Annotated in this window: 109 protein-coding genes and 8 tRNA genes (1 of these 117 cut by a window edge); 65 read left to right on the plus strand and 52 right to left on the minus strand. The window is 37.2% G+C overall.

What is annotated here, in order from left to right; translation table 11 throughout:
• Both gyrA and rcsC read left to right on the plus strand, forming a co-directional pair.
• On the plus strand, positions 1-1,083 hold the 3' end of the coding sequence (gyrA, locus tag ABN217_RS00450) for a DNA topoisomerase (ATP-hydrolyzing) subunit A (RefSeq protein WP_349458955.1). It extends 1,545 nt beyond the left edge of the window; the window shows 1,083 of its 2,628 coding nt (coding positions 1,546-2,628); the start codon falls outside the window, past its left edge; it ends in the stop codon at positions 1,081-1,083.
• A gap of 193 nt (positions 1,084-1,276) precedes the next feature.
• Entirely contained in the window at positions 1,277-4,111 is a 2,835-nt protein-coding gene (rcsC, locus tag ABN217_RS00455) for a two-component system sensor histidine kinase RcsC (RefSeq protein ID WP_196553748.1), read from the plus strand.
• Between the two features lie 285 nt (positions 4,112-4,396).
• On the opposite strand, the gene rcsB is transcribed toward rcsC, so the two are convergent.
• Together rcsB and rcsD are read right to left on the minus strand one after the other, a co-directional pair.
• Entirely contained in the window at positions 4,397-5,053 is a 657-nt protein-coding gene (gene rcsB / locus ABN217_RS00460) for a response regulator transcription factor RcsB (RefSeq protein WP_036935620.1), read from the minus strand.
• A 2-nt stretch (positions 5,054-5,055) separates the two neighbouring features.
• On the minus strand, positions 5,056-7,764 hold the full coding sequence (rcsD, locus tag ABN217_RS00465; protein ID WP_349458956.1) for a phosphotransferase RcsD: 2,709 nt from the start codon (positions 7,762-7,764) through the stop codon (positions 5,056-5,058).
• Positions 7,765-7,966: 202 nt separating this feature from the next.
• On the opposite strand from rcsD, the gene ABN217_RS00470 reads away from it, so the two are divergent.
• From ABN217_RS00470 to ABN217_RS00485, 4 genes are all read left to right on the plus strand, one after another.
• A tRNA-Ser gene (locus tag ABN217_RS00470) sits at positions 7,967-8,054 on the plus strand.
• 6 nt (positions 8,055-8,060) lie between these two features.
• Positions 8,061-8,136 (plus strand) — tRNA-Thr (locus tag ABN217_RS00475).
• A 293-nt stretch (positions 8,137-8,429) separates the two neighbouring features.
• Positions 8,430-8,517, plus strand: a tRNA-Ser gene (locus tag ABN217_RS00480).
• 6 nt (positions 8,518-8,523) lie between these two features.
• Positions 8,524-8,599, plus strand: a tRNA-Thr gene (locus tag ABN217_RS00485).
• A 130-nt stretch (positions 8,600-8,729) separates the two neighbouring features.
• Here ABN217_RS00485 and ABN217_RS00490 read toward each other — a convergent pair.
• Positions 8,730-9,467, minus strand: coding sequence for a S24 family peptidase (locus ABN217_RS00490; RefSeq protein ID WP_196553746.1), 738 nt, complete (start codon positions 9,465-9,467; stop codon positions 8,730-8,732).
• 239 nt (positions 9,468-9,706) lie between these two features.
• On the opposite strand from ABN217_RS00490, the gene ABN217_RS00495 reads away from it, so the two are divergent.
• The 5 genes from ABN217_RS00495 to ABN217_RS00515 all read left to right on the plus strand — a co-directional run bounded on the left by ABN217_RS00495 (position 9,707) and on the right by ABN217_RS00515 (position 12,620).
• Positions 9,707-10,522 (plus strand): antitermination protein Q, encoded by an 816-nt coding sequence (locus ABN217_RS00495; RefSeq protein WP_072068580.1) that lies wholly within the window; start codon positions 9,707-9,709, stop codon positions 10,520-10,522.
• 386 nt (positions 10,523-10,908) lie between these two features.
• Complete coding sequence (locus ABN217_RS00500; RefSeq protein ID WP_349458958.1) at positions 10,909-11,217, plus strand: phage holin, lambda family; 309 nt, start codon at positions 10,909-10,911, stop codon at positions 11,215-11,217.
• Positions 11,210-11,614 (plus strand): structural protein, encoded by a 405-nt coding sequence (locus tag ABN217_RS00505; RefSeq protein ID WP_196553744.1) that lies wholly within the window; start codon positions 11,210-11,212, stop codon positions 11,612-11,614. Before ABN217_RS00500 ends, ABN217_RS00505 begins: the two co-directional genes overlap by 8 nt.
• The gene (locus ABN217_RS00510; RefSeq protein ID WP_197269031.1) at positions 11,611-12,066 is read left to right on the plus strand and encodes a lysis protein; all 456 of its coding nucleotides are present in this window, start codon (positions 11,611-11,613) and stop codon (positions 12,064-12,066) included. Before ABN217_RS00505 ends, ABN217_RS00510 begins: the two co-directional genes overlap by 4 nt.
• A gap of 137 nt (positions 12,067-12,203) precedes the next feature.
• A complete protein-coding gene (locus ABN217_RS00515) occupies positions 12,204-12,620 on the plus strand; it encodes a GNAT family N-acetyltransferase (RefSeq protein ID WP_196553742.1) in 417 nt (138 codons plus the stop codon).
• A gap of 41 nt (positions 12,621-12,661) precedes the next feature.
• Here ABN217_RS00515 and ABN217_RS00520 read toward each other — a convergent pair whose 3' ends face one another.
• Both ABN217_RS00520 and ABN217_RS00525 read right to left on the minus strand, forming a co-directional pair.
• The gene (locus ABN217_RS00520; RefSeq protein WP_197269032.1) at positions 12,662-13,579 is read right to left on the minus strand and encodes a helix-turn-helix domain-containing protein; all 918 of its coding nucleotides are present in this window, start codon (positions 13,577-13,579) and stop codon (positions 12,662-12,664) included.
• Between the two features lie 375 nt (positions 13,580-13,954).
• Positions 13,955-14,134, minus strand: a complete 180-nt coding sequence (locus ABN217_RS00525; protein WP_072068574.1) for a GhoT/OrtT family toxin — start codon at positions 14,132-14,134, stop codon at positions 13,955-13,957.
• A gap of 700 nt (positions 14,135-14,834) precedes the next feature.
• Here ABN217_RS00525 and ABN217_RS00530 point away from each other — a divergent pair.
• Complete coding sequence (locus tag ABN217_RS00530; RefSeq protein ID WP_197269033.1) at positions 14,835-15,377, plus strand: DUF924 family protein; 543 nt, start codon at positions 14,835-14,837, stop codon at positions 15,375-15,377.
• 75 nt (positions 15,378-15,452) lie between these two features.
• Here ABN217_RS00530 and ABN217_RS00535 read toward each other — a convergent pair whose 3' ends face one another.
• From ABN217_RS00535 to ABN217_RS00550, 4 genes are all read right to left on the minus strand, one after another.
• On the minus strand, positions 15,453-16,229 hold the full coding sequence (locus tag ABN217_RS00535) for a dimethyl sulfoxide reductase anchor subunit family protein (RefSeq protein ID WP_349439157.1): 777 nt from the start codon (positions 16,227-16,229) through the stop codon (positions 15,453-15,455).
• Positions 16,230-16,232: 3 nt separating this feature from the next.
• Entirely contained in the window at positions 16,233-16,850 is a 618-nt protein-coding gene (locus tag ABN217_RS00540; RefSeq protein WP_023581764.1) for a DMSO/selenate family reductase complex B subunit, read from the minus strand.
• Positions 16,851-16,861: 11 nt separating this feature from the next.
• Positions 16,862-19,294 carry a DMSO/selenate family reductase complex A subunit gene (locus ABN217_RS00545; RefSeq protein ID WP_196553738.1) on the minus strand — a complete coding sequence of 811 codons (2,433 nt, stop codon included), beginning with the start codon at positions 19,292-19,294 and terminating at the stop codon, positions 16,862-16,864.
• A 359-nt stretch (positions 19,295-19,653) separates the two neighbouring features.
• Positions 19,654-20,910 carry a mechanosensitive ion channel family protein gene (locus ABN217_RS00550; protein ID WP_196553737.1) on the minus strand — a complete coding sequence of 419 codons (1,257 nt, stop codon included), beginning with the start codon at positions 20,908-20,910 and terminating at the stop codon, positions 19,654-19,656.
• Positions 20,911-21,505: 595 nt separating this feature from the next.
• Here ABN217_RS00550 and ABN217_RS00555 point away from each other — a divergent pair.
• The gene (locus ABN217_RS00555; protein ID WP_197269034.1) at positions 21,506-23,128 is read left to right on the plus strand and encodes a hypothetical protein; all 1,623 of its coding nucleotides are present in this window, start codon (positions 21,506-21,508) and stop codon (positions 23,126-23,128) included.
• A 91-nt stretch (positions 23,129-23,219) separates the two neighbouring features.
• Here ABN217_RS00555 and ABN217_RS00560 read toward each other — a convergent pair whose 3' ends face one another.
• Positions 23,220-23,798: an HdeD family acid-resistance protein gene (locus ABN217_RS00560; protein WP_109407851.1), complete on the minus strand. Its 579-nt coding sequence runs from the start codon at positions 23,796-23,798 to the stop codon at positions 23,220-23,222.
• A gap of 194 nt (positions 23,799-23,992) precedes the next feature.
• Here ABN217_RS00560 and ABN217_RS00565 point away from each other — a divergent pair, with 194 nt between their 5' ends.
• Positions 23,993-24,847 carry a D-amino-acid transaminase gene (locus ABN217_RS00565; RefSeq protein ID WP_197269035.1) on the plus strand — a complete coding sequence of 285 codons (855 nt, stop codon included), beginning with the start codon at positions 23,993-23,995 and terminating at the stop codon, positions 24,845-24,847.
• A gap of 92 nt (positions 24,848-24,939) precedes the next feature.
• Here the strand turns inward: ABN217_RS00565 and ABN217_RS00570 are convergent, their stop codons facing one another.
• Entirely contained in the window at positions 24,940-25,500 is a 561-nt protein-coding gene (locus ABN217_RS00570) for a helix-turn-helix domain-containing protein (RefSeq protein WP_072068566.1), read from the minus strand.
• Positions 25,501-25,584: 84 nt separating this feature from the next.
• Here ABN217_RS00570 and ABN217_RS00575 point away from each other — a divergent pair, with 84 nt between their 5' ends.
• Entirely contained in the window at positions 25,585-26,247 is a 663-nt protein-coding gene (locus ABN217_RS00575; RefSeq protein WP_196553734.1) for an AzlC family ABC transporter permease, read from the plus strand.
• On the plus strand, positions 26,244-26,573 hold the full coding sequence (locus ABN217_RS00580) for an AzlD domain-containing protein (RefSeq protein ID WP_196553834.1): 330 nt from the start codon (positions 26,244-26,246) through the stop codon (positions 26,571-26,573). The genes ABN217_RS00575 and ABN217_RS00580 overlap by 4 nt, the downstream gene beginning before the upstream one ends.
• An 81-nt stretch (positions 26,574-26,654) precedes the next feature.
• Here the strand turns inward: ABN217_RS00580 and ABN217_RS00585 are convergent, their stop codons facing one another.
• From ABN217_RS00585 to ABN217_RS00595, 3 genes are all read right to left on the minus strand, one after another.
• Entirely contained in the window at positions 26,655-28,058 is a 1,404-nt protein-coding gene (locus ABN217_RS00585; protein WP_196553733.1) for an ATP-binding protein, read from the minus strand.
• Positions 28,059-28,724 (minus strand): response regulator, encoded by a 666-nt coding sequence (locus ABN217_RS00590; RefSeq protein WP_349458960.1) that lies wholly within the window; start codon positions 28,722-28,724, stop codon positions 28,059-28,061.
• A gap of 697 nt (positions 28,725-29,421) precedes the next feature.
• Complete coding sequence (locus ABN217_RS00595) at positions 29,422-30,153, minus strand: hypothetical protein (RefSeq protein ID WP_349458962.1); 732 nt, start codon at positions 30,151-30,153, stop codon at positions 29,422-29,424.
• A gap of 156 nt (positions 30,154-30,309) precedes the next feature.
• On the opposite strand from ABN217_RS00595, the gene ABN217_RS00600 reads away from it, so the two are divergent.
• The 6 genes from ABN217_RS00600 (at position 30,310) to ABN217_RS00625 (ending at position 36,110) form a co-directional block, all read left to right on the plus strand.
• Positions 30,310-30,648: a DUF5713 family protein gene (locus tag ABN217_RS00600; RefSeq protein WP_197269038.1), complete on the plus strand. Its 339-nt coding sequence runs from the start codon at positions 30,310-30,312 to the stop codon at positions 30,646-30,648.
• 284 nt (positions 30,649-30,932) lie between these two features.
• On the plus strand, positions 30,933-31,211 hold the full coding sequence (locus tag ABN217_RS00605) for a DUF2798 domain-containing protein (protein ID WP_072068559.1): 279 nt from the start codon (positions 30,933-30,935) through the stop codon (positions 31,209-31,211).
• 325 nt (positions 31,212-31,536) lie between these two features.
• Positions 31,537-32,628, plus strand: a complete 1,092-nt coding sequence (locus tag ABN217_RS00610) for an NADH:flavin oxidoreductase/NADH oxidase (RefSeq protein WP_196553729.1) — start codon at positions 31,537-31,539, stop codon at positions 32,626-32,628.
• Positions 32,629-32,883: 255 nt separating this feature from the next.
• Positions 32,884-33,513: a CatB-related O-acetyltransferase gene (locus tag ABN217_RS00615; protein WP_197269039.1), complete on the plus strand. Its 630-nt coding sequence runs from the start codon at positions 32,884-32,886 to the stop codon at positions 33,511-33,513.
• A 406-nt stretch (positions 33,514-33,919) separates the two neighbouring features.
• The gene (locus ABN217_RS00620) at positions 33,920-35,662 is read left to right on the plus strand and encodes a YadA-like family protein (protein ID WP_197269040.1); all 1,743 of its coding nucleotides are present in this window, start codon (positions 33,920-33,922) and stop codon (positions 35,660-35,662) included.
• Between the two features lie 130 nt (positions 35,663-35,792).
• Positions 35,793-36,110, plus strand: coding sequence for a hypothetical protein (locus ABN217_RS00625; protein WP_197269041.1), 318 nt, complete (start codon positions 35,793-35,795; stop codon positions 36,108-36,110).
• 230 nt (positions 36,111-36,340) lie between these two features.
• Here the strand turns inward: ABN217_RS00625 and ABN217_RS00630 are convergent, their stop codons facing one another.
• From ABN217_RS00630 to ttrS, 7 genes are all read right to left on the minus strand, one after another.
• Positions 36,341-36,751 (minus strand): acyl-CoA thioesterase, encoded by a 411-nt coding sequence (locus ABN217_RS00630; RefSeq protein ID WP_072068555.1) that lies wholly within the window; start codon positions 36,749-36,751, stop codon positions 36,341-36,343.
• Positions 36,752-36,859: 108 nt separating this feature from the next.
• A complete protein-coding gene (locus tag ABN217_RS00635; protein WP_340893390.1) occupies positions 36,860-37,639 on the minus strand; it encodes a PhzF family phenazine biosynthesis protein in 780 nt (259 codons plus the stop codon).
• A 165-nt stretch (positions 37,640-37,804) separates the two neighbouring features.
• Positions 37,805-39,340, minus strand: coding sequence for a peptide MFS transporter (locus ABN217_RS00640; RefSeq protein WP_115349994.1), 1,536 nt, complete (start codon positions 39,338-39,340; stop codon positions 37,805-37,807).
• 420 nt (positions 39,341-39,760) lie between these two features.
• Positions 39,761-40,969: a multidrug efflux MFS transporter MdtG gene (mdtG, locus tag ABN217_RS00645; RefSeq protein WP_072068552.1), complete on the minus strand. Its 1,209-nt coding sequence runs from the start codon at positions 40,967-40,969 to the stop codon at positions 39,761-39,763.
• 271 nt (positions 40,970-41,240) lie between these two features.
• Positions 41,241-42,182: a Kdo(2)-lipid IV(A) acyltransferase gene (locus tag ABN217_RS00650; protein WP_349458964.1), complete on the minus strand. Its 942-nt coding sequence runs from the start codon at positions 42,180-42,182 to the stop codon at positions 41,241-41,243.
• 74 nt (positions 42,183-42,256) lie between these two features.
• The gene (ttrR, locus tag ABN217_RS00655) at positions 42,257-42,859 is read right to left on the minus strand and encodes a tetrathionate respiration response regulator TtrR (RefSeq protein ID WP_072068550.1); all 603 of its coding nucleotides are present in this window, start codon (positions 42,857-42,859) and stop codon (positions 42,257-42,259) included.
• Positions 42,860-42,869: 10 nt separating this feature from the next.
• Positions 42,870-44,633 (minus strand): tetrathionate respiration histidine kinase TtrS, encoded by a 1,764-nt coding sequence (gene ttrS, locus ABN217_RS00660; protein WP_349458965.1) that lies wholly within the window; start codon positions 44,631-44,633, stop codon positions 42,870-42,872.
• A 177-nt stretch (positions 44,634-44,810) separates the two neighbouring features.
• Here ttrS and ttrB point away from each other — a divergent pair, with 177 nt between their 5' ends.
• The 3 genes from ttrB to ttrA are packed head-to-tail and all read left to right on the plus strand — an operon-like array spanning position 44,811 to position 49,652.
• Complete coding sequence (gene ttrB / locus ABN217_RS00665; RefSeq protein WP_072068548.1) at positions 44,811-45,554, plus strand: tetrathionate reductase subunit TtrB; 744 nt, start codon at positions 44,811-44,813, stop codon at positions 45,552-45,554.
• Positions 45,551-46,579 (plus strand): tetrathionate reductase subunit TtrC, encoded by a 1,029-nt coding sequence (gene ttrC / locus ABN217_RS00670; RefSeq protein WP_196553723.1) that lies wholly within the window; start codon positions 45,551-45,553, stop codon positions 46,577-46,579. Before ttrB ends, ttrC begins: the two co-directional genes overlap by 4 nt.
• The gene (ttrA, locus tag ABN217_RS00675) at positions 46,572-49,652 is read left to right on the plus strand and encodes a tetrathionate reductase subunit TtrA (RefSeq protein WP_349458966.1); all 3,081 of its coding nucleotides are present in this window, start codon (positions 46,572-46,574) and stop codon (positions 49,650-49,652) included. Before ttrC ends, ttrA begins: the two co-directional genes overlap by 8 nt.
• Before the next feature lie 261 nt (positions 49,653-49,913).
• Here the strand turns inward: ttrA and ABN217_RS00680 are convergent, their stop codons facing one another.
• From ABN217_RS00680 to ABN217_RS00705, 6 genes are all read right to left on the minus strand, one after another.
• Positions 49,914-50,516, minus strand: a complete 603-nt coding sequence (locus tag ABN217_RS00680) for a response regulator transcription factor (RefSeq protein ID WP_349458967.1) — start codon at positions 50,514-50,516, stop codon at positions 49,914-49,916.
• A 291-nt stretch (positions 50,517-50,807) separates the two neighbouring features.
• Positions 50,808-51,062, minus strand: a complete 255-nt coding sequence (bssS, locus tag ABN217_RS00685) for a biofilm formation regulator BssS (protein ID WP_064720401.1) — start codon at positions 51,060-51,062, stop codon at positions 50,808-50,810.
• A 211-nt stretch (positions 51,063-51,273) separates the two neighbouring features.
• Complete coding sequence (pyrC, locus tag ABN217_RS00690; RefSeq protein WP_196553720.1) at positions 51,274-52,326, minus strand: dihydroorotase; 1,053 nt, start codon at positions 52,324-52,326, stop codon at positions 51,274-51,276.
• 198 nt (positions 52,327-52,524) lie between these two features.
• A tRNA-Asn gene (locus tag ABN217_RS00695) sits at positions 52,525-52,600 on the minus strand.
• 292 nt (positions 52,601-52,892) lie between these two features.
• Positions 52,893-52,968, minus strand: a tRNA-Asn gene (locus tag ABN217_RS00700).
• A gap of 322 nt (positions 52,969-53,290) precedes the next feature.
• A tRNA-Asn gene (locus ABN217_RS00705) sits at positions 53,291-53,366 on the minus strand.
• A gap of 297 nt (positions 53,367-53,663) precedes the next feature.
• On the opposite strand from ABN217_RS00705, the gene ABN217_RS00710 reads away from it, so the two are divergent.
• A complete protein-coding gene (locus ABN217_RS00710; protein ID WP_197269047.1) occupies positions 53,664-54,605 on the plus strand; it encodes an AraC family transcriptional regulator in 942 nt (313 codons plus the stop codon).
• Between the two features lie 89 nt (positions 54,606-54,694).
• Complete coding sequence (locus ABN217_RS00715) at positions 54,695-55,288, plus strand: NAD(P)H-dependent oxidoreductase (RefSeq protein ID WP_196553718.1); 594 nt, start codon at positions 54,695-54,697, stop codon at positions 55,286-55,288.
• 181 nt (positions 55,289-55,469) lie between these two features.
• Here the strand turns inward: ABN217_RS00715 and ABN217_RS00720 are convergent.
• Positions 55,470-55,545, minus strand: a tRNA-Asn gene (locus ABN217_RS00720).
• Positions 55,546-55,702: 157 nt separating this feature from the next.
• Positions 55,703-56,209 carry a YlaC family protein gene (locus tag ABN217_RS00725; protein ID WP_196553717.1) on the minus strand — a complete coding sequence of 169 codons (507 nt, stop codon included), beginning with the start codon at positions 56,207-56,209 and terminating at the stop codon, positions 55,703-55,705.
• Between the two features lie 455 nt (positions 56,210-56,664).
• Here ABN217_RS00725 and cspE point away from each other — a divergent pair, with 455 nt between their 5' ends.
• The 17 genes from cspE (at position 56,665) to flhA (ending at position 78,138) form a co-directional block, all read left to right on the plus strand.
• Entirely contained in the window at positions 56,665-56,877 is a 213-nt protein-coding gene (gene cspE, locus ABN217_RS00730; protein ID WP_004243573.1) for a transcription antiterminator/RNA stability regulator CspE, read from the plus strand.
• A gap of 110 nt (positions 56,878-56,987) precedes the next feature.
• Positions 56,988-57,182 carry a protein DsrB gene (gene dsrB, locus ABN217_RS00735; protein WP_109407827.1) on the plus strand — a complete coding sequence of 65 codons (195 nt, stop codon included), beginning with the start codon at positions 56,988-56,990 and terminating at the stop codon, positions 57,180-57,182.
• A gap of 405 nt (positions 57,183-57,587) precedes the next feature.
• Positions 57,588-58,286 (plus strand): MgtC family protein, encoded by a 699-nt coding sequence (locus ABN217_RS00740; protein ID WP_072068540.1) that lies wholly within the window; start codon positions 57,588-57,590, stop codon positions 58,284-58,286.
• A gap of 3,594 nt (positions 58,287-61,880) precedes the next feature.
• Positions 61,881-62,231 (plus strand): flagellar transcriptional regulator FlhD, encoded by a 351-nt coding sequence (gene flhD / locus ABN217_RS00745; protein ID WP_036935704.1) that lies wholly within the window; start codon positions 61,881-61,883, stop codon positions 62,229-62,231.
• Between the two features lie 2 nt (positions 62,232-62,233).
• Positions 62,234-62,815 (plus strand): flagellar transcriptional regulator FlhC, encoded by a 582-nt coding sequence (gene flhC, locus ABN217_RS00750; protein ID WP_006533207.1) that lies wholly within the window; start codon positions 62,234-62,236, stop codon positions 62,813-62,815.
• A 134-nt stretch (positions 62,816-62,949) separates the two neighbouring features.
• Positions 62,950-63,843 carry a flagellar motor stator protein MotA gene (gene motA / locus ABN217_RS00755; protein ID WP_036935706.1) on the plus strand — a complete coding sequence of 298 codons (894 nt, stop codon included), beginning with the start codon at positions 62,950-62,952 and terminating at the stop codon, positions 63,841-63,843.
• A 2-nt stretch (positions 63,844-63,845) separates the two neighbouring features.
• Positions 63,846-64,892 (plus strand): flagellar motor protein MotB, encoded by a 1,047-nt coding sequence (gene motB, locus ABN217_RS00760; RefSeq protein ID WP_196553716.1) that lies wholly within the window; start codon positions 63,846-63,848, stop codon positions 64,890-64,892.
• Between the two features lie 35 nt (positions 64,893-64,927).
• Complete coding sequence (cheA, locus tag ABN217_RS00765) at positions 64,928-67,102, plus strand: chemotaxis protein CheA (protein WP_340893380.1); 2,175 nt, start codon at positions 64,928-64,930, stop codon at positions 67,100-67,102.
• Positions 67,103-67,123: 21 nt separating this feature from the next.
• A complete protein-coding gene (cheW, locus tag ABN217_RS00770) occupies positions 67,124-67,624 on the plus strand; it encodes a chemotaxis protein CheW (RefSeq protein ID WP_023581802.1) in 501 nt (166 codons plus the stop codon).
• A 385-nt stretch (positions 67,625-68,009) separates the two neighbouring features.
• Positions 68,010-69,716 (plus strand): methyl-accepting chemotaxis protein, encoded by a 1,707-nt coding sequence (locus ABN217_RS00775; protein ID WP_115349987.1) that lies wholly within the window; start codon positions 68,010-68,012, stop codon positions 69,714-69,716.
• 59 nt (positions 69,717-69,775) lie between these two features.
• Positions 69,776-71,422: a methyl-accepting chemotaxis protein gene (locus ABN217_RS00780; protein WP_197269049.1), complete on the plus strand. Its 1,647-nt coding sequence runs from the start codon at positions 69,776-69,778 to the stop codon at positions 71,420-71,422.
• Between the two features lie 6 nt (positions 71,423-71,428).
• Positions 71,429-72,325: a protein-glutamate O-methyltransferase CheR gene (gene cheR / locus ABN217_RS00785; RefSeq protein ID WP_072068535.1), complete on the plus strand. Its 897-nt coding sequence runs from the start codon at positions 71,429-71,431 to the stop codon at positions 72,323-72,325.
• Entirely contained in the window at positions 72,318-73,370 is a 1,053-nt protein-coding gene (locus ABN217_RS00790) for a protein-glutamate methylesterase/protein-glutamine glutaminase (protein ID WP_109407821.1), read from the plus strand. The genes cheR and ABN217_RS00790 overlap by 8 nt, the downstream gene beginning before the upstream one ends.
• A gap of 59 nt (positions 73,371-73,429) precedes the next feature.
• A complete protein-coding gene (gene cheY / locus ABN217_RS00795) occupies positions 73,430-73,819 on the plus strand; it encodes a chemotaxis response regulator CheY (RefSeq protein ID WP_023581807.1) in 390 nt (129 codons plus the stop codon).
• 9 nt (positions 73,820-73,828) lie between these two features.
• Positions 73,829-74,485: a protein phosphatase CheZ gene (cheZ, locus tag ABN217_RS00800; protein ID WP_023581808.1), complete on the plus strand. Its 657-nt coding sequence runs from the start codon at positions 73,829-73,831 to the stop codon at positions 74,483-74,485.
• Between the two features lie 421 nt (positions 74,486-74,906).
• Positions 74,907-76,055 (plus strand): flagellar biosynthesis protein FlhB, encoded by a 1,149-nt coding sequence (flhB, locus tag ABN217_RS00805; protein WP_072068533.1) that lies wholly within the window; start codon positions 74,907-74,909, stop codon positions 76,053-76,055.
• Positions 76,048-78,138, plus strand: coding sequence for a flagellar biosynthesis protein FlhA (gene flhA / locus ABN217_RS00810; protein WP_115349986.1), 2,091 nt, complete (start codon positions 76,048-76,050; stop codon positions 78,136-78,138). Before flhB ends, flhA begins: the two co-directional genes overlap by 8 nt.
• 360 nt (positions 78,139-78,498) lie before the next feature.
• Here flhA and ABN217_RS00815 read toward each other — a convergent pair whose 3' ends face one another.
• The 3 genes from ABN217_RS00815 to flgA form a co-directional block, all read right to left on the minus strand.
• The gene (locus ABN217_RS00815; protein ID WP_082151775.1) at positions 78,499-78,939 is read right to left on the minus strand and encodes a flagella synthesis protein FlgN; all 441 of its coding nucleotides are present in this window, start codon (positions 78,937-78,939) and stop codon (positions 78,499-78,501) included.
• A gap of 13 nt (positions 78,940-78,952) precedes the next feature.
• A complete protein-coding gene (gene flgM / locus ABN217_RS00820; protein ID WP_036935733.1) occupies positions 78,953-79,252 on the minus strand; it encodes a flagellar biosynthesis anti-sigma factor FlgM in 300 nt (99 codons plus the stop codon).
• Between the two features lie 557 nt (positions 79,253-79,809).
• Positions 79,810-80,466 carry a flagellar basal body P-ring formation chaperone FlgA gene (gene flgA / locus ABN217_RS00825; protein ID WP_072068530.1) on the minus strand — a complete coding sequence of 219 codons (657 nt, stop codon included), beginning with the start codon at positions 80,464-80,466 and terminating at the stop codon, positions 79,810-79,812.
• Positions 80,467-80,675: 209 nt separating this feature from the next.
• On the opposite strand from flgA, the gene flgB reads away from it, so the two are divergent.
• The 11 genes from flgB to flgL all read left to right on the plus strand — a co-directional run bounded on the left by flgB (position 80,676) and on the right by flgL (position 90,831).
• Entirely contained in the window at positions 80,676-81,086 is a 411-nt protein-coding gene (gene flgB / locus ABN217_RS00830) for a flagellar basal body rod protein FlgB (protein ID WP_072068529.1), read from the plus strand.
• 10 nt (positions 81,087-81,096) lie between these two features.
• Positions 81,097-81,501, plus strand: coding sequence for a flagellar basal body rod protein FlgC (gene flgC, locus ABN217_RS00835; RefSeq protein WP_023581815.1), 405 nt, complete (start codon positions 81,097-81,099; stop codon positions 81,499-81,501).
• 12 nt (positions 81,502-81,513) lie between these two features.
• Positions 81,514-82,344 carry a flagellar hook assembly protein FlgD gene (locus ABN217_RS00840; protein WP_072068528.1) on the plus strand — a complete coding sequence of 277 codons (831 nt, stop codon included), beginning with the start codon at positions 81,514-81,516 and terminating at the stop codon, positions 82,342-82,344.
• Positions 82,345-82,371: 27 nt separating this feature from the next.
• On the plus strand, positions 82,372-83,592 hold the full coding sequence (flgE, locus tag ABN217_RS00845) for a flagellar hook protein FlgE (protein WP_072068527.1): 1,221 nt from the start codon (positions 82,372-82,374) through the stop codon (positions 83,590-83,592).
• A gap of 21 nt (positions 83,593-83,613) precedes the next feature.
• Positions 83,614-84,369, plus strand: coding sequence for a flagellar basal body rod protein FlgF (locus ABN217_RS00850; protein ID WP_196553714.1), 756 nt, complete (start codon positions 83,614-83,616; stop codon positions 84,367-84,369).
• Between the two features lie 19 nt (positions 84,370-84,388).
• On the plus strand, positions 84,389-85,171 hold the full coding sequence (flgG, locus tag ABN217_RS00855) for a flagellar basal-body rod protein FlgG (RefSeq protein ID WP_072068525.1): 783 nt from the start codon (positions 84,389-84,391) through the stop codon (positions 85,169-85,171).
• Positions 85,172-85,234: 63 nt separating this feature from the next.
• The gene (locus ABN217_RS00860; protein WP_196553713.1) at positions 85,235-85,978 is read left to right on the plus strand and encodes a flagellar basal body L-ring protein FlgH; all 744 of its coding nucleotides are present in this window, start codon (positions 85,235-85,237) and stop codon (positions 85,976-85,978) included.
• Between the two features lie 14 nt (positions 85,979-85,992).
• A complete protein-coding gene (locus ABN217_RS00865) occupies positions 85,993-87,099 on the plus strand; it encodes a flagellar basal body P-ring protein FlgI (RefSeq protein WP_072068523.1) in 1,107 nt (368 codons plus the stop codon).
• Positions 87,099-88,085 (plus strand): flagellar assembly peptidoglycan hydrolase FlgJ, encoded by a 987-nt coding sequence (gene flgJ, locus ABN217_RS00870; RefSeq protein ID WP_197269052.1) that lies wholly within the window; start codon positions 87,099-87,101, stop codon positions 88,083-88,085. The genes ABN217_RS00865 and flgJ overlap by 1 nt, the downstream gene beginning before the upstream one ends.
• Positions 88,086-88,202: 117 nt before the next feature.
• Complete coding sequence (gene flgK, locus ABN217_RS00875) at positions 88,203-89,855, plus strand: flagellar hook-associated protein FlgK (protein WP_196553711.1); 1,653 nt, start codon at positions 88,203-88,205, stop codon at positions 89,853-89,855.
• Positions 89,856-89,886: 31 nt separating this feature from the next.
• Positions 89,887-90,831: a flagellar hook-associated protein FlgL gene (gene flgL, locus ABN217_RS00880; RefSeq protein WP_196553710.1), complete on the plus strand. Its 945-nt coding sequence runs from the start codon at positions 89,887-89,889 to the stop codon at positions 90,829-90,831.
• Positions 90,832-90,917: 86 nt separating this feature from the next.
• On the opposite strand, the gene ABN217_RS00885 is transcribed toward flgL, so the two are convergent.
• The 15 genes from ABN217_RS00885 to fliF form a co-directional block, all read right to left on the minus strand.
• Positions 90,918-91,409 carry a GNAT family N-acetyltransferase gene (locus ABN217_RS00885; RefSeq protein WP_349458968.1) on the minus strand — a complete coding sequence of 164 codons (492 nt, stop codon included), beginning with the start codon at positions 91,407-91,409 and terminating at the stop codon, positions 90,918-90,920.
• A complete protein-coding gene (locus ABN217_RS00890; RefSeq protein ID WP_075673024.1) occupies positions 91,397-91,663 on the minus strand; it encodes a type II toxin-antitoxin system TacA family antitoxin in 267 nt (88 codons plus the stop codon). Before ABN217_RS00890 ends, ABN217_RS00885 begins: the two co-directional genes overlap by 13 nt.
• A 123-nt stretch (positions 91,664-91,786) precedes the next feature.
• On the minus strand, positions 91,787-92,569 hold the full coding sequence (gene fliR / locus ABN217_RS00895; protein WP_072068517.1) for a flagellar biosynthetic protein FliR: 783 nt from the start codon (positions 92,567-92,569) through the stop codon (positions 91,787-91,789).
• 5 nt (positions 92,570-92,574) lie between these two features.
• A complete protein-coding gene (fliQ, locus tag ABN217_RS00900) occupies positions 92,575-92,844 on the minus strand; it encodes a flagellar biosynthesis protein FliQ (protein WP_036935757.1) in 270 nt (89 codons plus the stop codon).
• 15 nt (positions 92,845-92,859) lie between these two features.
• Positions 92,860-93,630 (minus strand): flagellar type III secretion system pore protein FliP, encoded by a 771-nt coding sequence (fliP, locus tag ABN217_RS00905; RefSeq protein WP_072068515.1) that lies wholly within the window; start codon positions 93,628-93,630, stop codon positions 92,860-92,862.
• Positions 93,630-94,076 (minus strand): flagellar biosynthetic protein FliO, encoded by a 447-nt coding sequence (fliO, locus tag ABN217_RS00910; protein ID WP_072068514.1) that lies wholly within the window; start codon positions 94,074-94,076, stop codon positions 93,630-93,632. Before fliO ends, fliP begins: the two co-directional genes overlap by 1 nt.
• A gap of 3 nt (positions 94,077-94,079) precedes the next feature.
• Entirely contained in the window at positions 94,080-94,490 is a 411-nt protein-coding gene (gene fliN, locus ABN217_RS00915; RefSeq protein WP_006533153.1) for a flagellar motor switch protein FliN, read from the minus strand.
• Positions 94,483-95,511, minus strand: a complete 1,029-nt coding sequence (gene fliM, locus ABN217_RS00920) for a flagellar motor switch protein FliM (protein WP_072068513.1) — start codon at positions 95,509-95,511, stop codon at positions 94,483-94,485. Before fliM ends, fliN begins: the two co-directional genes overlap by 8 nt.
• A gap of 5 nt (positions 95,512-95,516) precedes the next feature.
• Complete coding sequence (gene fliL, locus ABN217_RS00925; RefSeq protein WP_006533151.1) at positions 95,517-95,999, minus strand: flagellar basal body-associated protein FliL; 483 nt, start codon at positions 95,997-95,999, stop codon at positions 95,517-95,519.
• 177 nt (positions 96,000-96,176) lie between these two features.
• Positions 96,177-97,574 (minus strand): flagellar hook-length control protein FliK, encoded by a 1,398-nt coding sequence (locus ABN217_RS00930; protein ID WP_196553708.1) that lies wholly within the window; start codon positions 97,572-97,574, stop codon positions 96,177-96,179.
• A complete protein-coding gene (gene fliJ / locus ABN217_RS00935; RefSeq protein ID WP_006533149.1) occupies positions 97,574-98,020 on the minus strand; it encodes a flagellar export protein FliJ in 447 nt (148 codons plus the stop codon). The genes ABN217_RS00930 and fliJ overlap by 1 nt, the downstream gene beginning before the upstream one ends.
• 36 nt (positions 98,021-98,056) lie before the next feature.
• Positions 98,057-99,424 (minus strand): flagellar protein export ATPase FliI, encoded by a 1,368-nt coding sequence (gene fliI / locus ABN217_RS00940; protein ID WP_099075753.1) that lies wholly within the window; start codon positions 99,422-99,424, stop codon positions 98,057-98,059.
• Complete coding sequence (gene fliH, locus ABN217_RS00945; protein ID WP_036935771.1) at positions 99,424-100,143, minus strand: flagellar assembly protein FliH; 720 nt, start codon at positions 100,141-100,143, stop codon at positions 99,424-99,426. Before fliH ends, fliI begins: the two co-directional genes overlap by 1 nt.
• Complete coding sequence (gene fliG / locus ABN217_RS00950; protein WP_006533145.1) at positions 100,136-101,134, minus strand: flagellar motor switch protein FliG; 999 nt, start codon at positions 101,132-101,134, stop codon at positions 100,136-100,138. Before fliG ends, fliH begins: the two co-directional genes overlap by 8 nt.
• Positions 101,131-102,858: a flagellar basal-body MS-ring/collar protein FliF gene (gene fliF / locus ABN217_RS00955; RefSeq protein ID WP_349440573.1), complete on the minus strand. Its 1,728-nt coding sequence runs from the start codon at positions 102,856-102,858 to the stop codon at positions 101,131-101,133. Before fliF ends, fliG begins: the two co-directional genes overlap by 4 nt.
• A 276-nt stretch (positions 102,859-103,134) precedes the next feature.
• Here fliF and fliE point away from each other — a divergent pair, with 276 nt between their 5' ends.
• Positions 103,135-103,446, plus strand: a complete 312-nt coding sequence (gene fliE / locus ABN217_RS00960; RefSeq protein ID WP_072068509.1) for a flagellar hook-basal body complex protein FliE — start codon at positions 103,135-103,137, stop codon at positions 103,444-103,446.
• A gap of 5 nt (positions 103,447-103,451) precedes the next feature.
• On the opposite strand, the gene ABN217_RS00965 is transcribed toward fliE, so the two are convergent.
• Positions 103,452-103,883: a tyrosine-type recombinase/integrase gene (locus ABN217_RS00965; protein ID WP_349458969.1), complete on the minus strand. Its 432-nt coding sequence runs from the start codon at positions 103,881-103,883 to the stop codon at positions 103,452-103,454.
• A gap of 298 nt (positions 103,884-104,181) precedes the next feature.
• On the opposite strand from ABN217_RS00965, the gene ABN217_RS00970 reads away from it, so the two are divergent.
• The gene (locus tag ABN217_RS00970; protein ID WP_349458971.1) at positions 104,182-104,517 is read left to right on the plus strand and encodes a hypothetical protein; all 336 of its coding nucleotides are present in this window, start codon (positions 104,182-104,184) and stop codon (positions 104,515-104,517) included.
• A 22-nt stretch (positions 104,518-104,539) separates the two neighbouring features.
• Positions 104,540-105,277 carry a hypothetical protein gene (locus tag ABN217_RS00975; protein WP_349458972.1) on the plus strand — a complete coding sequence of 246 codons (738 nt, stop codon included), beginning with the start codon at positions 104,540-104,542 and terminating at the stop codon, positions 105,275-105,277.
• A 57-nt stretch (positions 105,278-105,334) separates the two neighbouring features.
• Here the strand turns inward: ABN217_RS00975 and ABN217_RS00980 are convergent, their stop codons facing one another.
• Positions 105,335-105,685, minus strand: a complete 351-nt coding sequence (locus ABN217_RS00980) for a nuclear transport factor 2 family protein (protein ID WP_349459109.1) — start codon at positions 105,683-105,685, stop codon at positions 105,335-105,337.
• 180 nt (positions 105,686-105,865) lie between these two features.
• Between ABN217_RS00980 and ABN217_RS00985 the strand changes: the two genes are divergently transcribed.
• From ABN217_RS00985 to ABN217_RS01010, 6 genes are all read left to right on the plus strand, one after another.
• Entirely contained in the window at positions 105,866-106,204 is a 339-nt protein-coding gene (locus tag ABN217_RS00985) for a GlpM family protein (protein WP_072068506.1), read from the plus strand.
• Positions 106,205-106,258: 54 nt separating this feature from the next.
• The gene (locus ABN217_RS00990; RefSeq protein ID WP_349458973.1) at positions 106,259-106,489 is read left to right on the plus strand and encodes a DUF6500 family protein; all 231 of its coding nucleotides are present in this window, start codon (positions 106,259-106,261) and stop codon (positions 106,487-106,489) included.
• Between the two features lie 104 nt (positions 106,490-106,593).
• On the plus strand, positions 106,594-106,809 hold the full coding sequence (locus ABN217_RS00995; RefSeq protein ID WP_006533140.1) for a hypothetical protein: 216 nt from the start codon (positions 106,594-106,596) through the stop codon (positions 106,807-106,809).
• Positions 106,810-107,161: 352 nt separating this feature from the next.
• Positions 107,162-108,295: a hypothetical protein gene (locus ABN217_RS01000; protein ID WP_196553702.1), complete on the plus strand. Its 1,134-nt coding sequence runs from the start codon at positions 107,162-107,164 to the stop codon at positions 108,293-108,295.
• Between the two features lie 184 nt (positions 108,296-108,479).
• Entirely contained in the window at positions 108,480-108,761 is a 282-nt protein-coding gene (locus ABN217_RS01005; RefSeq protein ID WP_349458975.1) for a hypothetical protein, read from the plus strand.
• A gap of 243 nt (positions 108,762-109,004) precedes the next feature.
• On the plus strand, positions 109,005-109,460 hold the full coding sequence (locus ABN217_RS01010; RefSeq protein ID WP_197269057.1) for a GNAT family N-acetyltransferase: 456 nt from the start codon (positions 109,005-109,007) through the stop codon (positions 109,458-109,460).
• A 144-nt stretch (positions 109,461-109,604) separates the two neighbouring features.
• Here the strand turns inward: ABN217_RS01010 and fliT are convergent, their stop codons facing one another.
• The 3 genes from fliT to fliD are packed head-to-tail and all read right to left on the minus strand — an operon-like array spanning position 109,605 to position 111,858.
• Complete coding sequence (gene fliT / locus ABN217_RS01015; protein ID WP_072068502.1) at positions 109,605-109,958, minus strand: flagellar protein FliT; 354 nt, start codon at positions 109,956-109,958, stop codon at positions 109,605-109,607.
• A gap of 18 nt (positions 109,959-109,976) precedes the next feature.
• Complete coding sequence (gene fliS, locus ABN217_RS01020) at positions 109,977-110,375, minus strand: flagellar export chaperone FliS (RefSeq protein WP_023581844.1); 399 nt, start codon at positions 110,373-110,375, stop codon at positions 109,977-109,979.
• A 19-nt stretch (positions 110,376-110,394) separates the two neighbouring features.
• The gene (fliD, locus tag ABN217_RS01025) at positions 110,395-111,858 is read right to left on the minus strand and encodes a flagellar filament capping protein FliD (protein ID WP_196553699.1); all 1,464 of its coding nucleotides are present in this window, start codon (positions 111,856-111,858) and stop codon (positions 110,395-110,397) included.
• A 387-nt stretch (positions 111,859-112,245) separates the two neighbouring features.
• Here fliD and ABN217_RS01030 point away from each other — a divergent pair, with 387 nt between their 5' ends.
• Positions 112,246-113,316: a FliC/FljB family flagellin gene (locus ABN217_RS01030; protein WP_196553698.1), complete on the plus strand. Its 1,071-nt coding sequence runs from the start codon at positions 112,246-112,248 to the stop codon at positions 113,314-113,316.
• Positions 113,317-113,705: the final 389 nt, after the last annotated feature.

Consider the following 113,705-nt stretch of genomic DNA (forward strand, 5'->3'; position numbering starts at 1 on the left):
GATCCACGTCGTACTGAGATCACTGAAAATACAGCAGATATTAATATTGAAGACCTGATTAATGAAGAAAATGTGGTTGTTACACTTTCTCATCAGGGTTACGTTAAATATCAGCCACTTACCGATTATGAAGCGCAACGTCGTGGCGGTAAAGGTAAGTCTGCAGCAAGAATTAAAGAAGAAGACTTTATTGATCGTCTGCTGGTGGCTAACACCCATGACACCATTTTATGCTTCTCAAGTCGTGGTCGTCTCTATTGGATGAAAGTTTACCAGTTACCAGAAGCAAGTCGTGGTGCTCGTGGTCGTCCGATTATCAACTTATTACCTCTTGAGCAAAATGAACGTATTACGGCTATTTTGCCAGTGAGAGAGTATGAAGAAGGTAAGTTTGTCTTTATGGCAACGGCAAGCGGTACAGTGAAGAAAACACCTCTGCAAGATTTTAGCCGTCCTCGTAGCGCAGGTATTATCGCAGTCAACTTAAATGAAGGCGATGAGCTAATTGGTGTTGACTTAACCGATAGCACGAACGAAGTTATGCTGTTCTCTGCTGATGGTAAAGTGGTTCGCTTTGCAGAAGATTGTGTTCGTCCAATGGGTCGTACTGCGACAGGTGTTCGTGGTATGAAACTGATTGATGACGACAAAGTCGTTTCTCTGATCATTCCTCGTGGTGACGGCGATATTTTAACTGTCACTGAAAATGGTTACGGTAAACGAACTGCACAAAGCGAATACCCAACGAAGAATCGTGCTACACAAGGCGTTATCTCTATTAAAGTGAGTGAGCGTAACGGTAAAGTGGTAGGTGCAATTCAAGTTGAAGAAACTGACCAAATTATGATGATCACTAATGCAGGTACATTAGTTCGTACTCGTGTTTCAGAGGTCAGCATTGTTGGACGTAATACACAAGGTGTTACCTTAATTCGTACAACAGAAGATGAGTTGGTTGTTGGCTTACAGCGTGTTGAAGATGAAGATGACGCATTAGATGATGATGAGGTTAATGAGGTTATTAACGAAACATCACCTGAAGAGCCTGGATCAGATTTAGCTAATGATGCAGACGAAGAATAATATTTATCATTATTGTGATGTATAAATAAAAGAAAGCAGGCATAATTGCCTGCTTTTTTTATGGTGGTAGGATCAGTGCATCATCAGAAATAATTATCCTGATGATAAAGATCATATTATTCAGACATACAATAACTTCTGCTAGAATAGAATAAGTTTCTTAAGCGGTAGGAATATTGATTAGGGTGGTTGTTTGAGATATCTCTCGTCCTTTAAAACATCGTTAAAAATTTCCCGCTACCTTTTTCGCGTATTAGGTATCATGTTGTGGGCGATGGGGGCATTATTAACAATGTTTTACCTCATCAATATATTTAATGATACAAAGTCAGATATTAGGCAAGAGTATAGTAATAACTACACTAATCTCCTCAGTTTTTTTCGACAAACTTCTGGCACCATCCGTGATTTACAATACCTTGCAGAACGTCATCAAGAGCAAATTAATTTAAATCCAGGTATAAAAAATTCATTATTTTATGAAGGGCCATTTTCACTTCATAAACTCAATGAAACGGCGAACTGTGAATTATTTAAGGGACAAACCAATAACTATTTTCGTTCGTTTAACAGTATCTTATATTATTGGAAAGATAATACTCCTGCATTACAAGGGATAAACCAAGTTTTCATGGTAGGCTCGCACAGTATGTGCATGATTAATTTCCCTTTGCGCGCATCACCAGTAGATACTGAAATGTTGAAAAAGATGGTTTACGAAAATACACGTAATTACATTAATCAACGGGCGCAAGGCAAAGAAGTTAATCAATACTGGATAGTTCCTGATGCAAAAGGGGATAGTGGCATTTTATATGTTATGTCACCAGTTTATGCTTCGGGCAAATTTATTGGATTAATTGGTATTGAAAGAGCAATTCGTCTTGAATATTTCTCTCCAGCCAAAGATAGAGTAATTTCTATCCATCTTCTAAATAGCCGAAATACTACAGTATTAAGCTATCCTGCAGAAAATACTTATCGTTCTGTTAAGCAAGTTGCTGATGTGAGTGCTCCTTATTTTGGTTTTGATGAAGATTTCAGTGAGTTAGTTGCAAAACGAAAACTATTGCCATCTTCTTTTAGTGTGGTGTACTCATTACCACTAAAGCAAATTCTAAATGAATTTAAATTCACTATTTTTAATGCTCTGATTTTAAATATTATTTCTGCCATTTTTATTTTTATTTTTGTGTGGATCTTCGAAAGAAAAATATTCTCACCAGCAGAAAATAACGCTTCCCGATTAGAAGAGCATGAACAGTTTAACCATAAAATTGTGGCATCGGCGCCTGTCGGAATTAGTATTCTGAGAATACGCGATGGTATGATCATTTTAAGTAACGAATTAGCACATAACTATTTTCGGTTACTTAGTCACAGTGATAAGCAAAATATTTTATCTATTATTGCTGAGAAAAGTAGCAATATGGTTGATGTGGTAACGAATAACCGCAATCACTTACAAATTAGTTTTGTTAATTCACGCTATCAAAATGAAGATGTGGCTATCTGTGTTTTAGTGGACATTAGTGCTCGTGTTAAAATGGAACGTTCGCTACAAAATATGGCAACAGCGGCAGAACAAGCTAACCAAGCAAAATCAATGTTCTTAGCTACGGTGAGTCATGAATTACGTACACCACTTTACGGCATTATTGGTAATTTAGAGTTATTACAATCCTTTGCGCAAAATGATGATACAAGTCGATTATTAAAAACGATGGATAACTCCTCATCATTACTGCTAAAAATTATTAGTGATATTCTCGATTTCTCAAAAATTGAATCTAAACAATTAAAAATTGAGATTAAACCGTTTAATTGTCGCCAAGTACTCTCTTTTGTTATTTCTAACTATTTACCTTTAATTGCGAAAAAAGATTTAGCTATCTACTGCTTTATCGAACCAGATGTACCTAAAATTGTAAATAGTGATCCTGTTCGTGTACAACAGGTTATTTCTAATTTATTGAATAATAGTATTAAATTCACTACGACAGGATGTATTACTTTACATCTTTATAAAGATGAGTATTACCTGTATTTTGATATTCATGATACAGGACGAGGGATCGGTGAGAAGGCATTACATGAGCTTTTTGAACCATTCTTCCAAGTTTCACAAAATACAGAAAGTGCATCTGAAGGGACAGGATTAGGTTTAGCTATTTGTGAAAAACTCATTAACTTAATGGATGGTGATATCAGTGTAGTTTCACAAGAAAATATTGGTAGTCGATTTACAGTTCGAATACCACTTTATGGTGCGTTAGAAGAGAGAGAACTTGCTACTGAAAAGGATATGTATAAAGAGAGCACTGTTCGTTGTTTTATTAATATCAAAAACCTTTATTTAGAAGGATTTATTGGGCGATATCTCAATTACTTTGGGTTGAACTGTGAATTATTAACAGAAGAAACAACACTGTCTTCAACGGATTTTATTATCACAGACTTTGATTATCCGAGAAAGCATCATTGCCAATTTATTAGGCTCAATGAACACTACCTCGAGCCATCCAAAAAGATAGCAGAGAACATATGGGTATGTAGTACTTATAAGTTAAATGAATTAACAAAAATAATACTACAATTACCGCAAAGCAAAATTGAAGCAAATTGTGTTGATATGGCTGAGCTGAATACAGATTGTGGTTTACAAGCGTTGACCATTTTGATTGTTGATGATCATCCAATAAATCGCTTATTACTGACCGATCAACTGAAAAAAATTGGTTTTAATACAGCAACTGCGGAAGATGGGTGTGATGCATTAGCCTATTTAGCGAAAAATCATATCGATATTATTCTGACTGATGTCAACATGCCGAATATGAATGGTTATCAGCTTGCAACTCACATACGAGAAATGGGGAGCGATATGCCAGTCATTGGCGTAACAGCGAATGCAATAGCAGAAGAAAAGCAACGTTGTATTGATGCCGGAATGAATGATTGTGTGTCTAAGCCTGTATCGCTTTCTATTTTAAGAGAAGTTCTGGTAGGACATATACAGAAAAAGTAGCTTATGTGTCATCATAAACTTAATAAATGGAGAAGAGATTAATCTCTTCTCCATTTATTAAGTTTAATTGTACGGATAAGGTAGACATAAAGAATGATACCGTAAATAACACATTCTATGGCTTTTAGGGCATTATCAGATAAAGGATGAGTTATAAGATATTACATCGGTTTAATGCTTACTGGGTGGGATACTGCGAAGAATAAAGACAAAAAAGCAGAGAAGCTCCCAAAATAGGTTGAGCTTCCTGATTTTATCGGTACTGCAAACGGTCGCTTGAAAAGATCAATCTGGGCCGTTAATTTCTTTATCAATAGTTACTGATGATAAGTAATTAAGTAATGCAATATCGTTATCAACACCCAGTTTCATCATTGCTGATTTTTTCTGGCTACTAATAGTTTTAATACTACGATTAAGTTTTTTTGCGATCTCAGTGACGAGAAAGCCTTCAGCAAATAATCTCAGTACTTCACTTTCTTTAGGTGACAAACGTTTATCGCCATAACCATTTGCATTGACTTTCTCAAGTAGCTTCGCGACACTTTCAGGCATAAATTTCTTGCCTTTTTGCAACGCTGCCAATGCTTTAGGTAGATCCGTTGGAGCACCTTGTTTAAGTACAATACCTTCAATTTCAAGATCAAGGACGGCACTTAAAATAGCTGGGTTGTTATTCATGGTAAGTACAATAATCGACAAATTCGGGTAATGTCTTTTGATGTACTTAATTAGTGTAATACCATCACCATACTTATCACCAGGCATAGATAAGTCAGTAATTAATGCATCTGCATTTAACTTAGGTAAGTTGTTGATAAGTGACGTTGAATCTTCAAATTCACCGACAACATTGACCCATTCAATTTGTTCTAAAGATTTACGAATACCGAATAAAACGATTGGGTGATCATCGGCAATAATAATATTAAGGTTATTCATGTTTAATTGTTACCTTGCTGCAGCAACTGTTGAATCCATTTATCCAGTTGAGTGATACGTTCTTTGATCTCTAATTCATTATGATTTTTTATGTCATGTTCTAAATATTCACAGCTTTCTCTGAGATATTCTAAATCTAACATGGCAAAAACCCCTTTTAGACGATGAGCTGTTTGGGCTAGAGAATGAAAGTCTTTATTTGTTGCCTCTAAGTGTAGTTTCTCAACATCAATAGGAACAGTACTGATAAATAGTTCCTTATAATCACTACCATTCAACTTCTTCCTATAATTATTAAGAATTACTTCGTAATTATCAAGGTTATTATTTTCATCCAAAATACTCTCTTCAGTTGTATCTAGAGAAAATGACTCATTTTCTTCAATTAAATAAGTAACAGCTTCTATTAAAGGATCACCGAAGTTATAGTTACACTTTATTAAATCTTTTGATATTTTTTCAAATCCAACAATAGAGCTCATTAATAATATTGTTGGGGACTCAGGGCTATCATCCGGAGTATCTTTAAGTATGATATCGTATTCGGGATAAAGATTCTCTCTATTTTTATCAAAGTATGTCGCGCCGTATTTATCAAGTTGTCGGCAGATGATTTTTTCTATTTCAGGGTTTTTTATGGCGAGTTTTGCGCTTATTCCTTCCAATAATACGTTAAAAGCTCGTTCTTCCGTATCTATATGCTGGTATGGGAGTGCAATTCGGAAATGAGAACCAATACTTTCTTGGCTCTTAATTGTTAACTCACCCTGAATTTTATTACACAACAAATGACATAAATAAAAAATAATCCCAGAATTGGAATAATATTTATCTCCCATTGCTTGCCCTAGGAATGGGTATTTTATATTAGCGATGTCTTGTGGTGTTAGCCCACTTCCACTATCAATAATATCAATAAGTATTTCTTCTTTATCTTTATTTTTAACTAAATTTAGATTAACAGTTATTTTTCCATAGTTAGTCGTACTAATGGCATAATTAATCAATGATAAAATAATCTTACTTAATGCGGGGCCATCATTAATTAAAAGTAAACCAGGTCTTATATTATTATGGAAATAAAGGGTTAAACCTTTTCTTATCATAAATGGTGATGCAGTTATCAAAATAGATTCAACTAATGTTGAAAGTTCAAATTCATCCTTGTGAATTTTCCATTCTTGGTTTTCTAACTTATTAATTAACGTAATATTTTCTATCCATTCGGAAATGTAATTTGTTTTTTCTAATAATAAGCTAAGCAATTGCTGATGGGTACTTTCGGGCAATAATTCTTTGAATTGATAAACCATCTCATTTATATCTTTGATAGGACGCATTAATTCTAATGACATATTAGATAAGATCTTACGTCGTGCGATGGTATTTTTTTCATATTCTTGCTGTGCAAGTTGTAATTTTTTATTGATAAGTGCTTCGTTGTCTTTATTCAGAAATATGAATAATGACGTATTATCAATATTGCTGTTATTGCTGGTTCTAATCTCATAAATCTCATTATTGATCGCTGTTTGGATTAAGCCGTTATGTTCAATCGCCATCTGTCGGATCTTTGATAAATCGATATGAGGTAATAGTTTTTCAGCATGGCTGTTGCTAATAATTTTATGGTTAGAAGAAAAATTGTATACCAATAACCCGATTGGAAGATTAGAAATGATGTCGTTAGTCATCTCTTCTTTGATGCGTAGATTACGAGTCATTGAGATGTACGGGAAAACATACTTGTTACGTATATAGATGTGTCCGAAAACAGAAACTGAAATAAAAGCAAGTAGGCTAATTAATAACCAGATGTTTTTATAAGCAATCTCTTTGATAATTAATTTCAACGGATATTCATAAGAAAGTGAATAGGGAATGCCCACAATAGGTTGAGAAAAAATCAAAGAAGAGCCGTCGGTTGAAATTTCAATGCTATTTTTATCGTAAACCGACTGTTGGCCTGTTGGCAGTAATCTTAAGTAGTGCGGCGATAGTTCTGAAGGTAAAAAATTATTGATAGGTAAATCAAAAGCGACCACGCTAGTAAGTTGCCCTGGCACATTAAACATAATGCGGTAGGTATAGTAATAGATATTTTCTGTAGACATCTTTCTAATAGGAGAAAGACTCTCTTTTTCATCTAAAGCGGTTGATTGCATCAACAGCTCAGAGCGTTTGTTCTCAGCGGTTAGCGTTAGGTAGCTTTCTTTGTAACGAATTTCTGGTTTAAGGACAGAGTGAGTCGTAATTAAGATAAGATCATTTCCTTTACCATTTAGATAATAAAGTGAACTGTAATCATTACGTACACCCCAGATAATTTCGAGTGAATTAGCAAAGCGTTGTGCTAGCTGGAACGTTTGTTCGTTAGGTTTACCAAATATAATGGCATCTACAGTTTGATCTCGACCTTCAAACCAAAAGACATCAGAGCGTAGTTTTATTGGAGTTAGTGGTAAAGATGGAAAGAGGGTCGTGTCTGATATTTTATTTGATAACTGAAAAAGCTGATTAGAGTGATAACGGTAATCTTCAACCTGCAAAGCAAATTTATGAGTCGTGTTGTTAATAGCATTCTTTTTACTATCTAGCCAAGTATCAAAATAGCTGTAAGCGTATAGGAAAAGTGATATGACCATGAAAAGAAGAAACAGGACATATAAGCGAGTTAGTGTATTTGGCTTGAGTTGGTTCAATGTACGCATTCAGTTTGCGAGCCTTTAAGAGACAATGTAGTTAAAAAAGAAAAGTTGAATAAACAATCACCATTATTCAGCCATTATATTAACAGGTTATCGCTTTAAAAGGGATATTCGGATGAACTTTGAGCAAACAAACAAAAAAAACAGATTTTTTCACAATAGAAGCTAGACAGCGGGGTCAGAGATAGGCATAATTCGGCGCTATGGAAGGATGGCCGAGTGGCTGAAGGCAGCGGTCTTGAAAACCGCCGATGGGAAACCATCCTAGAGTTCGAATCTCTATCCTTCCGCCAGAATTAGCCGGCTTAGCTCAGTTGGTAGAGCAACTGACTTGTAATCAGTAGGTCACCAGTTCGACTCCGGTAGCCGGCACCATATAAGAACCCGTTATCTTGTAAGAGATAACGGGTTTTTTCTTATCTCTATTTTATTTACTGTCATATTTTCACCATCATCTTTTTAAGTCTTTTGCCTTCTCTGTTGTTCCACATATCTCACAATACCCTCTTGTTTATTATTTCTAATTATCAAATTTTAACCAGCATATTAATGAGTTAGCATTTTTTAAGCAAAAAAAGACTGAGAATTGAGCAAACGGATAAAAAAGTCATTTTTTTTACAATCAGGACTAGACAGCAGGGTCAGAGATAGGCATAATTCGGCGCTATGGAAGGATGGCCGAGTGGCTGAAGGCAGCGGTCTTGAAAACCGCCGATGGGAAACCATCCTAGAGTTCGAATCTCTATCCTTCCGCCAGAATTAGCCGGCTTAGCTCAGTTGGTAGAGCAACTGACTTGTAATCAGTAGGTCACCAGTTCGACTCCGGTAGCCGGCACCATATAAGAACCCGTTATCTCGTAAGAGATAGCGGGTTTTTTCTTTGATTAAATCTTAATGCTAAAGCATGTATGTACTAAAAAAACACCACATTAATAAAAAGATAGTGGTGTTTTTAGAGATTATAATGATTACCAGCCCATAACCGACCAGTTAAATACTCGCCCCAAGATTTTCACTTCTTCTAATGTGGAACGTTCATCAGGATAATCAACCGTGTTATAACTACGAATGATAATAGTGTTATTGGGGAGCCGATGTAAAATTTTAACTCTTAAAAGATCACCTTGTTGAATTGCATAAATGCCACCATCAACAATTTTTGTATGTCCTGTGCTGATAGTCACTATAGAGCCATCAGGAATAACAGGAGACATACTGTCGCCATGTACTTTAAAAGCAACGGCATCACTAGGTTGTACACCGTAGCGATTAAATGTAGAACGAGAAAATCTCAACAATTCCACCTTTTGATTATCAGTGGTACAACTTCCGAAACCGGCAGCTAATTCAATAGTAGTATAGAAGGGGATTTCAACTTCATCTCGTTCTATTGGTGTATTATTATCCCAATCATCAACTGGAGTCATTTCATTTACTGAAACGCCATCATTTCTTTTGGCTCCTCGCCCATACTCTAACCATTCCGGTCGAATATCTAACCACTGACTTAATGCTAAAATGTTAGTTGGATCAGGAATCGATTCACTGTTTAACCATTTCCAGACTGCGGGTGCACTGACTTTTATGCCTTGTTGAGCTAACGCGTCTGCAATTCTTTTACCCAGACCACGACCAGCAATCCCTGAATCTAAACAAGCTTCTTGAAGCCGTTTTGTGAACTCCGTTTTATTATCATTTTTAACCATTGGTTAATTTCCTTTGCCGCTTGACGCCACGTTGGTTAAAATATAACATTAACCACTAGTTAATAAAAGTGCGAAAAGTACAAAATAGTAACTAAATAAACCAATACAAGAGTGGTAAGTAAAAATCACGTTGAGATAACGCCGTAAAATGCGGGTGATTTAGATGCATAAATGCCATGCCTTGTCGTGGTAAATGGATGACCAAGTTAGTAATGATAGGAAATCAAAAGGAGCATTAAATGAGACTAGCAGACTTGCCTAAATACTTTTCACCAAAAAGCATTGTATTCAGTGATGTAGGAACTGTTAAAGCAGTAGATTCGCTTTCTGTGACTGATGTGATGACATCAATTAGCTTAGTTACGCGAAAAGGGCGTATGGGCATAGAGTTGTTTTTAGCTAAACATAATATTAGTCACCCAGATGAAGCGATAGAAAGTCTTTATCAATATGCGTTAACTCAGGCATACCAATATAAAGCCATTGATAAACTAATTGAAAATGATAAAGCCAAGGTTTTACATATTATTGCCAATTATGCCTTTCAAGATTATGCAAGAAGTGCAGCAAGCAAAAAGGTTTGCCCTGATTGCAGCAATGGATTTATTGAAGTTGACGTTTTTACTACCAAAAGCTATACATCAAAACCAGTTAAAGGCTTTGAGCGAAATCTTAAAAATGAACTTAAAGCCAAACCTACAGGTAACACTTCTTACCGAGAAGTGAGAGAGACAACTCGAATTGTTTGCCCTACTTGTAAAGGGAAAGCTGAAATTCGCTTGGCCTGCCGTTGTCATGGGCGTGGGCAAGTTTTAGATAAAAAAGAGAGTGAAAAGCAGGGAATATCAGTTTTTAAACCTTGTAGTAAATGCGCAGGGCGCGGATATCCTCGCTTAAAATTCAGTGAAGTATTAGCGCAAGTACAAACGGTGGTGAGTGTTTCTAAAACAGTTGCATACAGTAACTATAAGGCATTATTTGAACATTTAGTGGAAGAATGCTTTAAAGAAGAGTCTTTATCAGAAAAAATTCTTCAAGAAGTGACCATTAGGTAATAATTTTCTATACTTATTCATTTTTATAGAATTTAATTATTGACTTTTGGAAAAAATAAACATACTATATCCCCACAGTGAGAGATTTGTATCTAAAGACCTCACAACAGAATATAAAAAGCCTCACTTAATGAATTGACCCCAGTTTATTAAAGTGAGGCTTTTTTGTATCTGCATTTTCTTAACGAATATACTGTAACAATATTTGTTAACGCTTATTGTCAATTGAAGACCACAATGTGGTCTTTTTTTATATCCGCCATTTATCTAATTAGATAAATAAAACATAAACATACTCATGTTAAAACCGCGTTTAAATTTAAGTACGGCAGATGAGTATCTTATTTATTACATTTCCTCCTATTGGAGGTAAGCCATGAGAAACAATGAAAGAAAATCCAGATTTATGGGAACAGATATTTATTGCTATTTCTTCAATGAAAGAACAAGGAATATCAGCCTCTCTAGCTGGAGGAATGGCTATTCTTCGAGGTTTATATAACGGCGGAGGATGGAAACAAACCTCTATTGATGGGCTGATGTGTGCAATGTTTGCTTGGTTCATTAAAGATATTCTAATTTTATTTAATATTAATCATGAGTTTGCTTATTTAGCCAGTGTATTTATTGGTTATATCGGAGTAGATTCCATGAGTAAACTTCTAAAAGGAAGAGCAGGAGTTAAAAATGGCTAAAATAGCGCGAGGTGAGCGTAATAATAACCCTGGTAATATCCGGCATGGTTCGAAATGGCAAGGGTTATCTGCTGAACAAACAGATAAAGACTTTTGCCAATTTATTTCACCTGAGTATGGAATACGAGCCATCTACAAATTATTACAAACGTACCAAAAAAAATATGGTTTAAATACGATTAAAACCATTATCAATCGTTATGCTCCGCCTAACGAAAATAATACAATAGGCTATATTAATCGTATTTCAAAAGAAATAGGTATCGAAATTGACATACCTATTAATACACAATTAAAAAATATCATTATTCCTTTAGCAATAGCGATTGTTAATATTGAACTTGGCTACCAACCCTATTCTGAAAAAGTCTTTGAAGATGCTTGGTTATTATTATGATTTCTTCATCTAGAATAATGGTAATAGTTATTTTATGCCTAGGCACAGGATTGGTTTGGTTGATTGATAAAAATAAATCTTTGAAAAATGAATACGATGATATTTATCAATCTCTTATTCAACAAATTGCAGAGAATAAAGAATATCAATTAAGAATTAATCGACTTAATCAACTGGATAGTCGCCATTTACAGGAACTTACTCATGCAAAAAAAGAAATTGCTCAGCTGCGTGATCTTAGTGAACACAATCCTAAGCGGGTGTACGTCAATGCCGAATGTCCAAAAGTCTCTGCCACTTCCACCACCGGCTTGGATGATGCAAACGCCGCCAGACCTACTGACTCCGCTATCCGAAATTATTGGTTACTCAGAGAACGAGTTGCGCAGTCAGAGCAGATCATTTTAGGTTTACAGGATTATATTCGCCAAGAGTGTATTAATAATGGGTGATCTTATTGTATGTACAGGTGTTTTTTTATAGACATAGTTATGACGAAGTGTCAGCTATATGTCATGATTATGAGTGCTTACATTATATCAACAGACTTAGTAATATAACGCTATCCAACGTCACTATTAAAAATACCATGAAAATCACCCTTGCCACACACCATCACCTTTCTGTGCTTATTGAGTTAGACTCTTATGCTCAACAAAATTCTTCGCGTATTGAAGAAATTAAAGCTTGGCTATCTAGCCAAGCTATTTATCTTATTGAAGTTAACGCAGAGGTAGTGGGTTATGGGGTGATCCATTCTCACTTTTTTGGTTATCCTTTTATTGAACTTGTGATGATAGCTCACGATCAGCGCGGAAAAGGCTATGGCAAAGCATTGATCTTATTTTTTCAAGAACAACTAACAACAGAAAAATTGTTTACGTCAACGAATCAATCCAATACTAAAATGAAGAATTTACTGCTTCAGCTAGGATTTATTAAAAGTGGTTGTATTGAAAATCTTGATGAAGACGATCCTGAAGTTATTTTTTGTTTTATACAATAAAAGCCATCTTAAGTAGATGGCTTATTATTAAAATATAAAAACTATGCTTGTGTTTTGCATTCGCATTGTTCTGTAATCTCAACCGGAATGTAATAATTAACGTCTTTTAGCAGAGCGCTTGGTTGAGCTATAAGGTGTTCAATTACATACTTATCTTTAAAAATATATTCCTCAATATCAGCTAATCCTTTCTTTCTTGGTACATTTAATTTTTTAAGTAAAATACCATAAATATTATAAATAATGTCTTTATAATCGAGTTTTAATAATTCTTCAGGAATACTAAATTTTAAATATTTTACATTCTCAATTTTAGCTTGATTAGTAAAATTTGGATTATAAAAATCAGATTTATTTTCTATCATCGTGGCATATTTTACCGTTAATTCATTATTGTTTTTTGATAAAATATTATGTGTAGCAAAAACACGATCATATTTGTAATTTGCTGTTTTAAAAAAAATTTTCCAATAGAATTCACGTGGTTTTTCAGTAATGAAATTCCAGTCAATAACATTAGCTTTATAAATATGGTCTATTCCTATTAGTGAAAGGGAATTAATTGTAACGATTTCAATATCTAAGTTAAAACCCTTAAATTTTCTTAATGGCAAGGTAAAGCCGTGTGCTAACCAATTTTCTTTTCTACGATAATTATAAGGCGTCATATTGAACAGCTTTTTAAACGCTCTTGAGAATGTTTGTTGAGAATCAAACCGATATTTTAATGCAATATCAAGAAGGGGGGTTCTTTGTAAGCGTAATTCAACCGCCGCGCAAGAAAGACGTCTAGCTCGAATATAAGAGGCTAATGTAAGCCCTGTTTGTTCTTTAAACATGCGTTGAAGATGCCATTTAGAATATCCTGATTTTTGTGAAACATTTTCAAGTTTTAGATCTTTCTCTAAATTTTCTTCAATCCAATAGATAATATCTGTAATGACATTTTCGCTAAACATATTTTAACTCTAATTAAAAAATTATAATTGGTGATATAAAACAATACGGGTATTTGATAAATTTACATAAGATACTGTAATGAATTCATTGGTGATTGTAAATTTATAAAAATATTTATCATTATCTAGGTTTAAAATAAGACGTCATCGTTAATAAAATAAATGATTAATTTTAACTTATTGATATTTAAGGAAAAGTGTTTTTATTTAGAAAGGATGAACGAGTAATTAGATAGTCTTTTTGAGTAAAAATCTAAGCTAAAAATGTTATTTTTATAAAACTATTAATCTATTTATTTAAAAATAGAATAATAAATAGTTAAAAGACTAATTGAATAGAATATAACTACTGTTATTAAGCTTAATTTAAAAAAATCAACTAAAAATAGAGAAAATAAGAGCCATCGGAAAACTAAGAGGCCAAGTTAAAGCGATTAATAATGCACTTAAAAGGCGCATAGCAACGCTGGGATCTTTAGTTAAAAAGAAAGTAATAATAAACGAGAACACAGCGCCAATAAGGTAGCTTATTCCAATAACAGAGATAGCAGACATAACGAATCATTCAGTAAATAGACTGTGGTAATTGTACTCCAAAATTGTTAAAGAAACAGGGGAATAGGGCAAACTTTTCGATAAATGTCATTACTAATGTGCAAATTTTAAACATTCATCTCACTTTTGATCGCTAGTTTCTTTTGGGGGTGAACACACAAGATAATAACAAGGTTACATCCGAAAAATCAAAATAATGAAATATAGTGGATTGATTTAATTCGTTATTTATAACAATCTTTATTGTCTTTAGATGATGTTTACTAAAAAATAAAACAAGACGGAATAGATCTTTTTTAGCGACTTCACTATAAAAATTGAAATTTGCAAATGATGATTTTTAAGGCACGGTAGTGATGCAGAGGTAAACTATATGTTTGTAAAATACGCAGGTTAATTATATTGCATCATAATATCAACAGAATGTAACAAATGGAATGAATGCCATTTTATACATACTTGTAGATAAATTAGCTTATGGATGGCGCGACTTAATGGATTTAAGCGTTAGCTAGGAAGCATTTTAAATCCCCTTTTCAATCTTTAAAGGGGATTTATTTTTATGTCTGTTTTGGATAGGGATTAATAGCCGTCACTACATTAAAATGGTAACTTACCAAAGAAGTAACCCGTCAATGACGTTTATTTTGATGAAAATAAACGCTGTTTTGATTAATAAACAATTAGCGTGGTGGTTTTTATGATCCCTTATCAATCAACTTTGACGTTTTGGTTTGAAGAGTGCACACCAGAGCAATGGTTTAAAAAAGATCTGCTGTTTGATAAAGAAATTAACCGTAGGTTTGGTGAATTATGTTTAAGCGCAAGTCGTGGTGAACTTGCGTCATGGCGTGAAACTATAGAAGGGCGTTTAGCTGAAATAATTATCCTTGACCAATTTTCACGTAATATTTGGCGTGATACGCCAAAAGCCTTTGCACAAGATAATATGGCTTTAATTTTAGCGCAAGAAGCTGTTCGTTTACCTGAATATCTAACGCTAACCCCCGTTAAGCGTAAATTTATGATAATGCCATTTATGCATTCAGAATCACCTAAAATACACCAAGATGCCGTCGTATTATTTTCTCAACTTAATGACGAAAATACGTATCAATATGAACTACGACATAAAGAGATTATCGATAAATATGGCCGTTATCCTCACCGTAATCAAATCTTAGGCCGTACATCGACACCTGAAGAATTAGAATTTTTACAGCAACCTGGCTCTTCATTCTAAAAAAAATGCATACCTAGAAAAGGTATGCATTTTTGTTTCTTTTTTATGGTTGATTAATCAGCCATAAAATCGAGGTCACATTGTAATATGCCATAAGTTATAGAAAGCGATACGGCCTGATAATTCAGCAATAATTACCGCAACAGCACAAGTGACTAGTGTCATTTTTGATGCCTGTGCTTTTAGGGCAGTAAATCCTACGATAACAATACCCAATGCTAATACCGCTAATTGGAATCCCCAGAAAAGAGATTGGTCAGCACTCAGTTGAGGGCCTGTAAAGCCTAGGAAGCTCACATAACCTGAGCGTGTAGCAAAAGTGATAATAGCACCGATAATAAAGGACAATGCGCCTAAACGTCTTGCGCCTGTTGCCATTGCCAGTACACCGCCACCCACTAAGAGGGTCATCCAAAATTGCAAGGTGGTGTAATCTGTATTCCAGTTAGCAATAGTTGGAATGTGGTAAACCTGAGGGATTGACCAAACAAAAGCTAAACCAAAAACAACGGTAAGCAGATTACAAATTTCACGTAATCCTTTCCATTTTTTCATTATAGTGAGTGCGACAGTTGCAAAAGCAAATCCCGTAAACACACCACTTAGAAAGGCTTCGTTACTCATTGGAGAACGGCCAACACCTAAGAGCATATTGAAAAAACGCAGTGGTTGACCAACGTGTAACCCACCAATACCTAAGCCAATTAATGTTAAGACTAAGGCTAAAATATTGGCATTACGTAGTTGGTTATCATCAATCTGACCTAATTTTTTACTGATATAAGCAATAAGAAACAGGCCTGCTGCTGAAGAACCTAAAACAGTAAAAAAGACTAGAGGAAGTTCATGCATGGTTTATACCTCCGCCGCATTTTGAACTGAGCCGGTTTTATCACCAGAAGGTTTTGCTTCTTTGTGTGCTTTGATAACGATATTTGGATTAGTCAGGCTTGGATCTGGCATTGGTGCAATACCGCACTCTGTGCCATGTTTCGCTCTGATCACTTCAATATCATCAAAATCAAGTGCGCGTTGAGGACAAGACTCAACACAAACCGGTTTCATGCCTTGTGCTACACGTTCATAGCAACCATCACACTTAGACATGAGTTTTTTCTTCTCATCGAATTGTGGCGCACCATAAGGGCAACGCAATTCGCAATAACGGCAACCAACACAAATATCTTGGTTAACAACCACTAAACCATCTTCTTCACGTTTATGCATAGCGCCAGTTGGGCAACCTGCAACGCAAGTAGGGTTTGAACAATGGTTACAAGAAATGGATAAATAATAACTATAGATATTTTGTGTCCAGATCCCGTCTTGTTTTGCCCAGCTACCACCGCCATATTCATAAACACGGCGGAATTTAGGGCCTAAATCTAAATCTTTTTCATCCTTGCAACTGACTTGACATGTTTTACAGCCAGTGCATTTAGTGGAGTCAAAATAAAAACCATATTGCTTCATGAGTTAACTCCTTATGCACGTTTCACTTCAACAAGGTTTGTATGTTGCGGATTTCCTTTAGCAAACGGCGATGGGTGCCAGCTTGTTAATGTATTAATACATCCACCAGTATCTACACCTGTTGTATCAAGTGAACGCCATGCACCTTGCGGTACTGCAATCACACCAGGTAATACACGATCAGTAACTTTGACAAGAATATTTAAGCGACCACGTCCGTTATAAATTTCAGCGATATCGCCTGATTTTAATCCGCGTTCTTGCGCATCAATTGGGTTTAACCAGAATTGATGTGGGATAGCTTCACGTAACATGGCAACGTTATAATAGCTCGAATGGACGTGACCTTTATCGTGGAAACCCGTCATTTGCAGAGGGAATTTCTCTTTAAGCTTAACGTTCTCAACACCTTCTTCATTCTTACAATATTCTGGAATAGCAGGAATACGGTCGCCTTCAGGTAAAACCCAGCCTTCAGTATCTTGCATTAATTTTTCAGAATAAATTTCAATCTTACCTGACGCTGTTTTTAATGGATTAGCGATAGGATCTTGACGGAATGCTTCAAGTGCGACGTATTGATTACGATTAGGTAATTTACGATCGATAATTCCCATATCATTGGTTTCTGCAAAAGTAGGCAATGCAGGGTTTTTCTCACGCATTTGGTTATAGCAATACTCAATCCACTCTTCGTAAGTCCGGCCTTCTGTAAATTGCGCTTTAGTACCCATTTTTTCTGCAATATCGGTTAAGACATCATAGCAAGGGCGGTTTTCCCAAAGCGGTTTAATCGCATTTTGTAAGCGGACAACATAGTGGTAAGCACCACTTGCGTAAGAGTTATTGATAAGATCGTTTGTTTCGACTGTTGTCACATCTGGTAGTAGAATATCTGCGTATTTTGCAGAAGGTGTCATGTGGTTATCCCACACTAAAATAAACTCACATTTTGATTCATCTTGCAGTAAATCATGGGTTTTATTTAGATCAGCATGTTGGTTACCAATCACGTTACTGGAATAACACCACATAAATTTAATGCCAGTATCGAGTTTATCTTTATTTCTAACACCTGCATTTTTACTCGTTAATTCCTCGCCACGTGCAATCGCTTCAGACCACATAAATGTTGGGATCAGCGTTTTTACTGGGTTAGGAAGTGCAAAGCTTGCTACAGGATAAGCAACGTTACCGCCCCAACAGCCAGTATTTGTACCTGGACGGCCAATATGACCAGACATTAATGGTAACATCATAATAGAACGGCAGGCTTGTTCGCCATTGGTAGTACGTTGAATACCCCAACCTTGAGAGATCCATGCGGCTTTTGCATTACCAATTTCACGTGCTAATTGAATAATACGCGCAACAGAAATGCCGGTTAGTTTGCTTGCCCATTCAGGGGTTTTAGCAATACCATCAGGACCATTACCTAAAATATAATCTTTATAAGAGCCATTTTCAGGTGCTGATGCTGGAAGTGTTTGTTTATCCCAACCGACGCAATATTCACGTAAGAAATCTTCATCGGTGATACCTTCTTGGATCATCACATAACCTAATGCTGCAACTAATGCGGCATCGGTACCTGGATAAATCGGTATCCACTCTGCACCCAGTGTTGTCACACTGTCAGTACGACGAGGGTCGATAATGATAACTTTACTTTTGCTCTTATCTAACGCATTCAGCGTTTCATAGAACTGACCACCACCTGACATACGTGTTTCTGCAAGGTTATGACCAAACATTACAACGAGATCTGAATTCTCAATTTCTGTTAACAGAGATTCCAACATATCGCCATAAACATAAGGAACGATACCTGTTAATTGAGAGTAAGAATAAGTACCGTAGTCACTTAAAAAGCCACCTACAGTGCTTAATAAACGTTTACATGCGGTTCTACCGTGTAAGTTTGCGCCAGTAGAGCCTGTACCGTATTGATAATAAATTGCTTCATTACCATACTTTTCAATGGTGTATTTTAATTTTTCGGCGATGATTGATGTCGCTTCATCCCAAGAAATGCGTTCAAATTTACCTTCACCACGTTTACCAACACGCTTCATTGGATATTTTAAACGGTCTGGATTGTAGGTTTTCCAACGAACAGAACGACCACGCAGACAAGGACGAATTTGGTGAAGACCGAATGTTGAATCGTCATACATAGTTTCATTAGAAATACGACGAATAACGCCATCTTTCACATGAACTTTTAATGGACAACGGCTACCACAGTTCACTAAGCATGCACTGTATTTGATAGTTTCTGAAGTCTCATCAGGACGAATACCCTGGGGGGTTTGAGCATTAGCAGCGAATGGTAATGAAACCGTTCCTGCAACAGCGGCAGCACCAGAAATAACTGCTGCTGACTGAATGAATCCACGCCGACTCATTTCAGTAATAGAAGTATTATTTTTAATTTTTGACATTGACATTACCCTAACATTTTTCACAACAAGTAAAGTTGTATATATATGTTAAGTTATAACCCTTCTACCTATAATGATTTATATCAATATAAAAAATGTTAATAACGTTATCTAAAAAAATAATTATTAAACAAATGGTTACATTTTTTGATAAATACCACTTTAGTGGTAAATAAAATATCAAATAAATAGGATTTAACAATCAATCGATATATAAAAAATAATATATCGATTTTTAGTACATTATAATAAAACAAGATTGTTAACATGATAACAAAATAAAAAATTAAAAATATTTGTTAATACAAAAAATCAAAAAGGAGAGTTTATCTCCTTTCTGATTTTCGATAAAAAATGATTTATTGCTGATTATTCTCTACAGGAAATCTCAGTGCTCTTACATCATTTCCCGTTGGGGATTGGTGCACCCTTAAACCGAATTGGGGCAAAATAGCAAAAATATGATCAAAAATATCAGATTGAATCGCCTCGTATTGTACCCAAATAGTAGTGTTGGTAAACGCATAAATTTCAATAGGAAGCCCATCAGAGGTTGGTGCTAATTGTCTTACCATAATTGTCATTTGCTTATGAACATTAGGGTGATTTTTTAAATAAGCTTCAACATATGCGCGGAAGGTTCCGATATTGGTCATGCCCCGTTGATTTAATGGTGTTTGACATTCATTGCCTAAAGTTGCATTGAATTGATTAATTTCACTTTCCTTATTTTTGATATAAGGAGCTAATAAATGGGCCTTTTCTAGATCATCAAGTTGTTTTTTATCTAAAAAATGGATGCTATTAATATCAAGAGCAAGGCTTCGTTTAATACGACGTCCTCCTGATTTTGTCATTGCTTGCCAGTTTTTAAAGGAATCTGAAATTAGAGAATAAGTTGGAATGGTCGTAACCGTATTATCCCAATTACGCACTTTCACGGTTGTTAAACTGATATCAATGACGGCACCATCAGCACCATATTTAGGCATTTCTAGCCAGTCACCAAGGCTTATCATGTTGTTTGCAGATAATTGAATGCCGGCGACTAATCCCATAATAGGATCTTTAAACACCAACATTAATACAGCCGTCATGGCGCCTAAACCACTGAGTAAAATAAGAGGCGATTTGCCAATAAGTAGGGAAATAATCATTATCCCAATCAGTACAGAGGCGGCGAGTTTTAAGCTTTGAAAAATACCTTTTAATGGTAATCGGCCAAAGGAGGATGAATTTCTCATGATCTGCATACAGAGATCCATAATAGAGAAAAGCATCAATAAGCCGAAAATTAAACACCAAGCTTGTGCGCTGGTGGTGAGGATTTCTTGTGTTTTACCTGAACCCATCCAAACAAGTGCTTGGATATTAACAACGACACCTTGGATTAAAAAAGCAAAACGACTAAATAGTTTGTTTATTTCTAATGAAACTTGCCACTTTTGGTCATATTGATTGATGGCACTCGAAATTCGAGGTAGGACTAATTTGTGTAAAATAAAATGAAGAACAAGGGCAACAAGAAAAATAATGGCTAAAACGAGTAATAAAGAAGCGACTTGAGCGTATTCTTCATTGAATTGACGTATCCATGTAAGCAGTTGCTGCTGCATAAAATATCCTCATAGTTAATATGTATTGTGTATTAAGAGTACAGAAAAGAGATCTTAGTTCAAGGAGGTGAATTTTTTGTTACGAAAGGTGCGCGAGTAAATAAGGTGAGGAAAAAGAAAATAGATAGAATAAAAGCCAGAAATAGTCTTTTTTGCGATGAGGGGGCTATTTCTGGCTTTGAGCTGTTTGTTATTTTAAATCAAATAATTACAGTAATCGAGTTGATGATAATTGTACAACAACTTGGTGCAAGTGAGTAATAAAAGAAGTCATTGATTTCATATTAAGTATCCTATTAATAAAATGTGATTTACGTCACAAATATTTTCTAAGATTGATTTTAATCACATTCTCATAACAGTCAATAGCTTTATGCAAAAATATTTTAAATTTTAAATTATTTTTTATGCAAAAGGCATTTTTTGCTTATTTAATCAGTGGTGTCTTATTGGTAAGTTTTTTATCTTATTGTTTATTAAGTTTTTTATTTCTTTTTGTTAACAATGCTCAGTTGACTTTTTTCTATTGTGATTTTCACTTGTTTTTTTTGCTTTAAGCTAAAAATGGAATCGAAAAAAGAAAGGAAATCACTCAATGAATATCGAAACAAAAGAAGAACGTTTACAAAAAATCTTACAAGGTGAGAAAGGTGCAATAGCACTGACACCTCCTGTATATGGTGCTCATGCTCAAGCCGTTATTGATTCTGATGTGGAAATTAAATTCAATCAGATAAAATCATCTCCTGATGATCCTGATAACGAAGTCAAAATGAATCGAGTTATCAAATATGAAGTGGTTGTCACGGGAATTAATCTACGTTTGGCTGAATGGCGTACAAGCCCAAAAGGCATTTTAATTTTGCCAAATAACAAAGATGTCTACATTACGATAGTAGATGACAGCAAAACAGAGATCTCGTTGACGGGCAATCGAAGTGGTGTGGCGTCATTACAATTAATTTTAAAAGATGAAGATGATGAAAATATTGTTTATTACGCAACGCCGATACAAATTCGTGTTACCCCACCTAAACCCAATCCTAATACCGACTGTTCATCGACTCATTGTGAAAAATTTGATGACTTGTTGACAATACGTTCAGAATCTATGCAATGGCCAAGTCAGTGGGAAAGTATATCTAAAAGTTTTGTAGTACATCTTCAAGATAAAGAAGGTGAGGATGTTCAAAATAAAGAGATCAAATTAGCTTACGATGTAGATAATAGTACATTAACTGTTGAGCCTGAAATTTATAATTCCGATGGCGAGAAAATCAATATTGGCAAAACTAACAAATACGGTATTGCAAACTTTAAAGTCAAATTTAAAAATAGTGAACCTAAACAAGTCGCTATATTCTATGCTGAAACTGAAAATAGCGAAGAACCAACGAAGCCAATTAAATCAAGAGATTATTATGTTGAAATGACAACGGAGAAATTACCTTCTCCTAAAGTGCCTGCAACATTAAATGGTATTCTCAGCTACCATAGTGAAAATTATTGCGTTAACGCAAATCTAATTTTAGGTCGTGACATTAGTGAAAGCACTCAAGTTGGATTTTATTTTAATGATCAACTTAAGATGTTGCCATGTACTGATAAATCAGCAGTTTCTGTGAGATTAGAAAATCAGTTATTAACAAATGGCATTCATTATATTTCTTTCTTTACGGTTGATATCTTCGATAATATCTGTTTTTCTCGACGTGAGCGTATTATTGTTGATAACTCTTTAACGGGGGAATGTAGTAAGCAAATTAAAAATATTGCGCCAAAACCTTGCATTAGTGTCACTATTCCACAGATTTGTGATCGCTACTTTAATTCCGTCAATATTAGGCTTGTTCCTTCCTTATGTTTACAAATTAAAAACCGTGTAGCGAAAATGAATATCCAAAAAATGGTTATCATCTTTAATGGTTATTCTAAGGTAAATAGTAGTGAAAGAACGTTGGTATATCGCTCAACATTAGAAATCTACGCCGATGATCCTCGTTTAGGGAATTTCTTGCACGATACAACTCCTAATAATGAGCCTATTAATATGGTTGAAATCGTTGAGCCTGCATTAGAGAGTATTTTGGCTGATGCATTGCCTAATATTGAAGTAGGGCAACTCGGTATTCAGGTAATGGTCTTTGAAAAAACAGGAAATTGTTACCTCTGTGGAGAAAATATGTATACGGTATCTCTGCGTTTACCTTGTGCTTAATACAACTCCATTCTAGTTTCTACTCAAGAGCCACATCATGTGGCTCTTTACTTAGCAAAAACTAATAGGAATATTATTATTTTATCGGCTATTAACGAGTCATTCTTTTTATTGCACTAGTTATCGATAAAATGGTGAGTGAGCTTAAAATAAGCTGTATACCAATCAATGCCATTACTAGAGCTACGGATGTTTCAGGCCCAAACGCAAGTAGAAAATAGGCGATAACGAGATCTAAAAAACCTACCAAGATATTAAACCAACCATAAAAATTATCTTTGATTTGTTTGAAGCCGATATTTAGGCGCAATATCCCTGCAAAAATAAAGAGAAAACCGATAAAAAAAGCTAGGCTAAGCATACCGTTTAGCGGATCGGTAATAAAAATATAGCCAAGTAAAAGATAAATAAAACCCGCTAATAAAGTGATGAGCATTGACCAGCCTGAAGAGACTTGAGAATTGAAGCCACCAATAATACTGGATATTGCACAGGCAAAGAAAACGATGCCGAGTAATACACTGATAACAACACCTGAAGAGAGAGGGTTAATAATACAGATAAAACCTGCAATAAAGCCCAATGTAGCGATAATATTCATTAAGGTACATTGTCTTTTAACCAGTTTCTCTGTTAGCTGAGATAAATTATTTTTATTAATATCTAACATAGCAACCTCTTTATGCTTATATTTTGGACATAAGTTAAATTATAGCAATTTTTGCTTATATAACATGACTTCTTTAAATAAAACTATAATTAAAAAGAGGTAGAGAAGGTGATAAATCACCTTTGAAATATAAAATTGAAGGAGTAAGGTAGTGGCTAAGGTAAAATGTTAATAAAAGTTATAGCGGAGGTAAAATGTCTGATGTTGTGTATTTAAATAATCAGTTTGTACCTAAAGAGCAGGCTAAAATATCTGTTTTTGACCGTGGTTTTTTATTTGCAGATGCGGTTTATGAAGTTACCGCAGTTATTGATAGTCAACTCATTGACTTTGACGAGCATTTCCAACGTTTACAGCGTTCGTGCAAAGAATTAGGATTATCCCTTCCTATCACGAAATTGCAATTAATCGATATTCATCAGAAGCTTATTGAAAGCAATCATCTTCATGAAGGGCTTATTTATTTACAAATAACCCGAGGTACTGATTCATCTCGCTTTTTTGATTTTCCGTCTTCATCTATTTCTCCCACAATTGTTGCTTTCGTTCAACACTCCACCGTAATTAATCACCCCAATGCCAAAAAAGGTATTTCAGTAGTTAGTGTTGACGATATTCGCTGGCAGCGTTGTGATATTAAAACCGTTGCATTATTAGCCGCGTGTTTAGCGAAACATTATGCACATCAACAAGGTGCTGATGATGCTATTTTAATAAAAAATGGCTATATAACGGAAGGTAGTTCAAGTAATTTTTTTATTATAAATCATGATAATGAAATTATTACACGACCTCTGAGTCAGGATATTTTACCGGGGATTACGCGCCAAGCAATTATTCAATTAGCGCAAGAAGAAGAGCTTAAAGTCATTGAGCGTTTATTTACGCTTGATGAAGCTAAAAAAGCAAAAGAAGCTTTTATTAGCTCGGCTACCACGTTAATTTGGCCTGTAATTTCAATAGATAATGAAGAGATAAATCAGGGGGAAGTTGGACATTTGTCTCAACGTCTACGAGAGATCTACCTTGATAAAGCACTTAAAAAATAATTGAATAGACAAATATACTTAATAAAATTTATCGCACTGTTTTTAGATTTTTATTGCAATATAACAGTGCGGTAAATTTATTATTCATTGTATTAATTATGATGTTCAATAATCATTACAGCGGTTGTATCTGGTTCTAAAGCCCGGAATATATGAGTAACATCACCGGGATAGCAAATATAATCACCGGGTTGCAATTCTTGTTGATTATCTATCGTTCCCACCATTGCACTACCACTAATAATAATAATGTGTTCAGTCACATTTTTACTGTGAGGATCTGACACCCTATCTTTTCCCGGTTGAGCAATTACGGTGTATATATCGCGCTTTGCCCCCATAGGGCAGGATGAAAGTAAAAAAGCATGGTAATACGCTTTTTCTGCACTAATTTTAAAACCATCACCTTTGCGAATAACTTTGACTTCAGGTTGTGGTGCTGAAATAAGTTGAGAAAACGGAATGTTTAATGCAACACAAATCGCCCAAAGTGTTTCAATACTCGGGTTTCCTTGGCCTGCTTCTAATTGAGATAATGTGGATTTTGCAACACCTGCTCGTCTTGCAATTTCAGCAAGCGAAAGGCCTGCTTTTTTTCTTTCTCGGGCAAGGGCCTGAGAAATAATTTCAATAGGCGCACAAGGCGATGACATCATAGCTTCCTTTAAAATCATCTTGCAAAAAAATAGATCGTTCAACATAATGAACGATATGTTCAATAAAAAATACGACATTTTATGAAAATTAACAGTCGGCTTGATAATAACGTACTTAGAGACATTCTGCTTGTTTCATTAGCAGATGGTATTGTTGGTATCTCTTATGGCGCTTTAGCTCATACACAAGGGTTTGATTTTTGGGTGCCATTAGTGTTATCCATTTTCGTTTTGGCGGGTGCTTCTGAGTTTCTTTTTATTGGTGTAGTGGCAATGGGAGGAAGTGCAATTTATGCAGCGCTTGCTGGATTAATGGTTAATGCACGACATATTCCCTTCAGTATGGCTGTAAAAGATTTACCCGGAAAAGGACTTAAATCATTATTAGGCTTTCATATATTAAATGATGAAAGTGTTGTATTTGGCTTATCTCAACGCACAGCTGAACAGAATAAACTTGCATTTTGGGCATGTGGGTTGAGCATTTTACTTGTTTGGCCTTTAGGAACCATGATAGGCGTTTATTTAGGATCATTTATTGTTGATATTAAGATGTTAGGGTTAGATGCGATGTTCCCCGCTATTATCTTGGCATTAAGTTTGCCTGCATTAAAAAATAAACTAACACGTAATGCTGCGATTATTGGTAGTGCCATTGCTCTTATAACAACGTTATTTTTACCTGTAGGGATACCTGTTTTATTGTCATTAGTTGGCGTGTTATTTGTGTTAAGGAGAATATAATGTCCACAGTATCTATTATTACAGGAATTGTTATTCTTGCTGTTGGCACATATGCTATGCGTCTTTCCGGAATATTACTTAATAATAGGTCCGGTGTTTCGCCTCGTGTAAAAGAGATACTTTCATTATCAGCAATTGTTATTTTATTTTCAGTGGCAACGACCTCAACATTTTTTGATGGCGATCAGCTTGCTGATATATCAAAAATTATTGGAGTTGGGGTAGCTGGAGTTTTAACTTGGAAAAAAAAGCCATTTATTATGATTGTGCTTAGTGCAGCAATAGTGACTGCTGGGTTACGTTGGCTAATAAAGCTTTGGGAATAAACCAACAATTAACGTTACGATGATAAAAGAGAAAGGAGGCGTTAATGCCTCCTTTCTAATAGTTTTTTAATTAACAGACGATTAATCATTTTCTGATAATTTGATTTCTAATGGTAGTGTGATAATAAAACCAATACCTCTATTATTAAGTCCTTCAGTCACAATTAATGAGGCTTGAATTTTATTAGCAAGATTTTGTGCAATGGATAACCCCAAGCCACTACCAGTTTCATTTGAACCAGGAACACGATAAAAACGTGAAAAAAGGGCATTAATATGTTCTTTTGCCACCCCAGGTCCGTCGTCACGCACAAAAATATTAATCCCTTCTGCATACCTATTCTCAATAGTGACTTCTACTTGGCTACCTCTAGGGCAATATTTAATAGCATTATCAAGTAGATTATTAAATATAGAGAGTAATGCCTGTTTATCAGTTTTAAGAGGTAATGGATGCCCTTCATTTAGTGATAATTCGATATTTTTACTAATTGCATATGGAACACGTTGTGCTATTGCATTACCAATGATGTTATAGATATCAAGAGTTTCTATTTTAAGTGGAAAATCATCACATTCTAATCGGGCTAAATCAATTAATTGATGAGAAAGAGCCGCGGCTCTATCAAGCGATTGCTTCATATCATCAATAATTTCTTCGCGTTCATGTTGATCATCGACTAAAGAGAGTAAATGTAATTGAGCAATAACCGCTGCAATAGGTGTTCTTAATTCATGGGCAGCATCTGCCATAAATTGTTTCTCACGAATATTCGCTGCATCAATTCTTGCCATTAACTGGTTTAATTCTTTAAAGATTGGACGTATCTCTTTAAATTGTTGACCGACATTAATGGGCGTTAAGTTACGAGGTTTACGATTAGAAATAAGTTCTGCAGCTTGTCTTAACGGGCGTAAACTAAAATAAGCTGTAATTAAAATAGCAAAAATAACCGTTGCTAGAATAAACAAAAAGGGCACAAATGTTCCTTCAACAGGGTTACCTATAACATGGCCCCTATCTTCAACGGATTCACCAATAAACACTTTTATTTTGTGTTTTTCTCCCCAACTAAAAGAGAGTATCCATTTTTCTCCCGCAACTGAGACTTTTTCTGACGCTAATGAAAGCACTCTGGTTGGAATAGGTAATTCAGGGCGATTAGTATAAATTAGGGTATTATTTTCATCTAAGGCGATAAACCAAGGTAAATATTGTAATTCATCATCTTCACCATTAAGCATAGCGTCGATGTACATACCTTGTAAGTTATGTGCAATTTCTTTGAGTACTTCAGGTTGGTCAGCAACACTCTCTAGAGTATTAGCAAAACCCTCAGCAATAATTTCTTGCTGTTTATTATAAATTTTTTCAAATTCAGCAAGATAATCAAATTGTATCCAAGCTAACCATACGCCCCAAAGCATAACAATAGAGATAATTTGAAGAACAATGGTGTAAATAAAGAAAGAACGGATCTTCATTTAGTTAGCTTCTTTTTTTAATAAATAACCCACACCACGCACCGTGATAATTCGCTCTTTACCTATTTTTCTACGTAAATTATGCATATGGACTTCAAGTGAATTACTTTCAATTTTATCATCTAGACCAAATAAGCGTTGTTCTAACTCGGATTTACGCACTACATTGTCAGTATTACGCATTAATTCGTATAGCAACTGATATTCTTTACCTGATAATAAAAGTAGTTCGTCATTTAAGGTGACTTGATGGTTTGCTGGATTAAGCTGTAAATCCCCAATAGACCATATTTGTGATGAAAAACCCGCCATTCTACGGCTAACTGCTTTTACACGGGAAATAAGTTCAGGCATAGCAAAAGGCTTTGGTAAAAAATCATCAGCCCCTGAATCTAATGTTTGTACTAAATTGTCGATTTGAGTTCGGGCCGTTAAAATGATGATCGGAATTTTTTCACCGGTCTTTCTAAGTGCAATAAGTTCATCTTGCCCATCACCATCAGGTAGACCCAAATCTAATAGCATTAAATCAAAAGGGCGCTGACTCAGCTGAACACGAGCATCAGCAAGTAACCTAACCCAACATGGGTGAAAACCGGCAATTTCAAGCCCACGACAAAGCGCTTTACCGAGTTGTAAATCGTCTTCAACCAATAAAATATTCATAATAATACCTATCTAAAATCGTCTAAAGAAAGTATAAGAGCCAAATAAAAATTGAGCAATATAATAAAATGTAAAATTAGGTTTGATTAATGAACTCTTAATGTAAGATAAAAATTTATTTAATATGTTTTTTTACTAAAAATAAGAGACTTTAAAAAGAAAGTATTATTATAAATGGAGTGTCTAGATAATCTTATTTTATATTTTTTCATTCCAAGGCATTTAATGTTAAATTTTAAAAACGAATTAAGATAGAATCGTTGTTTTTGATTTTCTATAACCAGTATATTACCATGTTATTATGCTAAGTTAACTTAAATGATTTATCTAAGATGCTTGTTATTTTTGAATAAAATATAACTTTAATTAAAAATAATTAAATTTGGTAGTGTGTTTGAGATAATGTAAATATAAAAAAATAATTTCATTGATTGATATGTCTGTTAAAATGATGCTTTATTGTTTTATTGAAATAAAATAATAGAATTATTATATCCCTGTTGTGCAACATTTTATTAGATTTAGATTATTTACTCTATTCATCTATACTCTTACAGTTGAACTCCGTATTTTAAAAGGAATTTAAATTTTATTAAAAGGAATTTATATGAAATTAGATGGTGTTATTTAGTATAAATTAAATCATTCTGTGTCAGAAATGCTCCCATCCCTCTGGGAGCATTTCACATGGCCGTTATTACTCACATAATGAGTCATCCCATAATTTTAAATCAAATGGTAAATTTAACGGTTTTGCTAGTTCACTCGCTATATTTTGAAATTCTGATTTTGCGTGTTCTAGACGTTGTTTATCACTTTCAGGAATAAAGTTATCTTTTGCTGGTAAGTCATCTAAGTTGTATTCTTCCACTAATACTTCATCGTCCCAACGCTGAAATAGCCAATAACTACCAGGCACCAGTGTATAATTAGTGCCTTTAATTAATGTTTTTCTATCAGATTGGTAATGCACGGGAATTAATTGATTAGCGACATTATCCCAGATCCAGCCTTTATAAGTGCTATCAGTTAAACGTGTTATCGACCAATGCATATCATCAGGCTGATAAAAATTAAGTTCTATTAGAGGTATATAAATTGGATTATCTGTGGAAAATGAGGCTTGAACGAGTCCATTTGTAAAATAGGAGATATCCAATATTTTGTTATTGTTGTTTAATTTTAAATGACAACCATCCCATTTTGTTATTTTCAAACCGTTTTTTTCTGGAACTTCTGGAATTGAAATTATGAGGTCTGTTGCACTGTCTTTGGTTGGTGGATAGTAATGGCCTGTAATGTATTCATCATTACTGCCATAAAATTTCCATGTTGCTAAGGGGGAGTACTTAAAATAGGTATTAAAAATAAAAAAAGAAAGTAAAGCAATAGTCAAAACAAGAAAAATTATTCGTATTTTTTTAGTCATTTTACTTTATTGCCTATTTTCTATTTACTCTTAAAGTTGTATAAATTAAGTGTAACAGAAATGAATCATTTAATTAAAGAAGGTAATATACTTTTACCAGAAAAAGGACATGTGTTTTATGTCATTAAGGTAAATATACTTAAATAGGATTTCACCATGATTAAAAATTCAGTCTTAGCTTCATACCCTTTTTTAAAAGAGATGGAAAATGATGAATATTATCCTGCTCACCTTGTAAAAAAAGGACAAGATTTACTTAAAATATTGTGTTTGAAAATTGAAGCAACTTCACCTAAAAAGTTATCAGAACTTTATGTTTTAACTCAAGAAACAACAGATCAATTTAATGATCTTGCTGAGGCTTTTTGTGAAGAAGGTAGTGATATTGAAACTGTTGCAAGAGAGTGTATTGCCGAAGATTTTGGTATTATTGCTGATGAATATGGTTTTAAAGATGCTGATATAGAAGAATTAATTGCAACAAGAGATTGGTAAAAAAGGATGAGAAAACAAGATAATGTTTTCTCATTTTTATTATTTTCAATTATCTACTTATATAAATAAAATAAAAGTAACTTATATTTATCTTATGCTATTTACTATCTAGGCGAGAATAGAATAATTTAGTTGACAAAAAAATATTTATTAATAAACTAGCCTACAGTTTGGTCAATAAGACTCGTAAGCGTTTACGTTAATCAACGCATATAACTTATTTTTAGCCTGTTGTATTGGCAGTTATGTGCCGTTGTACAATCGTATTATTGGAGTCTTTCATTATGTCTTTTCATGACAAAAATTACTTTTTAGGTATTCCTAAACTACCTACCCGAGCAATGGTTTTTCTTGTTCCTTTTTTCCTTTCTTTTATTATGTCAGGTATTGTTGCTTTTATTAGCACCATCAAATCGTTAGGAATGGGTATGTATGTTATCTCCCCATGGTTAAGCTCTTGGGGGATCTCTTGGATGATTGCTTTTCCAACAGTCTTATTTGTATTGCCTATCGCAAGACGTTTCTCTCTGTTACTGGTTAAGCCTGCAAAATCGAATAACTAATTAGAAAAAAGATCAGTGTTCGGTGCTGATCTTTTTCATTCCACTCATTTCTTGTTTTATTTTTTCAAATAATATCTTATGACATTGTAGAAGATTAAAATAACGTAATAGTTTATTGAGTAACTCTTACATTTTTTAATAACTATAAGGTTTAAGTCAGAATAAATAATAACTAAGAAATAGATTATTTATCATCACAATGTGAAGTAGAGCATCGCCTTGATGGATAAGATCCGATAGCCTTAAACTTGTATATTAAATCCATTTATTTATAAGCGAAGTAGTTTTCTTTGCATAAATTCTTATTGGTAGCAGGAGGCTTTATATGAGTTTGTTGTTCTCCCCTAAAAAATTAGGCCCCCATCAGTTAGATAATCGTATTATTGTTGCACCTATGTGCCAATATTCGGCACAAGATGGTTATCCGACGACATGGCACACTATGCATTATGGGCAGCTTGCATTATCAGGTGCTTCGCTTGTGATTGTGGAAGCAACTGCCGTTGAGCCGAGAGGTCGTATTAGCTATAAAGATTTAGGTATTTGGTCTGATCAGCATGGCAGTGAATTAAAAAAATTGGTTGATAATATTAAGCAATATTCCTCTGCTAAAATTGGTATACAAATCGCCCATGCAGGACGTAAAGCATCAACCGATTTACCTTGGAATGGCGGTGTATCATTAGCACCAGATTCTCCTCATGGTTGGCAAAAAGTTGCACCTTCAGCAATTCCTTTTGGAAAAAATCATCAGCCTCATGCCCTGACGATTGAAGAAATTGAAGAGATAAAACAATCCTTTATTGATGCGGCGAAAAGAGCAGAATCAGCGGGTTTTGATGTTATTGAAATTCATGGCGCTCATGGATATTTATTGCATGAATTCTTATCCCCATTATCAAATGATAGAACAGATCAGTATGGTGGCGATTTTAATAATCGTAGTCGGTTATTAGCAGATGTTTTTGTTGGTGTGAAAAATGCTGTTTCTGACAATGTTTGTGTTGGTGTGAGGATTTCTGCAACAGATTGGGTTGACGGTGGCTGGGATCTTGAAAGTGCAGTTGCTTTAACACAACACCTTGAAGAATTAGGTTGCCATTATATTCATGTTTCTTCTGGTGGTTTATCTGATAAGCAAAATATTAAACTAGGCCCTAATTATCAAGTGCCATTTGCTCAGGCTATTTATAATGAAACACAATTGCCAGTTATTGCGGTTGGACTTATTACTGAGCCAGAACAAGCTGAAGCTATTTTATTAACAGAGCAAGCTGACTTTATTGCATTAGGTCGAGGTATTTTATACGATCCTCGTTGGCCTTGGCATGCGGCAGAAAAACTGAAACAAACCATAAAAGTTGCACCTCAATATTTACGTTGTGCGCCTCATGGTAGTAAAGATTTTTTTAAATAGTTATTTTTTAAGCCATGGATAGTCATAAATGTTATGTGATTATCCGTGGTTTTTTCGTCAATAAAGCTTCTCATGATAGAGAATAATAGTGGTGTAAGCTTATTGAATAATGAGATCGGATCATAAAGTAAAATGAAAATAAATCCTTTATTGCTTCAACCTAGGATTGCTTAAGACGATGTGTTTTGAATGCGAACACATCATCAGAGAATTAAGCATTCTTTGATGACTCATTAATTTATAGCGAGTCATATTATGAAAAATAAGCATTGGTCACGTGTAGAATATCTGCATGAAACAGTAAAAAATAAAAACATTATCATTAAAGGACAACATAGCTATTACAGTGATTGTTGGGATGAGGGTTTTGAAGCTTCGGTTGTGCGCTATCTTTATGGTGATGAAATTAGCTTGCAATGGAAACCATTATGGGAAATTGATAAATTATATATCGGTGATTATGTTTGTATTGGTGCACAAGCCGTTATATTAATGGGCGGAAATCATACCCATCGCCTCGATTGGTTCTCACTTTATCCTTTTATGGATAAAATTGAAGAAGCTTATATAGGTAAAGGTGATACTCATATTCAGGATGGTGCATGGATAGGAATGCGTGCAATGATAATGCCCGGGGTCACTGTTGGTGAAGGGGCTATTGTCGCTGCTAATAGTGTTGTTTCCAAAGATGTGGAACCTTATAGCATTGTAGGTGGAACACCAGCAAAACATCTTAAATATCGTTTTGATCCAAATGTGATTGAGCAACTTTTATTGTTAAATATTTATCAATGGTCAGAGACGAAATTTGAAGCGCTTAGGCCTTATTTATGTCAATCCTCAATTGATAAATTATTAATCGCAGAAGCAAATTTTATTGAATAAACATAGACCCCTAAATATAAAAATATTTAGGGGTTTTTACTTAGTTATTTTTGTAATATAGATTTATAATACTATATAAAATATGAAAAAATAACGTTATTATTATTTGACCTTTATCTCAAAATTAAAATATTTTTATTTTATAAAATTTGTTCTTATTTTTAATATGCTGATTATTTCTTGTGTTCTTATTATTTATCTTTTTTCTTTAGTGATTGATTTTGTTTTGAAAATACAAAATTAGTAATTTTCTTTTTTATTTATATTATAATTATATGATGAAGTTATTATTCATTTGCAATGGAGTTTCCTTGGTAAATTAATTTTTTATAAAATATATAATGTGTAAAAAATAAAATACATATTACTCTATATATGAGTTTATTAATTATGGAGTGATATAAATATGATTTGTAATATCAGTTTCAAAATAAAATTATTGGCTATTATATTATTTTCATCTACATATTCTTATGCCAATAATACCACTTTATTAGGTGGAAATAGTAAAGCAGATGGTAATGAATCGACAGCAGTTGGATATAATACGTGGGCACATTCAGACCAATCAACGGCAATTGGTGCTAATGCGGGTGCTGAAGGGATCAATGCAACTGCAATTGGACATAAAAGTACAGCAATTGGTGATAATGCATTGTCATTAGGAAGTGGAGCTATGGCAATTGGTGAAGGATCTCTTTCTATTGGCTCTCAGGCATATAGTGAAAATAAAGACGCCATTAGTATAGGAAAAGGTGCAATAAATAATGCTGAAAATGGTGTTATTTTAGGAAGTGGTAGCCGTCTTTCTAATAGTGCAGATAATTCTGTGATTATTGGAAGTAAGTCAACAGGAACAGCGAATAACGCAATTATATTAGGCGATAAAAGCAGTAATAATCGAGATAATACGCTATCGATAGGGAGTGATACAAATCAACGACAAATTATTAATGTTGCAGCAGGAACACAAGATACAGATGCTGTGAATGTTTCTCAGCTGAAAGAAGAGAAAAATAATATTCTAATTGAAGCTGATAAGCGCATTAATGACAATAATATTGTTATTAATGATAAAATTGAGCAAGAAAAAAATGCGTTACTCAAAGCAACCACAACTCAAATAAATGAAAATAATAAAGTAATACAAAATGATATTTCTAAAGCAAGTGAAGCTGTATTAAAACAAAGTGAATCTAAAGCAAAGGTATTAGCTGATGATGCAAATAAAAAATCAAATCAATATACCGATAGTAAAATAAAAGAACATCAAGATACTATTATTAATTATCTTAATGAAGAAAAAAATGAATTTTATCTTTATACTGAAGATAAGCTTTCAGAAATGAAAGCTGGTGTGGAATCTTATACTGATGATAAAGTCAATGATATAAAAGAAGGAATAGAAAAGCATACTAATAAAAAAATTAGTGAATCTGAAAGTAATATTAAAAATTACACAAATGATAGATTTATTGAAATTGAAAATAGTGGTAAAGAGTATACTGATTTTAAAGTTAATGAGCATGATGTAAAAATAGTTGAGCACATTGGTAATGTTAGAGATGAAATTACGATATCAACAGAAGGGAAAGTTAAAGCATCAGAAAAAAGTGCTAATAGTTATACGGATATAGAAATTAGTAAAATAGCGTCGGGAATGGAGGGACTTATTGGTAAAAATAATGAAAAAATAACAAAGGAGCGTGAGAAGTATATTACTCAAAAGGGAAATGAGTATATTAATATCACTAACAACATTATTAGTGAGAGAGATGAATCGTTGAAGGAATATATCGAAAGATCAAAACATGACTCTATTTCTATTGCGAATGAGTATACCAATAATAAAATTAAGAACATCTTTATTGATAACGATATTGCACTGAAAAATATGGATAATAAAATTGATAAGGCAGATAAGAGAGCAAGTGCTGGTATTGCTTCCGTTGCAGCTATGGCGAATATTCCCTATGTGACGGCTCACACTTTTAGCTTAGGTGTGGGGGTTGGTAATTATCGAGATGCTAATGCACTTGCAACAGGCGCCCAGTATCAAATAACAGAAAGTGCCATTATTCGTGTTTCAGCTTCATGGAATACAGAAGATCGCGGTGTTGTGGGTGGTGGTATTTCTTATGGTTGGTAACTTTATGTTATATCGTGCCGTTTAGGCGTGAAGCTGAAATAGGGTTGTTATTTTTCTATTTATAAGCTGGCTTTTATGCTGTAGCTTTGAATAATAAAGATGACAACCTTTTTTATATTACGAGTAAATTATGATCTATCTTCATTCTGGCGGTGGTGTTTGTGAAAAGCAGATAAGAGTTAATCAGGCTGCAACAGATAAAGCGCAAGAAATAGCAGAAACTAAAATGAAATCTGTAGCAGAAATAGCCTCACCTGTTGATTTCCCAAATAAACTTGATGCTATAGGTGCAATATTGTTGATAGAGCCTTCAATTGAATTTGCTCAGGAAGTAGGGCGTAAATATTCACAGTTTATCGATATTGTGATTGCAGAGAGTTCTGATAAAGGAAAAAAATTAACTGTTTGTCAGATTGAATTCGCGGTAGTTAAAATCTGTGTTCTCTAGGTTTTGACTTAATGTAGTTATCCACATTAACTGTGGATAACTATTGTCTTACATGTTATTAATCTTATTTGTTGTTGATTTTATTGAAAATTTTCTTTTGATTGAAAAATATCCATTTGAATTAATTATTTTAATATCTTGTTATTATTAAGAATAATTTACGACATAATAAAATCATGTACTTTTTAATTAAGGCAGGTAAAAAGAGGTATTTTACTCTTTATACGAAGCTATTTGTCGAATAATGGTGTGGGTTTACCGGCATTATCGACAGCGACAAAATTAAATTGGCCATGGATCACTTCTTCTCGTCCTTCTGCGTACATATCTTCCAGAAAAATAGAGACATTAACAGTTAAGCTAGTACGTCCAACACGAATAACTTCACCTACAAGTTCAATAATCGTACCTGATGGGATCGGGTGATTAAAGTTAATCTTTTCGGTTGAAACAGTCACTAGGCGTTTACGACTAAAGCGTGTGGCGGTAATAAATGAGACTTCGTCCATCCAAGCTAATGCAGTACCACCAAAGAGTGTAGAGTGATGATTAGTAGTGGTGGGAAAGATAACTTTAGAAACACGAGTAACTGAATTTTTGATTTTATCTTGCAGTTCAGGAGATAAGTCAGAGATAGACATAACAATAAAGCCTTCTTCTTTTTGATACTGTAGGGAAATATTCCCCACAGTATAAAATAGAGTAAATTGAAAGCAAAGTAGATGAATGGCTGATAATGTCGTCAGTAATTAAAAGGTAATTTCGCCTGCTAGAAAAAGAGTAGCATCACCTGTAAGTAGAATACGGCCATTTTTTAATTCACAGTCGATATTTCCACCTCGCTTTGAGACTTGTCTTGCATGTAATTGTTTTTTATTGAGCTTATCGCTCCAAATAGGAACTAAGACACAGTGAGACGTGCCAGTAACGGGATCTTCATTTACTCCTTTTACCGGTGCAAAGAAACGAGAAATAAAATCAAAAGGTTTATCTCCTTTTGCAGTAATAATAACGCCAGGTAAATCTAACTGTGCTATTTGAGAAAAATCAGGTTGATAATTAATCACTTGATCTGGTTCAGACAAAAAGCAAACATATCTATCACGCGCTTGCCAAACTTCATTGATGGTTAAATTAAGTTGTGTTTCTAGTTGTGATTTTATGCTGTTATTTAACGTCGCAGGAATGGTTGGAAAATCAAGCGTAAAAAATGAGTCTTGGCAAGAGACGGTGAGCTCACCTGAAAGTGAATGAAATTTAAATAAATTATCTGGAACGTGTTTAATCGTCTTTAATACAAATGCGGTGGCTAATGTGGCATGCCCACATAATGGTACTTCTATTTTGGGTGTAAACCAGCGAATGTGATTATCTACTAAAAAGGCGGTTTCAGGTAAATTAATCTCACTGGCAAGTGCAATTAAGGTGGCATCAGGCAACCATTCTTCCAACAAAATGACAGCTGCGGGGTTTCCTGAAAAAGGTGTAGAGGAAAAGGCATTAACATAATAGATAGGAAGAACAGTCATCGCATTACCTTAGTGATAAACTATCAATAAATAGAAGATAATGAGATTAAGTGTTTTAAATACTAGGTGCAATATATAAAAATCACCTTTAAATAACAGGGTATAAAAGCAAAAAGCCATGCCTAAAAGTAGATGAGGCATGGCTTCAATAACGAACAAGTGAAATTAAGCTTGTGCTTTCTCTTTGCTATCTGCGCTTTGTAAAATCTTACGAACTGGAATAATCAGTGCAGCAAGAACAATGGCACAAATAACCAGAGCGATAGAAACATGAGAGAAGAAATCAGGCATAACATCCAATTTGTCTGGACGAATATTCCCCCCCATTAAACCAGCAGCTAAATTACCTAATGCGCTTGCACAGAACCATAGTCCCATGACCTGCCCACGCATTCTTGCTGGAGCTAAAATAGTCATTGTGGCAAGGCCAATTGGGCTTAGACATAATTCACCTAATGTCAGCAATAAGATGCTACCAATCAACCAAAGTGGTGAAACACCTTGTCCTGTTGCGATAACGCTCTCAGATGCAAACATCATGACGGTAAAGCCACCTGCTGCAAATAAAATACCAATCACGAATTTAGTGATGCTACTTAAATTCATATTCTTACGTGCCATCATTGGCCATAACCAACTAAAGACAGGAGCAAGAACAATAATAAACAGCGCGTTTACAGACTGGAACCAAACTGCTGGGATCTCAAAACCCATAAAGTTTAAGTCTGTATAGTCATTGGCAAATAAGTTAAATGATGTTGGCTTTTGTTCGAATGCAGACCAGAAAAGGGCGGCTGAAACCAATAAAAGGAAACAAACAAATAAGCGAGAACGATCACTACTACTTAATCCAGCGAATAGGAATAAATAGATAAAATAGGCGATAACACTACCAGAAATCACGTAGACCATAAAGTTAGCCACAGCAACTGGGTTAAAAGGAATAACACCAGAAATAATAAGGCCAACAATTGCCATAAGAACGACAGATAACGCTAAAACCCATTGACCGACATTACGACGAACAACCGTTGGGCGATCCCAGCTTGAATCTAAACCAACTTCGCTATCAAAACGACGCATGGTCGGTACTGCATAAAAGCGGAAAATCAGTAACGCAACAAGCATACCAATCCCACCGATACCAAAGCCCCAATGCCAGCCATAATCACGTACTAAGAAACCCGTGATGAGTGGTGCAATAAATGAGCCCATATTGATACCCATATAAAATAAGGAAAATCCACCATCACGGCGAGTATCATCCCTTTTATATAAGGTTCCTACCATCACTGTGACACAGGTTTTAAATAACCCTGTACCTAATACAATCAGTAATAAACCGATAAAGAACAGATCTTGTGACCAAAACGCAGAAAGTGCGATGGATAGGTGCCCTAATGCGATAAAGATAGAGCCATACCATACAGCTAGGCGTTGACCTAACCAGTTATCAGCGAGCCAACCTCCAGGTAGCGATGTTAAATAAACACCACCGGCGAAAATACCCACAATAGCAGAAGCCTGCTCTCTGGGGATTTCCATGCCACCCTCATAAACGGTTGCCGCCATAAATAGAATTAATAATGGGCGAATACCATAGAAAGAAAAGCGTTCCCACATTTCAGTGAAGAAAAGGGAGCTTAATGGATATGGGTGGCCAAAGAAAGTTCGGCTAGATTTTGAGTGAGTAGATTGCATCTTAAATTCCCAAAAAAAACCTCTACAGGTCGTTTGCAAGTAAAAAGAACAAAATATTAGCAAGTGATGAAACAAAACTATTTCATTCTGTTATCAGTATTCACTGCATTTAATTAATATATTTTTAACATACTTTTGTCAGAATTTAGCGACTAAAAGTATATTTAATACTTTATAAACCATTTTTTGGTGCAAAAGTCGATAAAAATCTCATTTTGCAATAGTTAACCTTGCAATTTTTTGAAAAAAGAGGACAAGAAAGTTTTAGAGGTCTTAACAAATGGGTGTTAAGAATGTTCTTAATAAACAATAAATTACAAAAAATAGAATAAAAAAAGTAACAATTAGGCCTTTAAATGTAAAAGTGTAATTTTTTGAAGAAAAAAAACTATTAACTGATCTTATTTGTGGATTTTTTGACTACTTTTCTTGTGGCGTTCTAAAGCTTAACCAAGAATAAATTAGATTAAAAAAGACAACAGCTGCGGTGAAATAAAAAACAGCTCTAAATCCATAGCTTGCAGCAACAAAAGCACCCATTAACGGTCCTGTAACATTTCCAACATCTCTTAGTGCTTGGTTATAACTAAAAATTCGACCAGCAATAGCAGGGGTAATGTTATAGAGAATAAGCGTTTGTACTGCAGGTAACATGGCCGCATTAACTGCGCCAAGTAAAAATCGTAACGCACCAAGTTCCCAATAATTACTGACCAGCGCCATTGGAATTAACATAAAAATAGAGAGCCCGAGGGTAAAAATAAGGACTTTATCAGGGCCAATTCGGTCGCCTAGCTTACCAAAGCGAGGGGCGCTAATAAGTGCAGCAATACCAGGTACAGAGGCAACAACGCCACTGATAAAGGCAAGGTTACTGACCGATCCTGTTAATTCACGGATATAAAGTGTCAAAATAGGCGTAACAGAGCCCGTTGCCACTTGTATTATCATTGTGGTGAAAAATAGACATACAACGAGTCTTTTGTTTTTAAGCGATGAAAAAACTTGTTTTGTGGTTAGTGCGTCTTTTTTAGAAACAGGCGTGAAGTTTTCACTCACAAAAAAGAGGGTGACTAAAAAACAAATAAATAAAACCGCTGAAGTAATAAAGAATACAGGGCGCAAACCATAGAGGTCAGCAAGCATCCCTCCAATTAAAGGACCAATTAAAGCGCCACTTACGGCACCTGTTGAAAGGGTCCCTAATGCCCAACCACTTTTTTTGACAGGAACTTGAGTTGCAATTAATGCGTTAGCATTAGGAACAAAGCCACCTAATACACCTAGCAAGGCACGTAATACCAATAATTGCCATATATTTTGTGCAAAACCAATTAATACCATGACGATGGCCATGCCAAGGGCAGAGCGTAATAGCATTAATTTTCGACCTTTCCTATCAGATAATTTTCCCCAGAAAGGGGCGGCGATAGCAGAAAAAAGAAAAGTAATACTAAATGCTACACCCGTCCAAAGGTTAAGTTCTTCATGATCGGTTATACCTAATTCTTCAACATATAAAGGAAGAAAAGGCATAATCAAACTAAAACCTGCGCCAGTTAGAAAACAACCAAACCAGACAATATAAAGATTACGTTTCCAAGAATTATTTCGGGGCTTGAGATCCATGTTACTCCTTTAGCCGAGAACGAGAGAGTAAACCAAGAAAATAGGCTGAACATAACCGTAGTGACGTTGAATATTATGACAACGCATCGGTTTTCTTATTTATAGTGAATAAGAATATAGCCATGATACAGAATAAGTGCGATAGGTCTTGCTCTTATAATGTTTTTTGCAGGAGTTTACAGCGTGTGCTGTTGTTGATTTTATTATTGTTGTATCAGCGTGTTGTCATATTACAAAGTGGCTGCTTTGGAATAAAACAGCCACTTTGTGATTAATGTACTTTCTTTATTTCGTTATATAAAGAAGCATCACCTTCTGGGCGGGTTTTAAAGCGGCGATGCAGCCACATATATTGGTCTGGCGCACGTAAAATCTCTTGTTCAACCACTTTATTCATCGCTTTAGCAGTATTTTCCTCATTATCAACGGGGAAATCAGCAACAGCCGGAGAAATAATTAGCTCATAACCCTTACCTTCAGGTAAGCGTTTGGGTGTAAATGGAATTAATGCAGGTTTGCTGGTTCTTGCCAGAATATAAGTTCCTGTTGTTGTTGCCGCTTTATCAACAGCAAACAAAGGTACAAAAACGCTTTTCCGTGGACCATAATCATGGTCAGGTGCATACCAAACAATTTCACCCGCTTTTAAACTACGTATCATGCCTTTGACATCTTTTCTGTCGATCATCGATTTATTTGAGCGTAATCGACCCCATGTTTGTAGCCAGTCCATAACAGGGTTATCGTTAGGGCGGTAAACACCAATTCCTGGGTTATAGATACCAAAAATACGAGCACCAAGTTCAAGAGTAAGAAAATGTATCCCAATAAGTAAGATGCCTTTCCCAGTTTCATGCACTTTGGAAATATTTTCAATCCCGCTGACTTTAAACCAACGTTTGACACGCCAATCTGGCCAAAACCACGCCATACCAGTTTCGAATAATCCCATACCAACGGATTCGAAATTTTTATTAACTAGGGCTTCTCGCTCACTTTTTGGCATTTGTGGAAAACAAAGTTCAATATTTCGTTCCGCTATTTGGAGTCGTTTTTTTAAAAAAACTTTAGAGAAACGGCCTAGGCGTGTACCTAGCCAATAAATGACAGGATAAGGAAGCAGAACCAGAATATAGAGTAATCCGATCCCAAACCAAGTCAGCCAATACTTAGGCTGCAAAAATGATTTTTTAAATGGAGGTGACTTTATCATAAGCCTATCTATTTACTATTTTTCCAATGAATATCTTATATTGTGACACTTTTTGGCGCAGATAAGAAATTTTGTCATAAATTAGGTGAAATTATTTCAATGCCTTGTAATGCAGTCACCAATTCAGCAATATTTTTTGCGGCCATTTTATCCATCACTTTGGCTCGATGAACTTCAACAGTTCTTATTGAAACACAAGCAACTTCAGCGATTTCTCGGTTCATTAAACCTTGAATAACATAATAAGCAATGTCTTTTTCTCTTGGGGTTAATGATGCATAGCGACGACGAATATCATGTGCTGTAAAACGGATATTTGTTTCAAGAAATGCGGCATCTAAGGCAGATAGCAGTGCATTGCTATCAACGGGTTTTTGTAAAAAATCAATAGCTCCCTTTTTGATCTCCTCCACAGCCATAGGAATATCACCATGGCCCGTTAAAAAAATCACAGAAAGTGTGCTGTGCTTATCAATTAAATGCTGGTGGACTTGTCTACCGTCAGGTTTTGGCATCCGCATATCTAATAGCACAACCCCTTGTTGATAGAGATTGACATTGTTGATAAAAAATTCGCTATCATTCCAAACATGGGCTGAATAACCTAAGCTTTCTAATAAAAACTGACAAGCATCAGTGACTGCAAGATCATCATCCACAAGGTGAATAGTGGGCATTTTTTCTCCGTTATTTATTTTTATTAGGGAAAATAAGTGTGATTTTTAATCCGATATTATTTTGCTCATTTTGTTGATTTTCAATGTGAATATCCGCACCTTGAGAAAGTAGTAATCGTTGGCAAATCACTAAACCTAATCCAAGCCCTTCCGTTTTTGTTGTTTGGAATGGAGAAAAAGGTTGTTCAAGCTGACTATGACTCATTCCGCCTGCATCATCTTCAATAACGACAAGCAATCTATCCGGTGCTTTGTGTGTACTTATCTTCAAGTGTTTCGCACCTGCTTGCAGGCTATTGGTGATTAAATTCGATAAAATTTGCTCGAATAAGGTTTCAGGTAAACACAGAGTATCATGCTCATCAACATTGGTTTTCAGTGAAACTTGTGGGTATTTTTCTTCTACACGTAAAAGTTTCCAAATATGGTGGATACACTCAGCGATATTCTGATGAGAAAGCGTAATTGTATCTGTGTTAGGTGTCTGTTTTCCAACCCATAAACGTAGATTTCTAATGATATCAGCACCGCGTTGTGCTTGTTTGTCTATTTGTTGCAATGCAGGTAATAGCGGGTGTGACTCATTTTCTTTTTTAAGACGAATAACACTACCTTGTGCATAACTTTTTATGGCAGAAAGAGGCTGATTAAGTTCGTGGGCAAATCCTGAAGCCATCTCCCCCAATATATTTAAGCGTTGAGCATGTTCTAATTCTTCTTTTTGCTGCCTTAATCGATTATGTGCATGCTCTAATTGTTGACTGCGACGTCTTACTAAATAACTAATCCACACTTGGTTTAAAATAAGAAAAAGAATAGCCGCCAACGAAAGACCAATAATAAATTGGTGTTGGATTGCCCAGCTTTTTGCATCTTGCCAAAGTTGTCGTTGTCGAGGATGTTGGTTGACTTCTCTGAGTAAGTTTTCAACTTGTGTATGTGACGCAGGGGCTCCCCATTTCATGGGTTTACTGTCATCTGTGAGTAAAATGCGAGTTACTTTATCAACTAACTCATCAGGCACAGTGTCTAATGCGGCGAATGACCAATTAGGATATAGGGGGGTACTAGTTAAACACGGCGTATTAGTTTGATAGGAAATCACTGGGCGATAATCACTTTTTCGAATCAATCCCTCATTATCCATATTTTCTAGTAGGCAAACGGGAATAATTGCCGCGTTAATATCTTCATCTCGTAAGAGATAAAGCAAGGCATCGGCGGGAAAACCGGTGAAACGTAATGTGAAATCTTTATCGGGATCAATACCTTCTTCGCGTAGTGCTTTATAACCTAAAAGATAACCACCAAAAGCATCAGGAGCAATGGCACCAACACGCTTTCCTATTAGCTCGTGAACAGACGTAATTGGGCTGTCATTACGAACTAAAATCAGGCTACCAATCACATTTCGTGTTGTGTTGTCAGGCTCATAACCAGAGCGTAAAGAGAGCAACCAGCGTAATGGAAAAGCATTATCTAATTGAATAAATTGCGCAGGGTTTGTTAGCAAGAAATCAACATTTTTTTTCGCTACTGCTAGCTTCATTTCTTCCAGATTTAAGGGAACTAACACAAAATTTTCTGAAGGAAATTGTTCATTTAATGTTTGAACAAGAGGCAACCAGTGTCTTTGTGTTGAAGCATCCCCCCGTAAAGCTAAGACGCCAATGCTCCACTCTTTTGCAATGGCATGTAGAGGTAGTACAAAAAAGAGTAGCAATAATCCGATACTTACTGCTTTTCTTATCCCAATTGTCTGTTTTATCGTCATAAATATCTAATGTTAAATATTGTTTTGGATCAAGTTCATACCCAGTATGTGGTAAACCACAATAGGTGTTGTCTTCAGTAATTTTTACAATGCACTTATAACAAAACACATACTTTTTACTTTCTATTTCCTTCACTCATTGTGAGATTGTGTTGTTGAGTGATGCTGGAGACAAATATGGATCTTGGAAAACGAAAATTTCTACAACAATTAGGGGTCCTTACTGCAGGTGCTTCACTGGTTCCTTTAGCTGAAGCCGGCATTAAATTATCACCTGAGCGTCGTGAAGGCTCGGAAGATAAACGCTATGGCATGCTGATTGATTTACGCCGTTGTGTAGGATGCCAGTCCTGTACTGTGAGCTGTAATATTGAAAATCAAACACCCCAAGGGCAATTTAGGACGACAGTAAACCAATATCAGGTTGCTATCAAGGGGCAAGAAGGGATAACTAACGTCTTACTACCTAGATTATGTAACCATTGTGATGAACCGCCTTGTGTCCCAGTTTGCCCTGTCCAAGCAACTTTCCAACGTAAAGATGGCATTGTTGTTGTTGATAATGAACGTTGTGTTGGTTGTGCTTATTGTGTTCAAGCATGTCCTTACGATGCACGTTTTATTAATCACTCAACACAAACTGCGGATAAATGCACTTTCTGTGCGCATCGCCTTGAAGTCGGTTTATTGCCAGCCTGTGTCGAATCTTGTGTTGGTGGCGCACGTATTATTGGTGATATGAAAGATCCTAATAGCACTATCAGCAAAATGCTGCGTACACATGAAAAAGAGCTGAAAGTATTAAAACCAGAAAGTGGCACATTGCCACAAGTTTTCTATCTCGGCCTCGATGATGCATTTGTACAACCGTTAGCAGGTCAAGGACAACCAGCATTATGGCAGCAGGAGGTTCACTCATGATCTCGCAAGTCTCTCAAATTCAAGAAGTCATGGCGATCCCGCAAGAATATTTTTGGTTGCCTTGGGCTGTGCAGTATTTCTTTTTTATTGGTATTGCTTGCAGTGCAACACTTTACGCCTGTTGGCAGTGTTGGAAAGGCCGAGCCGGTAATCAACGTTTAGAAGCTGTTGCGGTATTTATTGCAGTAACCGCGGGTATTACAGCACCGCTTGCTTTAACTGCAGATTTACACCAGACCGCACGTGTATGGCACTTTTATGCTTATCCAACACCGTGGTCGTGGATGGCATGGGGTTCAATATTACTGCCATTATTCTCGGCGTTTAGCATGCTTTACTTTGCGGCAATGGTTGTTCGCTTAGTGTGGAAACGTGAATATAAATTAACACGTTGGGTTGCATTAGCTTGCTCATTAACTGCAATTGGTTTGCTGTTATATACAGGGCGCGAAGCCTCTATCTTAAAAGCAAGACCTGTGCTGTATACCTATTGGTTACCGATCCTTCTGTTCTTTAGTGCAATGCAAGTACTACCAACATTGTTGGCATTAGGAACGCGCCGTGAACCTATACATCAACGTGAATTAGCGATGTGGTTTGTAAGTTCATTAATGTTATTAGCAGTATGTACGGGTTTTTGGGTTGCTGGCGATACTATTTCAGGTCAAGCCATTAGACAACAATTAGCAATGGGAAGTCTTGGCTGGTGGAGTGCTATGGGCGTTATCGTACTATGGGTTATCTCTGTTGCGATGGGACTTTTGATGGCAAAACAAGCCCGTTCGGTTGCATTTATTACCATGATGGCATTTGTATCAATGGGGCTTGCGTGGGTATTACGCTGGTTAATGTTGATGGGTGCGCAGTATCTTCCAAAATATAACATTATTACAAATCCTTATGAGTTTACGCTAGGCAATGATGGACTGATGGCAATCGTTGGAACATTTGGATTGTGGATAGCGTTAACCATCATCTTTAGAGAAAGTATTCGTTGGGTTGTCAGGAGAGTGCAGCATGGCTAAATTTACAAGACGTCAATGGCTTAAAGGTGGATTAGTTATCGGTGGTATTGCCGCATTTGCTGCCAGCTACCGTGATGTTGCTAAACGTGCCGTAGATGGTTTAGTTGATGGCACATCGGGTAAAGTGACACTTGATAGGATCAATGGTAACTCGTTATTACCTGAAGGTAAGGTTGTTAAAGAGAGCAATTGGCAAGCGAATACTGATCAATCTGTTTGTATGACCCAATGTTTTGGTTGTTGGACGCAATGCGGTGTTCGTGCTCGTGTTGATCGAGCAAACAATAAAGTATTACGTATTGCTGGTAACCCTTATCATCCACTTTCTCATGATCATCATTTTGGCTACAACATGCCAATTAAAGAAGCATTTGAAAAAATGGGGGGTGAAAGTGGGTTAGAAAATCGCTCTACGGCTTGTGCGCGTGGTGCAACCATGATGGAAAGCCTTGATAGCCCAACTCGCATTCTTGAACCGATGAAACGAGTCGGTAAACGGGGTGAAGGTAAATGGAAACGCATTAGCTTTGAACAATTGATCCAAGAAATTGTTGAAGGCGGTGATTTGTTTGGAGAAGGTCATGTTGATGGTTTACGTGCGATCCGTGATTTAGACACTCTTATTGATCCCAAACAACCCTCATTAGGCCCTAAAGCTAACCAATTATTAATGACAAATGCGGGTGATGATGGGCGTGATACGTTTATTCGTCGCTTTGCTCAAAATTCATTTGGTAGTAAAAACTTTGGTGCTCATGGCTCTTATTGTGGATTAGCGTATCGTGCTGGTTCTGGTGCGTTAATGAACGATTTAGATAAAAACGCCCACGTTAAACCAGATTGGGATTACGTTGAATTTGCACTGTTCTTAGGAACATCACCAGCACAATCAGGTAACCCATTTAAGCGCCAAGGTCGCCAATTAGCTAATGCACGTATTCGTGACTCGTTTAATTATGTGGTTGTTGCACCTGCTTTACCGTTAACAACAACATTAGCTAACGATCATGGGCATTGGGTTCCTGTTCAACCAGGAACGGATGCCGCTTTAGTGATGGGAATGATCCGCTGGATCATTGAAAATAAGCGCTACAATGCAGACTATCTGTCAGTGCCAAGCGAAGTTTCAATGAAAAATGTGGGTGAGAAGAGCTGGACAAATGCGACTCACCTTGTGATCAGTGATGAAAAACATCCACTTTCAGGACAAATGCTCACCACGGCACATTTTAATGATATTGCTGAGGGGGAAGAGCAAAACTTAGTGTTATCACTAGATGGTGAATTAGTTCCTGCGACACAAGTCGATAAAGCACAATTATTTGCTACGCATAAAGTCACTTTAAAAACAGGCGCTGAAGTGACGGTAAAATCAAGTTTCCAATTACTTGATGAAGCGGCTAAACGTATGACACTGGCTGAATATAGCGAGCGTTGTAAAGTACCAGAAACGACCATTGCCGCATTAGGCCGTGAATTCACCGCTTATGGACGAAAAGCTGCTGTTATCTCTCATGGCGGTATGATGGGAGGAAATGGTTTTTATACTGCTTGGAGCGTGATCATGCTCAATGCACTAATAGGTAACTTAAACCTTAAAGGTGGGGTATCTGTTGGTGGCGGTAAATTTAATGGTGCAACAGATGGCCCTTGTTACAAAATGGATAGCTTTAAGGGTAAAGTGAAGCCAAAAGGTATGGTGTTATCGCGTAGTAAAGCTGCCTATGAAAAATCCGATGAATATCGTGAGCGTGTAGAGAAAGGGGAATCTCCATATCCGGCAAAAGCGCCTTGGTATCCGTTTGCAGCAGGGCAATTAACTGAGCAACTAGGTTCTGCATTAGCGGGTTATCCTTATTCATTAAAAGCATGGATCACGAATATGACCAATCCTGTTTATGGGATCGCTGGTATTCGTCAAGTAATGGAAGAGCGTCTTAAAGATCCGAAGCATCTGCCTTTAATTATCGGCATTGATGCTTTTATGAATGAAACAACCGCGCTGGCAGACTATATCGTGCCTGATACACACAATTTTGAAAGTTGGGGATTTAGCGCGCCTTGGTCTGGTGTTCAAGTGAAAGCAAGTACCGCACGTTGGCCGATTATTGAACCTCGAGTTGCTAAAACAGCGGAAGGCCAACCAATCTCAATGGAAACATTCTGTATTGCTATTGCCAAAGCCTTAGATTTACCCGGCTTTGGTGATAAAGCTATTGAAGATATGGATGGAAATTTCTATCCAATCAACAGTGCAGAAGATTACTATTTACGTGTTGCGGCTAATATGGCTTTTATGGGTGAAAAACCGGTTGCACCTGCAACTAATGAAGATATTTTACTGAGTGGTGTTGATCGAATTTTGCCAGCAATAACTTCCACATTAAAAAATGAAGAAGTATTGCGTGTTGCATATATTTACACCCGAGGCGGTCGTTTTGCTCCTTATGACAAAGCATGGAATGGTGATGAAACTGGACCTCAGTGGAAGAAACCATTACAAATTTGGAATGAAGAAGTTGCGAAAAATCATCATGCAATAACGGGTGAGCGTTATAGTGGTTGCCCAACTTATTATCCACCACGTCTTTCAGATGGTAGTGATATTCACCAGCACTATCCTGAAAATCAATGGCCATTAAAACTAATGTCCTTTAAGTCTCATGTCGTGAGTAGCTCTACGGGTATGATACAACGTTTACGAATGGTGAAACCGAGTAATTTGGTCGCAATTAATCCTCAAGATGGTAAAAAATGGGGAGTTAATCATGGTGATAAGGTTCGTATTGTAACACCTGGTGGGCAAGTTGAAGCTGAGATTAGTTTACTCGATGGTGTGATGCCAGGTGTTTTAGCGATTGAACATGGTTATGGGCATCAAGAATTAGGCTCTCGTCAACATTACTTAGATGAACAACCTTTACCGATGGATAAAGATATTGGTAATGGTATCAATCTTAATGATTTAGGGTTTGCTGATCCAACAAGAGAGATAACCAATACTTGGTTAGACTGGGTATCTGGTGCCTCTGTTCGTCAAGGTTTACCTGCTAAAGTTGAACGTATCGCTTAATTATTTGCCTTGAACTTTAATCTATCACTTCACTCTTTAAGATGGAGAGTGAAGTGATAACAAAGTGAATAGTTTTTTTATATTATAAAATATACATAATATTAGTTTAATTGTTTTAATATCATATGTACCCTACATACATAGTATTATAATGAATTTAAGGTGGTCAACACGCCTATTCGTCACCACATTTACAGAGAGTAATAATAGGAAGTGGACTCCTTTTTTCTTTTCTTTATTTTATAATTTAAAGGGATAAGACTACTTTTCATATATGTATTTTAAAATGTTATATATGAAAAATAGCTCAATTCTATTTTTTACGTTAATTTTTTCAGTAATATGTCTCTTGTGTGAATATACTGTGCTATTGCTAATACGTAGCTTTTTAGCTATTTGGTGATTAGGCAATTCGTTCATCCAGTAATTAATAATTTTTTGCTCTTGTGTGCTGAAAATAGAACACATAGAGTGTTTATATGTTGGAAAAAATACTTGGCATCGCGATGTGAATAAAGACGTTTTTTCAAGCACCCAAGGAAGTACTCTTTTGGGAAGGATAAAACAGTTATTTGTCAATGCGATAGGACTTTCCTTGTCAGGATAGTTTGCATCAATGTAGAGATAAAGTCGGCAATTTCTTGTTAAAATGAAAAAGAGTTGCAAATGTTGGCAGTGTGCTATTTCTCGGCAATATCGGGTAAGGTCAATGAATATAATATCAGGCATAGAATGATTAATATAATTATTAGCTTCTTGTATAGATGATGCGTCAATAATTTCATGTCTTATATTTCTTTTGGAGAAATAATGCTTTATACCGTTACGAGTAAAGAAACATTCATCAATAATTAATACTTTCACAAATAACTTCCTTGTTTGTTGCTATTCTATTAATTTATTAAAATAAAGATAACTTCATTTTATGTCAATTCGGCTTATATGTTATTTTTTTTAAGATATATCGAATAAAATAATTATTATTACTCTCGTATTAAATGATGATTTATTTATTAATGTTGTTAGTTATTTCTCATAATATGAAAATTATGAATAGATAATATATAAGAAATTATTATGCGGAATGATAAAAATGAGAACAGGAGTACATTGTACTCCTGCTTTGCGTTCGCTATCTTTTTGTCGATCTTTTTATTAATGCTTGGTGTTGTCTGAAACAGAATCTTCAGATGACTCAATTTTATCAATACCTGCTTGAAGAATATGAATCAACTGTTTAGCTATGTCTGTTGTGAGCCAAAGTGTCTTATCTACAACTGCATTTTCTGGATGATGTTCGTTTTCAGGAAGATAATGTAAACGCAACATCATGGCATCGTAGATGTCAACGGTACTGATATCCCAGCCTACAACAGGATGTGTCTGTATAACTTCATTTTTTCTACTCATAATACCTCCTAATCATACAGCCGGTTTTGACTAAGAGAGAAGCTCCCACGCAATGTGGTTACTTTTCAGTATACGAGATTTATCATGATTAAAAAGATAAATTTTTGTTGTAACAAAAAAATGTGTGCTGGCTCTGATAAAAGAGTAATGCACCATTAACAGCCGAACAAATGTTATATGGTGCATTTTAGAAGAATATCAAGGGGTGAGATTAATTGACACTAATATCCCAGTGAACATTTTCATTCGCTAGGAATGGGATAAGTGCTTCATTACCACAAAGAATTTGCGCAGGTGCTTCAATGTTTTTTTCTGTTAGCGTAATGGTGCCTTCATTTACAGGTAACCCATAAAAACGTGGACCATTGAGTGAACAGAATGCTTCAAAGTGCGCTAATGCATCAAGTTCTTTAAACACGGTTGCATAGGCGGCTAATGCAGTAGGGGCGTTAAATACACCCGCACAGCCACAAGAGGACTCTTTTCGATGTTGCAAATGTGGTGCAGAGTCTGTTCCTAAGAAAAAGCGAGAATTTCCAGATGCTACTGCTTGTCTTAATGCTTCTTGGTGAACATTACGTTTAAGAATTGGTAGACAATAGAGATGAGGCTTAACACCGCCAACCAACATATGATTACGGTTAAACATCAAATGTTGCGGAGTAATGGTGGCACCGAGAAATTCATTTCCTTCTAGCACATACTGAGCCGCTTCTTTGGTTGTGATATGTTCAAAAACTATTTTTAGCTCAGGAAATTGTTTGCGTACAGGGGACATGACGTTATCAATGAAACGCGCTTCTCTATCAAAAATATCAATATGTGAAGCAGTAACTTCGCCGTGGATCAACAATGGCATACCGATTTTTTCCATCACACTTAAGATTGGATAAATCTTTGTAATATCAGATACACCATGGCTTGAGTTCGTTGTTGCATTTGCTGGGTAAAGCTTACAGGCAGTGAAAACACCTTGTAAAAAACCTTGTTCAACTTCTGAAGGCAGTGTGCTATCTGTTAAATAGCAAGTCATTAAAGGTTCGAAGTTATCACCAGCAGGAATAGCTGCTTTAATTCGATCACGATAAGCGCGAGCTGCTTCAATAGTTGTAACTGGTGGAACGAGGTTTGGCATGACAATAGCTCTGCCAAAATAATGACTGGTATAAGGAACAACGGTTTTTAGCATGTCATCATCACGAAAGTGAACATGCCAATCATCAGGACGGCGAATAGTGAGGGTGATAGGTTGTGCAGTGGTCATATACCGGCTCCGTGTGTCTTAGGAAAATCGAAAGATCAAGGATTGGATTGGACTAAGTAGTCAAGCCGGAAACGAATGCTAATACGAAAACGATTAAATAGCTACCATTTAATCGTATTTTTTATTATGTATTATAGAATATTGTAAGGGAAAACAGAGAATAAAATCAAAAGGTTACGAGGGTGACACAAATAGAAATGGCTCCTCCAACTGGACTCGAACCAGTGACATACGGATTAACAGTCCGCCGTTCTACCAACTGAACTATGGAGGAATAACACTAAGTGGCGTGTATCATATAGCGGTAGTTTTGATATGTCAAAGGACAATCCTCGATATTTGTTTAAGTGCGTAGATAAGCAACATTTCGTACGTTTCTAAAACGGATGCTCTTATAAAGAGGTGTGGTTTTTTGCAATAACGAATAAAAATAAGGAGATGAAGTGTTTAACAGTAAAAAATGGAGATCTTAAAAAAATACATTAACGGAAAAGAGAGGGAATTGGATCATGCGGATGATAGAAAGCAAAAAGCCCGCACTATAATAGCACGGGCCTTTCTAAATTTGGCTCCTCCAACTGGACTTGAACCAGTGACATACGGATTAACAGTCCGCCGTTCTACCGACTGAACTATGGAGGAAGCGTGTTCTCTTGAGAACGAGAAGGATGATAGCGAGGGTGATGAGCTTTGTAAAGTAAAAAAAGTGAAATAACAGTTTAAGTGGTTAAAAAATAACTAATTTATAGGTTTTAAATCAAATAAGGCTACTTTAAGATAAAAATATTCAATAAATCACACTAGGTAAAATGGAAAACATGAAAACGAGTGTTTTTATTAGTCATTAAGTTATAGAAAACTATTGATAAAACTTAGAGAAAAAGAGGCCAGTAAAACCAAAGAAGAAAATAAAAGGCTAGAAAGCAAAAAGCCCACACTATCACAGTGTGGGCTTTTCTAAATTTGGCTCCTCCAACTGGACTCGAACCAGTGACATACGGATTAACAGTCCGCCGTTCTACCGACTGAACTATGGAGGAAGCGTGTTCTCGTGAGAACGAGGCGAATAATAGCTATCCTTTGTCACCTTGTAAAGTAAAAAAATGAAAAAAAATACCGTTTGCTCAAGACTGCATCAAGTTGTTTCTTTTTTGATAAAAATGTATAAAAAATAAATGGTTATCAGTAGATGCCATGTACAATAAGATATTTCTATTATGCGGTGTAATTCTAAAGTCGATAAGAAGCACAAAGAGGTCTTTTCAAAAGAAAGTTTTTCATACTGTTTAATAATACAATGTAAAGAATGCTGAGGTTAAAGAGAAGATCCAGAGACTATGAACATCACCGATTTATCAACGCCAATTTTAATTGAGTTCGAGGAATTTAAAAAAACACTCCTTTCCCATACGAAAGATAAGGAAGGAGGTTGGGATACGGCTGTTTCTGGATTAGCGTTGTGTCATTATACAGCAACGACAGAATCAGAAGGGTGGATGTATGAGCCAAGTTTGGCTATTGCTGCTCAAGGTGCAAAACAAATAACAATAGGCTTAGAAACAAATTGTTATCGCCCTATGAATATGCTTTTGACATCATCTGATATACCTACTTTTGCTAAAGTTTGTGAAGCCTCTAAAGAGGCACCATTTTTAGCTATTTTACTTAAATTAGATCTCTCTTTATTGCCTGAATTGTTAGCTGAAAATCGATTTGAATTATTGCAAGAAAGCAATCAACATAGAGCTCAACAAGTCGTTCCCGTCACAGCACCAATATTACAAGCAGTCACTAGGCTTATTAAACTGATTGATACACCAGAGGATGTGCCTTTCATTGCTCCTTTGATCCAAAAAGAGATCCTTTATTACTTATTACGATCAAATGGTGGGGCTAGGCAGCAGTTATTAGCATCGCAACACCCTCAATGCCGTCAAATTAATCATGCGCTTGATTGGGTTAAGTTGCATTATCAAGACACTATTCGCATTGAAGATTTGACCACATTAGTAGGAATGAGTACCTCTTCATTTCATTTCCACTTTAAAAACCGAACGGGTATGACACCATTACAATATCAAAAATGGCTACGCCTTAATGAAGCCCGACGCATTATGTTAATTGAAATGGCAGACGTCTCTGAAGCCGCATTTAGAGTGGGATATGAAAGCCCATCACAATTTAGTCGTGAATATCATCGATTATTTGGTCTAGCTCCTTTAAAAGATATCCAACGATTAAAAGAATCTGACACTGAAAGGGTATCTTTGGATTATTAGGCAAGAATAATGGAGAAATGAGTTAAAGCAATAATGAATGATTGCGTTACAGTCATGCTATTAGATATTGGTATATAAAGGAGTTTGAAGTGGCTAACGTATTTATTATTAATGCATCAAAAGAATTTGATGGTTCTGAAGGAAAACTCAACGATCATTTAACGCAAGTTGCGACGACATTGCTATCTTCACATCAGATAAATGTGCAATCAACACGTATTGATGATGGCTACGATAATGATGAAGAAGTTGATAAATATTTATGGGCTGACGTTATTATTTATCAAATGCCAGCATGGTGGATGGAAGGTCCTTGGATCTTAAAAAAATATATTGATGATGTATTTAGTGCCGGTGGCGATAAACTATTTATTGATGATGGTCGCACACGAAAAGATCCTTCAAAGAAATATGGTTCGGGAGGGTTGCTACAAGGTAAAAAATACTTACTTTCTGTGACTTGGAATGCGCCATTTGAATCTTTTGAAGAACAAGAACAATTCTTTGAAGGAAAAGGTATTGATGCTGTGTATTTTCCATTCCACAAAGCAAATCAGTTTTTAGGCATGGAAGGATTGAAAACCTTCGGAATGTTTGATGTGGTAAAACAACCACAAATTGAAAAAGATATTCAGGCGTATAAAAAGCACTTAGAACAAGAAATTATTGGTTTGTATCATTAAACTTAGCCAAGTGTATTTATTGGCTATTTCTTATTTACAAGAGGTCTAAACAGCCACATGCGGTAGAAATGAAAAAGATAAATTAAAAGATGAGGAAACGTGGCTGACTTTAATAGAAAATATTGATGGGATAGCTAATAGCAAAAAGCCCGCGCTATGACAGTGCGGGCTTTTCTAAATTTGGCTCCTCCAACTGGACTCGAACCAGTGACATACGGATTAACAGTCCGCCGTTCTACCGACTGAACTATGGAGGAAGCGTGTTCTTCTTGAGAACGAGGCGCATAATAACGATGATATATCAGGGTGTCAACGCTAAAAGTAGATTAAATATCTGTTTGGTTGGTTTATCGACAAAGTGGTTAAATAATAGAAGTTATTCTCCGTGTCTTTACGGTTAACACGGAGAATGGATCAAGATTGGGGTGATAATTGTGATGCCGAAATAGATTGTTGGACAGGATCGAATGCCATCAAATAGACATCATAAAAATGAATTTCTTGTTTTTTACTAATAATCTCTCGAATGTCTTCTTTTATCTTTGGTGAAATTGCGGGATGTTGCTGAATTTCATTTACTGCTTCATCAGACAGTTTCTCAAAGGTATACCATTCACCGTTATAGCAAACTCTTAAATCAAGTACGCCAATATCTTCAAATTTATAGATAGGCTTAATATCAAATAGCAATACTCCGGCCATCACTAGGAACATTAAAGTAAAAAGCACCAGTGAAATAATGCCAAAATAAGGAGAGTAGATAAGTAATGCAGCAAGTAATATATAAGAGAGAACCATGCTGATACATAACCAGATATGGTTTTTCAAAAATTGACTATTAAAGTGTGGTTTTCCGTCTCTTTTTTCAGCTTTATTGATCCGGTCTAAATCACGCTCTAAGATTTCTTTTAATACATTCATTGTAAACACCTTAAGAGATGAATGTTGCAAACTTGTTTCTTGTTGCTAGATTATCACGGAGACAAGATAAGCAGGTAGAACAGTTTTTTTAAATTCTGAGATTAACTGTTATTGTAATGCCATTAAGATTATTCTTAGTTGTTGTTAATAATAGAGATAAAATATCAAATAAATTTTATACACAGTGATAAAAATAGAGGAAGAATTGTATTTTTAATGTGCAATTCGCATTTTTTTAATCTTTAGACGCATAAAACTATTGCTATTAAACTTGTCTCATGCGTTAATGAGTAAGGCCTCAATACAGACCTGATTTATGATTGACATTCTAAGTTAATGAGTTTTAAACAGCATCGCTTTTTGACCGTTTTCTTCATGTGTGCCCATAAGTTATAGGTAGTTCAGGCCAGTAGATGCCGAGAAGGCAACGTTTTATTGATATATAGGAAAGTCACATGTCTGACAAAATGAAAGGTCAAGTTAAGTGGTTCAACGAGTCTAAAGGCTTTGGTTTTATTACTCCAGCAGACGGAAGCAAAGACGTATTCGTTCACTTTTCTGCCATTCAAGGTAACGGTTTCAAAACTCTGGCTGAAGGTCAGAACGTAGAATTCACAATTGAAAACGGTGCAAAAGGTCCAGCAGCTGCTAACGTAACAGCTCTGTAATTTAAAGCCTTTTAAAAATTTTCTTCAAGCCTGTCACCTTATGGTGGCAGGCTTTTTCTTTATGGGTAAAATAAACAAAAAGAGAATGATAATATTTATCAGGAGAGAAAATGCAGATTAATGATAAGGTTGTTGTGAAAACGGATGGTGTTGACGATCGTGAAGGGATCATCCTACTTATTGAAGAATTTAACGAAGGTATTATGTATTTAGTATCACTCCCTGAATATCCAAAAGGAATTTGGTTTTTTAATGAAAAAGAGGGTGGTGAAGGGACATTTGTTAGGCCAATACAAGAAAAGTGATTTGTGTTTAGGTTCGGTTCATTTACAATTTTAAATCAGCTACTTATACTTTTGCTAAATTTTAGTGAGGAGAAGTCACCTTGGATACGCAAAGTTGTAGGTTAACAGTAACTCAGTTAACTCAAAATAAATTTATTCAAATCGATAGGTAGGCTGTTTTCTTCATTAAAACTGCTTACCATTTTTGGTGGGCAGTGCATTGCAATATTCCTTTCTTACATATTTCTGTGTTTGCACTTACCCAAAAAATTTCCTTTATATTACTAATAAACAAGGTAAAGGCATGTGCTACATTTTTTTCTCTCTATTTCCTCCACCTAGGTTGATACATTAATTCTAATACTCTGAACATTTAGAGATAAATTTTCATACTTATTTTTTAATCATCATGTAGAGGAAATAAACATGACGATGACACCTTATATTTTAAATTTGGTGATTGCCATGTGTCTTGGTGCTTTGATTGGGGCTGAGCGTCAATGGCGACAAAGAATGGCTGGTTTAAGAACGAATGCACTCGTTGCCACCGGAGCGGCTGTTTTTATCTTAAGTTCAATCGAGACTTCACCTGATAGTCCAGGCCGAATAGCGGCTCAAGTAGTTTCGGGAATAGGCTTTTTGGGCGCAGGTGTAATTATGCGTGAAGGAATGAATATTCGAGGATTAAACACAGCGGCAACACTTTGGTGTTCTGCGGGAATAGGTGTGTTATGCGGTTTAGGTTTGTATCAATTGGCGACTATAGCAACACTTCTTATACTTTGTGCCAATATTTTATTACGGGAAGCCGCTCAACGTATTAATGCTCAACCACAACACCAAGCAATAGATATTGAGCAACGTTACTCAATTCGAATTATTTGTCATGAAGAAGATGAAGTTTTGGTTAGAACCCTTATTCTACAAGCAATAAATGGTTTACATGTTCGATTACAATCTTTGAGTAGTGCAGATACATTGATGCCTAGCCAGCTAGAAGTTTGTGCAGAGTTGCTGGCAACTCCAGTTGAACAAAAAGAGATAGAAGCCATTGTTTGTCGTGTTAGCTTAGAAAAAAGTGTAAGTGCGATTAATTGGAAAATTGCAGCTGAACACCCTGCTTAACTGACAATAGTTTGAGTAAATGTATCTCTTATGATGACTCTCTATATTCTATATAGGGAGTTTTTTGTTCCCTTAATATAGGGAAGATATTAAAAAATAATTTAAAGAGAATATAAATGTTATAGAAAGTTATAAGCATATAACCATATTTCTTGTGAGCAAATAGACGTAATGGTTAATTTTAAAACTAAGCACCTTATTGAAGAATAGTGAGATCTGTATCATGTATTAAGTATTATTACTGATATATAAAAATAAAGTATTTTATTAATGTAATTATTATCAATGTAACTATTACTCTATGGGATAAAAAAATAGAACTTTTTTATTCATAACTGGTTAATTAAGAAGACACAGTAAGATAAGGGAATTATTTTCGTTTTATTTTAAACACTCATTTTTATGTAATTTGATTAATATGCAATTATTTATATTGTGGTTAACCCGTATATTGTGAATTTTAAGCGAAAATGACTGAATAGAGTTTAAGCGTATTTGATATGGTTTCTCTTTTTTATTAATTATTGATTTCAGATTGGTTTGATTTATCACTCTTTATTTTATTTTGAATAAACGATGATCATCAAAATCAAGTAAGCGTTTGCCACTAGTTATTTACTTATTAAATGAGGCACTTAGGTGTATTGTAGGACAAAAAATCGTTATTAAGGGGCTTAGTGCAGTATAGAATTTCGGATCGAAAAGCGTGTTTTCTATTGATTATACTAGGAATTTTTTTAATACCTAAATAATACTCTCAAATTATTTCAATGTATTTGGCGAAATATATATCAATGTTTTTTATCAGGTTTGATTTAAGTTTCAATTTTTGAGTAATATTTTTAATTTAACCAAATTAGTGTTAAGAGAAAGTAGGCCAAGAGGTGTTAAATGGCTAGTTTTACCCGCTACAGCAAAGCTGATGAATGGCCGAGTAATGTTGTTTATAATTGCTCATCAGTGATGTACAAATTTTTTTGAAAGAATGTAATTTTTTTTGTAAAAAGCATGTAGAAAAAATGATACCAATAAGTAATCTTATAATGAGAATAGAAAAGGCATACCAAGCATTTCTTAGTGTAAAATAATAATTTCATGAGTTTATTATTTGTAACTTTGTCAAGGATGTAAATCTTACTTATTACAGAAAGAGAATTATCTTAGAGTGAAATAGCTATGCCATTGTCATTTATTCCGAAAATAAATATAAAGGATTATTAGATATTGACCTTTTTTGATTTACTTAAAAAGATAAAAACAAGTTCGAACTACCATTAATTAAAAAAGTATGTCATCAAAAAAAAGTTGATAAACATTTCACGATAGCTATCTCAAAAAGATAGGCTCATTTCAATAGAACTGAAAGCAATACACAAAGTATTTGTATTCACGGCATGAATAATCTCAATTATTTTCGATTTGAAAAATAAAGTTACAATATTTTACTGATTTTTCTTTTCACGAAAAACAGAACACTTTTGTGGCGTAAATGATGGAACCTTGTTATTGCTTTTTAAGCTTGATCTAATAAATGAGATATAGATCTAGATTACTTAGATATATCAATATTTTTATTACCTTTTTATGAAGAGGAAATGCCTTTTTAAACCTAAAATTACTCAAAAAAGGGTAATAATAAGGGCTAAATTAGTGATAAGTGGAGCTGAATATTTAGATATGTATTTTAGTTATCTAAATAAAAATATAACGATATTTAAATGTCAGTCTGCGCCTAACTCTGTCAACATCAACTTTTGTTAAGCAATGGTGTTACTTAATATCAGCACTTTTGGCTCTGTAATGCATTAAGACTTGTGCTAGCTAGGTTGAAATGAAGGTTCTGAACACAGAAGGGAAGGGAAAGTGAAACAATACTCATCATTTTTAGGAGCAAAACAAATTACGATAAAAGTTAGTTTCAGCGATAAAAAGTAACATTTGATATTTTATCGTTTGTATTGATGATAATGGAGTAATCAATAAGATGTTATTTTGATCGTATTTATTTTGTTTTGTTTACATTGAAAAGGTATGGCTATACAAGTGTTAAGCATGGCGTGGTGTGTTTGTCTGCACAGACGTTTTCAACATTTAGCTGTAATCTCAAATAAAAGAAACAAAATTTATATTCGATTTTCTCCCTTTATGGATTAATTACTTTATATTAGGGATCTCCAAATCTTTTTTTTATAAAACTGAAATTAATATTTCAAATTTAGTCTATTTTTTTATAATAAAAAGAGGGGATTTTATAATATAAAAGGATTCAAATGACCTTAATATTTTATTTTTTCTTCATTAAATATAATGTCTATAATTTATTTATATTTATTTTACCAATATACGTAACCACACATTTCAAATGTTTTTTTAAATTATCATTTTACACACTAATTAAATAGGGCTTATTTTTATAAATTAACTTTCTTTTTTTTACATTTTTCTTAAGCCAAATATTGTATTATATATATATGCTATTTTATTAGTTTGGTTGGTTTGAGATTGTTTTTTATTAAATTCATTTTTTATTTTTTTCTATTTTTAATATTAAAAACCTCACTAATATAAATATTCCCTGTTTATAAAATAGACTTCAAATCATAAATAAAACTTACTTATGTGAGGATATTATTTAACTGTGATTAATTTACAGTCAATAAAACTCTTATTAAGAGTTCTGTAATTTAAGTGTTAAAAGCTTATCTTTAAATATAAATATATTTATACTATTGCGTATGAAACTTTAATGGTGTGGAAATAAATATTCAATGATTTGAGGGTGATGATGCATAACTAAGAATTTAATTTTATATGACTTATCCTTCTGAATCATAAAAGCATGGGCGTATCGCTATGATTTAAAAGAAAAAAATAATTAGTTAAATTAAGATAAAAAAAAGAATAACTAGAAATAATTATGATAGCTTGTTTTTTAAACAAATTGTAAATAAAAAGTGATCATTTCTGAGGGTTTAAGTAAATGATGAAAAAAATAATATCTGTAGAAATATTTATTAAACCGGAAGAGCTTGTTTAGATAAAGATGAGGAGTAGATATTGCAATATATGTTACTGTGATCAAAAAAATCTTCAATTGTGGATTTGTCAAATTTTTATGCTGTATTTTTAGGTTTATAAGTTTAATAGATCGTATAAAATAAAAAATTATCATTAATATTTTAATTTGGGTAGATAAGCTTATTAATTTACACAGAGTTTTATTACTTTTATCACTTGAATAGTTAATGAACTAATTCCATAATAATGATTATCTTTTTGTGATGTGACTCACATAGTATTTAAATTGGACTACTTTATCCGTTGAATAACTTAATCGTTAAGGAGTAAAGTTGTCGCGTTAGGATTATTCTTAACGAGCTATATTGGCGAGCATTTAAAGTTTACTTTTAATTTAAATGTTTTTTTCGCTACTTTTGAAAATGACCGTAACTAAGTAATACAAGGTAGTGTTACTACGAGTCATGTTCATAAAATGGGGCCTGGAAATTTAATATTACATTTATATTAATTTCCTTGGGATCTTTCATTAGGGAGATCCTCTTTGTTCAATATAATCGGACGGGATGTAAAGAGATGAGTACGGTTGAATTGCTTAAGCATATTTATGACATAAATTTATCGTATTTGCTTTTGGCGCAAAGGTTAATTAACCAAGAAAAGGCTTCAGCAATGTTTAGGCTTGGTATTAGTGATTCCATGGCTGATGCTCTTGCAGAGCTTACATTGCCTCAATTGGTTAAGTTGGCTGAAACAAACCAACTAATCTGTAATTTCCGGTTTGAAGACAGCGAAACAATAGAACAACTCACCAAAGAATCTAGAGTGGATGATTTACAACAGATCCATACTGGAATTCTTCTTTCTTCAAACTTGTTTCGTCAGTTAGCGGAACAAGATACTTCTGCAACAAAGAAACGGGCATAACAATGAGTGAGAAAAGTATCGTCCGAGAAGCGAAAGACATTCGCTTAGCAATGGAATTAATCACCTTGGGTGCCCGCTTACAAATGCTTGAAAGTGAAACTCAATTAAGTCGGGGGCGTTTAATTAAATTATACAAAGAATTAAGAGGGAGCCCCCCTCCAAAAGGAATGTTACCTTTTTCAACGGATTGGTTTATGACATGGGAACAAAATATCCATTCCTCTATGTTCTACAATGCTTACCGTTTTTTATTGAAAAATGGGGGATGTGTAGGTGTTGAGGCAGTTGTTAAAGCTTATCGTTTATACTTAGAACAATGTCCACCTGTTAAAGATCAAGAACCTATTTTAGCACTAACAAGAGCATGGACATTAGTACGCTTTGTTGAAAGTGGTATGTTACAACTTTCAGTTTGTACCAAATGTAATGGTTCATTTATTACACACGCACACCAACCTGCTAGCAATTATGTTTGTAGTCTTTGCCAGCCTCCTTCTCGCGCAATAAAAAAACGTAAACTTTCCGCCAATCCTGCCGATATTAACTTACAACTGTTGGATGGTCTTGAACAGTTTGCAATGTGATTCGAGATTGAAAGTTAAATATCAGGTTATAGAGCTTAGTTATCTATAACCTGAGCCGTTTCCTCTCCCACTCCTATCTCTTGCTGCTATGTTCGCCATTCTCTCTATAACGAAATTAGCTAAAGGGATATCGCGTGTTAGTACTCTTAGGATATATCGTGGTTATGAGCGCCGTCATCGGGGGATATCTTCTCGTCGGTGGTAGTTTAGGCGCCTTATACCAGCCAGCCGAATTTATAATTATTTTTGGTGCCGGTATCGGTGCTTTTATTGTAGGTAATAATGGTAGAGCAATTGTATCGACAATGAAGATCCTACCGAAATTACTTCGCAGTACCAATTACAATAAAGCGATGTACATGGATTTAATGGCACTCATGTTTCGTTTGTTGTCAAAAGCGCGTCAAAACGGCATGTTGGCATTAGAGAGAGATATCGAAAACCCACAGCAAAGTGATATTTTTTCCCAATATCCTCGCATTATGAAAGATGTCTATATGCTCAGTTTTATTACGGATTATATGCGTCTCATGGTGACAGGAAATATGAATCCTTATGAAATTGAATCTCTGATGGATGAAGAGATTGCAACTTTTGAGGAAGAGAGTGAAGTTCCTGCAACGGGATTATCTGCTATGGGTGATTCACTACCTGCATTTGGTATTGTTGCTGCTGTGATGGGTGTCGTTAATGCGTTAGGCGCAGCTGATAGACCTGCTGGTGAAATGGGCGTTCTCATTGGTCATGCAATGGTCGGAACTTTCTTAGGTATTTTATTAGCATATGGTTTTATTTCACCATTAGCTTCTCGACTCAGACAGCGCTCTAGTCAACAAATGAAAATGATGGAGTGTATCAAAACTACACTGTTATCTAGCATGAATGGATATGCGCCACAGATAGCGGTTGAGTTTGGACGTAAAACCCTCTTTCTGGCAGACAGACCTTCTTTTATTGAATTGGAAGAACATGTACGTCAGGTACGGACACCGATGCAGGCAAATCCTGATGCAATGAAAGAAGAGTAATTATGAAGAGTAATTCACAAATCATTCGAGTTAAAAAGCGAGGGAGAAAGCAACATCACGCTCACGGTGGTGCATGGAAGATAGCTTATGCTGACTTTATGACTGCAATGATGGCTTTCTTTCTTGTGATGTGGTTACTTTCAATCTCTAGCCCACAAGAATTAACTCGTGTAGCAGAATATTTTCGTACACCGTTAAAAGTCGCGATTGAAAAAGGACGATTTAGTGGAGATGCAACAAATCCTATTCCTGGAGGAGGGCGTGATCCTGTCTATAACGAAGGTGATGTCTTGCCAAAAGGCGAGGAAGATAAACAGCTCAATGAAAAGCAACAATTCCGCCGACTAAAAGATAATTTAGAACAAGTCATTTTAAATGATCCTAGATTAAAAGATCTGAAGCCTCATTTATTAATAGACATGATGGATGAAGGATTACGAATTCAAATTATCGATAAAGCAAATCGCCCAATGTTTAGAGTTGGTAGCGCCACCGTCGAACCTTATATGAAGGATATTTTGACGGCAATTGCCCCTATTTTAAATGACACACCATATAAAATCAGTTTATCAGGTCATACCGATGATATTCCTTATGCAAGTGGCGCTTTTAAATATAGTAACTGGGAATTGTCAACCGATCGCGCTAATGCCTCTCGCCGGGAATTAATTGGTGCAGGATTAGGTGAGTGGAAAGTGTTGCGTGTTGTAGGTATGGCATCAACAGTTCATTTAGTTAAAGAGGATGGTTTTGCTCCAGCTAACCGACGGATCAGTATTTTGGTCTTAACGAAGCAAGCAGAACAAAAAATTGTACAAGAAAATGAGCGGGTTGCACCGACAGTAACAGAGGCTATTGAAATTGAGCCTCTACTTTCAGGGCAAGAAACCCCACAAGAAAAAGCAGCAAATACACAGACGGGGTCGTCTGTGTCTTCTGCATCTGAGCTTCCCGAATCAAAAAAGGAAAATGTTGAAACAGGAGTTTCTGGGGAAAGTTTGCCATCACAATCGACAAATATTACTACAAAACAGGGAACAGCCCCCTAATTTGTTGGTAATCGCGTAAAGGTGAATGAGTAACGATGGATATTACTGAGTTTTATCAAACATTTTTTGATGAAGCAGATGAGTTGTTAGCTGATATGGAACAGCATTTACTGTTACTTGATCCAGAAAATCCAGATCAAGAACAGATGAATGCGATTTTCCGTAGTGCACACTCCATAAAAGGAGGAGCTGCAACATTTGGCTTCGTTAAACTTCAACAGACCACTCATGTGCTTGAAAACTTGCTCGATAGTGCAAGACGTCATGAGATGGCGCTCACCGACGACATTATTAACCTGTTTCTGGAAGCGAAAGATATTATGCAACAGCAATTGGATGCACATAAAAACTCACAAGAACCTGATGAGGAAACATTTAACTATATTTGTGAGAAGTTGCGTCAGCTGGCTCTCGATGTAAAAGAAGAACAATCAGCTCCTCATGTTGAGGCCGTTGCTGGATCTGAAACTTCAGTTTTACATGTCACTGAGACTGAAACTTCTGCCTCATCATCGGATGTGGATAGTGTACAAAATGACGCCATAGTAGCAGAAACATCGAAAATGGCTGCTGATGGACATTATTACCATCACATCATTTTGTCTGATCTTAAAGAGACCGATATTGATTTAATGCTTGATGAATTAAAACATCTTGGGGAAGTCAGCCAAGTTGAAAAACAACATCATGGCCTTGAGGCAATATTAAAAACAACCGCAACCGAAGAAGATATTAGTGCGGTACTCTGTTTTGTGATTGAGCCCGAACAAATCTCGTTTAGACAAAATACTACGACAGAAAAAACGGTAGAGCATATTGCGACATCAGAAGAGTGTGAAATATCTGCTGATGATGCTCATATTGAAGAACAAGTTGAGCAACCAGCGCCCGTTCAATCTGTTATTGCTGAGAAAGTAACACCATCAGAACCAGTTAAAACACCAACTGCGACAGTATCTGCACCTGCAAAAAGGCCAGCCACTGCACCAACACCTAAAACAGAATCAACCAGTATTCGTGTTGCGGTTGAAAAAGTTGATCAACTTATCAACTTAGTTGGTGAATTGGTTATCACACAATCAATGTTGGCTCAGCATAGCGATAGCCTTGAACCGTCTATATACAGCGATTTGTTAAGTTGTATTGCACAACTGCAACGCAATTCTCGTGATCTGCAAGAATCTGTGATGTCGATTCGTATGATGCCAATGGAATATGTATTTAGCCGATTCCCGCGAGTTGTCCGTGATTTAGCAGGAAAAATGAATAAAAAAGTTGAGCTAAACATGATTGGTAGCTCGACCGAACTTGATAAAAGTTTAATTGAAAAAATTATCGATCCACTGACTCACTTAGTCCGAAATAGCCTCGATCATGGTATTGAAATGCCAGCAGATCGCGTTGCTGTTGGTAAGCCAGAAGCAGGACAATTAACATTGTCTGCGGAGCATCAAGGCGGCAATATTTGTATTGAAGTGACTGATGATGGTGCAGGATTAAATCGCGAACGAATTTTGAAAAAAGCCATTTCTTCAGGGCTTTCAGTTTCTGAAAATATGAGCAACGAAGAAGTTGCTATGCTTATTTTTGCACCTGGGTTCTCAACCGCAGAAGTTGTGACTGATGTTTCTGGTCGCGGTGTGGGTATGGATGTTGTGAAACGAAATATCCAAGAGATGGGTGGTCAAATTCAAATTAGTTTTGAAGTGGGCAAAGGAACTCGTATTCGTATTTTACTGCCACTTACATTAGCTATTTTGGATGGTATGTCAGTTAAAGTACAAGACGAAGTCTTTATTCTGCCATTAGGTACAGTAGTCAGTTCTTTACAACCTGAAGAGGATGATATTTATCCATTAGCTGGTGATGAGAAGTTATTGCAAGTAAGAGGAGAATATTTACCTCTTATTGAATTGCATCGTACTTTTAATATTGAAGGTGCTCAAACAGATATTACTCAAGCGATTGCGGTTATCGTACAAAGTGCCGGACGCCGTTATGCTTTATTGGTAGATAAATTAGTTGGTCAGCATCAAGTTGTCGTTAAAAATATAGAAAGCAATTACCGAAAAGTACCGGGTATTTCTGCCGCAACAATTATGGGCGATGGTAGTGTGGCTTTAATTCTTGATGTACCAGAATTACAACGCTTAAGTCATACACAAATGACAAATAAGAAAAAGAATACAACTGCAAGCGCAGTCATTTAATAGTGAGGATAAAATAAGATTATGGCTTCGGAACATTTCGAGAAATTATCCGGTGAAACTGTTGGACAAGGATTTCTAATTTTTACGCTGGGCGACGAAGAATATGGAATTGATATTTTAAAGGTTCAAGAAATTCGTGGATATGATCAAGTTACTCGTATTGCTAATTCACCTAGCTTTATTAAAGGGGTAACAAATTTACGGGGCGTTATTGTTCCGATTGTTGATCTGCGTATTAAATTTTCACAAGAAAGTGTAACTTATAATGACAATACTGTTGTTATTGTGGTTAACTTATTAAATCGAATTGTAGGAATTGTTGTTGATGGTGTTTCTGATGTTCTTACGCTGAAGCCAGAGCAAATCTGCCCTGCGCCGGAGTTTGCGGTCACAATGTCTACAGAGTATTTAACAGGCTTAGGTACTTTAGATGAAAGAATGCTTATTCTTGTTGATATTGAGAAATTACTCAATAGTGAAGAAATGGAATTAGTTGATAGCGCAACAATTCAAGCTAAATAAGTTTTTATTTTTTAAAAAATAATCTAAATACTGTTCCGGTAAGCTTGCCGGAATAGCTATTTCTGTCTTTTTTATTTTATTAGCGAGTGCTAAAGCATTAAATTAACTTTAAGGTAAATTTAAAGATAAAAAAGAACTGTTAATTTGAGTTAAGTTCTATTTTATTATTTATTAATTTATAAGTAGCTATCACCAAGTTGTAATATTTTTCTACTGACGGAAATAAATATAAAGTTTTTTATACTTATAATTTTAATTAAAAACAAGTATTACCATCGCTTTTTAATGGGGCAAAAACGTGACTAAGACGAAATGAAACCTATAAAGTTTCTCTTAAGTCTGCCGATAACTTGCTCATTACCATTTATTATAAAAAAGGGAAACTATGTTTAGCCGAATGAAAATAGTGACTGGATTATTATCCATTCTTCTGTTGTTTGGTGTTTTGCAATTTATCTCCGGGGGAGTTTTTTACTCAAATATTATTGAGACAAGAAATGACCTGAATAAAACACTAACAATACAGGATCAACGTGAGCGCCTAGACGAAAGTTGGGCTAACTTACTCCAAGCTCGTAATAATATTAATCGCGCTGCGATTAGCTTTTTATTACAAGATAAAAACCTGAATGTGGATGATTCTCTTTCTGTTGACTATCTTACGGGTCTTGCTCGTAAAAATATGTCTCGTGCAGATGAGAAATTTAAAGAATTTGAAAAAAACATTACCGCTTATCAAGTTCACTCAGAAGATGATGTTCGTAGCCTAAAAGGGCGTTTTATCGAATATTTCTCTGCATTAAATCAATTGGAAATTTTACTTCAAGATAAGAATTTAAAAGATTTTTTTGAGCAACCAACGACAGGTTATCAAGATGCTTTTTATAAAGAATATCTTGCCTACGTTATGCGTAATGAGAAGTTTAATGATGAATTAAACGTGGCATTAGAAGCCTCTCACCAACGTACAGTTATCACAATGGTTGTTTTAGCCATTATCGTTATCTCTGCATTAATTTTATGCTGGTTTGCGTTACGTAATGCCTTGATTAGACCATTAAATTCACTTCTATTAAGTATTAAAACCTTCTCTGAAGGCGATTTACGTCCAAATATTGAAGTGAATGGCCGTAATGAAATGAGCTTGTTAGCAAATGGCTTAAAGCATATGCAACAAGAGCTTATTCAAACCGTTCGTGGAGTCTATCAGAGTACAGAAAATATTTATAACAGCACGAGTGAAATTGCGGCTGGAAATAATGATCTATCTGCACGTACCGAAGAGCAAGTGGCTTCATTAGAAGAAACCGCTGCTAGCATGGAACAGTTAACGGCAACCGTAAAACAGAATGCAGATAACGCTCGTCAAGCAAGTAACCTTGCTAATGATGCCTCAGATATCGCTCGTCAAGGCGGAAAAGTTGTTGCTAATGTGGTGCAAACAATGCACGACATAGCCGGAAGTTCTCAGAAAATCACCGATATTACTGCAGTTATCGATGGTATTGCATTCCAGACCAATATTTTGGCACTGAATGCGGCCGTTGAAGCAGCAAGAGCCGGTGAGCATGGTCGCGGATTTGCGGTAGTTGCCGGTGAAGTTCGTAACCTTGCACAGAGAAGTGCAGAAGCTGCTAAAGAAATAAAAACACTGATTGAAGATTCTGTAAGTCGTACTGAAACTGGCTCTGTGCTCGTTGAAAGTGCGGGTGAGACGATGACGCGTATTGTGGACTCCGTAACTCGTGTTACTGACATCATGGGCGAAATCGCTTCTGCATCAGATGAACAAAGTCGAGGGATTTCACAAGTTGGCCTTGCGGTGTCTGAAATGGATCGTGTCACTCAGCAAAATGCCTCTTTAGTAGAACAATCTGCAGCCGCTGCTGCTGGTCTTGAAGATCAAGCAGTTGCATTAACCCGCTTAGTTTCAATCTTCAAATTACCGGGTCAGGAAGAAAAAACGCTAGAAAGAAAGGAATCGGATGCAACCCCTGTAGTTAAAGCCGCTGCTCCACTTATAAAACCAGGAACCTCAGAAAAGAAAAAGAGCAGCAGTGTTGAAGATCCCGCTAACTGGGAAACTTTCTAACAACAACAAGTGGCTGACAAGCGGTGGCTTTTTACCACCGCTTTAAACGAGGTGAAGGCATGTTTAGGTTTCGCAAATTAAAGATATCCACCAGTCTATATTTATTACTGATGATGTTTTGCGTTATGCAGGTGATTTCTAGTGGTATTTCGCTAGGGATTGTCCATTTGAATAACGAACAGATCACCAGAGTTGATTTAGATACATCTAAGCGAGATGAGTTAGGATTAAGTTGGGCATCTTTAATACAAACACGTAATGCGATTAATCGTGTTGCTATCGCAGTGAAAACTGAACAGTCAACGGATTATATTCAATCTATTGAATCAATAGCACTTTCACGCTTGGAAACGGCGAATACTCATTTTCAAAATTTCCTTGCTGAAATAAATAAAGAGGCAATACCGACAGAAGAAAAAGAAATCGTTGAAGCGGTGAAAAATGATTACCACGTTTTATATGGTGCATTAACTGAATTACATAACATGTTAAAAAACGATAATTTCCAAGGTTTTTTAGACCAACCAACGGAACGTTATCAAACGGCAATGGAAAATTCATTTAACACTTATATGAATTATGTGCAGACAGAAATTACAGAATCGATAGAGCAAGGACATCGTTCTTATACTATCGCTATCTTAATGTTTATCGGCGCAATAGCGATGGTTATTGTTGTGTCAATCGCGGCTCACCGTTGGCTAAGTTTTAATATCATTAAACCTTTCGCAAGTTTAAGCCGTTATTTTAATGATGTTGCGACTGGTAAATTAAATCGTGAAATTCTTGTATTTACGGATGATGAAATAGGGGATGTGTTTAGACAATTACGAGATATGCGTGGTGAGCTAGCGCGTTCTATTCGTATTGTTCGAGATAACAGCCACGCTATGCATTCTGGCATTCAAGAAATTTCTAAAGGAAATACGGATTTATCCTCAAGAACTGAACAACAAGCTGCTTCATTAGAAGAAACTGCGGCAAGCATGGAAGAGTTAACAGCGACGGTAAAACAAAATGCTGATAACGCCCTACAAGCAAGTAAGCTCGCAGAATCTGCTTCTGAGACAGCCATGCGTGGTGGTCAAATTACGCATAGTGTTGTTGAAACCATGGATGCGATTACACAAAGTTCTCAAAAGATAGGAGCTATTATCAGTGTGATTGATGGTATTGCGTTCCAAACCAATATATTAGCACTTAATGCGGCCGTTGAAGCTGCACGCGCAGGCGAACAAGGACGAGGATTCTCGGTTGTTGCTGGAGAAGTTCGTAACCTTGCTCAACGTAGTGCTGATGCTGCAAAAGAAATCAAATTATTGATTGATGAATCTGTTTTACGAGTCTCTCAAGGTTCTCAACTCGTTAATAATGCAGGGCAGACAATGGAGGAACTCGTCACATCAGTAAATAAAGTCACTGAATTAATGGCAGAAATCGCCTCAGCTTCTGATGAACAAAGTAGAGGTATTCACCAAGTCGCTGATGCAGTCAGTCAGATGGATCAGGTGACACAGCAAAACGCTGCTTTGGTGGAGCAATCAGCATCTGCTGCCGCAGCATTGGAAGATCAGGCTAATAACCTTGTTGATGCTGTATCGGCATTCGAGTTGCCTGACACGGATGAGAGTAATACCTCTTCATCCCTAGAAGGTAATGGGTTGAAAAAAGCAGATAAAAAATCATTTTTTAAAAAGACCCATTAAAAAACAATGAAACGTAATGTTACTGAAGTCTTATCAGATATCGCTGCTCAACCGTTGGATATTTTTACTCAACGGTTCATGTTGTCCGATGATCAGTTCCAATCTATATGCCAATTGATTTATCAAAAGGCAGGTATTGTGCTGACTAACAACAAAAGGGAGATGGTTTATAACCGTCTCACTAGGAGGTTACGTGAATTACGGATGAATAACTTTGGTGACTATCTTGCGTTTCTTAAAAGTGATGTACGCAACCCTGAATGGCAAGAGTTTGTTAATGCTTTAACTACGAATCTCACTGCATTTTTCAGGGAAGCACATCATTTTCCTATTTTGGCGAAACATGCCAGAAAAAGAGCAGGAGCAGGGGGCGTCTACCGAGTATGGTGTGCAGCTGCATCTACTGGAGAAGAGCCTTATTCAATTGCGATGACTTTACGCGATGTTTTTGGGAATAACCCTTATAAAACCAAAATTATTGCCAGCGATATCGATACAAATGTGTTGGATAAAGCACGAAAAGGTGTTTACCGACAAGAAGAGCTTAAAACATTAAATGATGAATATTTGAAAAAATATTTTCTCAAAGGTGTCGGCGATTTTGAAGGATACGTAAAAATTAGACCACAAATCAGTGAAATGGTCTCTTTTCAGTATTTGAATCTACTCGACAAGCAATGGGATTTAGAAGGCAGTTTTGATGCGATTTTTTGTCGTAATGTCATGATTTATTTTGATAAAACGACACAACAAACCTTACTTAACCGCTTTACCTCATTACTTAAACCAGACGGAATGCTGTTTGTTGGGCATTCTGAAAATGTAAGCCAGCTTAGCAAGGATTTCTACTTGCATGGGCATACCGTTTACGGGCTGACACCAGCAAGGAGAGGTTATGAATAAAATAACGGTACTCTGTGTTGATGATTCGGCGCTAATGCGCCAAATCATGCGAGAAATCATCAACAGTCATAGCGATATGGAAGTTGTTGATTGTGCACCAGATCCTATAGTGGCTCGTGACTTAATAAAAAAGTACAACCCACAGGTATTAACGTTAGACGTTGAAATGCCACGTATGGATGGTATTGATTTCTTGGAAAAACTGATGCGATTAAGACCGATGCCTGTCGTTATGGTTTCATCATTAACAGCTAAAGGCTCAGAAGTAACGCTAAAAGCGTTAGAACTGGGTGCTGTTGATTTTGTGACTAAACCACAGCTTGGTTTACGTGAAGGTATGCTCGCTTATAGTGAACTGATTGCAGAGAAAATTCGTGCAGCCGCTCTTGCACGAATTAGTCGGCGCGAAGTTCAAGTAGTGCCTTCTAAATCATTGTCATTTACACCGATGATTTCGAGTGAAAAGTTGATTGCTGTAGGTGCATCAACTGGTGGCACAGAGGCTATTCGTAATTTTCTAGAACCATTACCCGTTACCAGCCCAGCGGTGTTGATTACACAACATATGCCAGCAGGGTTTACACACTCATTTGCAGAACGATTAAATCGTTTATGTCAAATCAGTGTAAAAGAAGCTGAAGATGGAGAACGTGTATTACCAGGGCATGCGTATGTTGCGCCGGGTGATTATCACATGGAGCTTCGTCGCAATGGTGCTAACTACCAGATCCACATTAATAAAGAACCTGCAGTAAACCGCCATCGTCCTTCAGTCGATGTACTATTTCGTTCAGTTGCAAAATATGCGGGGCGTAATGCCATTGGCGTTATTTTAACTGGAATGGGAAGTGATGGTGCTGCTGGGTTATTAGAAATGCGTCAAGCAGGAAGTTATACCTTTGCACAAGATGAAGCGAGTTGTGTCGTCTTTGGTATGCCTCGAGCTGCGGTTGAAATAGGCGCAGTTGATGAGGTGAAAAGTATAAGCTCAATGAGTAAAGCGGTACTGATGAAAATCAGTAGCACGCAATCATTGCGTATCTGATTAAGTTCAGTTTAAAAAGCAACACAGTAATTTGCCGATATATTTTGAAGGAGTTTTCAATGGCAAGTAAGGATCTGAAATTTTTAGTGGTTGATGATTTTTCAACAATGCGCCGCATAGTTCGTAATTTGCTAAAGGAATTAGGATTTACGAATGTAGAAGAAGCAGAAGATGGTGCTGACGCGTTAGCTAAATTACGCAATTCGGCAATTGATTTTGTGATAACAGACTGGAACATGCCAAATATGGATGGTCTAGAGCTTCTTAAAAATATTCGTAGTGATGCGGGACTTGCAGCAACACCAGTATTAATGGTGACCGCTGAAGCTAAAAAAGAAAATATCATTGCAGCAGCGCAAGCCGGTGCAAGTGGGTATGTTGTTAAACCTTTTACAGCAGCAATTCTTGAAGAAAAACTAAATAAAATTTTTGAAAAACTGGGCATCTAAGGAGTCGCAATGAGTGGGAATCCAATTATGCCGAAAGATAATATTGAAATGACATCTGATATTATCAGCCGGATCGGACAATTGACGCGGATGTTGCGCGACAGTTTGCGAGAATTAGGATTGGATAAAGCAATAGCCGAAGCAGCAGAAGCCATCCCTGACGCTAGGGAACGATTGGATTATGTTGCTCAAATGACCGCTCAGGCAGCTGAGCGTACATTGAATTGTGTCGAAGCTGCGCAGCCTAAACAGGATGCGTTAAGTGCCGATGCGACTAAGCTTACTGAACGTTGGGACCAATGGTTTGAACAGCCAGAAGAGCTGAAAGATGTACGCTCTCTTGTAACAGATACCCGCAATTATTTGCGGGATATCCCTGAGAGTACGGCTTTTACTAACAGTCAGTTACTGGAAATTATGATGGCACAGGATTTCCAAGATCTGACAGGTCAGGTGATTAAGCGCATGATGAGTGTCGTTCAAGAAATTGAAAAGCAACTCGTGATGGTATTAATGGAAAACCTGCCACCAGAGCAACTTGAAAAGTCTAATGTGAAAAAAGAGACTGATTCTTTATTAAATGGTCCACAGGTTAATAAAAACAATGCTGGTGTGATCAAAAACCAAGATCAAGTTGATGATTTGCTAGAAAGTCTAGGTTTTTAACCTGTGATGAGTTTTAGGGCGATAAGGACGTTGAGATATGCAGGACGCATTCGCTCTATGCTCTGCTCTTTTAGGATGGTGTACTTTATGGATAAAAAATCACGTAATAACGCTTTGATAGCCCACGCTATTGAAGAAAATGTAAGCCGCTTTTTTTAAGCGGCTTTCGATGTTGCTTAAATCAGGATCAATATAAGAAAGTACATTATTTTCTGTGAATTTCGCTGATTTCCTTATAATTAGCGACAATACTACCTTTATTGTTATTTTTATCATTAGATTGCTTTCTAAGCGCCTACCGCCATAGCCCAAAAAGCCCCGTAAATTTGCGATTGTTCAGCCCATCAATTTCCTCTGAATTTGTCATGCTTAGAGTCATTTCATTCATGCTTTTAATCTCATTATCTAAATCGGACAGACTGTGGCTGAAGATAGCGATCTCGAAAAAACAGAAGACCCCACACCCCATAAACGGGAAAAAGCTAAAAAGGATGGACAAATTGTCCGTTCTAAAGAGCTTTCATCCGTTTTAATGATCTTGGGTGGTGTGAGTTTGCTGTGGATGAGTGGTGGATTTATCACTCGTGGGCTACATGCCATGTTAACGGAAGGATTTACATTTAATCATCACCTTATTGGTAATGAGAATTTGTTGATCCCTCGATTTGGTAGCTTGATTAAACAAGCTGTTTTTGCATTATCACCTGTGTTTTTTGGTTTAGTGCTTGTGGCAATTGGTGGCTCTGCTTTATTAGGTGGGATTAACTTTAGTAGTAAATCTATTAAGTTTGATCCGAAAAAATGGAACCCTATTTCTGGGTTAAAACGTATATTTTCAATGAATGCGTTAGCAGAGTTATTTAAAGCGATACTAAAATCCACCTTTGTGGGGATCGCTGCAACCGTTTTTTTATGGCACAACTGGAACGATATTCTTCATCTGATCACACTTCCTCCGCTTAGTGCATTAGCCAATGCGATGCAATTGCTGATTTTTGCTGTCTACATTACGGTTTTTATGCTGATCCCGATGGTGGCATTCGACATTATTTTCCAAATCCGTAGCCATCTGAAAAAGCTACGTATGACGCGCCAAGAAATTAAAGACGAATTTAAACAGCAAGAGGGTGATCCTCAACTTAAAGCGCGTATTCGTCAGCAACAACATGCTATGTCTCGCCGTCGAATGATGGCTGATGTACCGAAGGCTGACGTTATTGTTACGAACCCAACACACTATGCTGTCGCATTGCAATATAACGACAAAATGACCGCACCTAAAGTGTTAGCGAAAGGTGCAGGGGCTATTGCGTTAAAAATTAAAGAGATTGGTGCAGAAAATCGAATTCCGCTTCTAGAAGCGCCACCGCTTGCTAGGGCGTTATATCGTCACAGTGAAATAGGCCATGCAATACCTTCAACCCTTTATGCCGCGGTTGCAGAGGTGCTTGCATGGGTTTATCAACTGAAACGATGGAAAACCGAAGGTGGTTTAAAACCTAAACAACCTATGAACTTGCCAGTGCCTCCCGCACTGGACTTTGCTGGAGAAGATAATCGTCATGGCTAATTTGGCCTCATTACTCCGCTTGCCGGGAAATTGGAAAAGTTCTCAGTGGCAGATACTGGCAGGGCCAGTGCTTATCTTGTTGATACTGTCAATGATGGTATTGCCATTGCCACCTTTTCTATTGGATTTATTATTTACCTTTAATATCGCACTTTCGATCATGGTGCTGTTAGTGGCAATGTTTACAAAACGTACTTTAGACTTTGCTGCTTTCCCGACTATTTTGCTGTTTACCACGTTGTTACGTTTATCATTAAACGTTGCTTCAACACGTATCATCTTAATGGAAGGACATACAGGGCCAGAAGCTGCAGGGCGCGTTGTTGAGGCCTTTGGCCATTTCCTTGTTGGCGGTAACTTTGCTATCGGTATTGTGGTCTTTATCATCCTTGTTTTGATTAACTTTATGGTTATCACCAAGGGTGCGGGACGTATTGCTGAAGTGGGTGCTCGTTTTGTGTTAGATGGAATGCCGGGTAAACAGATGGCAATCGATGCTGATCTGAATGCGGGCATTATTAACGAAGATGAAGCTAAAAAGCGTCGTAAAGAAGTTTCATTAGAATCTGACTTTTACGGCTCAATGGATGGTGCGAGTAAATTCGTTCGTGGTGACGCCATCGCAGGCTTAATGATCCTTGTGATTAACGTGGTGGGGGGCCTTATCGTCGGTGTCGCTCAACACGGAATGGCGTTAAACGATGCAGCAACGACTTATACTCTTTTAACCATCGGTGATGGTCTGGTTGCTCAAATCCCAGCATTGATTATCTCAACAGCAGCGGGTGTTATTGTTACTCGTGTTGCAACAGATGAAGATGTTGGGCAACAAATGGTGACTCAACTATTTGATAATCCTCGTGTACTGATGTTAACAGCTGGGGTGTTAGGCTTGTTAGGTTTAGTCCCGGGAATGCCTAACTTTGTTTTCCTCTTCTTCACAGCAGCATTAGGTGGATTGGGTTGGTATATTTTACGTCGTAACGCTAACCCTGAAGTGCAACAACAAAAAGAGATGGAAGAAGTTGAGAAGCAAAACCGTGTTGTTGAAGCGTCATGGGAAGATGTGCAACTGGAAGATCCATTAGCGATGGAAGTAGGATACCGCTTAATTCCAATGGTAGATAACCGCCAAAATGGTGAGTTATTAGGACGAATTAGTGGTATTCGTAAAAAGTTTGCTCAAGAGACAGGCTACCTTCCTCCTGTTGTTCATATTCGTGACAATATGGAGTTAAGACCTTCTTCTTACCGTATTTTGATGAAAGGGGTTGAAATTGGTCATGGAGAAGCGCATCCGGGGCGTTGGTTAGCAATTAATCCGGGTAATGCAGTCGGCTCTTTAGACGGTGATATCACTCAAGAGCCAGCTTTTGGTTTACCCGCGGTTTGGATTGATGACAGTTTAAGAGAGCAAGCACAGGTTCAAGGCTATACCGTTGTTGCGGCAAGTACTGTTATTGCAACGCACTTTAACCATGCATTAACGAAATACGCATCAGAACTATTTGGTCGCCAAGAAGCACAAATGTTATTTGATAGGGTCAGTAAAGAGCTCCCTAAAATGACAGAAAATATGATCCCAGATATGCTTTCACTCACGGTGTTGCATAAGGTATTGCAAAATCTGCTTTCTGAGCAAGTGCCTATTCGTGATATGAGAACCATATTAGAAGCCTTAGCAGAGCATGCACCAGAACAAAAAGATCCGGCCGAATTAACGGCAGTGGTTCGTGTTGCACTTCGCCGTGCGATTACACAACACTGGTTTGGTGATCAAGATGAAATCCAGGTGATTGGTTTAGATGCAAGCTTAGAACGTATTTTGGTTCAAGCAATGCAAAGTGGTGGTGGATTAGAGCCGGGTCTTGCTGAAAATATTGAACAACAAGCGGCAGATGCTGTACGCCATCAAGAGATGTCTGGTGGTGCTCCAGTATTATTAGTGAATCACACATTGCGTTCATTACTTTCACGCTTCTTACGGCGTAGTTTGCCACAATTGGCGGTGTTATCGAATATGGAAATTAGTGAAGGTCGTCGGATCCGTATGACATCAATGATTGGTGGGCAACCACATTAATCATTTTCGTTGATATACCGTTATCTACCGCTAAGGCCACTTTATTAAGTGGCCTTTTTTATATTGATAGACATGAAGAGGGATGTGTTCGCGCTTTTATTTATGATAAAGGGTAAAGCTGGTACATCAATAAATAGGTGGTTTGATGATGTTATGAAAAGTGTAGTAATAATTTGAATAATAAAGAAATAAAGGCTCAATTAATAGTGAAAATGTAGATAAGAGAAATAAAGTGTTACGAGAAGAAGATAGATAATAGTGATGTATAGTAGCTTAAAGTTAATAACGTTTTATCAATAAAGAAAAACGCCATCAAGATTGATGGCGTATCATGTGAATTCTAATAATTATCGAGAAAACCTAAACCTGAATTTTTCGCCCAGCTAATGTAGAGCGCTGTGCTTGACCATCAGAACCATAAAGGGTTGGGCTGTGGTTCTTCTGCAAAAAACGGATAGCATCACTATTACGAGAAATATGTTGCTCTAATAGTAATCCGTTATGTTGATTAAGATGTTTTAGCTCCGCCGTAATATCCATTATCTGTATCCATAAATCAGATAAGAATGGTAATCCGGTGTAAGGTTTTTCTACACCAGCTTGTAAGCTTAGCGTATGACGCTGTTGGTCTGTATGACCTAAAGCCGACAAGACAAAATTCTTCTGTTCAGTAACTTCGTGAAGTGCATTGATATCAATGTTACCTGCACACAATAACTGTTGTTCAGCACGTAGAATACTGGCAATAGTATTGAGCTGTGATAATTGAAGATCTAAAGTCTGGCGGAGTTCTTCCATCATAATCATTAAAATATTATTGAGTTATGCTTTCAGCAGCTTCACGGAAAAGAGCATCCGCGATTTTACCGCTGTCCATGGTTAAGGTTCCGTTGGCAATTGCTTCTTTTAAACGAGCAACTTTCTCAACGTTTATGTCTTTATTTCCAGGCTGAACAAGTTTTTTCTGTGCTTCACTTAATTTAACCGAAGTGTCACCTGTTGCAGTTTTTTGTTCAGTTGTTCCCGATTTACGTGAGCCCTGTGTAACTTCACCTGGGTTACGTTGTGCAATTGCGTTAATCGGAAGCAGTGGATTTGCGCGTTCAATACTCATAGGAAAATCCTTTGTTAGGCATCAATTAATAGTCAGATGAAGCCATTGTAAAACAACCTATGTGTTTTCGCCTATCATCTTGGTTCTTTATATCGGCTGTAGAATCAAAAACTTTAATGTTACTTGTCATACTCGTCATACTTCAAGCCGTAGCGTTGTTGACTGCATTCACTCACACTAGTCACATACTTATGTATGCTCCTAGCGATTCGTTCATTTGTCGCCTAGCTACAGCTTGAATTATTTAGAGTATCTACTGGCGATGCTTTAAATTTGCGCCTAGCTACAGCTTGAATTATTTAGAGTATCTATATTAGATGCTTTAAATTGTTGTCTAACTACAGCTTGAATTATTTAGAGTATCTATATTAGATGCTTTAAATTGTTGTCTAGCTACAGCTTGAATTATTTAGAGTATCTATATTGATGCTTTAAATTGTCGCAATTATTTAGAGTAAAAAATGTAACGTAAGAGAGTTTACCTTGGCTTGCCATAACTGAAACGGGTAACAAGCAATTCAATATAGGCTTATTCTGCTTATCAGCTTTTTAATTTATTAAAGTGGGATGCGAACAGAGCCATTTTCAAGTGCTTCTCCAGTGACGATTTGTCCTGATTTTACTCTTACTCGGATCGTTTCATTGGCCACGGCGTTGTTTACCGCTTTGCCCTCATAACGGATCTGAAAGTGAGGACCTTGTGCAAATACCGTTACTGTTTGCCCTGCTAAAATTGCCCAAGGGCGACGAACCATGGTTGATGTTAAGGGTTTACCTGCGGATATTTGTCTCATCGCAATCGCATTTTTAATTAATGCGGGATCGCGCAATACATCATAAGGTTGTTTTTCTAACTCGCCTGTTGTCATGCTGACAGCAGATGTTTCAATGATGTCATCACGATTAATATCTTTTTTTGCGATTAAGTATTTACCTTTAACGCTAACATCAACTTGAATAAAACGACGTTGTTTATCACATTGAATGGGAATTGAAAGACGTCCCCAATTGCGAGAACCTGCGTGGCGTTGGATCTCTTGTGTTTGACACACGGGCCATTTCTCTTCAGGTGTTAAAACTGTAACTGTCACTTTATCGCCTTGTTGATGAAGCGCGACAAAGAAATCTTGTAGTTCTTCAGGGAGTGATTTAGCGATACTTACATTCACCATAAAGAAAAAAGAAAACAGACCGATAAGAGTTTTAACTAACATAGTTTGTATCACCTTACAGAGTTGATGCTAATTGTGCATTTGTACTTATTTAGCCAGCACAGTGTACATCGTCTCTACACGCCTTAAACGCATAAATAGCAATCCAATTTACGCCTATTCCTCCAATCATCTTTTTTTTGAGCGTTTATTCTGTCAACTGAAATTGTTTTATCAGCTGAGGTAAGTGGCTTAGCCACCAAGGATAGAAGATGCTCGATAAATTAGAAAATACGTTTCATTTTCAACAAGAAGCGCTCTCAATACGCAATAAACGCCAAGAAATCCTCGCTGCGAATATCGCGAACGCAGATACCCCAGGCTTTCAGGCTCGTGATATTGATTTTGCTTCTGAATTGAAAAAAACCATTGAAAACGGACGTACTGGTAGTCATGGCATGCAATTAGCGATGACATCAGAGCGCCATATCCCAATCAAACCCGGTTACCGCTTAGAGGCAGACTTACTCTATCGCGTGCCTCATCAAACTGCGATGGATGGTAATACTGTGGATATGGACATGGAACGTAGTAATTTTGCTGACAATAGCCTTAAGTATCAGGCTGATGTGACATTTATTAATTCACAAGTTAAAAGCATGATGTCTGTATTGCAACAGTAAGGTAAAGAGCATGTCTTTATTTAGTATTTTTGATATTTCAAGTTCAGCACTTTCAGCGCAATCACAACGTTTAAACGTGAGTGCCAGCAATATGGCAAACGCTGACAGTGTTGCGGGTCCAGATGGCGACCCTTATCGTGCAAAGCAGGTTGTTTTTCAGGTAAATGCACCAGCCGGCCAAGAAATTGGTGGCGTGCGTGTCACCGAGGTAGTGGATGATCCCGCCCCATTTCGTATGGAATATCAGCCAGGGCATCCTTTTGCCGATGAAAAAGGATATGTACGTATGCCGAATGTTGATGTCGTGGGTGAAATGATTAATACCATCTCTGCTTCTCGTAGCTATCAAGCTAACGTTGAAGTCATGAATACGGCAAAATCACTGATGCAAAAAACACTGATGATAGGTCAATAGGGAGAATAAATTGTGGGTATTTCCTCCTCAATGAATGAACCTTATGATAATACCATTATCGGGGATGCACCTTCTTCATACCATACGAAAAAAAGTGGTAGTGATGATATTAAAGGGAATTTCCTGACACTTCTCATCACCCAGATGAAAAATCAAGACCCAACAAACCCAATGCAAAATAATGAGTTAACATCTCAGTTAGCTCAAATTTCGACCGTTGAAGGTATAGAAACACTGAATAAAACAGTGAATAACATTGTTGGGCAAATTGATCAAAGTCAGGCATTGCGAGCATCTTCCTTAGTTGGTCGTGGTGTCATGGTCGCTGGGAATAAAATTGTTGTCTTTCAGCCAACCGATGGTAAAGATGAGACTGAAAAACCCGGTGACGGGGATGACACAATTCCAACACCTGATACTCAAAATGAAAAAACACGTCAGCAAATGGGAACGTATAAAGCAGATGATACGGACCCAAATACCCCTGATAGTGAACACCTTTTTTCAACACCTTTTGGTTTTGAATTACTCAGTCCAACCGATTCTCTTACGATAAACATCACCAATGCGAGTGGTGTGACTGTTCGTACGATCAATATGGACAAAAAGATGCTACCGGATGTTTATAACTTCTCTTGGGATTGTACAGATGAAGATGACAATCCTGTTCCAACAGGAAGCTATAAATTTACCGTTAACGCCACGCTTAATGATGCTCAGGTCCCTGTTAAGACACTGAATTATGCGCTGGTGAATAGTGTGTCCATGGTGGATGGTGGTGCCCGCCTTGATGTTGGCTTAGGTAATACCGTTTCATTGGATGAAATTCGTCAGGTTCTTTAACTAACACATATTCAACTTGGAGGGCGCATGTCCTTTTCACAAGCAGTAAGTGGTTTAAACGCAGCAGCCGCAAACTTAGATACTATCGGTAACAATATTTCTAACTCCGCAACCTACGGTTTTAAAGGTGCAAGTGTTTCTTTTGCAGACGTTTTTGCAGGATCTGGTGCAGGTCTAGGTGTTAAAGTTGCAGGTATTAGCCAAAACTTTAAAGATGGTAGTATCACAACGACTAACCGTCCAACAGACGTGGCGATTTCTGGCGGTGGTTTTTTCCGTATTGAAGATCAAAACGGCGGTGTTTTTTATTCACGTAATGGTGAATTCGGTAAAGATAAAAATGGTTTCCTGACTAACATGCAAGGTATGCGTGTAACAGGTTATCCAGTACAAAGCGTTGATGGTAAAAACGTGGTTCAAAAAGGGGCAACGCCAACACCTATTGTTATTCCTACTGATATGATGAATGCAAGTGCAACCGATAAAGTAGATATGACGGTTAACTTGAACTCAGCTGAAGAAGTAATTGATCAAACAACTCATGCGTTTGATCCTAAAGATAATGATTCTTATAACTTCAGTACTAACGTAACGACTTACGATAGCTTAGGTAATGAACATAACCTGAACTTATTCTTTGTAAAAACAAAAGATAATGAATGGGAAGTTCATGCTCAAGACTCCACAACAGGTGAGCCGGCTCAAAATCTAGGCAAGTTAGTTTATAAAAATAACGGTGTATTAGACGAAGCGGCAACCAGCATTAATAATTTCACTACCGTATCTTATAAAGGTTCAGAAACCATGAGTATGGCAATGAACTTTACAGGTAGTACCCAACAGAAAGTTGCTGAATCAAGCGTATCTAAATTAGCGCAAAACGGTTATCAAGCGGGTGAATTCACCAACTTCCGTATTGAGCAAGATGGCTCAATCATGGCGACCTACTCAAACCAACAAAGCCAAGTTGTTGGTCAAATCGCATTAGCTAACTTTGCAAATGCAGGTGGCTTAAGTTCACAAGGCGACAATATGTGGTCTGAAACTAACGGTTCAGGTTCACCGATCGTCGGTGTTGCAGGCTCTGGTGTATTCGGCAAATTAACCAATAACGCATTAGAAGCGTCTAACGTTGATATGAGCCAAGAGTTAGTCAACATGATCGTTGCTCAACGTAACTATCAATCAAATGCACAAACCATCAAGACTCAGGATCAAATCCTGCAGACTCTGGTTAGCTTGCGCTAATAACGCCGGAAATAATCTGTTATGGATCATGTGATTTATACCGCGATGGGCGGCGCCAGACACTCGATGGAAAATCAAGCTGTCGTGGCGAACAACTTAGCAAACGCATCAACGCCTGGATTCAAAGCGCAGCTTAGTGCAATGCGAGCCGTACCTGTCAATGGCGATACCTTACCAACTCGTACATTAACGGTAGCTTCAACGCCTGGTAGCGATCAGAGTCAAGGAACGATGAACTATACAGGCAGATCAATGGATGTTGCATTAAGTGATAACGGTTATTTGGCTGTTCAGCTTGATGATGGCACCGAAGCCTATACCCGAAACGGAAACATCCAACGTAATGCAGATGGCATGTTGATGGTACAAGGACGTTTGTTAATGGGGGATAACGGTGCGATTGAAGTACCTCCTCAGGCAAATGTCAGTATTGCTAATAACGGTATTGTGACTGCGCATGTTCCCACTGATCCGCCAAAAATGTTGGGTCAGATTGGCCGTTTAAAAATGGTAAAACCAGAGCAAAACGACTTAGTTCGTGGTGATGATGGATTATTCCATTTATCACCGAAAGGAGCAGCGCGTGCTGGTGAGGAATTACCTGCGGATGATAGCGTGAAGGTGTTAGCTGGTGTGTTAGAAGGCAGTAATGTTAATCCAGCAGAAGCCATGGTCGATATGATAGCAAACGCAAGACGTTTCGAAATGCAAATGAAGGTTATTCATAGCGCTGATGAAAATGCGCAAAAGGCTAACCAACTGCTATCACTGAGTTAAATAGTGTAAGGGGAAAACCATGATCCGTTCTTTATGGATTGCTAAAACTGGGTTGGATGCACAACAGACAAACATGGATGTGATTTCCAACAACCTCGCAAACGTCAGCACCAATGGCTTTAAACGTCAACGTGCGGTTTTCGAAGATTTACTGTATCAAACAATTCGTCAACCGGGTGCGATGACTTCTGAACAGACTAACGCACCTTCAGGTTTACAAATTGGTACGGGTGTTCGTCCGGTTGCGACCGAACGTTTACATAGCCAAGGTAACTTAGCGCCAACAAATGGAACACGTGATGTGGCTATCAAAGGACAGGGTTTTTTCCATGTTCAGTTACCTGATGGCACAGACGCTTATACCCGTGATGGTGCATTCCAAATGGACCAGAATGGCCAATTAGTGACAACCAGTGGTTTCCAAGTTGTACCCGCCATTATTTTGCCTGATACCGCAAAGAAAGTGATGATTGGTCGTGATGGTACAGTCAGCGTTGAGATGGAAGGTGATCCTGCGCCACAACAAGTAGGTCAATTGACACTAACTACCTTTATTAATGACAGCGGATTAGAAAGTGTGGGTGAAAACTTGTACTTAGAAACCGCAAGTTCTGGCGCACCAACTGAAAATGCCCCGGGTATCAATGGCGCAGGCTTGTTGTATCAGGGATATGTTGAAACCTCTAACGTTAACGTGGCTGAAGAGTTGGTCAATATGATCCAAACTCAACGTGCTTATGAAATTAACAGTAAAGCGATTTCAACATCAGATCAGATGTTACAGAAACTAACGCAACTCTAATTTTGTTTGTTCATTAGCCTGACAGGGTTTCCTGTCAGGCGTATTACTAAAAGAGTATCGAAGATGGATACAAAGGTCATTACTGACAATTCTGGGGCAAGAAAGCTTAGTGTCAGATGGCGTCGTCATCAACGTTTAGGTACCGCCCTGTTGGTACTGACACTGTCGGGATGCGCATATATACCCAAAAAACCGTTAGTAGAAGGTAACACAACTGCGGTTCCAACGGCACCAACGGCACCTGCACCTAATGGCTCTATTTTTCAGTCAGCTCAGCCTGTTTATTTTGGCTATCAGCCTCTATTTGAAGATAGACGCCCTCGAAATATCGGTGACACGTTGACTATCACATTGCAAGAAAATGTCAGTGCAAGCAAAAACTCATCTGCGAATGCAAGTCGTAATGGCAAAGCTGGGTTCCTTGCCTCGATTACGCCAAGGTTCTTGGAAGGATTGTTTGGTAATAGCCGTGCTGATATGGGTATGGAAGGAAACAGTGATTTTGGCGGTAAAGGTGGCGCAAATGCGAACAATACCTTTAAAGGCACCATTACTGTGACTGTCGATCAACTTCTCGCCAATGGAAACCTGCACGTTATTGGTGAAAAGCAAATTGCTATCAATCAAGGTACTGAATTTATTCGTTTTTCAGGTGTTGTGAATCCAAGAACTATCAGTGGTGCCAATACCGTAAATTCAACCCAAGTTGCTGATGCTCGTATTGAATATATCGGAGACGGTTATATCAATGAAGCACAGTCTATGGGATGGCTACAACGCTTCTTCTTAAATGTATCACCTTTTTAATGAGTAGGGTCCAGATGAAAAAAATAGCGATGAGCCTTTTCTTTATCGTGATGACATGTGTCGGTTTTTCCGCCCATGCCGAACGGATCAGAGATCTCACCTCTGTTGAAGGGGTAAGAGAAAATGCGCTGATTGGTTATGGTTTAGTGGTGGGATTAGATGGGACGGGCGACCAAACAATGCAAACCCCGTTTACCACACAAAGTCTGAATAACATGCTCTCACAATTGGGGATCACAGTACCACCCGGCACCAATATGCAATTGAAAAACGTTGCTGCGGTGATGGTAACAGCAAAATTACCGCCTTTTGGTCGTACAGGGCAATCAATCGACGTCGTTGTTTCATCATTAGGTAATGCAAAAAGCTTACGTGGTGGTACGTTGCTGATGACGCCACTCAAAGGTGTTGATAATCAGATTTATGCTTTGGCTCAAGGTAATATTGTGGTTGGGGGAGCAGGTGCATCCGCAGGCGGTAATAGCGTTAAAGTTAACCAATTGGCGGGTGGGCGTATTAGTAGCGGAGCGATTATTGAACGCGAACTACCATCACAATTTGGTCAAACAGGTCTGTTGAACTTGCAACTGAATGAAGAAAACTTCACGTTGGCACAACATATCTCTGATACCGTTAATAAATTAAGAGGTGTGGGTACCGCGATCCCTTTAGATGCTCGTACAGTTCAACTACGTGTTCCTGTTGGTAAAAGTGAACAAGTACGTTTCTTGGCTGAAGTTCAAAATCTCGAAATTAAACGAGTTATTGCAGATGCAAAAGTGATCATTAATGCAAGAACGGGTTCTGTTGTTATGAATCGTGATGTGACATTAGGAAGCTGTGCGATTGCACAAGGCAACCTTTCTGTCACGGTTGATAGCCAAGTGAATGTAAGTCAGCCTAATACTCCATTTGCGGGTGGTAGCACTGTTGTAACACGTAATACAAGTGTGAATATGAGTGAACAAGGTGGCTCATTACAGCAAGTGAATGCAAGCGCAAGTCTAAACGAAGTGATCCGTACATTAAATGCATTAGGTGCAACACCGACTGATTTAATGTCGATATTGCAGGCAATGGAAAGCGCGGGTTGCTTACGTGCGAGATTGGAGATTATCTGATGAAAGATTTATCTCTGCTTTCTTCAATGCCGACGATGTCAACGCCGGCATATGACAGTAATGCATTGAATAAACTTAAATATCAGGTCGGGCAAAATACTGATCAACAAGGACTGCGCCAAGTGGCGCAGCAACTTGAAGGTGTTTTTGTTCAAATGATGTTAAAGAGCATGCGCGATGCAATACCTCAAGAGAGCATGTTTAATTCAGAAAGTACCAAAATGTACACATCACTTTATGATCAACAAATCGCTCAAGACTTATCACAAAAAGGCTTGGGCTTTGCTGACATGATAGAAAAGCAGCTTTCTGCAAAAGTGACGATGGAACCGAGCGAGATGGCTGGAAAAACGCCAATGCCATTAGATGGCAGTGATATTTTTCAATCCATGCCAACGCAAGCCTTGGGGCAAATGTACCGAGCAATGCAGCCTTACCAAAATGCAATTGAAAGTACGATTGGTAAACTTAAGGGGTTATCTGAAAGCAGTGCTTCTTTTGCATCTAAATTGTTAGGGCCTGCTAAACAAGCGACAGAAGGCACAGGTGTACACCATCTTTTAGTTGTTGCTCAAGCGGCGTTGGAATCGGGTTGGGGCAAACGTGAAATTCTAACGGGTGAAGGTAAGCCAAGTTATAATCTGTTTGGTATTAAAGCAGGAAATAGTTGGAAAGGACCTGTCACAAATATTATGACAACCGAAGTGATTGACGGTAAGTCAATTAAAATGCGAGATAATTTCCGCGTTTATGGCTCTTATGTTGAAGCTATTCAAGATTATCTCCGATTGATTACTGAAAGCCCTCGTTACGCTAAAGTGCCTCAAGCTCAAACTCCAGAACAAGCTGCTTATCGCATCCAAGAAGCGGGTTATGCCACCGATCCTGGTTATGCGAAAAAACTGGTTTCAATTATTGGTCAATTGAAAGGAAGTGGTGAGCAAGTTGCTAAAACCTATACTCACGATTTAAGCGATCTATTTTAATGCTTTCCCCTCAAGTTTGGAGGGGAAGTACCGATAATAAAGACCAGAGCATTCATTCCTATTTGCCAGCTATGCTCCGTGCATACGGGTGATGACTAAACGTAAAAGGATAGACAAATGTCCAACAGTTTAATTAATACAGCGATGAGCGGACTTAATGCGGCACAAGCTGCGATGAGCACTGTAAGTAATAACATCGCTAACCAAAATGTAAAATGGTACAACCGTCAAATGACTGTTTTTAATGAAAACAGCGGCACAATGACCGGTAATGGTTATATCGGTAATGGTGTTAATGTTAGTCGTATTCATCGTGAGTATAACGAATTTCTTGCCGGTCAAATGAACCGTGCAATGTCAAAACAAAGCGCACTTAATAGTTATACCCAAAATATCTCACAAATTAATGATTTGTTAGCAGATAAAGGAAATGATGTTTCGAGCGCTATTGACGAATTTTTTACAAGCTTACCAAACGTAACCAATAACGCAGAAGACAACCCTGCGCGTACAACGGTAATTGGTAAAGCGGAAGCAATGGTCAATATGTTTGCTAAAGCAGACCAATCATTGCGTGATCTAGAAAAAGATATTAATAGTCAGGTGACAAATACCTCTAAAAATATCAATGAATATACAAAACAGATCGCAAAATTAAATAACGAAATTAGTCGTTCTAAAGGCTTCAATGGCGCTGATCCTAACGACTTATTAGACCAACGTGATCGTTTAATTCAAGAGCTAAACACACTGGTTGATGTTCAAGTCACTCAACAGGATGGTGGTTTTGTTAACGTCACATTTGCTAATGGTTTGCCATTAGTATCTGGTACTCGCTCTTATGAAGTTTCTGCTATTCCATCAAGTAAAAATAGCGAACGCCTTGTTATTGGTTATAGCAACGGTATTGATGACGTTCGTGAAGTGGATGCAAAACGTATTAACGGTGGCGAACTTGGCGGTGCTTACCGTAGCCGTGAAGAAGTGTTAGATCCAAGCCGTAACCAATTAAATCAATTAGCGTTAGTGTTAGGAGATCAATTTAATAAACAACACGAACAAGGTTTTGATTTAGATGGTAAAAAAGGTGAGAAATTCTTCGACCTTGGTGGTGCCCATGTAATGCCTAATGGTAAGAATAAAGGTGATGCAACCTTTGATGTGAAATACACCGATACCAAAGAAGTGAAAGCGGCTGATTATACTGTTAAATATGATGGTAGTAAGTGGAATGTTACGGTAGAGCCGGGCGGTCGTAAAGTTGATGCTAAAGTAAGTGCGACAGGCGAATTAGAATTTGAAGGCATGAGTATCAAAATCAATGGTGCTGCACAAAAAGACGATTCTATTATTGTTCAATCTGTAGGTAATGTGATTGCAGGTATGAATGTTGCAGTCACTGATCCAAGTAAAATTGCTGCTGCGGGTTCATTAAATGCAGATGGTGAAACTGCACCAAGTGATAACGAAAACATGAAAAAACTGTTTGAGTTACCCGATGAAAAAATCATTGACGGCAAAACAACAATTGCAGGTGGCTATGGTTCACTGATCAGTATGGTTGGTAATAAAGTGAATACGGCTCAAGTTGACTTTGATGCCCAGGTTTCTATTACTAAAAGTATTGTCGAACAACAACAGTCTGTTTCTGGTGTGAACTTGGATGAAGAGTACGGTGAGATGTATCGCATTCAAGAATACTACATGGCAAATGCAAAAGTTATTCAAACTGCAAACAGCATGTTTGATGCGATTATGCAAGTTTTCTAAGTAACCCTTCATCAGAATAAGGAATATCACTGTGCGTTTAAGTTCAAATCAAATTTTTAGCCAGCGAGTGGACAATATTACCAGTTCACAAAGCAAATGGATGACTGAAGGAAATAAAATCTCCAGCGGTCGTCGTGTTGAAAAACCATCAGATGATCCAATGGCAGCATCCCAAGCGGTTATGGTGAAACAATCTGAATCTCGTAATCAACAGTATGCAACTGCGCGTGGATTTGCAAAAAACAGCATGTCTTTGCAAATGAGCTTAGCCAGTCAAATGGTTAATATTACAACGAAAATTCAAGAAACACTGGTTGCAGCAGGTAATGATGGAACATTAAGTGATGAAGACCGTTCATCTTTAGCTGACCAATTACAAGGTTTAAAAGATCAATTAGTGGGTATTGGCAACACAAAAGATGGTGTTGGCCGTTATATTTTTGCAGGTTTCCAAACAGATAAACCTCCTTTTGTCGCTGATGCAACAGGTAAAATCACCTACCAAGGTGGTGATAAGCAAATTACCCAAAAAGTAGATAGCAATATTGAAATGGTCACTAACTTCACTGGGATTGAAACATTACAATCTTCAGGGAGTAAAGGAACTGCACCTGATATTTTTGAAGCATTAGATGGCGCTATTACTGCGTTACAAGAACCACTAATAGGTAAACCACAAGCTGATCGTGATGCCGCATTAGCAAAAATTGATACAGCGAATCGCGTTAACCGCGCAACCTTAAATAATATTTCTAGTGTTGAAGCGAAGTTAGGCTTACAACTTCAAGAGCTTGATAACTTGGATGATTTAGGCGCGGATACGTCGTTAAGAAATGCAAAACGTTTAAGTGAGCTACGCGATTTAGATTGGACACAAGCAATTTCTGATTATTACCAAGAAGAGTCTGTATTACAGGCTTCTTATAAAGTCTTTAACGACATGAAAGAGATGTCGATGTTCAAGATGTATCGATAATTTTTATAGTACTGTCTCGCGACATTTTGATATCACCCCTGGTATTTATTTATCAGGGGATTTTTTTATTTATTAAAAGCAACAAACTATATTTTCTTTTTTAATGCTAAGAATAAGATTTTATCTTGAATCGAAGAAGCGTTGAAACCATGATGAAGGTAAAAATGTTTTGCGTTTTCAGTTAAAGCATGAACCATAATCGCTCTAACACCAATGTTTTCAGCTACATGATGACAACGCAAAACAGCATCTCTTAACAAATCGGCACCAAGATCTTTTCCATGAAAAGTTTTATCAACAGCAAGTCTAGCTAAAATGATCACGGGTATTGGGTCTGGCATATTGCGACGAATATGACTAATTGCTTCAGTATGGTTAACACTACCTGTTGCTAAAGAATAGTACCCAACAACACGTTTTTTATTTTTTTCACAGACCACAAACGTACGGGATGCACCTAAAAATTGGTTTTTTAAACCTCTTTGTTTTATCCAGTTATCTAATACATTTTCACTACTATAAAAATCAGCCACTTCATGTGAATTTGATAACGGCTCAGGTGCTGTTATTTTTCCCATAATGGTTTTCTCATTAATAACTTTTCAAGAGCAGGGTCAATATCAACCGGCGCATCAATAATTTCTATAAACTCTGCATATTGAGCATCATTTAAATTAAAGGTTCTACGGTCTAAAATGACGTCTTCAGCAGCTTGGCATGCTGTCTCAAGAATAAAGTCAGTACGAGATTTATGGAGAATTTCAGCAGCAGTATCAATAAGTGCACGTTGTGATTCTTTAGCGCGAATATTGAGTTGTACATCAGCTTTCATATCACGCCTCCTTGTATAGCAATTGATATACATTGATTGTGGAATAAACAAACAATATTAGCTACAAAAAAGCAGATAAATTTTAATTCGAGGACTGCGATTAAAAATCAGTCGATTTAAATCTCAAGAAACCAACTGATGTAATATTAAAGTGATGCGATTAAACGTATCGCTAAAGACGCGCTCTGTAAATACAGGCAATGCAGGCATAATCATTGATAATGCTAACATACCGATAGTCAGTGTTAGAGGGAAACCAACCACAAAGACAGAAAGCTGTGGTGTCATACGGTTTAGAATACCTAATGAAAGGTTAAGAACGAGGAGTAGGGTGATTAATGGCATGGCTAGCATCATACCGTTAATGAATATAGTCCCGCCACTTTGGACTAAAGTTAGAATGGCTAAAGAATTAAATGTTTGATTTTCTATAGGAACTACATAGAACGTATCAACTAATATTGATATTAACCATAAATGGCCATCAAATACCAAAAATAGCAACATTGTTAGCATGTTGAAAATACGTGCCAAAATAGGCATGTTGGGGCCACCTGATGGATCGACGAAAGTGGCGAATGAAAGCCCCATCTGTAAACCAATCACTTCACCAGCATGACGAACAGATGCAAAGGCTAATTGCATTGATAACCCTAAAATCGTGCCAATCAGAATTTGTTGTAATAATACCCAAAAGGCAATAATCGAAAATAGAGGCACGTTGCTTTGTGGTAAACCGGGTGCGACTAATGCGGTTATCAAAAAGGCGAGTGCAATACGGAATTTCTTCGGGGTCTGCTTTTCACTAAATAGTGGTGCAGTGCTAAACAGTGCAAGAATACGCACAAATGGCCAGAAAAAATCACTAATATAGCCGTTAAGCATTTCACTGGTCAGGGTTATCATTACAATTAACCAATCATTCCAGGAATGCCTGTAAATAAGTTATGCATATAATCGATAAGCAAACTTAGCATCCACGGGCCAGCTACTAAAATAGCCACTAATACCGCAAGAATTTTAGGGATAAACGATAATGTCATTTCGTTTATCTGTGTTGCTGCTTGAAGCATACTGATCACAAGACCGGTCACAAGCGCTGACAATAAAAGAGGGCCTGCGAGTGATAAAGCGATTTTCATCGCTTCTGTGCCCAGTGCTAAGACGGATTCTGGTGTCATGGATTTACCTCAGCGCTAATTAAAAAAGCTTTGTGCAAGCGAGCCCAGTATTAATTGCCAACCATCAACTAAAACAAAAAGCATAAGTTTAAAAGGCAATGACACTGTTGCAGGGGGCACCATCATCATACCGAGCGCCATTAATACACTGGCAACGACTAAGTCGATGATAAGAAAAGGAATAAAAATCATAAAACCAATTTGAAACGCGGTTTTTAGTTCACTGGTAATATAGGCAGGAACTAGAATACGCATAGGTACGCTTTCTCGTGTTTCAAATGCTGGGGCATCTGCAAGGCGTGCAAATAGAGCTAGATCTGTTTCGCGCGTTTGTTGCATCATAAATTCACGCAGGGGTTTTGAACCATTATCTAACGCTTGTTCAAAGGAGATTTTATCTTCACTAAAAGGCATATAGGCATCTTGATAAATTCTATCAAAAACAGGTGCCATAATGAAAAAGGTCATAAACAACGCTAAACCAAGAACAACTTGGTTTGGTGGTGCTGATGGTGTTCCTAACGCATTACGTAATAATCCTAGTACGATGATAATCCGTGTAAAACTGGTCATCATCAGCAAAACAGCAGGAATAAAGCCTAATGCTGTAATGAAGATTAAGGTTTGTACTGGCAGTGACCAACTTTGACCACCTCCCGGTAATGATTGTGTAATAACACTCGGAAACTGAGCAAACGCACTGGTTGGGAACAAGACTAAAACCAGTACACTAGCGAAGAGACGCCAACGCGTTAATGCGTTAAAAAAAGTGACACACTGATGCATTATGAGTTGCCTTTATCTCGCTTTAGCGTTTTTTGTAATAATTGAGTAAACAATGGCGATGTAGATGATGTTGTCGCTTCCTGCGAGGCTTTTTCAGGGATAGGTAACTTATGCAATAGGTTTATCTGCGACGATGTTACCCCTAATACAAGCCATTCCTGTTCAATTTCAACAACAACTACACGTTCTTTTGCACCTAATGAACAACTTGCCTTAACGTTAAGTTGGGTTGTTGCTCCTCTTAGTGAGCCACGGGCAAAGCCAAAACGGCGAAATAGCCACATAGCAACAATAATAAGAACAATAATGCCCGCAAGCGCTGTGCTAACTTGAGCAAGGCTTTGGCCTACAGGCAAGGGTTGTGTAGGTGTTTGAACTGTTTGTGTTGTAGCGGGCGCGGTAGTATTTACCGCACCTTGGCTGGAAAAGGAAGGAAGCTGTTCCATAAATTAACGACTCAGACGACGCATACGTTCTGATGGCGTAATAATATCGGTAATACGAATACCGTATTTATCAGAAACAACAACAACCTCGCCTTGAGCAATTAAATAGCCATTGATAAGAATATCAAGAGGCTCACCAGCTAAACCATCCAGTGAAACGACAGAACCTTGAGACAGGCTGAGTAATTTTTTAATGGTCATTTTGGTGCGACCTAACTCTACCGTTAATTTGACAGGAATATCCATGATCAAATTAATATCGGATAGATGATTAAGCGTATCGTCTTCAGGTAAAAGATGTTCAAATAAATCGGAACTATTATCCTGGCTTTTCCCAGTTTGCTGTTCCATTGCATCAGCCCACATATCCTCAGCCGATTGTGAATTATCAGTTGGGCGATTTGCATCACTCATTGGTTTGTTCCTCATCCAGAGCGTTTAAAACAGGGTTAATTAGGTGTTCAACACGAAGGGCATATTGCCCATTTACTGTACCGTATTGGCTTGTTAATACGGGCACACCATCAACATGTGCAATCAATCTTTCTGGTTTATCAATAGGGATAACATCCCCTTTTTTAAGTGTGAGCACTTTTGATAAACGCAGTGGGATGTCAGTAAAGTTTGCGACCAGTTCAAGTTCTGAATGCTGAACCTGGTTGACTAAACTATCTAACCAAACCCCATCTTCTTGACGAACATTTTCAATTGGTGGGTTGATCAGTCGTTCACGTAACGGTTCAATCATGGCAAATGGAATACAAATGCTAAATTCCCCGACCATAGAACCGATCTCTACCTGAAAAGGTGTCGTAACAACAATGTCATTCGGTGATGAGGTGATATTGGTAAATTTTACCTGCATCTCAGAACGAACATATTCAACTTGAATTTTGAAAATGGAATCCCAAGCATCACGGTAGGCATCAAGTGCCAATTTCAACATTTTGTTGATGATCCGTTGCTCTGTGTTGGTAAATTCACGTCCTTCCACAGGGATTGGAAAACGGCCATCACCACCAAACAGGTTATCTACCGCGATATAAACCAGGTTCGGTTCAAAGGTAAATAACGCGGTTCCTCGTAATGGTTTTAAATGCACCAAGTTAAGATTCGTTGGTACAGGTAAATTACGAGCAAAGTCGTGATAAGGGTGGATTTTAACGCCACCAACAGTAATATCAGGACTCCGACGGAGCATATTAAACAGCCCCATACGGAATTGACGCGCAAAGCGTTCGTTAATAATTTCTAACGACTGTAAACGTTCCCGAACCACACGACGTTGCGTGTTTGGGTCATAAGGCTGAATATCCGGTTCATTCGGATCCTTCGCTATCGCAGGTTCCCTGTTCGCGCTTTTGGCGTCGTCACCTGATGTGTCATCATTCAGCAGAGCATCAATCTCTGCCTGTGAAAGGATATTATCGCTCATAATGATTATCGCAGAATAAACGTGGTAAACAGTACATCGGAGAGGATCTGTTCAGATTCTCCCGGTACGAGAGTCGGTCTCAGCGTTTCTTTTACATCCGTCATTAGCTGGAGTTTTCCATTGTCTGTCGCAAGCTTGTTAGCTTGTTGACGAGAAAGCAGTAATAACAAGCGGCTACGAACTTCAGGTAAATAATCATGTAGACGCTTACGAGTGTCTTCATTATGCAATCTTAGTGTGATCCCTATGTAGAGCACTCTGTCTAAGTGTTCTTCGTCATCAATTAGATTTACCGTAAAGGGCTCTAATGACATAAAAACGGGTGCCGGTATAACTTTTTGCTGACTAGTGCCCGCTGAACCTGATTTAGCATGCTTCAATGCCCACCAACTATATCCACCGAATGCCGCTGCAATAATGGCGATCACCAATAATACGATGATCAGAATTAAGCTATAGCTTTTACGTTCATTGCTGTAATTAGACATGGACAGTTAAATTCCTGTTTTGTAGTGGATACGTGTTCACTGTTGTGGACTTCCATATCCATCTAAATCAACCTTAATTATCCCGCTATTTCTGTTTTTTAATGGCAGAAACAGATAGGGAAAAAACCATTAACTCTTACGTTTATTGACATAGTGTGTCCTCCCAATACATTTGTATTAGGCAAAAATATCAACACCACCACGAGCAGATGCTAATTCTTGAGGCGTAAGGGTTATCTTTTGTAGTGCCGGTTCAGAGGCTAATTGCATTGAATTACCCTCTCTTCCTTGATGATTATCGGCACCATCTCCACTAAATTGAGAGGAATCTGACATATTTTGTTGTTGCCAACCGTCATTAGTGTCGCTAGACACCTGACTTTGCGTGAGCTGGATCCCGTTTTCAGAGAGTGCTTGACGCAATTGATGCATGGCATTTTCTAATACAGAACGAACTTGGCCATTTTGTGACGCAAGATGCAACTGTGCCTGTCCATCTTCTATTTTCATGCGAATATGCAATGAACCTAGCTCTTCAGGATGTAAACGTAATTCAGCTTTCTGTAAACCATTACGGCTAAACATGACAATTTGCTGATTAAGTTGTTGTTGCCACTCAGGGGTACCCACTTGTGCATTTAAAACCTGTGTTGCCATTGGTGAAAATTGCATTTGTGGTTGTGTTGATGAGTGAGCATGACCTGTAATGCCTTGTGAAGCTAAAGAAGGTGAGTTAGTGAGAGTGTTGTGAAGATCGCTTTCTGCAACACGGTTACCCGCTACCATTTGCTGCACAGCATTGTCTGCTAATTTTGTATTTGCAGCTTGCTTATCGCCATTTAGCAATGTATTCACTTTTTCTGCTGTTGGCGTTAAAAGTGTTGCGATGCTGTCTACTTTTTTAGTTGAGGGCTTGTCTGTTTGATTCGCGCTGACCAGCGTACTCTCTGTTGCCAATGTTGCAGTTTCAGGACGTAGCTGTGCTAACAGTGACTTTTCATCTGATTTCGATAGATTGAGCTTGTCGGTAAGGTTGAAGTCCGACATATCTACATCTTTTGAAAGTGTGCGTGTCAACGTGGCTAAATCTTCATTGTGCTTAACAGATTGCGGCTGTTGCAATGCGTGAACCCGCATTTCAGAAGGTAAGTTAAGACGTTTTAAGCCCGGTAATCCTGCTAGTTGAACAGGAAGTTCTGCGGCAAGTTCTTCAGCTGACATTAATGAAGAGGCGGTTCTATTTTCAACAATCGCTGCAAATTGTTCATTATCAGGTAATGTAAGCGAGAGTTGAGATGTATCTAGAGAAGGCTCTTTTATCACGTTTAACTCGGTGGAAACAGACACAAGCTGACTATCGTCTTCTTTTGTTTTGTCCTCATCTGAGTGTGTTTTATTCTCTTTGGTAGAATGGTTTGCGATATTGGCTGTCTTTTTATCACCCTGTGCTTGCTGGGGTTGAGAACCCAAAAGCTGTGCGAAAGTCGGGGCATTATCACCGGGTTGACTCTGTGTTGCAGATGCCGTTCCCGGGGAGGTTGCAGCGACATCCATGGTCAGAAGCGTTATCTCCATCAAGTTGTTCTCCGTAAAGTACTACGCTGTGCGTACTCGTCCATTTGTTTCTGTTCAATACGATCGAGATGTCGCTTACGGCTATCTTCAGCACGTTGCTCCAAAGTCTCAAATGCATTGAGTCGTTGCTGTTTTTCTCGCCATTGTTCAGTTGCAAGATCAAGTTGCGCCTGCCAATGTTGAAGTTGTTGTTTATGTTGTTCGATAGTCAATTCGAGCGTTTTGAGAAATTGTTGGTAGTTTTGCCACGATGCTGACGACATCCCCCCTAAATTCAACGTTTCGTTTAGACGTACACGGTATTCATCCTGATACCCAATCAACATATTGAGTTGCTGTTCCATTTGTTGATGACTCTGCCGGACCTGAGCCAGTTGAATAGCGGCTTGTTCAGCCGCTGTCTGTGCCAGTTCTCTCAGTGTCACTAAAGGTGACTGCTCCCGCATTGGAACCCTCTTTACTTTCTCTGATTATGTTCAGAATTAGTTTACTGTGATCAGTTGATTAAGTTGCTCACATGCACTTTGATAACTGCATTGCTCTTGGATATCTTGTTGTAAGAACTTCGCGAGAGACGGATAAAGAGCAATGGCTTTATCCAGCATAGGATCACTACCCGCTGCGTAAGCGCCTACATTAATTAAGTCTCGGTTACGTTGATAACTTGATAAAAGCTGTTTAAACACCTGTACACGACGGTAATGTGTTTTATCAATTAACGACGTCATTGCTCGGCTAATAGAGGCTTCAATATCAATAGCAGGGTAGTGCCCTGATTCAGCAAGTGAGCGAGAAAGCACAATATGGCCATCTAAAATGGCGCGTGCGGAGTCTGCAATGGGATCTTGCTGGTCATCACCTTCCGTTAAAACGGTATAGAAAGCCGTGATAGAACCACCGCCATCAACGCCATTACCTGCACGTTCGACCAATGCAGGTAATTTAGCAAAGACAGAAGGCGGGTAGCCTTTGGTTGCTGGTGGCTCACCGACAGCAAGGGCAATTTCACGTTGTGCCATACTGTAACGGGTAAGTGAGTCCATAATTAACAGGACATGCTTACCTCTATCGCGAAAATCTTCAGCAATACGTGTGGCATAAGAAGCACCTTGCATACGAAGCAAGGGTGATACGTCAGCGGGCGCGGCAACAACAACAGAACGAGCTAGGCCTTCAGTACCAAGAATATTCTCGATAAAGTCTTTAACTTCACGACCACGTTCACCGATTAAGCCAACAACAATGACATCCGCTTGAGTAAAACGCGCCATCATGCCTAATAGCACACTTTTACCCACACCCGAGCCGGCAAAAAGCCCCATGCGCTGACCGCGACCAACCGTTAATAATGCATTAATTGCACGTACACCCACATCAAGAACATCTGTAATCGGTGTTCGTTGTAATGGGTTGATCGGTGGTGTAATGAGTGGGGCACGATAACCAGTATCTGGTGGTGGTAAACCATCTAAAGGATAACCAGAACCATCTAAAACTCGTCCTAACAACGCATCACCTAGTGGTAATTGGCGACCTTCATTTTCACCGCCGGGGGTGGCTTGGGCATAAACACGAGCTCCAGGTGTTAATCCCTCGACTTCCTGTAAAGGCATTAACAACATCTGGCTACCATTAAACCCAACCACTTCACTTTCGACTTCTTCAACCGTTTTGCCAATGGTACGTTCTATTAAACATGTCGAGCCAAGAGGCATAACTAGCCCCTTAGCTTCCATGACTAGACCAGTTGCTCTGGTTAAACGGCCATATTGACGCACACGTGGAATTTTATTTAAACGTGCTTCTGCTTCACTGAGTTTTTCTAACCAACGCCCCAATCTTGCTGTCATTACAACGCCTCCGGTGCAGCAAGACGACAAAGCTCATGCCAACGAGTTGCAATCGTGGCATCAAGATCGCCATCATTTGTTACAACACGGCATCCACCCACATGAATACTGTTATCGGCAACAACTTTCCAACCATGAGCAGAAAGGGAATCACCCAGCTCTTTTTCAATTTGTGGAATATGTTTTGGATTCACTCGTAACTGTGGATTGCTTGAGAACATTTGTTCTTGTTGCAACATTAAAGTTATTTGTGCAAGCAATGCAGAACCATCACAGACAGCCGGTTGACCCAGAACTTCTTTGGCTGCTGTAAGGGCAATTTGCATTAAGCGTGATGCAATCACACTGTCTAGTCCATTCAGTGAATGTCTAAATTCAGCTAACAATCCTTGCCACTCATTAATTAATGGTGATTGTTGAGCAATGCCTTGGCGAATACCTTCTTCAATACCTGATTGTAATCCAGCCTGATAGCCTTCCTGATAACCCTGGTTTTTCCCTGCCTCAAAGCCTTCAGCGTGGCCCAATTTCTGGGCCTTGTCTTTCATGTCATCAAGCATATTAATTTGCTCAAGGACTTTCTGTTGCTGAACAACTTCTTTTTCCTGTTTTTCGACTTCCTTTTCGTCTTCTGTCGTTTCCTCGACAGTTAATGCCCAATCAGTGAGTTCTTTCGGAACCCAAGGCTTCCAGTTAGTATCAGTATGTTTATCAGACATAGGTATCGTCTCCTCCATGAAGAACAACCTCTCCAGTCTCTGCTAATTTGCGTACCACAAGCAGAATTGCTTTCTGCTCTGCTTCCACTTGAGACATACGAACAGGGCCACGAGAATTCAAATCATCACGCATGATTTCAGCAGCACGTTGCGACATATTGTTGAGGAAGTGATCGCGCAGCTCTTGATCGCATCCTTTCAATGCCACAACCAAGGAGTCGGATTCCACTTCCTGTAGAATGCGCTGGATAGAACGGTTGTCGATATCGATAAGGTTTTCGAACAGGAACATTTCGTCGATAATCTTTTGTGCCAATTCGCCGTCGTAATCGCGTACCGCAGTAATGACATTCTCTTCTTGCTGGCTTTTCATCAGGTTGATGATCTCAGCAGCAGTACGAACACCACCCATTTTGCTGCGTTTGAGGTTTTGACCATCAAGCAGGTTATTCAGTACTTCAGTTAACTCTGCTAATGCTGACGGCTGAACACCACCGAATGTTGCGATACGTAGCATCACGTCATTACGTAATTTCTCATCAAACAGGGCAAGAATATCGGCCGCTTGACCCCGTTTGAGATGAACCAAGATGGTTGCAATAATCTGCGGATGTTCGTCGCGGATAATATCGGCAGCCATTTGTGGTTCCATAAAGTTAAGCGTCTCGATACCCGTTGTTGTTTCACGGGTTTCAGAGATCTCATCTAAAAGATTATTTGCGCGTTCTTCACCCAGTGCTTTGACCAGGACAGAGCGCAAGTAATCATTCGCATTCACATTCAACGCTGCATATTGAACAGCGTCTTCTTCAAAGCTTGCCATAACATCAATCAATTGCTGATTTGAGATATGGCGCATTGATGACATTGCAATACTCAGCTGTTGAACTTCGCGTGTACTTAGATGTTTAAATACTTCCGCCGCCCGGTCTTCACCGAGTGTTAGTAACATAACGGCGCTTTTTTCGGTTCCAGTTAAGTTATTACTCATTGCTCTTTACTCATCCATTGACGAATTACCATTGCGACGACACGAGGATCTTTCTCTGCCATTTCACGGATACGTTGGCTCTGCAATTCGGCACTGACACGTTTACGTGCTTGTTTACGTCTTGCTTCGTCATCTAATTCTGCTTCATCAACATCATCTTTAACTTGTAGCTTCGTTTTCAGCACGGCTTTCTGTGCGGCAATTTCAGCTTCACGGCGTTTTTCAAGCTGTGGTTTCACTAGTTTGCGCCATAAGATCCATGCGATGATGACAAGTAATAACCAGCGACCTAAATCTAATGCTTTCGCAAGGATTTCTGGGTTTTCCCATACAGGAACAGTAATGACTTTCTCTTCAATATCATTGAACTGCGAGTTCACGACACTTAATGAGTCACCACGTTCTTGGGAATAGCCCATCGCTTCACGAACAAGGCCTTCAATTTGCTGAATTTGTTCATCAGTAAGCGGAATTTGTTTGGTTTCAACAACAGGCTCTTCACCTTCAGCCACTTCTTTCGTATCTTCAATCGTTTTATAGTTCACGATGACAGCAACAGAAAGACGTTCGACATTACCCACAGGGCGTTTTATATGACGAATTCGGCGGTCAACTTCATAGTTGGTTGTTTCATCTAAACGGCTATTACTGTTTGGATTACGCGTTAATGTACGATTAGTGCCCGTTGTATTGGCTTCATCTGTTTTCTCATCTTCTTGCGCTTTTGGTGCTTCAATTGGCGCTTGAGGTGGAGCAACAGGTTGATTAGACAATGCCCCTGGTACACCGCCCGCTAACATGCCACCATTTTGCTCACTTTGGCTCAATTGTTTTGAACGCACAGCAGCTTGATTAGGTGGCTGATTCGGTTTGTACTCTTCAGCGGTTTCTTCGGTATGAGAGAAATCAACTTGAGCAGTTACCTGAGCATGAACATTTCCACGACCCACAATTGGACCCAGTAATGTTTCAATGCGTTGTTGGTAGCGGCTTTCTAGCTCTTGAACATATTTTAGTTGAATAGAGTTAAGGTCACGACCTAACGCATCAGGTTGTGTCAATAATTTTCCACTTTGGTCAACGATGGTCACACTGCTATCAGGCATCCCCGCAACACTGCTTGCAACGATATGCACGATGGCATTAATTTGACCTTCATCCAGCGCTCTACCCTGTAAAAGACCCACCGTAACGGATGCAGAAGGGGATTTCTGTTCACGAACAAAAAGGGATGGTTTTGGTAGTGCTAAATGAACACGAGCATTTTGTACAGGACCTAATGTCTCGATAGTGCGAGCAAGCTCACCTTCAAGTGCACGTTGATAGTTAATCTGTTCACTAAATTGGCTGATCCCGAACTTTTCTTTATCTAACAGTTCAAAACCGGCAGCACCGCCTTTAGGAAGCCCCGCTTGCGCGAGTTTCAGGCGTAATTCATGAACCTGATTGTCTGGCACCATGATCGCTGCGCCATTTTGTGACAAGCGATAAGGTACGTTCATTTGTGTTAACTGTGTGACAATTTCGCCACCGTCTTTATCGCTAAGATTACTATAAAGCACCTTATAATCAGGGCTTTGCAACCATAAAAATGCAGCAACAAAAATGGCAATTGCCGCCGAACCCGCAATAATTAGCGGAATTTTCGGATCGGCTTTTATCCGGTTAATAATGGCGTTAAAACCCTTTTTCTGGTTCACAACGTCGGTTTTTTCGGCATTCATAGACAATCCTTGCCTTGTAGTTCGGGATGAATACTAAAAGCGTGGCGTAACAAAACAGACTCCCCTTACGCAAATAAATAAACCTACTCTCAGGTGTCTCATTATTGGCCTTTTGCGTTTCATTTAATGGCGTAATTAGCCCTTAACTTTTGCGTCAATTACTCGCTTTGGAATGAAGCCCCTGTGTTAGGGTATAACTCGGTAAGCGTGTTGGTTCACTTCCTTACTATGACATTGATTCAGTAATTGAATTAGATGATTAACGCAGAGGTTTATATGTCAATTCCAGCTATTGAAAGTGTTCTGGATAAAATGCAAATCCAGACTTTACAAGCATCCAATATTGCAAAACCCCAGCCAGTACAAGCAGGGTTTGCTACTCAGCTTGTTCAAGCCGTGGGTAAAATTAATGAAACCCGAATGAATGCAACCAACAAAGTGCAAGCGTTTACCTTAGGTACACCGGGTGTTGAATTAAACGATGTGATGGTAGATATGCAAAAATCTAGCATCTCATTACAAATGGGCGTGCAAGTGCGTAATAAGCTGGTCGCCGCTTATCAAGAAATAATGAGTATGCAGGTGTGATATGGTTAACTATTTGATATAAATCGAATGTTATCTTTATTGTGACTCGATGGGGACACATAGGGGACAGAATCATTCAATTTTTGGTTTAATAGCGATATTTGGTCTTGAGCGTTCTCAGGCATCCAAGCACCATAAACATCGTGCACCATTTTTGATGACGAGTGCCCCATCTGTGTTGCAATGAATGCAGGATTCGCTCCAGCAGATAACATCCAGCAAGCATAAGTGTGTCTTGTTTGATATGACTTTCTGTGCCTAACGCCAGACCTTCTAATTAATGATCTCCATATTTGCGAGAAGCCTCCTGGTGAATAAAATTTAGTAAGAACGCCATTCACACTAACAATGGATGGTTGGAAAACAAATGTGCATGAGTCAGTTCGATATTTATTAAACTCACGAGTTTTTACTTTAACGTCAATTGGAGCTGTCATCTTTGTATATAGAGACTGATCCTTTAGGCAGTTAAAGGCTGGCTCTAATAAGCTAATTATCCTATCAGTGCTCGCTCCTGTTTTCGGGTATGGATTTACGCGTTATTACATGTGGTTGTCGATAAAACAACCTACAATAATGAGCTTATACTACACATTTATCTTAAAGAAAAATCATCATTGAGCTGTGGACATGCCGTGTTGTTCTGATATTATGAAAATATAGCTATACACATTGTATATATTTAGTTTAGTAATTTTCCAATACATCATTAATTTTCACTAACAAGGGGGCTATATGAGAACTGAACATACCAGATCGACAAAAACTATTAGCCATGCAACAGAACTTGTTAATACTTTTTTTGATGATGCCTCAGAAAAGAAGTTTTCTGTTCGTCGGTTAAGCGTTAGAACAGATCCTAATCGTCAATTATTCATTGTTATTATCGACGATGATTTTAATAAAAGTGATTTCAAGGTAACGCCTTATGCTGAAGTCACAGTTATTAAAGATCAGATAAGATTTATAGTGAATCCTTCAAAGCAATATCCTGCGTTAAAGGGTATGTTTGGTAACATTAATAGCGCTATAGAGACTTCAGTATTTGGTTTCATGAATAAATTTCAGTAATTTAATATGGAAGTATAGTTTAATGGCGCCTGATTTAGTCGATTCTTATTCAAAAAATCTTAATGTTAAGCCTGTAAGCCTATCTGAAAAAGAAATTGATAAGTTTCATCATCTATCTTCGGATGGTGACCTTTTAGAGGTTGTAGAATACCTTCTCGAAGGTGGTGATTTTGATTTCTACATTGAGATTTTAAAAGTCAATTGCACAGACCCTGACTTTTTTAGATCCGAAGCGCTAGAGAAGCTTACTCAGGGGGACGCCGAAGATGATATTACCAAGTATCTTTTAAGTTTAGAGATGATAGATGAGGGTGAGGGTGAGTGTGAGTTAATTGGAAGAATTGCTTACAATGAGTTTACCTTTAATAAAGAGAATAGTATTAGAAGTGGTAAGCAAATAAAAGGTGCTTTCATTGATTCAAACTATAGAAGTGGCGGACTAGGTAGATCAATCTATAAAAGGCTTGTATATAAACATTCTCATATTATCTGTGACAATATTCAGAGTGTGGCAGGAGGAACGCTTTGGGCAAGTGGTATTGTCACGCTAGCTGAAGTAGACGTATACGATACTAAAAGTGGAAAGATAATTGGTACTTTGGGTGATAATTTTGTTGCAACGAATGGTATTAAGCCATGGAGTGCGATTAATATAAAATCACTTAATTCATTGGACAGATGGGATATTAATAATTTATCTGAAGATAGCTGTCATCATATCGTAAATATAATTAGTAAAGACAACCTTTATGATATATAGCTGAATAATTCAAGTCATATACCCACTTCAGTGGGTTTTTTATTATTGAAAAATAGATTAACTTTCTGATTGAGCTGTACCTTGATGAAATCGTAGTTGCCAATCACCATGGGAATTTCTTATCCAAATAGATGAGTGGTAAGTTTGCTTTATTCTTTTGTTATCTTCTAATTGATAACTGATATAAGTTAACAGCACCACATCATCACTGAGTTGTGAACCTTGATAATTTTCTGAATAAACCTCTATATTGCTATTGTCGTTTATAAAGCTATTAACTGTGTCTGTTTTATTAACGCAAACACCAGAGCGACAAAGTTCTATAAACTCATTATGTAAAAGTTGAATAAGTACATTTGTATTTTTTCGATGGGTGCTTTTGTGACGTGTTTTTTCTTGTTGGATTATTTTTTATAAAGTTCGATTATGTTTATCTTTATTTCATTTGATGGTGAAATATACAGCATTGTGGGTTTTATTATCGTCAAAGGATCATATTATCTTAAACCACAAAAAATAAAATCAGCTCACATACAAATATGAATAGGTATGATAGTACTAAGGTTTTTATAACGTGATGAAAGAATAATGGGATTACTGGTTAAAGCACTGATAGGTGCATTTGTCGTGGTATTAATCGCTGTTTTATCGAAATCTCGCCATTATTATATTGCGGGACTAGTTCCGTTATTTCCAACTTTCGCGCTTATTGCACACTATATTGTTGGTTCCGAACGCTCTATTGAAGCGTTACGCACCACTATTATTTTTAGTCTATGGGCGGTTATTCCTTATATGGTTTATCTAATTTCACTTTATGTGATGATTAACTATGTGAAATTATTTACAGCACTGGCTACGGCGGTGATCTGCTGGGTTATTGCTGCTTGGTTACTTATTCAACTATGGAATAAATTTCATGGATAGCGCATTTGTTCTTTCCTATTTATTCCCATGTTGAAAAATAAAAGTAGAGAGAATATGAGAAAATTACTACAACAAAAAATAATTCAAATATGTAATGACAAGATTTCAGCTAAAGGAGAGGGCGTGGGATTATCCTTTTATGCTTTTTTTACAAATAAAAATGACAACCCTGAATTATTAATGGAAGTCGCAACATGGTGGATAATGACGCATAAATTGGATCACTTTGAAAAAGCAGTAAAAATAAAAAAATTAGTACAATCAAAAATGGAATATCACGCCTGATTTTCCTGCAATACGGTTCATTTTTTTATAAAACAATTTTATTAAACTAAAAATTATTGATTATTATCACATTAAAGCGAGTCATAAACCGCTATGGTAATTACATGATTAATAACGTAAACGGTGATGATATGGAATATTGGTTTATTGCGTATAAAGTGCGTTCCAGAAATGGTGATACCTACGCCGGACATAAAATTGTAGAAACAGAAAGTGGGATCACACCCCATATTGCGTTAGATAAAGCATGTCAGGAAGTTGCTGAAGGGGCACAAGCTGATATTCCTGCGGTGAGAGTAGTTGCTTTTAATCGTTTATAAGACATTCTACCTAATAGAAAATCCTGCATTTTAGTTATGTGGGATTTTTTTTATTTAAATTTAAAGGCTGGTTATATAATGTACTTTTTTATAAGCCGATTTACTAATAGAAATAATAAAAAATAAGAGGTTCATTTATATTATTTAATTACATTGATCTGATAGAGTTTTTTCATTTCTTTTACTTAAATAAAATTCAATTATGTGATCTCGACTCTGCTAATTCATTTTTTATAATTGAATAAAAAAAGGCTTATGGGTAATGTGCTGGTGGGCTAAGGAATAGCTCAATACAAGGAAATAAAAATCATTAGTTTGATTTTTTGGTCATTATTAAAAGGAAATTTACACTATGACAGTATTAACCGTTTATTTATGTGGTACCGGCTCTAACTCATTTGATAATAATAACCCTACCTTCTGGCAAGGGGAATTAGTTGCCACTTTAGCGCAAAATAACCAAGGACGAGAGTTTGCACAGTGGTTTATTGTTGATGGCCCTGGTAGTGGTAATCTACAAGAAGATGATTTATGGGTTGAAAGTCCTAATTACTCTGATATTAAAGGTTCTCTTTTTGGTAGTGGTTGGGAAGAAAACGTCAACCATGCGCTTTGTTTAATGAAAGGTAACTTTGATTGGCAACGTGAAAAATTGACAGAAGAGCAGTATAATCAGCTGAAAAAAGCCGGCATTCCTATTGAAGATGTTAAGGTAACAGGTTCTTTTTTATGGCGCAAATATGACTATGGCGATCGTCATGTCACTCAACAGCAACTCCAGCAACAAATTATTCGTATTTTTCGCAAAGATGGCATTATTCCAACACAAGTTAACTTAGTGGGTTGGAGTCGTGGTGGTATTACTTGCCATATGCTAGCAAATGCGATGTTGGCAGATCCTCAATTAAAAGATATTCCAGTCAATATCTTTGCTATTGATCCTGTTCCAGGTCCTCTGAATTTTCAACCTGAAAAAGTAACCTTAGGTAAAAACGTCAAAGAATATGTCGGATTTTATGCAAAAGATGAACGTTCAAAAGGATTTACATGTGTGATCCCAACGGTTTCATCTGAGACTAAAATGCATATCTTCCCTATATCAGGACGTCACGCTACATTGGTGGGTAATGCGTCTATTGATGGAAGTGAAGGTGAAAATGCATTATATGCACCAGGTTTAGTAGTACGCCATTTTGCAGAAATTTGTTTAACTCGCTGGGGTTGTGACTTAGCGAATAAATTAGCCTTAACGGATACACAAATTATGAGCTATCACACCGATATTGCTAATGATGCAGATAAATATACAGCAATGCGTCGTAAAACCTATTCTATCTATGAAAGCACAGGTAAAGATGAACGTAAGGTTTCATTAGGTAAAGAAGGTAAAGCATTCTCTGAGATCTTCGGCGTACAATATAATCCATCAGCAGGTTTAACTGCAGATTATTTATCAGATCAGCAACTTTATGACGTGATTAAATAAATTATTATTTATCAATTTACTATGATCTAATATGTCGCCCACATTAAGTGGGCGATTTCTATTTCAATCATGATCACATTATTTATCATTGTTTCTTACTAGGAAAATGATTGTTGATTTAATATACTTCCTTTCGAGAGCTAGCAGAATTTCATTAGACATAGACAGACTGTAGGAGGTTTCTATGCCTGAATTTACTGTTAGAGTTGAGTTATACGATCCTGAAAATGCAGATTATGTGTTATTAACACAAAAGATGGAAAAAGAAGGATTTAAAAAAGAGATCCATGGTTTAAAAGGTAAATATATTCTGCCTCTTGCTGAGTTTAATTACCATACTGAAACTAAAGATCATAAAGAAGTTATCGAGTTGGCTTTTTCAATTGCAGAAAAAATAACCTTAAATCCAGCCATTTTAGTGACTGAAGTAAAAAACAGAGCTTGGAAAGGGTTAGAACGACTCTAAGATTATTTTTATAGAAATAGATAAGCAAAGTAATAAAGGCTCGAGGGGAGTCTGAACGTATTAAAATTAAAGGTTTTATTGCCTATTCTTCAGTATTGGATATCTATTCTTCTGCGTTTTTTACAATAAAAACGCACTATTCACATCACTATTTTACTCTTTATATTAAACAAATATCTTGTCGATGATATTGCAATTATCATTGATTGTTTTTTTATTACTTTAAGTCACGGGATAAAGCGCATGAATTGGATTTTAAAATCATTTACACAACTAACGACTGATGAGCTATATGCTATTTTAGCCTTAAGAAATCAGGTTTTTATTTGTGAACAGCAATGTGCTTATCAAGATCTGGATGGGGTAGATCAAAATGCCTTGCACCTGTTTACAAAAGAGGAAGAGAGCCAGCAATTTATCGCCTATGCACGCTTATTACCTCAAGGTATCGCGTTTAAAGAAGCCTCAATAGGGCGAGTGATTGTTGCTCAAAATCAGCGAGGGAATGGTATTGCTCATCAATTAATAAAAGAGGCAATTGCAACTACGTGCCGTCAATTTAATACCCATACAATTAAAATAATGGCACAGGCTTATTTAGTGTCATTTTATCAATTACATGGTTTTGTTATTGATTCAAAAACGTATCTTGAAGATAACATTCCACATATTGATATGGTGTTAGTACAGTCTGTTTAATCGGTGTAATCAAAAAACAAATAATAAACAAGGTAAAGGTTGATCCTGACGTTACCGATAACAAATTAAGCTGAATAATAAGAGTGATTTTTTCTAAGTAAAGACGCCATTAGCTAATAAAACCGCTTTTGGCGCAGAGGAGAGTTATTTAAGATTGAGATCAGGATAATAACTATGTTCTGTAAACTGACCATAGCTATTTTGTACCCTCTGCTCTTGTTCAGTCTGTCTAATTAACACGCCGAGCTCATCTAGACGAGCCCGTAATAAATTTCGCGTCTCATTTTCGTTTTCTAAGATTTTCTTTAGCATATCTGTGAGGCGTTGTTGTAGTCTCAGCTCACCATCTGCAGGCTTTATCATCTTAGTGATATTCTCTACGCTTTTTAAATAATCCATTTCCATTTCTATCAGCTTGTCCCATTGCTGATCTTTGGCAAGCGTTAACATTTGCTCACTTGATTTTAAAACCTGCTCGTAAGCCACCATAATATCCATATTGTTGTCCACTCTAATTTAATAAGAATTAATCTGTGTGCCGATTTGTTGCCAAGCATCAGAAATTTCAGTTAAGAGCTTGATGACTTCATGAATTTTTTCTGGGTTATTTTTTAAGTTGGCATCGAGTAGCTGATTAACCATATAGTCATAAAGGAGCTCCAGATTCTCTGCAAGCTCGCCACCTTTTTCTTTATCCAGACCTTGTTTTAATCCATTACCAATAATATTAATCGCTTTAGAAATATTCTCGCCTTTACCAGCGATATTTCCTTGTTCCATTAATATTAAGGCACGGCGAAGGGCGCTAAGCGCCCCATTAAATAGGATCTGGATCAGCTGGTAAGGCGTGGCATTTAAAATCTCGCTTTCAACGTCGATTTGAGCATACATTTTACTGGCTGATTGTTGATACATAGTGTCCTACTTTTAAAAATTACATTAATAAACGGCCGATTGAGGCACTGGAGTTAGTCATGGAGTTGACCATTTTATCTAACTGTTGGAACTGGTTTTTATAACGTTCCATCGTGGCCGCAATATTACGTTCCGTGTTTTTAATTTGGCTATCTAATGTTTTCTTACGTTTTTTCACGCCATCAGTGGCGATATCTAACGTACCATCATTAGATTGTAGGGTTTTCTTTAGGTAATTATAGGTTTGAGTACCAAAACCTGTTTCTTTACCGTCACCCATAAAAAACTCTTTCACGTTAGCAGGTTTTTCTTTTAACGCTTCATCCAGTTTTTTACTATCAATATCTAAAGAGCCATCAACCTTAAATTTAATACCCATTTTATTCAGGGTATCTAGGTCTGATGTATTTTGTGAGCTTGTAACAAAACTCTTTAGTTCAGACATAATCATACGACTGGTGGTATCACCCAGTAATACACCATTATCTTTTGATGCTGCTTCGCCTTTCTCTACTTGGGTATATTTAGTTAGAGATTTATAAGTGCTGTTTAACTCGTTATAAGCCTCTGTCCAAGCTTGGATCGCTTTTTTCATTGGCTCAATATCACGAGCAACGTTTACAATTTCAGGCTTATCTGCTTTGTCTTTATTATCAAAGGTTGTTTTCTTTAGATTTAAAGTGATCCCTTCTGGTGCATCTTTAATCTCATTCGTCTGGCGCTCAATATCAATACCATTAATATTGACAATAGAGTTTTGAGCCTTAACAACCTGTGTCATTTTGGATGATTTATCAACCAAGTTAGAATCAGGATTGGATGGGTCCGACAGTTCAGTATTTTTAGGGTCATAATTAAGGTATGAAGCGAGATCATCGTCACCAATTACCTCAATTTTCATTTCAGATTTTGTACCTTCTTTGCGAGAAGTTAGTGTTAAATAGTTTTCACCATCTTTCGCTTTAACAATACTTGCTGAAACATTACCTTCTTTTTTATTAATCGCATCACGTAATTCAAGAATAGACGTTTGATCATCGTTTAATTCAATACGTAATGGCTCTTTTTCACCTTCTTGTGTGATGATAAGAGTGCGCTTATTACCTTCACCTAATGTTTTACCTAATGATTTTTTAATATCATCGACAGGTTGTGTTTTCAAAGATTGTGACTTAGCTAATTGTTCAACAGAAATAGTGTAGTTACCCACACTGGCTTTGCCATCTGTAGTCACTTTAAAAGCATCAAATTCATCATCGACTTTTGTTGCGATAATTTCGTCGAATTTTTTTAAATTTTCTGACGCTTTTTGTAGCTTATCGAGCTGCCCACGAATTTTACCGTAAGCGGTAATTTGCGCTTCATAGCTTTTCATCTGTTTATCAAGGGGTTCAAGGCGTTTATTTTCCGCCGCCTCTAACTGTGCCAATGTTTGACTTAGAGGCATCCCTGAGCCTACGCCTAACGAAGTAATACCAGCCATACTGGTCTCCTTTCTGTGTTCGTAAAATAATCCTCAAAAAGCGTTATCGGTAGAATCGGCGAAAAGTTTACGTCTATTTGGTATTTTTGATGAGTGAAACAGGCTGACATATAGAAGCCTTTTATTGCCATTGGTGACCAAAGTCGAATTTAGAAGGGTAGAAAAAGGGGGGAGACGAAAATTGATAAAAATTTAATAAAAAAATAATAAATTAATTTCTTTGTTTATCATTGGCTTGACATTAATTCTATAAAAAAACGCAGAAATATTTGTAGGAAAAGTTAAAGGTTGTATGTGGGGTGCCGATAAACTTGTTGCCGGTGATTAACACCGAAAATGAATAGGCAAACTTTTATTTTATCGACTTGATTTTAAAGGAATCTAGCTATGGCACAAGTCATTAATACCAACTATCTATCTCTGGTAACTCAAAACAACCTGAACAAATCTCAGGGAGCTTTAGGAAGTGCAATCGAGCGTCTGTCTTCTGGTCTGCGTATCAACAGCGCTAAAGACGATGCAGCGGGTCAAGCGATTGCTAACCGTTTCACTTCAAACGTAAATGGTTTAACTCAAGCTTCACGTAATGCGAACGATGGTATCTCTATCGCTCAAACTACTGAAGGTGCTCTGAACGAAATCAACAACAACTTACAACGTATCCGTGAGTTAACAGTTCAAGCTAAAAACGGTACTAACTCTGCATCAGATATCACTTCAATTCAAAACGAAGTTAAAGAACGTTTAGATGAAATCACTCGTATTTCTGAACAAACTCAGTTCAACGGCGTTAAAGTACTGAGCGGTGAAAAAGCTGAGATGGTTATCCAAGTCGGTACTAACGATAACGAAACTATCAAATTTAACTTAGATAAAGTTGATAACGATACTTTAGGTGTTTCAACAGATAAACTGTTTGAAACAACTCCAGCAGGTACTGCGAAAGCTAAAGGTGATGCAGTTGCAGCCGCTGATATCGAAGCTGGTGCAGCATTTGACGGTATTAAATCTGCGACTAAATACGTAGAAGCAGGTGCTGAAGTTGCTGATAAATATGTAATCACTAAAGATGATGGTACAGAAGTTGTTGCTGGCTTGAAGGGTGATGGTGCTGGTAAAGTTGCAATTGATGGTGCTGAAGAAGCATTCAAAGCAACTGATGGTAAAGCTAAATTAGACGTTAAAGATGACGCTTTAGCAACATTAGACAAAGCTATCAACACAATTGATGAAAGCCGTTCTAAATTAGGTGCGATTCAAAACCGTTTCGAATCTACTATCAACAACCTGAACAACACTGTTAACAACTTATCTGCTTCACGTAGCCGTATCTTAGATGCTGACTACGCAACAGAAGTTTCTAACATGAGCCGTGGTCAAATTCTGCAACAAGCTGGTACTTCAGTACTTGCTCAAGCAAACCAAGTACCACAAACTGTTCTGTCTCTGTTACGTTAATTCGTACTCTGACACAAAAGATACCTTTCTATATCAAAGGCCCTCATCTGAGGGTCTTTTTTGTTTTTTATATTTAAACCCACTCTTTTTTAGTTTTATTTTTTCTTTCGATCATTTACTCTTTTTTTTGCAATCAATTATTCCTTACAAATTAGCCATCTGGCTTTTATTGCTATTTTCGCGACGCCAAAAATCGTAAAACCCTCGATATTGATGACGATAGTGTTTAGGCAACGTTATTACAGAGACGTAATAACCAACCTATTCATTTAAAAATATTTTAAAATCAAGTCGAAGGAATATTTTATGGCACAAGTTATTAATACCAATGTACTGTCTCTAACAACTCAAAATAATTTAAACCGTTCTCAAAGTGCACTGGGTAACGC

The sequence above is a fragment of the Proteus sp. fly-1067 genome (assembly GCF_040139345.1).
In the GTDB taxonomy this organism is placed as follows: domain Bacteria; phylum Pseudomonadota; class Gammaproteobacteria; order Enterobacterales; family Enterobacteriaceae; genus Proteus; species Proteus vulgaris_B.

What these genes read in the sequence shown, in the direction of transcription:
- ABN217_RS00725 (WP_196553717.1), bottom strand. Translation starts at nt 56,209, where the DNA reads ATGAATGTATTAAAAGAAATCTTAGAGCGTGATTTAGACCGGATCAAT.
- ABN217_RS00985 (WP_072068506.1), top strand. Translation starts at nt 105,866, where the DNA reads ATGGGATTACTGGTTAAAGCACTGATAGGTGCATTTGTCGTGGTATTA.
- ABN217_RS00610 (WP_196553729.1), top strand. Translation starts at nt 31,537, where the DNA reads ATGAGTTTGTTGTTCTCCCCTAAAAAATTAGGCCCCCATCAGTTAGAT.
- ABN217_RS00965 (WP_349458969.1), bottom strand. Translation starts at nt 103,883, where the DNA reads ATGACAGCTCCAATTGACGTTAAAGTAAAAACTCGTGAGTTTAATAAA.
- rcsB (WP_036935620.1), bottom strand. Translation starts at nt 5,053, where the DNA reads ATGAATAACCTTAATATTATTATTGCCGATGATCACCCAATCGTTTTA.
- ABN217_RS00625 (WP_197269041.1), top strand. Translation starts at nt 35,793, where the DNA reads ATGATCTATCTTCATTCTGGCGGTGGTGTTTGTGAAAAGCAGATAAGA.
- ABN217_RS00535 (WP_349439157.1), bottom strand. Translation starts at nt 16,229, where the DNA reads ATGCATGAACTTCCTCTAGTCTTTTTTACTGTTTTAGGTTCTTCAGCA.
- ABN217_RS00650 (WP_349458964.1), bottom strand. Translation starts at nt 42,182, where the DNA reads ATGATAAAGTCACCTCCATTTAAAAAATCATTTTTGCAGCCTAAGTAT.
- rcsD (WP_349458956.1), bottom strand. Translation starts at nt 7,764, where the DNA reads ATGCGTACATTGAACCAACTCAAGCCAAATACACTAACTCGCTTATAT.
- fliD (WP_196553699.1), bottom strand. Translation starts at nt 111,858, where the DNA reads ATGGCTGGTATTACTTCGTTAGGCGTAGGCTCAGGGATGCCTCTAAGT.
- ABN217_RS00570 (WP_072068566.1), bottom strand. Translation starts at nt 25,500, where the DNA reads ATGTCATCGCCTTGTGCGCCTATTGAAATTATTTCTCAGGCCCTTGCC.
- ABN217_RS00930 (WP_196553708.1), bottom strand. Translation starts at nt 97,574, where the DNA reads ATGGAGATAACGCTTCTGACCATGGATGTCGCTGCAACCTCCCCGGGA.
- fliN (WP_006533153.1), bottom strand. Translation starts at nt 94,490, where the DNA reads ATGAGTGATGCAAATCGCCCAACTGATAATTCACAATCGGCTGAGGAT.
- cheR (WP_072068535.1), top strand. Translation starts at nt 71,429, where the DNA reads ATGAAACGTAATGTTACTGAAGTCTTATCAGATATCGCTGCTCAACCG.
- ABN217_RS00970 (WP_349458971.1), top strand. Translation starts at nt 104,182, where the DNA reads ATGAGAACTGAACATACCAGATCGACAAAAACTATTAGCCATGCAACA.
- cheA (WP_340893380.1), top strand. Translation starts at nt 64,928, where the DNA reads ATGGATATTACTGAGTTTTATCAAACATTTTTTGATGAAGCAGATGAG.
- bssS (WP_064720401.1), bottom strand. Translation starts at nt 51,062, where the DNA reads ATGAGTAGAAAAAATGAAGTTATACAGACACATCCTGTTGTAGGCTGG.
- ABN217_RS00815 (WP_082151775.1), bottom strand. Translation starts at nt 78,939, where the DNA reads ATGATGGAAGAACTCCGCCAGACTTTAGATCTTCAATTATCACAGCTC.
- flgG (WP_072068525.1), top strand. Translation starts at nt 84,389, where the DNA reads ATGATCCGTTCTTTATGGATTGCTAAAACTGGGTTGGATGCACAACAG.
- ABN217_RS00545 (WP_196553738.1), bottom strand. Translation starts at nt 19,294, where the DNA reads ATGTCAAAAATTAAAAATAATACTTCTATTACTGAAATGAGTCGGCGT.
- ABN217_RS00515 (WP_196553742.1), top strand. Translation starts at nt 12,204, where the DNA reads ATGAAAATCACCCTTGCCACACACCATCACCTTTCTGTGCTTATTGAG.
- cheY (WP_023581807.1), top strand. Translation starts at nt 73,430, where the DNA reads ATGGCAAGTAAGGATCTGAAATTTTTAGTGGTTGATGATTTTTCAACA.
- ABN217_RS00510 (WP_197269031.1), top strand. Translation starts at nt 11,611, where the DNA reads ATGATTTCTTCATCTAGAATAATGGTAATAGTTATTTTATGCCTAGGC.
- fliM (WP_072068513.1), bottom strand. Translation starts at nt 95,511, where the DNA reads ATGAGCGATAATATCCTTTCACAGGCAGAGATTGATGCTCTGCTGAAT.
- pyrC (WP_196553720.1), bottom strand. Translation starts at nt 52,326, where the DNA reads ATGACCACTGCACAACCTATCACCCTCACTATTCGCCGTCCTGATGAT.
- fliT (WP_072068502.1), bottom strand. Translation starts at nt 109,958, where the DNA reads ATGGATATTATGGTGGCTTACGAGCAGGTTTTAAAATCAAGTGAGCAA.
- flgJ (WP_197269052.1), top strand. Translation starts at nt 87,099, where the DNA reads ATGAAAGATTTATCTCTGCTTTCTTCAATGCCGACGATGTCAACGCCG.
- ABN217_RS00525 (WP_072068574.1), bottom strand. Translation starts at nt 14,134, where the DNA reads ATGTCTGCTATCTCTGTTATTGGAATAAGCTACCTTATTGGCGCTGTG.
- cspE (WP_004243573.1), top strand. Translation starts at nt 56,665, where the DNA reads ATGTCTGACAAAATGAAAGGTCAAGTTAAGTGGTTCAACGAGTCTAAA.
- flgE (WP_072068527.1), top strand. Translation starts at nt 82,372, where the DNA reads ATGTCCTTTTCACAAGCAGTAAGTGGTTTAAACGCAGCAGCCGCAAAC.
- flgK (WP_196553711.1), top strand. Translation starts at nt 88,203, where the DNA reads ATGTCCAACAGTTTAATTAATACAGCGATGAGCGGACTTAATGCGGCA.
- ABN217_RS00550 (WP_196553737.1), bottom strand. Translation starts at nt 20,910, where the DNA reads ATGCAGCAGCAACTGCTTACATGGATACGTCAATTCAATGAAGAATAC.
- ttrR (WP_072068550.1), bottom strand. Translation starts at nt 42,859, where the DNA reads ATGCCCACTATTCACCTTGTGGATGATGATCTTGCAGTCACTGATGCT.
- ABN217_RS00630 (WP_072068555.1), bottom strand. Translation starts at nt 36,751, where the DNA reads ATGTCTATCTCTGACTTATCTCCTGAACTGCAAGATAAAATCAAAAAT.
- flgA (WP_072068530.1), bottom strand. Translation starts at nt 80,466, where the DNA reads ATGTTAGTTAAAACTCTTATCGGTCTGTTTTCTTTTTTCTTTATGGTG.
- ABN217_RS00775 (WP_115349987.1), top strand. Translation starts at nt 68,010, where the DNA reads ATGTTTAGCCGAATGAAAATAGTGACTGGATTATTATCCATTCTTCTG.
- ABN217_RS00560 (WP_109407851.1), bottom strand. Translation starts at nt 23,798, where the DNA reads ATGTTAGATATTAATAAAAATAATTTATCTCAGCTAACAGAGAAACTG.
- ABN217_RS00865 (WP_072068523.1), top strand. Translation starts at nt 85,993, where the DNA reads ATGAAAAAAATAGCGATGAGCCTTTTCTTTATCGTGATGACATGTGTC.
- ABN217_RS00740 (WP_072068540.1), top strand. Translation starts at nt 57,588, where the DNA reads ATGACGATGACACCTTATATTTTAAATTTGGTGATTGCCATGTGTCTT.
- flhA (WP_115349986.1), top strand. Translation starts at nt 76,048, where the DNA reads ATGGCTAATTTGGCCTCATTACTCCGCTTGCCGGGAAATTGGAAAAGT.
- ABN217_RS00640 (WP_115349994.1), bottom strand. Translation starts at nt 39,340, where the DNA reads ATGCAATCTACTCACTCAAAATCTAGCCGAACTTTCTTTGGCCACCCA.
- ABN217_RS00590 (WP_349458960.1), bottom strand. Translation starts at nt 28,724, where the DNA reads ATGAATATTTTATTGGTTGAAGACGATTTACAACTCGGTAAAGCGCTT.
- dsrB (WP_109407827.1), top strand. Translation starts at nt 56,988, where the DNA reads ATGCAGATTAATGATAAGGTTGTTGTGAAAACGGATGGTGTTGACGAT.
- ABN217_RS00530 (WP_197269033.1), top strand. Translation starts at nt 14,835, where the DNA reads ATGATCCCTTATCAATCAACTTTGACGTTTTGGTTTGAAGAGTGCACA.
- ABN217_RS01005 (WP_349458975.1), top strand. Translation starts at nt 108,480, where the DNA reads ATGCCTGAATTTACTGTTAGAGTTGAGTTATACGATCCTGAAAATGCA.
- ABN217_RS00710 (WP_197269047.1), top strand. Translation starts at nt 53,664, where the DNA reads ATGAACATCACCGATTTATCAACGCCAATTTTAATTGAGTTCGAGGAA.
- flgB (WP_072068529.1), top strand. Translation starts at nt 80,676, where the DNA reads ATGCTCGATAAATTAGAAAATACGTTTCATTTTCAACAAGAAGCGCTC.
- ABN217_RS00540 (WP_023581764.1), bottom strand. Translation starts at nt 16,850, where the DNA reads ATGAAGCAATATGGTTTTTATTTTGACTCCACTAAATGCACTGGCTGT.
- ABN217_RS00605 (WP_072068559.1), top strand. Translation starts at nt 30,933, where the DNA reads ATGTCTTTTCATGACAAAAATTACTTTTTAGGTATTCCTAAACTACCT.
- fliF (WP_349440573.1), bottom strand. Translation starts at nt 102,858, where the DNA reads ATGAATGCCGAAAAAACCGACGTTGTGAACCAGAAAAAGGGTTTTAAC.
- fliQ (WP_036935757.1), bottom strand. Translation starts at nt 92,844, where the DNA reads ATGACACCAGAATCCGTCTTAGCACTGGGCACAGAAGCGATGAAAATC.
- ABN217_RS00575 (WP_196553734.1), top strand. Translation starts at nt 25,585, where the DNA reads ATGAAAATTAACAGTCGGCTTGATAATAACGTACTTAGAGACATTCTG.
- cheZ (WP_023581808.1), top strand. Translation starts at nt 73,829, where the DNA reads ATGAGTGGGAATCCAATTATGCCGAAAGATAATATTGAAATGACATCT.
- ABN217_RS00565 (WP_197269035.1), top strand. Translation starts at nt 23,993, where the DNA reads ATGTCTGATGTTGTGTATTTAAATAATCAGTTTGTACCTAAAGAGCAG.
- ABN217_RS00620 (WP_197269040.1), top strand. Translation starts at nt 33,920, where the DNA reads ATGATTTGTAATATCAGTTTCAAAATAAAATTATTGGCTATTATATTA.
- fliS (WP_023581844.1), bottom strand. Translation starts at nt 110,375, where the DNA reads ATGTATCAACAATCAGCCAGTAAAATGTATGCTCAAATCGACGTTGAA.
- ABN217_RS00890 (WP_075673024.1), bottom strand. Translation starts at nt 91,663, where the DNA reads ATGAAAGCTGATGTACAACTCAATATTCGCGCTAAAGAATCACAACGT.
- ABN217_RS00595 (WP_349458962.1), bottom strand. Translation starts at nt 30,153, where the DNA reads ATGACTAAAAAAATACGAATAATTTTTCTTGTTTTGACTATTGCTTTA.
- flgM (WP_036935733.1), bottom strand. Translation starts at nt 79,252, where the DNA reads ATGAGTATTGAACGCGCAAATCCACTGCTTCCGATTAACGCAATTGCA.
- ABN217_RS00615 (WP_197269039.1), top strand. Translation starts at nt 32,884, where the DNA reads ATGAAAAATAAGCATTGGTCACGTGTAGAATATCTGCATGAAACAGTA.
- cheW (WP_023581802.1), top strand. Translation starts at nt 67,124, where the DNA reads ATGGCTTCGGAACATTTCGAGAAATTATCCGGTGAAACTGTTGGACAA.
- ABN217_RS01030 (WP_196553698.1), top strand. Translation starts at nt 112,246, where the DNA reads ATGGCACAAGTCATTAATACCAACTATCTATCTCTGGTAACTCAAAAC.
- ABN217_RS00520 (WP_197269032.1), bottom strand. Translation starts at nt 13,579, where the DNA reads ATGTTTAGCGAAAATGTCATTACAGATATTATCTATTGGATTGAAGAA.
- fliJ (WP_006533149.1), bottom strand. Translation starts at nt 98,020, where the DNA reads ATGCGGGAGCAGTCACCTTTAGTGACACTGAGAGAACTGGCACAGACA.
- ABN217_RS00490 (WP_196553746.1), bottom strand. Translation starts at nt 9,467, where the DNA reads ATGGTTAAAAATGATAATAAAACGGAGTTCACAAAACGGCTTCAAGAA.
- ABN217_RS00780 (WP_197269049.1), top strand. Translation starts at nt 69,776, where the DNA reads ATGTTTAGGTTTCGCAAATTAAAGATATCCACCAGTCTATATTTATTA.
- ABN217_RS00860 (WP_196553713.1), top strand. Translation starts at nt 85,235, where the DNA reads ATGGATACAAAGGTCATTACTGACAATTCTGGGGCAAGAAAGCTTAGT.
- fliP (WP_072068515.1), bottom strand. Translation starts at nt 93,630, where the DNA reads ATGCATCAGTGTGTCACTTTTTTTAACGCATTAACGCGTTGGCGTCTC.
- motB (WP_196553716.1), top strand. Translation starts at nt 63,846, where the DNA reads ATGAAGAGTAATTCACAAATCATTCGAGTTAAAAAGCGAGGGAGAAAG.
- ABN217_RS00495 (WP_072068580.1), top strand. Translation starts at nt 9,707, where the DNA reads ATGAGACTAGCAGACTTGCCTAAATACTTTTCACCAAAAAGCATTGTA.
- ABN217_RS00850 (WP_196553714.1), top strand. Translation starts at nt 83,614, where the DNA reads ATGGATCATGTGATTTATACCGCGATGGGCGGCGCCAGACACTCGATG.
- ABN217_RS00990 (WP_349458973.1), top strand. Translation starts at nt 106,259, where the DNA reads ATGAGAAAATTACTACAACAAAAAATAATTCAAATATGTAATGACAAG.
- ttrC (WP_196553723.1), top strand. Translation starts at nt 45,551, where the DNA reads ATGATCTCGCAAGTCTCTCAAATTCAAGAAGTCATGGCGATCCCGCAA.
- ABN217_RS00555 (WP_197269034.1), top strand. Translation starts at nt 21,506, where the DNA reads ATGAATATCGAAACAAAAGAAGAACGTTTACAAAAAATCTTACAAGGT.
- mdtG (WP_072068552.1), bottom strand. Translation starts at nt 40,969, where the DNA reads ATGGATCTCAAGCCCCGAAATAATTCTTGGAAACGTAATCTTTATATT.
- fliG (WP_006533145.1), bottom strand. Translation starts at nt 101,134, where the DNA reads ATGAGTAATAACTTAACTGGAACCGAAAAAAGCGCCGTTATGTTACTA.
- fliI (WP_099075753.1), bottom strand. Translation starts at nt 99,424, where the DNA reads ATGACAGCAAGATTGGGGCGTTGGTTAGAAAAACTCAGTGAAGCAGAA.
- ABN217_RS00500 (WP_349458958.1), top strand. Translation starts at nt 10,909, where the DNA reads ATGAAAGAAAATCCAGATTTATGGGAACAGATATTTATTGCTATTTCT.
- flgC (WP_023581815.1), top strand. Translation starts at nt 81,097, where the DNA reads ATGTCTTTATTTAGTATTTTTGATATTTCAAGTTCAGCACTTTCAGCG.
- fliH (WP_036935771.1), bottom strand. Translation starts at nt 100,143, where the DNA reads ATGTCTGATAAACATACTGATACTAACTGGAAGCCTTGGGTTCCGAAA.
- ABN217_RS01010 (WP_197269057.1), top strand. Translation starts at nt 109,005, where the DNA reads ATGAATTGGATTTTAAAATCATTTACACAACTAACGACTGATGAGCTA.
- ABN217_RS00600 (WP_197269038.1), top strand. Translation starts at nt 30,310, where the DNA reads ATGATTAAAAATTCAGTCTTAGCTTCATACCCTTTTTTAAAAGAGATG.
- ABN217_RS00790 (WP_109407821.1), top strand. Translation starts at nt 72,318, where the DNA reads ATGAATAAAATAACGGTACTCTGTGTTGATGATTCGGCGCTAATGCGC.
- flhD (WP_036935704.1), top strand. Translation starts at nt 61,881, where the DNA reads ATGAGTACGGTTGAATTGCTTAAGCATATTTATGACATAAATTTATCG.
- fliR (WP_072068517.1), bottom strand. Translation starts at nt 92,569, where the DNA reads ATGATAACCCTGACCAGTGAAATGCTTAACGGCTATATTAGTGATTTT.
- ABN217_RS00995 (WP_006533140.1), top strand. Translation starts at nt 106,594, where the DNA reads ATGATTAATAACGTAAACGGTGATGATATGGAATATTGGTTTATTGCG.
- ttrB (WP_072068548.1), top strand. Translation starts at nt 44,811, where the DNA reads ATGGATCTTGGAAAACGAAAATTTCTACAACAATTAGGGGTCCTTACT.
- ABN217_RS00885 (WP_349458968.1), bottom strand. Translation starts at nt 91,409, where the DNA reads ATGGGAAAAATAACAGCACCTGAGCCGTTATCAAATTCACATGAAGTG.
- fliO (WP_072068514.1), bottom strand. Translation starts at nt 94,076, where the DNA reads ATGGAACAGCTTCCTTCCTTTTCCAGCCAAGGTGCGGTAAATACTACC.
- ttrA (WP_349458966.1), top strand. Translation starts at nt 46,572, where the DNA reads ATGGCTAAATTTACAAGACGTCAATGGCTTAAAGGTGGATTAGTTATC.
- fliE (WP_072068509.1), top strand. Translation starts at nt 103,135, where the DNA reads ATGTCAATTCCAGCTATTGAAAGTGTTCTGGATAAAATGCAAATCCAG.
- fliL (WP_006533151.1), bottom strand. Translation starts at nt 95,999, where the DNA reads ATGTCTAATTACAGCAATGAACGTAAAAGCTATAGCTTAATTCTGATC.
- ABN217_RS00505 (WP_196553744.1), top strand. Translation starts at nt 11,210, where the DNA reads ATGGCTAAAATAGCGCGAGGTGAGCGTAATAATAACCCTGGTAATATC.
- flhC (WP_006533207.1), top strand. Translation starts at nt 62,234, where the DNA reads ATGAGTGAGAAAAGTATCGTCCGAGAAGCGAAAGACATTCGCTTAGCA.
- ABN217_RS01000 (WP_196553702.1), top strand. Translation starts at nt 107,162, where the DNA reads ATGACAGTATTAACCGTTTATTTATGTGGTACCGGCTCTAACTCATTT.
- ABN217_RS00975 (WP_349458972.1), top strand. Translation starts at nt 104,540, where the DNA reads ATGGCGCCTGATTTAGTCGATTCTTATTCAAAAAATCTTAATGTTAAG.
- ABN217_RS00585 (WP_196553733.1), bottom strand. Translation starts at nt 28,058, where the DNA reads ATGAAGATCCGTTCTTTCTTTATTTACACCATTGTTCTTCAAATTATC.
- ttrS (WP_349458965.1), bottom strand. Translation starts at nt 44,633, where the DNA reads ATGACGATAAAACAGACAATTGGGATAAGAAAAGCAGTAAGTATCGGA.
- ABN217_RS00635 (WP_340893390.1), bottom strand. Translation starts at nt 37,639, where the DNA reads ATGACTGTTCTTCCTATCTATTATGTTAATGCCTTTTCCTCTACACCT.